The sequence below is a fragment of the Roseibium litorale genome (genome assembly GCF_014842915.1).
Lineage (GTDB): Bacteria > Pseudomonadota > Alphaproteobacteria > Rhizobiales > Stappiaceae > Roseibium > Roseibium litorale.
This window is the reverse complement of the sequence record NZ_JACYXI010000002.1, coordinates 1-115343: the sequence shown is the minus strand read 5'-3', so window position 1 is coordinate 115343 and position 115343 is coordinate 1. Positions and strand designations below refer to the sequence as shown.

Genomic DNA, 115343 nt, shown 5'->3' with positions numbered 1-115343 from the left:
GCGTATGGGGATGGCACGATGAGCGAGACAGTCTTCCTGCGCCCGCGGGGTAATGCTCTGATCCTGTCGGCGGCGACCGGCGTCCTGGCCCTGTCGGCCCTTTTGGGGAACGCCTTTGGTGACGACTTCCCGATTGTCTCCGTGCCCCGTTTGACTATTGCCGCCGTGCTTCTGGCGGTGCTGGGCAGCGCCTTTGCCCTGGGGTTCATCCGCCGTCTGCCCGGCGACATTGCCATCCTGGTCTCCTCGCTGTTTTCCGCCTATGCGCTGGTTGCCACCGCTGCCGATCATCCCGGGGAAGCCACCGGCGGGTTCTGGCTGCTGACCCTTGCGGCCTGGACCTGCGGCTGGCTTTTCGTCGAACGGCTGGCCGCGTGGCAGGCCGTCGGGCTTGGGGCAAAGCAGGTCATCAACGTGGCCATACCGCTGCTTTTCGGCATCTGGCTGCTGATCCTGTGGCAGATCGTCGTCACCGGCTTCGGCGTGCCGAAAGTTCTCCTTCCGGCCCCCTCTGAAATCTGGCTGAGGCTCACCGGATCGGTCCCGACGCTCTGGGCTGATTTCCAGCAAACCTTCCTGAAGGCAGTTCTCTTCGGCTATGCGGCGGGCTGCGGCGCTGGCTTTGTGATTGCCATTCTGGTCGACCGGGTGCCGTTCCTGCGGCGCGGTCTGCTGCCCATCGGCAATCTGGTTTCGGCCCTGCCGATCATCGGGGTTGCGCCGATCATGGTCATGTGGTTCGGCTTCGACTGGCCGTCCAAGGCAGCCGTCGTCATCATCATGACCTTCTTCCCCATGCTGGTGAACACGGTCTCCGGCCTTGCTGCCTCTGACGCCATGCAAAAGGACCTGATGCGCACCTATGCCGCCGGATACTGGCAAATGCTGGTCAAGCTGCGCCTGCCCATGGCCATGCCCTTCATCTTCAACGCGCTGAAGATCAACTCCACCCTGGCGCTGATCGGTGCCATTGTGGCCGAATTCTTCGGCACGCCCATCGTCGGCATGGGCTTCCGCATCTCGACAGAGGTGGGCCGCATGAATGTGGACATGGTCTGGGCGGAAATTGCAGTTGCAGCGCTCGCCGGATCGCTGTTCTACGGCCTTGTCGCCCTTCTGGAAAAACGCCTCACCTTCTGGCATCCGTCGCAGCGGGGATGAGGGGACGGCTTTGGATTGGCCTCGCGATTGGTCACCCCGGACAAGCGTAGCGCGATCCGGGGCCTACTCGCTTGACCTTTCACGAGAGTGATACCGGATATCGCCCCGCGCTGATAATCGATCTTCGGTAAAAGAGATCATGCGTGTTTCCCTGAACTGAATCTCTGCAAATGAGTAGACCCCGGATCTCCGCTTCGCTGCGTCCGGGGTGACCGCAAAGGGTGCAAGGCCTCCCGTCTTCCAATCTCCATCTTGTCTGCGCGAACACATTGGGGCTGGTATCCTCAATCCCGCGAATATGCCATAGACGCAAAGATGGTTGCCTGCACGCGCAGGCATGACGCTCGAACTAGCAGGACCCCAGATGAAACCGGCACGCGATGTCTCCCGTCTCGTTGAAATCATGGCAGCGCTGAGGACGCCGGGAACCGGTTGCCCCTGGGATCTGGAGCAGAGTTTCGAGACCATCGTGCCCTACACGCTGGAAGAGGCCTATGAGGTGGCCGATGCGGTGCGTCAGGGCGACATGGACGATCTGCGCGAGGAACTGGGCGACCTGCTGTTGCAGGTGGTCTATCACGCGCGCATGGCGGAAGAAGAAGACCACTTCGACTTCGCCGACGTGGTGGAGGCGATCACGAAGAAGATGATCCGCCGCCACCCGCATGTCTTCGGCGACGAGGATGCCCGCTCCGCCGGCATGGCCAAGGGCATATGGGACAAGATCAAGGCCGAGGAAAAGGCCGAGCGCACCGCCCGGCGCAAGGCGCTGGGATTGCCGGACAAGAAGAAGCGTTTCCTGGACGATGTCCCGGCGCTGTTCCCGGCCCTGATCGAAGCGGAAAAGCTTCAGCGGCGGGCGTCAAAGGTTGGGTTCGACTGGGGCGATCCGGTGCCGGTTCTCGCCAAGATCCGCGAAGAAACCCAGGAGCTGGAAGCAGAGCTGACCAGCGGCACTCCAGACCGGGCGCGCATCGAGGACGAGTTGGGCGACACGCTCTTTGCTCTCGCCAATCTGGCCCGTCATCTGGACATCGATCCGGAAGCTGCTCTCAAGCGCACCAACGCCAAATTCCGCAACCGTTTTGCCGCCATCGAGGATCACGCTCAAGACACCGGCACAACGCTGGACGCCATGACGCTGGTGGAGATGGAAGCCGTCTGGCAGGCCGCGAAGAAGAAATAAGCCACGTTGAACCACTTGACCTTTATCCACTGACATCTGTCAGAAGATTTCTGTTGTCGCGGAACTTCACGGACTTTCACCGTGCCGTCCCGGCCCTACGCCGGGACCAAGGGTAAAATCAACTCATTTTCAGTTGCATGAACCAGCGTAAGATCCCGGATCTCCGCTTTGCTTCGTCCGGGAAGGCGTGAAAGAGCCTCTATTCCCGCCCAATTGATGATCGCTCTGGAAGAGCGTCCCAAAGCCGGGCCATAAATCGCGCGGCTTATTTCCCCGACAGATCGCCAGCCGTCGTCAGAATCGGGGCGGCGTCCAGATCATGGGCATCGAGCATTTCCGCGATCGCCTCGATGGAAGACACCAGCACCAGCCGCTGTTCATCGGACATCCGGTCGAATTTTCTGCTGAAATCCTCGTGCAACAGGCCCGGCACCTTGGCCATCACCTCAAGGCCTCTATCTGTCAGGAAAGCATGCACGATCCTGCGGTCCGTGTCCGAGCGGTAACGTCCGACAAAGCCCTTCTCCTCCAGCTTGTCGAGGATTGTCACGACCGTCGCGGAGGACAGATCCGCATGGTCTGACAAGGCCTTGGTCGTGACCTTTCCAAGGTCCCGGATGGCCTGGAGGACAACGATCTGTGGAATGGTCAGACCGGACACTTTTGCGACCTCCCTTGAGCGCAGGTCGATGGCCCGGACGATGCGCCGGATCGCCTTGAACACACGGGCGGGATTTTCAGATCGCATATTTATAACTCTGATCATTTGAACTCGAACGATTAGGGCTCTATGTAATGAGCGGATCGATAACAGACAAGGAAATTTGAAGCCGATGTGTGGCATTTGCGGAGAAGTGGTGTTCAACGATGGTCTGGCCGATACGGCCCGTGTGGACCGGATGGCGAAGGCCATGGAAGCACGGGGACCAGACGCCATGGGCGTGACCATGCGCGGGCGCGTTGCCTTCGGCCACAGGCGGCTGAAAATCATTGATCTGTCTGAAAAAGGCACCCAGCCGATGACTGACGCGGGCCTTGGCCTGACCCTGGTCTTCAACGGCTGCATTTACAATTACCAGGAACTTCGGACCGAGCTGGTTGCCAAGGGGCATCTCTTCGCCTCGACCAGCGACACGGAAGTGATCCTGAAAGCCTTTGCCGAGTGGGGCCGCGATTGCTTCAGCCGTTTTCATGGCATGTTCGCTGTCGCCCTTCACGAGCATGACAGCGGCCGCATTCATTTGGCACGTGACCGCTTCGGCATCAAGCCGCTCTATTATTCCGAAGGCAACAAGCGTCTGGCCTTTGCGTCCTCCCTGCCCGCGCTTCTGGCTGGCGGCAACATTGACAAGAGCATCGACCGGATCGCGCTCAACCACTACATGAGCTGGCACGCGGTCGTGCCCGCACCACGCACCATTCTCAATGGCGTGCGCAAACTGAATGCTGCGACGGTGCGCACGATCGAGGCCGACGGCTCTTACAGCGATTTCATCTACTGGGAACCGAAGTTCGAAAAGTCCTCCGAGGACATGAACCGCTCCGCCGAGGAATGGCGAGACATGGTGCTGGAAAGCCTTCGCACCGCCGTCCGCCGCCGCATGGTCGCCGACGTTCCTGTCGGCGTGCTTCTGTCCGGCGGTGTGGACTCCAGCCTGATCGTCGGCCTTCTGGCAGAACAGGGACAAAAGGATCTGGCCACCTTCTCCATCGGCTTTGAGGAAGCCAATGGCGAAAAGGGCGACGAGTTCCAGTATTCCGATCTGATTGCTGAACACTACGGCACGGATCACCGCAAGATCTTCATCCCTTCCTCCGAAATGCAGGAAAACCTGCCCGCTGCCATCAAGGCGATGTCGGAGCCGATGGTCTCTTACGACAACATCGGTTTTTACCTGCTGTCCCGGGAGGTCTCCAAGCACATCCGGGTGGTCCAGTCCGGCCAGGGAGCTGACGAGGTCTTTGCCGGATACCACTGGTATCCGAAGATGCAGGGCTCCACTGATCCGGTGAACGACTATGCCAATGCCTTCTTCGACCGCTCGGAAGAAGCCATGATGGAAGCCCTCGCCCCGGCCTATCACACGGAACGGGATGAAAGCCGTGCCTTCGTGGAAGCGCATTTTGCCCGTCCGGGCGCGGAGGATCCGGTCGACAAGGCCCTGCGGCTCGACACCAATGTCATGCTGGTGGATGACCCGGTCAAGCGTGTCGACAACCACTCCATGGCCTGGAGCCTGGAGGCCCGTGTGCCGTTCCTTGACCATGAGCTGGTGGAGCTTGCCGGGCGCATTCCAGCCGAACATAAGCTCGCCCAAGGCGGCAAAGGCGTCCTGAAGGAAGCGGCCCGCCTGGTGATCCCTTCCGCCGTGATCGACCGGCCGAAGGGCTACTTCCCGGTGCCTGCGCTCAAATACATTCAGGGCGACACGCTCAATCTGGTGCGTGATGTCCTGACCAATGACAAGGCCCGCGAACGAGGATTGTTCCGCCCCGAGTGGCTGGACAAACTCTTTGCCGATCCGACCCGCTACATCACCCGGCTGAATGGCTCGGAGCTGTGGCAGGCAGCGCTTTTGGAAATGTGGCTGCAGGCTCAGGAGATCTGACCATGGCGCAGAGTGAAACCGCGCGGCCGCGCCGCAAGGCCCATGGCCAGCGCTTTCAGCGCATGAAGGATCAGGCGCTGGATCTGAAGGGCCGCACCGACGCCCCGGCTGAGCAACAGAACCGCTTTATCGATTGCGGCTGGGGACGCCTGATCTTCGGCCACACCTTTCCCGAGCCGTCGGACCTCATCGACATGCTGCGCGAGGAAGGCCCTGACAGGCGTGACATCGCGTTTTATGTCCGAGACCCGCATGTGCTGCTGGGGCAGGCCCCGCAGGAGCTATTCCTGGATCCGTCTCATACGTTCCGGCTGAACCTTGCGACCTACCGCCCGGCCCGCAGCCGGCGGAAGGGCTTCACCGTGCGCCGCCTCGCCTCGCGCCGGGATGCGGAGGCCATCAACGTGCTTTATGCCAGCCGCAAGATGGTGCCCGTGTCGCCGGATTTCTTCTGGAACGGCATGGACCAGCGGGAAATCACCATGCTGGTGGCGGAAGAAGACGAGACGGGCGCCATTGTCGGCACGGCCATGGGCGTGAACCACAATGCGGCCACCAATAGCGCGGATCAGGGCTCTTCGCTCTGGTGTCTGGCCGTTTCGCCGCAGGCGCGGTTTCCGGGCATTGGCGAAGCGCTTGTGCGGCGGCTGGCAGAACAGTACCGCGGCCTTGGCATTCCCTATCTGGATCTTTCCGTCCTGCACGACAACGACCTTGCCATCGGTCTTTACGAAAAGCTTGGCTTCGAGCGCGTTCCCGTCTTCACCGTCAAGCGCAAGAACACCTTCAACGAAGCGCTTTACGCAGGGCCAAGCGTTGAGGAGCGGCTCAATCCTTACGCCACCATTATCGTCAATGAGGCCCGCCGCCGGGGCATCCGCGCAGAAATCATGGATGCCGATGGCGGCTTTTTCCGCTTGTCCTATGGCGGGCGCTCGGTGCGCTGCCGGGAGTCCCTGTCGGAATTCACCAGCGGCGTGGCCATGTCCATCTGCGACGACAAAGCTGCAACACACCGGATCGTCTCAAAGGCAGGCGTGAACGTGCCTCAGCAGATACTGGCGGGCGACGACGAGCAGCTGAAGGCGTTCCTGGCCCAGTATAGCCAGGTTGTGGTGAAGCCTCTGCGCGGCGAACAGGGCAAGGGCATTTCCATTGGCATCAGCACCTTCGACGAGCTGTTAAATGCCATTGGCATTGCCCGAACCTATTCTTCCGACGTTCTGGTGGAAGAGTTTGTCGAAGGCAATGACCTCCGGCTCGTGGTCATTGACTATAAGGTTGTCGCCGCCGCCATCCGCAAGCCTGCGGAAGTGATCGGCAACGGCCGGGCCACCGTGCAGGAGCTGATCGAAGTTCAGTCACGCCGCAGGTCTGCCGCAACGGGCGGAGAATCCAACATCCCCATTGATGCGGAGACGATCCGTTGCCTGGCATCTGCTGGTTGCGATCTTGACACCGTGCTTGAGCAAGGCCGGATCATCCCGGTGCGCAAGACCGCCAATCTCCACACGGGCGGCACGATCCACGATGTGACCGGCGAGACCAATCACGCCCTCATCGAGGCGGCTATCCGGGCGGCCCGCGCCATTGACATTCCGGTCACAGGCATTGATTTGATGGTCAAATCACCGCGCGAAGCAGAGTATCACTTTATCGAAGCCAACGAACGGCCCGGCCTTGCCAATCATGAACCTCAGCCAACCGCCGAACGTTTCGTCGACTTTCTTTTCCCCTTGTCCGTGCCCCAGCCCGTGCGTGACGCCATCAGCCGGAGACCTTTATGAGCCTTGTCGCCATCGATATTCCCTATCTGGCAAAATCGCTCGAAGACCTGCTGTCGATCCCCAGCCCGACCGGTTACACGGACGAAATCGCCCGTCATGTCTGCGAAGAGCTGGAAAAGCTCGGGCTTGACTATGAGCTGACCCGGCGCGGTGCCATCCGTGCCCGCTTGAAGGGCCATTCGTCCAAGGCAGCCCGCGCCTTCGTCGCCCATGTGGACACGCTTGGCGCTCAGGTCAAATACGTGAAGGATAACGGCCGTCTGGAGCTCGTGCCCATTGGCCACTGGTCTTCCCGTTTCGCGGAAGGCGCGCGAGTGACCATCTTCTCTGAACACGGCGCCTACCGGGGCACAATTCTGCCGCTCAAGGCCTCGGGCCACACCTTCAATGATGAGGTGGATTCCCTCCCTGTCAGCTGGCGGACTGTTGAGCTGCGTGTCGACGCCTATGCCAAATCAGCAAATGATGTGAAAAAGCTCGGCATCGAGATCGGTGACATCGTCGCCGTCGATCCGCAGCCAGAGTTCCTCGACAATGGCTTCATCGTCTCCCGGCACCTGGACGACAAGGCCGGGGTCGCGGTCATGCTGGCAACGCTCAAGGCGCTGATAGCTTCGGGCGAAACACCCACCGTCGACACCTATTGGCTGTTCACAATTGCCGAAGAGACCGGACATGGGGCGACCTCGATCCTGCCCCACGACGTCGCCTCCCTTGTCGCCATCGACAATGGCACCAGCGCACCGGGACAGGCTTCAGAGGAGTTCGGTGTCACCATTGCCATGGCGGACCAGACCGGCCCCTTCGACTATCATCTGTCCCGGAAGCTGGCCCAGCTCTGCCGCGATCACGAGATCAAGCACCAGAAGGACGTGTTCCGCTACTACCGCTCCGATGCCGCCGCAGCTGTCGAGGCTGGTGCAGACGTGCGCACCGCGCTGATCACCTTCGGCATAGATTCAAGCCATGGCTACGAGCGCATCCATATGCATGCGCTAAGGTCTCTCGCCGAGCTTGCAGCGGCCTATGCGCTGAGCCCCCTTGCCATAAAACGCGACACACGCAACTTCGGCGGCCTTAAAGGCTTCACCCATCAGCAGATCGAAGAAGCCACACAGACCTTAATGCCCGAGGTCAAGCAGCCGGAACAGGAGGAATAGAGGGGAAATTTGGGAAAAAGCGTGGGATGGCGGGATAGTCGATCCCGGGCAGGAAAACAGCCCAAGTCGGCTTTCCGGCTTGAGAAATCCGCTCCCGCTTCGTCCTGCCATGGCTTGACCCACTGCTGTCCGGCTTACGTTCCGGGATCGCATCCAAGACGTTGAAATCACAGTTTATTTCCTGCTCAAAGCTGTCTGGGACACGCAAACGGTGCGGCGTATGCCCGTCTCCCCCCTTGCGGGGGAGATGTCAGCGGCAGCTGACAGAGGGGGGTAAGACTTCCGCATATTCAGCAAAGGCCGCAATGTTCCGAGGGGCTTATACCCCCCTCGGCCCCTATTCGGGGGCATCTCCCCCGCAAGGGGGGAGACGGGAGCAAGTTCGACCGTCTCGAAATCCAATGACGCCCCTCGAAACCGGACACCAGTGGGCTTGACCATGGCATCCATTCCGGAACCGCTCCTCGCAGGCAAGTTGTGCTTTCTGGAGGCGGAACAGAGTGAGCCCCTCGGGTCGAAGCCCGAGGAGACAAACCAAAGCCGCCGCTTACAGCTTCAGAAGTGCTCTCGCGTTTTCCTTGAGGATCAGCGGGCGGACTTCGTCGCGGATGTCGATCTTTTCAAAATCTGCCAGCCAGCGGTCCGGGGTGATCGCGGGCCAGTCGGAGCCGAACAGCATCTTCTTCTTCAAGATGGTGTTGGCATACTGGATCAGGATCTGCGGGAAGTATTTCGGCGACCAGCCGGACATGTCGATGTAGACATTCGGCTTGTGGGTCGCGACCGACAGCGCCTCCTCCTGCCAGGGGAAGGATGGATGCGCCAGAATGATCGGCATGGTCGGAAAATCCGCGGCCACATCGTCCAGATACATGGGATTGGAATATTTCAGCCGCATGCCCATGCCGCCGGGCATGCCTGCGCCCACACCAGTCTGGCCGGTGTGGAAGAGGCTGATCGCCCCCTCTTCTGCAATTGCCTCGTAAAGCACATAGGCGCTGCGGTCATTCGGGTAGAAGCCCTGCATCGTCGGATGAAACTTGAAGCCCTTGACGCCGAACTCCCGCACCAGGCGGCGGGCTTCCCGCGCACCGGTCTTGCCCTTTGCCGGGTCAATCGAGGCAAAGGGGATCATGATGTCGGAATTCTCGGCAGCGATCTCAGCCACTTCCTCGTTGGAATAGCGGCGGAAGCCGGTTTCGCGCTCCGCATCCACAGGGAAAATCACGCAGGCAATCTTGCGTTCCCGGTAGTAGGTGGCCGTTTCGCGAACGGTCGGCAGCATGCCCTTGGCACCCGCCGGGTTCTTGAAATACTTGGCCATTCCGGCCTGAAACTCGTCATAACCATCGTCCCGGTGGCCACAGCAGGGTTCTTCCGCATGGGTGTGGAAGTCGATGGCGATGATGTCGTCGATGTTCATTGAACGCTCTCCCGGGAAATGCCTGAGAACTTGGCCAGCAGGCGGACCAGTTCGCGCGTTTCGCTTTCATCCAGCGGACTGTCGAGGGTTTGAATGTAGCCGAAGAAGTCCGGCTTGTGCCGGGCGACAAAGGCTTCACCCTGCTCGGTCAGCGACAGTTCGACTGCCCGGCGGTCCTCATCGGGAATGCGCCGCTCGACAAAGCCATAGACCTCGAAGCTGCGGATCAGCTTGGTCATGTGGGCGTTCTTGATCGCAAGGTTCTGCGCCAGAAGCCCCTGACGGATGCCCGGATTGCGGGCGATGACCCACAGCACCGAATATTCCCCGGGCTTCAGACCGATGTGGCCAAGCTTTTCGAAGAAGTGATGAAAGACCTTCAACTGCGAAACGCGCAGCAGAAAACCAAGCGACTGTTCCAATCCGCCGAGATCGATACGGCTGCGGGAAGCGGGATCAAGAACCTCCGGGATCATGCAGCATCTCCATTCGGGTTGTGAACCTTGGCAGCCCGCTTTTCCAGAAACGCCCGCAGGCGTTCCTTGGCTTCATCCGTGGTGGTGGTGAAGGAGGCCACGAAGGACTCTGTGAACAGACCATCCTCACGGGCCATATCCTGAATCCGCGGCAGGGCGTGAATGACCGCGTAGTTGGACAGCTCCGCATTGGACGCGGCCTTTTTTGCAAGTTCCGTTGCCTTGTCCCGGGCTGTTCCCGCCTCGACAACATATTGGGCAAGGTTGGCGCGTTCGGCCTCGTCCGCGTTGAGCGACCGGCCGGTCAGCATCAGATCCATCATCCGGGCCGTTCCCATCAGGCGCTGAATACGCACCGACCCGCCGCCACCGACGAAAATGCCACGCTGGCCTTCCGGAAGCGCGAAGAAGGCGGTCTTGTCCGCAACGCGGATATGGGTGGACGCGGCAAGCTCGAGCCCGCCGCCGACGACAGCGCCATGCAGCGCGGAAACCCAGGGGATCATGCCGAATTCGATCTTGGCGAAGACCGCATGCCAGCCGCGCGAGTTGCGGATGCCTTCAATGGGCGTGCGCTCCGCATGTTCAGCAAGATCCAGACCTGCGCAGAAGTGCTTCCCGGCCCCGAACAGAACTCCTGCCTTTGCCTCACGGTCTGCCTTGTCGATGGCAGCTGACAGGGCGTCGATGACGCGGTCGCTCACGGCGTTGCGCTTTTCGGGCCGGTTCAGGCCGATATGCGCGATGCCGTCGACCAGGTCGTAGGTCACGAGAGGTTGTTGATCCGCCTGAGCCATTCCTCACCCATTCCGTTCGGTTGTTGTCACTGGCCGTTTGAGGCCTTGGCAAAAAGACTACACATAAAATGTTTACAAGGAAACAATTATCATGCAAACAATTTGAAGGCGCAACGTTCCAAGGAGGGGACAGCGCTCAGATAACCGCATTCGGGAGGACGGGTGATGGTCACGACGGCACCACAGCCGGCAGGCAATGGGACGAAGGGAACGGGACGGGTTGCCACCTGGACCCCGGAAATACGCTGGGAAACCCGTGAGAATGGCGCCACCTATGTGTGGCGGGAGGATGAACTCGGACCTTATCCGGACCGGATCACCGAACGCCTGGAACACTGGGCAAAGGCAACTCCAGACCAGACCTGGATTGCTGCACGGGACAAGGATGGCAACTGGCGCAAGGTGTCCTACAGTCAGGCCCTGGCCACCGTCCGCTCCATCGCGCAAGGCCTTATGAACCTTGGTCTTGGCCCGGACCATCCGGTCCTGATTCTGTCCGGAAATTCCATCGAGCACGCCCTGATCGCTCTCGCCGCCCAGCACGTGGGCATTCCGTCTGCAGCGGTCGCTCCAGCCTATGCGCTGATCTCGGAGGACTATGCCAAACTAAAGGACATCGCAGCCCAGATCACCCCGGGCGCGGTCTTCGCGGACAAGGCCGAGGGCTATGACCGCGCAGTCTCCACGGTGTTTGACGCGTCCGTCGCGGCCATAGCAGCGGAAGGCAACTTCTCAGGCCGCCCGACCATTTCCTTCGCGGATCTTGCCGCAACGCCGGCAACGGACGCTGTCGACACGGCAGCGGCCAAGGTTGGTCCGGATACGGTCGCCAAGTTCCTCTTCACTTCCGGCACCACGGGTTCGCCCAAGGCCGTCATCCAGACCCAGCGCATGATGTGCGCGAACCAGGCCATGGTGGCAGATTGTTACGCCTTTCTGACGCAAGAGCCGCCAGTCATCGTCGACTGGGCCCCCTGGAACCATGTTGCCAGTGGCAACAAGGTTTTCAATATGGCGCTCTACCACGGCGGCACCTTCTACATCGACGAAGGCAAGCCGACGCCCAAAGGCATCGCGGAAACGCTGAAGAACCTCAAGGAAATCTCGCCGACCTGGTACTTCAACGTGCCGTCCGGCTACGAGATGCTGATCCATGCCATGGAGAGCGACGACCAGCTGCGTCAGAACTTCTTCAAGAATCTCAAGATGATGATGTATGCGGGCGCAGGCATGGCCCAGCACACCTGGGACGACCTGATCGCCCTGTCGGCCAGGACGGCCGGCTATCCGATCAACCTGGTCACCGGTTTGGGGGCAACGGAAACGGCCCCCTTCTCGCTTGCCATCACCGAGACCCAGCCTTCCCCGGGCAATGTCGGCATCCCCGCCCGAGGGATCACGTTGAAGCTGGTTCCGAATGGCGGAAAACTCGAAGCCCGCTTGAAGGGGCCCAATGTCACGCCGGGCTACTGGCGCAATGCCGAACTGACCGCAAACGCCTTTGACGACGAGGGCTTCTACTGTCTCGGCGATGCCCTGCGCTATGCAGTGCCCGGCGACCCGTCCAAGGGTTTCTATTTCGACGGACGCATTGCAGAAAACTTCAAGCTTCAGACCGGGACATGGGTGGCCGTGGGCGCGCTTCGGGCAACACTGGTCAACGACCTTGGCGGCCTGATCCGCGATTGTGTCATCACCGGCGAGAACCACGAGGAGCTAGGGGCACTGGTTCTGCCTGCCCTGCCCGCGATGCGCGCATTTCTCGGTGCGGATGCTCCTGAAGACAACGCCGAAGTGCTGGCACACCCAAAGCTGAGGCAAGAACTCTCCGCGCGGCTCGGTGCGCACGGCCGAAAGGCGACAGGCTCCGCAACCCGGATCACCCGTCTGATCTTCCTCGACAGCGAGCCTTCCTTCGACCGGGGCGAAATCACGGAAAAAGGATCGCTCAACCAGCGCGCCATTCTCGCCCACCGGGCAGAACTGGTGGACCGCCTCTATAATGACGGTCCAGATGTCATTTTGCCGAAAGCGAAGGAACCAGCCTGATGCGGATCGACGGAACCACAGCCCTTGTCACAGGTGGCGGCTCTGGCCTCGGCGAAGCAACGGCAAGGCTTCTGGCAAGTCTTGGAGCCAAGATCGGTGTCTTCGACCGCAACGAGGCCGCGGCCGCGCGTGTTGCCGAAGAAACCGGCGGTGTGGCCCTTGCGGGAGACGTGACCAGCGAAAGCGGCGCCTCCAGCGCCATCAAGAAACTCGCAAATGAAAGTGGCCCGGTCCGTATTCTGGTCAATTGCGCCGGAATCGGCACCGCAAAACGCATCGTGGGGCGCGATGGCCCGATGCCACTGGCGGATTTCGAGCGGGTTATCCGTGTCAATCTGATCGGCACATTCAATATGCTGCGGCTTGTCTCCGCCCATATGGCTGAGCTCGAACCGGTTGAGGACAATGCCCGGGGTGTCATCGTCAACACGGCTTCCGTCGCGGCCTTCGACGGCCAGATCGGCCAGGCGGCCTATGCAGCCTCCAAGGGCGGCATCACCTCTCTGGCCCTGCCAGCTGCACGGGAACTGGCGCGCTTTGGCATCAGGGTCAACACAATCGCGCCGGGCATTTTCCTGACGCCTCTTCTTGCGGAGCTACCAGACGAAGCGCAGAAGAGCCTCGCGGCCAGCATTCCCTGCCCCGCGCGGCTTGGGGACCCGGCGGAATTCGCCGATGCGGTGCGCTTCGTCATCGCCAATGGCTATGTCAACGGCGAAGTCATCCGTCTTGATGGCGGCGTCCGCCTGCAGCCCAAATAACCTTCCTGTTCCAAGTCAAAGACGGCGCCTCATGACCGGATATCAGCTTCAGGCCCAGACCTCGGCCGCCCTTCTGGCCGCCCTGCCGGGCTGGCGCGACCTGCAGGCTGCCCGGCCTGATCTGGACCAGGAAACCGTTGAGGCAATCCTTGGCGAAGCGGCCAAGTTCGCCGAAGGAAGGCTTGCGCTGGTCAACAGCCCTGGTGATGCGGAAGGCTGCCGTCTGGACGGAGGCCGGGTGAGAACGCCCTCGGGTTATGCGCAAGCCTATCAGGCGCTCGCCGGTGATGGCTGGATCGGAATGGATCTGGACGACGCCCATGGCGGCCAGGGTCTTCCCGTCGTTCTGCATACGGCGGCGCAGATGCTGTTCGACCGGGGTTGTACAGCCCTGATGATGCTTGCCGGCTCCAGCCGCGCGGCCGCCCATCTTCTGGCGGCCCATGCGGATGCCTCAGTGCGGGAAGATTGGGTTCCGGCTCTCTGCTCCGGCCACTCGGCGGCTACCATCTGTATTTCCGAGCCGGACGCCGGATCGGACGTGGGCCGGATACGTACACGCGGCGAACAACGGGACGGTGTCTGGCACATCACCGGCCAGAAAATCTGGATCTCCTTCGGCGATCACGACATGGCACCCCGTATCGGCCATTGCCTCCTCGCCCGCACCAGCGATGCCCCCGGCACGCGAGGCCTCAGCTTGTTCCTTGTCCCCGACGTGCTTGAGGATGGGCGCCGCAATGCCATCGTCATTGAGCGGATCGAGGAAAAGATGGGCCTTCACGGCTCTCCCACCTGCTCGATGCAGTTCGAAGGCGCGGAAGGCATCCTGATCGGCGAGGAAGGCCGTGGCCTTTCCCAGCTTTTCACCATGATGGAATTCATGCGCCTTCAGACCGGCGCTCAAGGCCTAGGGCTTGCGCTCGGCGCAGCCGGCATCGCAGCCGGCTACATCCATGAACGCCACCAAGGCGGTGATCCCAAGAGGGCAGCTGTACCGATTTCCGCCCATGGCGATGTACGCCGTCAGGTTCTGGATCTTTCCGCCAAGGCCGCAACCTTGCACATGGCCGTTCTGGATCTCGCCCTGCTGCTCGACCGGATCGAGCTGACCGCAGATCCGGACACCCGCGCGGCTCTGGAAGCTCAGGCCGCGTTCACCTTGCCCATCATCAAGACTTTTGGTGCGGAAACCGCGTTCGAAACGGCAAGCGCTGCGATGCAGGTTCTCGGTGGTGCCGGATACACCCGCGAATGGCCAGTGGAACAGATCCTGCGCGACTGCCGGGTGCTGGCGATCTACGAGGGCACCACTGGCATGCAGGCGCAAGATTTCCTCATGCGCCGCCTTTGGCGGGAGAACGGCGCCGGACTGAAAAGCTTCCTCGGCGCAGCTCATTCTGAGATCGATAAATCATCATCTTCAGATAGTTACAAAATTTCTCTGAAGAAAATACTTGAACAGTTTGAAACCCTTTCAACAGGCATGGATGCCCTTAAAACCGGCAATCCGCGTGCGGGAGAGTTCGCGGCAGAGCCCTATCTGCGGGCCGGCTGGGCGGCGGTCTCCGCCCTCAACGCCTGGCGCCTGTCTCAGCTTGCAGATCAGCCCCGCCTCGCCGCACTTGGCACCTACCGGCTGGACCAACTCGAGGGCGAATTCGCCTTTCATGCGGGCAAATGCCACGCCGCCTCAAACAGCTATGACGTGCTGTTCGAGACGGCTTTTCCTGAGGCGTGACCTGCCTCAATTCGGCTTCAGATTGCCGGGAGCAAAGGCGCCACCGAAGCCGGAGGGGCTTTGGGGCGCCGCCGGCGATGCGGGAGCAGCCCCTGGTGCCAGACTGCCCGGATTGAACGCTCCACCGAAGCTGGACGGTGCAGGACCGGAAGACGGCGCAGCCGGTGCCGGAGTTCCCGCCTTCTGGGTGCGGATGCGTTCACGCTGCTCTTCCAGCAGCTTTTCCTGCAGGGCACGCTTCTCATCCAGGATCTGCTGTTTGCAGACGCTGGCGTCAATCTGACTGGCCTTGTAGGCGAGGCTTCCGCCCATCCCCAGCAGGAGGACAAGCACCATCGCCGGATGGGCAAGCACGCTGAGCACCGGATTGCCATAGACCTTTGAGCGGGCGGCCTGACCGGTCCGCATCACCTCTGCCCGGCGCGTATAGGCTTCATGCACCATGGCCCCGATCAGCGTGACCGCGATGATGATCACGGCCAGCGCGGAAAGCGAGGGATCCGTTCCGTGGCGCACCTTGGAGGCCAGAGTGGTGGTGAAGGTGTTGCCGGACAGGATCGTGAAGACCGTCGTGTTGTAATTCTCGAAGGAGGCCAGCAGCGTCAGGAAGGCAGCAGACCCGATGGCAGGCGACAGGAACGGCAGCAGGATCTTGCGGAAGGCCTGTCCAGGCGTTGCTCCAAGATCAAGCGCCGCTTCCGTCAGGGTCGGGTCAAAACGCTGCAAGCGCGCCAGAAACACCAGCATGGCATAGGCGGCGATGAAGGTGACCTGCCCCGCCAGCGTCAGGAACATGCCGTCAAAGAAGATCGAGCCGTAATCCGCACCAACCGACCGGCCAAGCGCGCCCCAGAAGACGATGGTCGAAATGCCGAGCACGACGCCCGGAATGAGGATTGGCGTGATCAGAACCGTATAGAGCGCGGCGCGCACCTTCGGCCCGACCTCGGACAGCGCAAGCGCTCCCGCAAGGCCGACCGGAACGGATATAGCGACGACGCCAATGCCGATGATGACGCTGTTGACGAGCCCTGCCATCAGCCGCTCATTGCCGAACAGCTCGTCGAACCACTCTGTGGTGAAGCATTCCCAGGGCGTGATGCGCGGGAAGGACGAGGAATTGAACGCCGTGATCACCATGATGATCAGCGGGCCGAAGAGGAAGGCAAAGAACAGCAGGGAGTACCCTGCCGCGATCGGGCCGCCGCCGGTTCCCTTGTTCATCGTCCGATCTCCCCGATGGATACCTTGAAGACCCGCATCAGCATCATGACGAAGCCGATACAGACGAGAAGCAGGATCACCGCATAGGCAGATCCGCGCTGCCAGTTGGCCGATTCATTGAACCACTGGTAGATGAGCTGGGTGAACCAGAGATTGGACGGCCCGCCGAGGATCTGGGGAGCAGCCAGCGCGCCTGCCGTCAGCATGAAAACCATGGTCGCGCCGGAGGCAATCCCCGGCTTGGCGATAGGCAGCACCACCCGCCAATGCACCCGCCACCAGCTGGCTCCCATGTCGCGGGCCGCCTCGATCTGATTGCGGTCAAGCGCCTCGACCGCATTGAAGATCGGGAACACCATCAGCAGGATATAGGCGTAGGTCAGGCCGGAATAGAGCGCCACATCCGCCCGGATAAAGTCGACAGGCTGGTCCCAAAGCCCCGCCCCCATTCCGAGCGAATTGATCAGACCCGTCGCCCCGAACAGCACCCGGAAGGCAAAGGCCCGCAGGATCTCGTTGACCCAGAAGGGCACGATCAGGCCGATCACCATCAGCCGGGCAGCCACACCCGTTGCGGAATGCGCCAGGATATAGGCGATCGGATAGCAGATCACGATATCAATGAGGGTGACGAAAACGGCAGCAACCAGCGTCTTGACCAGAATGCCGATGTCCAGCGTGTTGAGCTGGCCGTCATTGCCGGAGAAGAAATAAGCGTAATTGTCCAGCGTGTAGACATCCAGCGGCCCGCCAATGTCCGGCTTGGGCAGGTTGAGCCTGAAGGAATAGTCCAGCATCGAGATTTGCGGCAGGACGATCAGGAACACCACCCAGACGAACACCGCAATACCGATGAAACACGCAGCGCCAAGCCCATGCCTTGCGGCCATGGGCTGAAAGAGGGAACGCAGAGCCGTCATGGATTACGCTCCCGCCAGCTGGCCGTGAGGCAGAACCGTCGCGTGAGCCGGATCAAAGGCGAAGGTGACAGCATGACCGGTGACCATTCCGTCACTGCCCCCCCGGTTCACGCGTGTGACGCGCATGTCCACGCCATTCGCACTGACGAACAGGATCCGGGAATTGCCCTCGAACTCTTCCTTCGTCACCGAGGCCGCAATCGTATTGGGGGCCTCGGCATCGGCCTTCAGCTCCATCTGCTCCGGACGGATGAAAAGATAGCAGCTGTCACCGTTCTTGTAGCGGCGTCCACCCGCGGCCTTGCCCTGCAAGGGTCCCAGCGGCGTCTCCAGCGTGACCATCTCGCCGGACTGAAGCACAACCTTGCCTTCAATCGCATTGGTCTCGCCCACGAAGGACGCGACAAAAGAGGTTTTCGGGCGGTTGTAGACACTCTCCGGATCACCGATCTGCTCGATGACCCCGGCATTCATCACCGCAATCCGGTCCGACATGGTCAGCGCTTCGCCCTGGTCATGGGTGATGTAGATGAAGGTCAGCCCGACGCGTTGCTGAATGGCCCTCAGTTCCGTGCGCATGTGGTGACGCAGCTTCAGGTCGAGGGCCGACAGAGGCTCGTCCAGCAGCAGAATATCCGGCTCGACAGCCAGAGCCCGGGCAATCGCCACACGCTGACGCTGGCCGCCGGAGAGCTCGTGCACCTTCTTGTCACCCACCCCCGGCAGGGCAATCATATCGAGCAGCTCATCCGCCCGTTTGCGCCGCTCCTTGCGGGAAACGCCGCGCACTTCCAGCGGAAAGGCAATGTTCTCTGCAACGGACATCAGCGGGAAAAGCGCCAGGTTCTGGAAGATCAGAGCCGTCGGCCGCTTGTTCGGGCCAACGCCCTTCATATCCTTGCCGCCGATCAGGACCCTGCCTTCGGTGGGTTCGGAAAACCCCGAGACACAGCGCAGCAACGTGGTCTTGCCGCATCCCGAAGGCCCGAGAAAGGAAAAGAATTCGCCCCCTTGGATGGTCAGGTGGGCATTGTCGACCGCCGTGTAGGAACCGAAACGGATGGATACGTGGTCTAACACGATGTCTTTTGTGGTCATGAAGCTCTCGTCAGCTGGCCGTGGCGTTGCCTTAAGGCAGTCCTGCACCCGGTCAATGGGAACCGCCCCGGTTCCAGGCACATGCCTCCCTTGGCCGGGCATGTCTCTGCCCGGCCCGGAGGTCCAATCAAGATCAGGCCAGGCCGTCAGGCTGACATGAACTTGTTGGCGTATTCGGTGCGTTTTTCCGAATACCAGGGCGCTTCGGCCGGCCATGCGTTCAGCTTTGCCAGCGCATCTCCCGGATAGGCATCGGCGAAGTTCTTCGCATAGACCTCACCGCCAAATTCGGCAGCGCCGATGACCGGTGAGTTGTAGCCATGGGTCTTGATGGCTTCCCCTGCCAGCTTGGCGTTATAGGCAGCATCGATGAAGGCATAGACCTGATCGATGTTCTTCGCGCCGGTCGGCATGGCAAGCCCGTCAACCCAGGCCATCGCGCCTTCCACCGGAGCGCGGTACATGACCGGTTCGCCAGCAGTCTTCAGGGCCAGCGGCGGCCCATCCCAGGTCTGGCCGACAACCACGCCTTCGTTCAAAAGACCGTTCTTCTGGGTGTCGGCGTCATTCCAGAGAAGCTTGATATTGGGCTTCTTCTTGATGGCAATCTCGACCAGCTTGGACCAGACTTCATCCATCTTTTCCGGGCTTTCATAGGCTGCCCAGATGGAACCCGGCTCCATTTCGCCCCGGCGCTCAAGACCAAGGCCAAGGCCCAGCATCATCGAGTGAGCGCGCCCCATGGTCTTGCCTGCATTGGCTTCATCCCAAACGTCGTAGTAGCTCGGGAACTCGCCAGCGGGCGTGAAACCGTCCGTGCGCCAGGCAACACCTTCCGTGCCCCAGATATGCGGCAGCCAGAAGGTGCCCTTGCCCTCAAAATTCCAATGGGTCTCCCCCAGAGCCATGGAGGGATTGACCTTGTCGAGCGGAACCTTGGACATGTCGAAAGGCTGCAGCAGGCCCAGATCCTTCCAAAGAAGGTTCCGGTTCACCGTTGGAGAGACGATATCGAAGCCCTCGCCATTGGTGGCCTTGAGCTTGTTGATGATCTCGTCGTTTGAGCCAATGCCAGTGAAGTTGATCTTGATACCGGTCAGCTCGGTGAAGCCGGTCACGAAGCTCTCCGGCAGATAGTCCGACCACATCATGATGTTGATTTCACCGGATGACGCCAAAACGCTTGAGCTCACGATTGCGGGCATGGCAAGGCCTGCACCTGCCGCCGCGGAGGTCTTCAAGAATTGACGCCTGCTTGGCTTAAAGCCCTTGAGTGTACCTGTCATGACATTCCCCTGTTCCGCCTGGAGACCCCAAGCTGTTCACACTCTGGAACGGAACCGGCCACGTTTATGATGGATGCTGCTCTGCTCCCGGGGTCCGGCTCCCGCTTTCATTCGAGACTATTGCGGCGCAAAAACCACCCTTAGAGCCAGAGCTTGAAATCTATGGTGCCAGAACTGCCTTTTTGGTTTGCAATCCTAATTAATAGGCAGATGATGACAAGGACGCCTCAGGGCCGCCCAACACCCGGTCATCAGGAAAGCCATGCTCGACAGATTCTTTGAAACGCCGTTTGATCCGAAACGCCGCCTGCAGCATCAGATTCAGGAGCGGCTGATCGAGGCGATTCTCGCAGGGGTCTGGCCCCTGCATGAGCCCCTGCCCGCCACCCGGGTCTTCGCCACCCGGTTCAAGGTCTCCCGCAACACGATTTCTCTTGTCTATGAGCGGCTTGCGGCGGATGGCTATCTGAAGCCCGTCAGCCGGAGGGGATACTTCATCAACGAACGGGCTCTGCGCGAACAGTTGACCATCCGCCAGGACGCGAAACTCAAGGAAAGTCTACCGAGCGAAGCCAGACCGCTCGACCTGAACGCAAAGCTCCGCTACCGGTTTTCCGGCCAGAACCACATCACGAAACCAAGAGACTGGCGGCGCTACGAGTTTCCCTTCGTTTATGGCCAGACCCTTGCGGACAAGACCTCGATCACCCGCTGGCGGGATTGTGTGCGCCTTGCCGGCACTGCCCAGCACACACCCAACTGGATCAGCGATCTGGTCGACCGGGACGATCCGATGCTGATTGACCAGATCATCCGCCGGGTTCTGCCACAGCGCGGTTTCCGTGCGGCGGAGGAAAACATCCTGATCACCGTCGGGGCGCAGAATGCCGTCTATCTTGCAGCCAGCCTCTTTTGTGCGTCCGGCAAGCGGGTGGACATCGAGGACCCGGGCTATGCCGATGCGCGGAACATTTTCCTCTCACTTGGCGCGGATCTGAAGGCCCATCCGGTCGACACCAACGGTATGCGCGTCACCTCTGCCCTGGCGGGGGCGGATCTCGTCTATGTGACCCCCGGCCACCAGTCTCCCACCAATGTCACCATGTCGATGGAGCGTCGTCTGGCCCTTCTGGCTGCCGCGGAAACTCATGACTTTATCATCATCGAGGATGACTACGAGCATGAGCTGAATTTCGTCGGCGCACAGCGGCCGGCCCTCAAGAGCTTTGACCGGTCGGACCGGGTGATCCACATCGGCAGCCTGTCCAAACCGCTATTTCCGGGTCTGCGCCTGGGTTTCGTCGCGGCAAGCCCTGCGATTATCGAGGAAATGCGGGTGCTCCGGCGGCTGATGTACCGGCACCCCCCCGCGCAGGAGCAGCGGGCCATGGCTCTGTTTCTGGCAGAGGGCCACTACGACGCGCATATCCGCCGCCAGAGGAAAGACCTCTCTGGAAAATGGCGGCGGGTGTTTCAGGAGATCGACCGGCTTCTACCCATGTGCGCCGTCACTCAGACCACTGGAGGGTCCGCTGTCTGGCTGCAGCTGCCCGCCGGTCTGCCGGCAACGGATCTTCAGACAGAAGCTGCCCGTCATGGGGTTCTCGTGGAAGCCGGCGACATTCATTTCCTAAAGGCCCCGCCGCCCAAGAACTGCATCCGCCTCGGCTTTGGCGCCGTCAGCCTGGATCAGATCACACCGGGCCTCGAACGGCTGGCGCAGGTAATCAACCGGATGCTCACAGCAAAACGGCCAAGCGAGGTCTCTCACTGTCCAGCCGCTGCCATTGCCTAGTCTCCGGACCAGAGCCACCGCTGCCCTTCCGGCAGTTCAGGGCAGATAAAGCTAGCCATCATCAAACCGCAGAGCACGGGCGCAATGCGCAGGTTTCAGCCCCGCCGGAGCTCGCAGCAAGGTGGACTTGATCCCCGGCCTAGCCGGGGACGACGGCAGGGAGAGCACAGCCCCCCACAGGCTCCTCACACCACATTGCGCTCGCGGTAGGTCTGCAGGAAGGAGCGGACGCGGGGGTCGTCGGGCTCGCGGCCGAAGATATCCGCAGGCGGTGCGAGGGTCACGAGACGCCCTTTATCCAGAAACGCGACCCGGTCGGCCACATGGGCGGCAAACCCCATTTCGTGGGTCACCACCACCATGGTCATACCCTCGGCGGCCATTTCCTTCATCACGGTCAGCACTTCACCGACCAACTCCGGATCGAGAGCCGAGGTCGGCTCGTCAAAGAGCATGACCCGCGGCTCCATGGCAATCGCGCGGGCAATGGCGACGCGCTGCTGCTGGCCGCCGGAGAGATTGGCCGGGTGGTTCTGGGCCTTGTCCGACAGATGCACCTTGGCAAGCGCTGCCATGGCGGCCTCCTGCGCTGCTTTCTTGCCCAAACCCTTCACCTGGATCAGGGCTTCGGCAACATTCTCCAGAGCGGTCAGGTGCGGCCAGAGATTGAACTGCTGGAACACCATGCCGATATGCTGGCGCTGGCGGCGCAAGGTGCCGGCGGCAACGCGCCTGCGCGGCTGGGCAGTGCCCTCCTGCCAGCCGATCAGCTCGCCCTCCAGCCGGACCTCGCCGGTGTCATAGGCTTCCAGAAAGTTGAGGCAGCGCAGCAGTGTGGATTTACCCGAGCCTGACGGGCCGATAAGGCACACCACCTCGGAGCGGTTTACGTCCAGCGTGATGTCACGCAGCGCTTCAAAGTCCTTGAAGGACTTGCTCATGTTGCGGACCGAGATAAGCGCTTCGGCGGTGGCGGACGGCGTCTGTGTGGTCATGGGAGTGTCCTGCTTGTCTCAGTCTCAAGTGCGCTTCAGATGGCGCGTGACGCGGGCCTCGACCCTGCCGCCAAGCCAGCTCGTGACGATAACCATCAGCCAGTAGAACAGCGACAGCACCAGGAACGGCTCGATATAGGTGAAGGTCTCGGCGGCCATGGTCTGCGTTTCATAGAGCAGCTCCGGCACGGTCACGACCGACAGGATGGCCGTTTCCTTGCTGAGAATGATGATGAAATTGGTCAGTGGCGCCGTAATCGGCACCAGCATCTGCGGCAGGATGATCCGGCGCATGATGCGGGCCTCCGACAGGCCGACGCAGCGCGCCGCCTCGATCTGACCCTTTGGCACGGCATTGAAGCCGGAGCGGAAGATCTCGGCGAAATACGGGCTGCCGTAGACAACGAAGCTGATGATCCCGGCCTGAACCGGCGTCAGCACCAGCCCCATGTACGGCCCGCCGTAATAGAGGATGAAAAGCTGGATCATGAAAGGCGTGCCACGGATCAGCTCCACATAGCCTTCGATCACCCAGCGCACCGGGCGGATGCTCCAGCGGTAGAGACAGGCAATCGCAAAACCCAGCACGAGCCCGCCGAGTGAACCGGCTATCCAGCACAGGATCGTGACACCAAAACCACGCAGAAGATCCGGGCCATAGCGGACGAAAAGGTCGAGTTCCATCTCCGCCCCCTACCCGATCTGCAGCCGCTTTTCGGCCAGACGGCCAAAGCGCGACAACACGAAATTGATGACAAAATAGATCGCGGCCGCCGCGACATAGATTTCCAGAGGACGGTAGGTCTCGCCGGTGATGTTCTGGGAGACGCGGGTCAACTCGCCGATGCCGACGACGGAGGCCAGAGACGAGACCTTCACCAGCAGGATCAGCTCGTTCACCAGCGATGGCAGGCCGAGACGGATGGCCTGGGGCACAAGAATGCGCCGCCATAGGGCCAGAGACGGAATACCGAGCGCTTCGGCGGCTTCCGCCTGGCCCTTGGGAATGGCTTGAAGCGCGCCGCGCAGGATTTCCGCCGTATAGGCCGCAGAGCACATGCCGGTGGCCAGGATCGCAGCGGCAATCGCCGGAAGGTCCAGACCGACATAGGGCAGCATGTAGAAGAACATCAGGAGCTGCACCAGCAGCGGAACGCCGCGGAAAAAGCTGATGTAGAACCGCGCAAAAGCGGACAGCGCCAGATTGGGCGTCAGCCTGGCCGCACAGAGCAGGACGCCCAGCACCATGCTGATCGCCATTCCGGCGACGGAAATGAGAAGGGTCCACCGCGCAGCTGCCAGAAGATACGGCAGGTTGTGCGCGATGACGTCAAAAGAAAAGTCCACCAGGGATCGCTCCGCACTGACAGTTGCCGCGGGTAACGGTTTTATCAAAACCAGCCCGTGAAAACGAATGCTCCGGCAGGATAGCCCTGCCGGAGCGCGGTCGGCGTTACTTTACATCCGGCATTGTGACCGGCAGGTCCGGAGCGGTACCAAGCCACTTTTCGTTGATCGCCTTCAGGCGGCCATCTTCATGCATCTTCAGGAGAGCAGCGTTGATGGCTTCGACCAGGGAAGCGGTCTCGTCGCCCGGACGGGCAACCCAGCCGAAATACTTCGGCTCACCGAACGGCGGCATGACCATTTCGAACAGGCCCGGTCGCTGAACAGCGGCATAGCCCATCAGCGGCATGGAGTTGGCAACACCCTGGATACGGCCAGCGGCAAGGTCGGCCAGCGCTTCGTCGATATTGACGTATTCGCGGATGTCAGCCGGGGTCGGCAGGGTTGCGGAGAAGGCCTTGAGCTGTTCCAGCTGGGCGGAGCCCTTCTGGGAGCCAACGGCATTGCCGGCGATGTCTTCCGGCTTGGTGATGGAGCTGTCACCGGCCTTCTTGGCCAGAGCCACGGTGGCGTTGCCGATTGGCAGGGTGAAGCTGTAGCGGCTCAGACGCTCGGCGGTGATGGTCACCGGAGCGTTGACGATGTCGAACTTGCCAGCTTCCAGACCCGGCAGGATCGACTGCCACGGCAGGTCGAGGAATTCGACCTCGACGCCCAGTTCCTTGGCAACTTCAGTGAAGAGGTCGTGGCAGATGCCCTGATATTCACCATCCTTCAGGATGTCGAACGGCGCATAGTGCATTTCGGTTGCGGCGACGATCTTGCCCTTGGCCTTGATGTCGGCCAGCAGATCCGCATGGGCAGCCCCGGCCAGGCCAAGGCTGAAACCCACCGCGGCAACCACACTGAGGAACTTCGCTTTCATTCTCACTGTCTCCTAATTCTCTGGGAGGATGAACCTATTGGTCTTCTTATTGTTTTTGGTCTCTTCAACCAAGGATGGCTGGAAGATTCAGATCGTGTTCCTTTGCACAGTCGATCGCGATGCCGTAGCCGGCATCCGCATGGCGCATGACCCCCGTCGCCGGGTCGTTCCATAGCACCCGGGCGATGCGTTCATCAGCATCTTTCGTGCCATCGCAGCAAATCACCATGCCGGAATGCTGGGAAAAGCCCATACCGACCCCGCCGCCGTGGTGGAGAGACACCCAGGTCGCGCCCGAGGCGGTGTTGAGCAGCGCGTTGAGCAGCGGCCAATCGGACACGGCGTCGGACCCGTCCTTCATGGCTTCGGTTTCGCGGTTCGGAGAGGCGACGGAGCCTGAATCAAGATGGTCGCGGCCGATCACAACCGGTGCCTTCAATTCACCGTTGCGGACCATTTCGTTGAACGCCAGCCCCAGGCGGTGACGCTGGCCGAGACCAACCCAGCAGATCCGGGCCGGAAGCCCCTGGAAGGCAATACGCTCGCGGGCCATATCCAGCCAGTTGTGCAGATGCTCATCATCGGGGATGAGCTCCTTCACCTTCTGGTCGGTCTTGTAGATGTCTTCCGGATCACCGGACAGGGCGCACCAGCGGAACGGTCCGATGCCGCGGCAGAACAGCGGGCGGATGTAGGCAGGAACGAAGCCCGGGAAGGCAAAGGCATTCTCGAAGCCTTCTTCCAGAGCGACCTGGCGGATGTTGTTGCCATAGTCGAGGGTTGGAACGCCCGCGTTCCAGAAGGCAACCATGGCTTCCACCTGCTTGCGCATGGACGCACGCGCTGCCTTCTCTACGGCTTTCGGGTCGCTTTCGCGCTTGGCCTTCCATTCGGCAATCGTCCAGCCTTCCGGCAGATAGCCGTTGATCGGATCATGGGCAGAGGTCTGGTCGGTAACGATGTCCGGCTTGATGCCCCGGCGCATCAGTTCCGGGAAGATCTCTGCGGCATTGCCGAGAAGGCCAACGGACTTGGCTTCGCCAGCTGCTGTCCATCGCTCGATCATGGCCAGCGCCTCGTCCAGCGAGGTCGCCTTTTCATCGACGTAGCGGGTGCGCAGGCGGAAATCGATGCGGGTCTCGTCGCACTCGACCGCAAGGCAACAGGCGCCCGCCATAACGGCCGCCAGCGGCTGAGCGCCGCCCATGCCGCCGAGGCCACCCGTCAAAATCCACTTGCCCTTGAGGTCGCCGCCAAAATGCTGGCGCCCTGCTTCGGCAAAGGTTTCATAGGTGCCCTGCACGATGCCCTGGGTCCCGATATATATCCAAGAGCCAGCGGTCATCTGGCCGTACATGGCCAGACCCTTCTTGTCGAGTTCGTTGAAGTGATCCCAGGTCGCCCAATGGGGCACCAGGTTGGAATTGGCGATCAGGACACGCGGTGCATCCTTGTGGGTGCGGAAGACACCGACCGGCTTGCCGGACTGGACCATCAAGGTCTCGTTCTCTTCCAGTGACTTCAGCGCGGCAACGATCTTGTCAAAATCATCCCAGGTGCGGGCCGCACGGCCAATGCCGCCATAGACCACCAGCTCATGCGGGTTTTCGGCCACATCCGGATGCAGGTTGTTCATCAGCATCCGCAGCGGCGCTTCGGTCAGCCAGGACTTGGCATTGAGTTCCGTGCCAGTGGGCGGAAACACGTCACGGGAATTATGGCGGCGGTCAACCATAGTGATCTCCTCTGGTGGTCAGGCTTTACGCCAGCTTTTCTTGTGGGGCTTTGGCCGGGCTCTGGGGAAGGTTCAGCGCAATCTCGGCCAGATCTTTCAGGATCAGTTCCAAATGCGGACGCAAACGCCCTGCCCGGTCTTCCGAATAGTCAAAAGGAACATCTTCGCTGGCCAGATGGGTGGCCTGGGCCAGTTCCATCTGGATGGCATGAACACCGGTTTCCGGGCGGCCATAGTGACGGGTCGTCCAGCCGCCCTTGAAGCGGCCGTTCAGGATACTTGTGTAGCCCTCGGCGGCCTTGGTGCGCAAAACCGTTGCGGCCTCGATCGCTGGCGCGCAGGTGGTGCCATTGTTGGTGCCGACATTGAAGTCCGGCAGGCGTCCCTCGAACAGAAACGGAATGGTCGAACGGATCGAGTGGCAATCGTAGAGAATGGCGATGCCATGAATGGACTTCACCCGTTCGATCTCGGCAGCGAGCGCTGCGTGATAGGGCGCGTGCCACTCCTTCTGACGGGCTGCGATCTCGTCTGAAGATGGCTCCTTGCCGTCCAGATAGATCGCGCGCCCATCGAAGTCGGTCGTGGGGCAAAGAGACGTGGTGTTCTGGCCCGGATAAAGGCTCACATCCGCCGGATCTCTATTGGCGTCAATGACATAGCGGTGAAAGTTCGCGCGAACCATCGTCGCGCCGGGCAGAAGGTCGCGGTAGAGCCGGTCCACGTGCCAGTCGGTGTCCGCCAGCAGTTTGCCGGTGTCATTGAGCTTCGCCCAGATGTCCTGCGGCACGTAGGTGCCCGCATGGGGTACACCGAGAATGACCGGGCTGCCGCCCTGTGTAACCTCAAACGGCAGCATGGTCAGCCTCCAGGGACAGAAGCGCGATGCCGCCGACGCTGGCGACCAGATCTCCGGATGCGACAAGTTGAGCCGCAGCCTTCAGATCGGGCGCCATGTAGCGGTCCTCATCCAGCGTGGCGACCTCGGAACGGAGACAACCGACAGCGGCCTGAAGCGCCTTGCTGGTGGTCAGCGGCGCGCGGCACTCGACCCCGAGACCCGCACAGAGCAGTTCGACCCCCAGGATATTCGCCAGATTGTCTGTCATGCGGCCAAGGCGGCGGGCGCCATGGGCTGCCATGGAGACATGGTCTTCCTGATTAGCGCTGGTCGGCGTGGAATCTGTCGAGCACGGATGGGCGAGATGCTTGCTCTCGCTCATCAGCGCCGCAGTCGTCACTTCCGCGATCATCAGGCCGGAGTTGAGGCCCGGATCCTTGGCAAGGAAAGGCGGCAGATCGAAGGACAGGGTTGGATCGACCATTAGAGCCACCCGGCGCTGGGCAATGGACCCCAGCTCGGCCACGGCCAGCGCAATCTGATCGGCGGCAAAGGCCACCGGTTCGGCGTGAAAATTGCCGCCGGAAACAATGCGTCCGGCTTCCGTCAGAACCAGCGGATTGTCGGTTGCCGCATTGGCCTCAATACGCAGTGTGTTGCCGGCCATGCGCAGAAGATCAACGCAGGCCCCAGCCACCTGCGGCTGGCAACGGATGCAGTACGGGTCTTGAACGCGGGTGTCACCTTCGCGGTGACTTTCGCGGATTTCCGACCCGTCCATGAGGCGGCGCATGGCAGCGGCCACTTCAATCTGGCCCCGGTGGCCACGCAGGTCATGGATTTCCGGCAGCAAGGGCGCGGTGGAGCCCATGATGGCATCGGTGGACAGCGCGGCGGTGACAAGGCAGGTTTCCGCAAGGCGCCAGGCCTCAAAGAGGCCGACCAGCGCATAGGCGGTGGAGAATTGCGTGCCGTTGATCAGGCCGAGGCCTTCCTTGGGCCCGAGGACAACTGGCTCAAGCCCGGCCTTCTTCAGAGCTTCGCCACCCGGCAGACGTTCACCGGCATAATCAGCTTCCCCTGCCCCGATCATGACAGCGGTCATATGGGCGAGCGGCGCCAGATCGCCGGACGCCCCGACAGAGCCCTGAGCCGGAACCACGGGCGTCACGCCTTTTTCCAGCATCGCCTCGATCAGCTCCAGAACGCCCCAGCGGACGCCGGAGGCGCCACGGGCAAGAGACAGGAGTTTCAAGGCCATCATCAGCCGGACGATGGCGGCCGGCATGTCATCGCCCACACCGCAGCAATGGGACAGGATGAGATTGCGCTGAAGGGTTTCCGTATCTTCCGGGGCGATCTTGACGCTGGCGAGCTTGCCGAACCCGGTGTTGACACCATAGACGGCTTCCGCACCCTGGGCGGCTTCCCGCACGCGCTCTGCAGCCGCCTCAATGGCCGGGCGGGCCGCACGGTCGATGGTGACGGCAGCGCCGGAGCGGTAGATCTCCTCCAGATACGCAAGGCGCACCTTGCCCGGGGTCAGAACCAGACGGTTCATTCCATTCCTCCAAAATAGCGGGAAACAAGCGGATTGAATCCAACCCGGTAGGCGAGTTCGGATGGGTGCTCGATGCCCCAGACGGCGAGATCGGCGCGTTTGCCAACCTCCAGTGTGCCGCAATCGGTCAGCCCCAGAGCCAGAGCCGCATTGCGCGTTGCCCCGGCAAGGGCCTCCTCCGGAGTCATGCGGAACAGGGTGCAGCCCATATTCAAGGTGAAGAGCAGCGAATTGACCGGCGATGTGCCCGGGTTGCAGTCGGTCGCCAGCGCCATCGGCACCTTATACTGGCGGAAAAGAGCCACCGGCGGCGCCTTTGTTTCGCGCAGCATATAGTAGGCGCCCGGCAGCATCACCGCGATCGTTCCGGCATCGGCCATGGCTTTCACGCCAGCCTCGTCCAGATGTTCCAGATGATCCGCCGACAAGGCACCATAGCTTGCGGCCAGCGCCGCACCTCCAAGATTGGAAAGCTGTTCGGCATGGAGCTTCACTGGCAGGCCAAGCGCCTTTGCGCGGTCAAACACCCGGGCGATCTGCTCCGGAGAAAAGGCGATGCCTTCGCAGAAGCCATCGACAGCATCCACCAAGCCTTCTGAATGAGCCTGATCCAGCGCCGGCAGACAAACCTCGTCGATGTAGCGGTCTGGCTCGCCTTTGTATTCCGGCGGCACGGCGTGAGCTGCCAGAAAGGTGGTCTTGACCCTGATGGGGCGCAGTTGGCCGATGCGCCTTGCAGCCCGCAGCATGTTGAGCTCGCTCTCAATGGAGAGGCCATAACCGGACTTGATCTCAAGCACAGTCACGCCTTCCCAGATCAGGGTGTCGACGCGCGGCAGGGAGACTTCGAGAAGCTGATCGACGGTCGCTTCGCGGGTTGCCTTGACCGAAGACACGATGCCGCCGCCTGCCCTTGCGATCTCTTCGTAGGTCGCACCTTCAAGGCGCATCTCGAATTCGCGGGCGCGGTTGCCGCCATAGACGATGTGAGTGTGGCAATCGATCAGCGCAGGAGTGACAAGAGCGCCCTGCAGATCCCGTTTCGGCAGACCGGCATAGGCGGCTGGCAGGTCAGATTCTTTGCCGATCCAGGCGATGGTTTCATCCTTCACCACCAAGGCGCCGCCAGAGAAAAGCCCATAGGCTTCGCCGCCGGGCACCATCGTTGCAAGTTTGGCATTGGTCAGAAGGAAGCTCGTCACTGGCCTGATTTCCACACTTGATTAAATCGCGTTATTAGCGATTATGCATGCACATATTAACGTGTCAACGAGGATTGAGCCCATGCCGGAACAAAGCCCAAAGACCCACGAGATGATCTTTGCGCAGCAGGCGCTTACGCCTTCCGGCTGGCAAAAGGACGTATTGGTGGAAGTCTCCGGTGACGGAAAGATCGCCAGCGTGACTGCCGGAAAGCTGCCCGCGGCAAACGAGCCTGTCACCCGCGTTGCGACCCTGCTTCCCGCCCCTGTGAACCTGCATAGCCACGCGTTCCAGCGGGCCATGGCGGGCATGAGCGAGCGGCGCGGACCGGAAGCCATCGACACGTTCTGGACCTGGCGTCAGATCATGTTCCGCTTTCTGGAAACCCTCACCCCGGATGACATCGAGGCCATAGCCGCTCTGGTTCAGCTGGAAATGCTGGAGGCCGGATATGCCGCCGTGGGTGAATTCCACTATGTCCATCACCAGCCGGACGGCACGCCTTACGCCAATATCGCGGAACTCAGCGAGCGCATTGCATCCGCCAGTTCAACGACCGGCATCGGCCTGACCCTGCTCCCCGTTCTCTACAGTCAGGGCGGTGTCGATGGCCGCCCCCTGAAGCCTGGACAAGTCCGGTTCGGAAATGATTTCAACCGGTTCCACAGACTTCATGAAGCGGCATCAAAGACAGTTGCCGCGCTTTCAGCCGATGCGCGGATCGGTGTCGCGCCCCATTCCCTGCGGGCCGTGACCAGAGATCAGCTGGCCGACTGTGTGACGCTCGCAGGCACTTCACCGCTTCACATGCACCTGGCTGAACAGGTCGGCGAAGTGGCTGAAGTTGAAGAGGCCTATGGCAAGCGCCCGGTGGACTGGCTGCTGGATGCCCATGAGGTGAAGGACAACTGGTGCCTGATCCACTGCACCCAGATGACGCCAGAAGAAACAGTCGGTCTTGCCCGCACCGGCGCGGTCGCTGGCCTCTGCCCGATCACCGAGTCCAGCCTTGGCGACGGTATCTTCGACGGCGTGCGCTATCTGGAAGCGGGTGGCCGTTTCGGCACGGGTTCTGATTCCAACATCCGGATTTCCCTCTCCGAAGAGCTGCGCACGTTCGAATATTCGCAGCGCCTGCGGGACAAGTGCCGGGCGACGGTGGCAACCCCTGACCGCTCCACGGGACGGATCGTCTTCGAGCAGGCCGCTTCAGGCAGTGCTCAGGCAGCAGGCCGCGCCTCCGGCGCCTTGGAAGCAGGACGTTTTGCGGACCTTCTGGCACTTGACGGCAAGGCCATGGATCTGGAAGGAACGGCCGGCGATGAAACGCTGGACACCTGGATCTTTGCGGGCGATGACCGGATGGTTGCCGATGTCTGGTCCGCTGGCCGCCATGTGGTGACGGGCGGCACGCACAAGAACGCCGATGCCATTCGCGAAAGATACCGCCGGACCATGCGGGAGCTGAGACAGAGACTGTGAACCTGCGCGTGAAAGAGCCCAATTCCTGGACCCAGATCCGTGAGGAACTGCTGCGGCGCATCAACGAGCGCGTCTGGCAGCCGGGAGAGATCATTCCCGGCGAAGCGGACCTGGCGGAGGAATTCGGCTGCGCCCGGACTACGGTCAACCGTGCCCTCCGGGATCTAGCAGAGACCGGGCTCGTGATCCGTAAGCGCAAGGCGGGGACGCGGGTGGCAATCAATCCGCCTCACAAGGCCACGCTGACGATCCCGGTCATCCGCGAGGAAGTGGAAGCGCGCGGGGCAGCGCACCGCCATGTGGTCACCTTGCGCGAAATCCGGCCCCTGCCCCCGCATCTTCATGCAGCCTTTCCGGTGCCGCCGGGCGCCGACGCGCTTTACACCGAGACGCTTCACTACGCGGATGACCGGCCATTTCTCTTTGAAGAGCGCTACACCAATCTGGAAGCGGTGCCTGAAATTGCGATTGCCCCCATGGACAAGATCAGCCTGAACGAATGGCTGGTTCAGAACGCGCCCTATACGACCGGCGACATGGCCTTTTTCGCCATTTCTGCCGATGCTGGACTGGCACGTTTCTTTGAATGCCCGGTAGGCACCGCCCTTTACGTGGTCGAGCGCATCACCTGGAACGGCGATCTGCCGATCACCCATGTTCGCATGACCTACGCCCCCGGCTACCGGATGCGCACTCGGATCTGAAGTTCTGCGTAAGACTGCTGATAAAGCTGCTGCCTCTCCACCGTCATCCTCGGCCTTGTGCCGAGGACCTGCACACGTCAATGGCTCGCAGAGTGCCCGGACAAGCCCGGCCATGACGAACGAGAAGAAAGCCTACTTTGTCATCAATCTCAGTCGGATCTAAAGACCTGCGTTTCCGAGACTTCAGGCCCTAGCCGAAGGTTCGGATCGCCAGGGAAATCGCGCCAGTGAGGCCGTCGCCTTCAGGCTCGCGCAGCAACTCCCTGTGATGCGCGGCAATCCAAAGTTTATAACTCTTGCTCAGGCCGCCCAGCAGGCACAAGGCCTCGCAGCCTTCAAAGCGGATCTTGTCCAGCGACAGGTTGATAAGACGAGCAGCCTCGCCGAGGATCTGAAGCGCGGCTTCATCGCCCTGTCCGGCAGCTTTGAAAACGTCTGCGGCATAGGCCGCAAAGGCTGAAGGCGCTGATGATTTTGCAAAGGCAATCACGCTGGACACATCACCTTCAAAGCCCGCCATGGTCCTTTCCAGAAGCGGTGTAAAGGACCTGAGGCCATCGCAGGCCAGGAGGCATTCTTCCAGAAGCGCCCGGCCCAGCCGCGCACCACCGCCGTGATCACCGAGCAGAAACCCACGTCCTCCGAGAGCACGCACCTCGCTGTCTTGCCGGGCCATGAACAAAGAACCGGTGCCGAGGATCGCAATCATGCCGTCCTTCGGCCCGAGCGCCCCTTCCAGAGCGATCAGACCATCGGAGCGGACTTCACAACCTGAAAATGGCAGGTGCTGTTTCAGCCGCTCCCCCGCCTGCCCGGTCATACTGCCGGCTAGCCCGAGATAGGCCGGGTAAAGCACCAGATCCGGATCGAGACCCGCCTGCTCAAGCGCCTCGCGGGAGACCGCGAGGATCGTCTGAAGCGCGCCGTCCAGGTCCGTGCTGATATTCGCGGATCCGGCCAGTGCCCGCCCGAGAATGGTGCCGGACCGGTCCGAGACCGCAGCACGGCAACTCGTTCCTCCGCCGTCGATCCCGAGAAAATACTCCGGCATCGCCACACCCGCACGCTTCAAAGATAGCTCTGATCCAGTTTTAGAAAACAGGATCAAGGCGATGACATCTCAGATACTTTCGATGATTGACGTCGTGCTCATCGCCAGGAAGAACGGGTTGAGCAGATCGGCTTTCACAGCGCCCGGCTTGACCTGATAGGTCAAGGGAGCTCGGGTCTCTGCGACCAGAACCTCACCGCCTGCTGCCCGCAACACGGCGTCGCCTGCCCCAATGTCCCACTGCATGGTCGGGGCCAGGCGGGGATAGAAATCCGCCTTTGCCGCGGCCACCCAGCACAGCTTCAGGCTGGAGCCGACAGACACCATCTCCGCGACGTTGAGCTTTTCGATCAGCGCGGAGGTTTCCGGCGACAGGTGAGACCGGCTTGCCAGCACCGTCAGCCCCTCATCCGGGACCGGGCGGACAGCAATCGACCGGACTTCACCAATTTCACCATCTGCAACCGAGCCGGAAAACGCTCCGAACGATGGCGCCGCTCCACCGCACATTTCCTCCGGCAGTCCTCCGCCCCAATAGATCTCGCCAAGTGCCGGTGCGTAGACGACGCCAAACACCGGAACACCTGCATCAATGAGCGCAATGTTCACCGTGAACTCACCGTTACGGGCAATGAACTCCTTGGTGCCATCCAGTGGATCGACAAGAAAGTAGCGGTTCGCGGCCTGCGGAAGGTTCCCCGCTTCAACGGCTTCTTCAGCAACCACCGGCACGTCCGGAAACAACTCGGACAGTCCCGCCAGAATGATCTTTTCAGCCGCCTCATCCGCAACAGTCACGGGAGAGCCATCTGCCTTGGACTCAGATCCGAAAGCAGAGCCATAAACATCCAGTATGGCGTTTCCTGCCTCAATAGACAGGTCGAGAAGAGCAGTATGAGGCATGAAATCCAACCGGTCAGAAATTTGAAAACCATCGCACCGAAGCGGCACATCCTTGCCGTGAATGCCCGTTTTTATGGGAAGAAGCAATTGAGCAGGCGGATTTCCGCCACCGATCGGCACGATTAGTCTGGGCTCTGTTGCAAGTTCGCCAGATTTCCGGAATATCGCCTTCACAAGAAGACATAAGCACATAGCAATTCATTGAAGCCATTTGGAGAGCAAGCGCCTCATGACAGTCCTTATCACCGGCGGCGCCGGATATATCGGATCTCACTGCTGCGTGACGTTTCTGGAAGCCGGACTTGATGTCGTTGTCCTCGACAGCCTCGTGAATTCCCGTGAGGAAAGCCTGAAACGCGTTGCGGCCATCACCGGCAAAAGCGTTTCTTTTGAACAAGGTGACATCCGCGACCGGTCCAGGATCGAGCAGATCCTGAAAGCCTATGGGGTCACCAGTGTCGTGCATTTCGCCGGTCTGAAGGCCGTTGGCGAATCTGTTGCCCGGCCCCTCGACTATTACGAGACCAATTTCGTCGGCACTCATGCGCTGCTCAGGGCTATGGAGGCTTGCGGTGTCCACAAGCTGATCTTTTCCTCTTCGGCAACGGTCTATGGCGAGCCGAAGTTCCTGCCGCTCACCGAAGAACACCCCACCGGCCCGGTGAACCCTTACGGCCGCAGCAAGCTGATGGTTGAGGAAATGCTTCGGGATGTTGCCGCCAGCGATCCCAAGTGGCGCTTTGCGATCCTGCGCTATTTCAATCCGGTCGGCGCCCATGACAGCGGCCTGATCGGAGAAAACCCGCTTGGGGTACCGAACAACCTGATGCCCTTCATCACCCAGGTCGCAGATGGGCGGCGCGAGCGGCTGTCGGTCTTTGGCAATGATTATGACACCAAGGACGGCAGCGGTGTGCGCGACTATATCCACGTGGTTGATCTGGCCGAGGGGCATCTGAAGGCGTACGAATCCTTACACGCTCTGAAGAGCGACAAGAATTGCCTGACTGTGAACCTTGGCACCGGCACCGGCTATTCGGTGCTGGAGATGGTCCGCGCCTTCGAGCGCGCCTCCAACCGCACCATTCCCTATGAGATCGCCCCGCGCCGGGCTGGCGATGTGGCGGAGTGCTACGCTGACACACGCCAGGCGGAAAGCGCGCTTGGCTGGCAGGCTCAGAAGGACCTGGCAGCCATGTGCCACGACACCTGGACCTGGGTCTGCAAGAACCCGAGGGGCTATGAGGAGGAAGGCTCCAGCAGCTGACCGGATAGGCTGCTGGAGGGATCCACATCGGCAGGCAAAGAAACCTGAAGGAAACAGCAAGACCTGAATTGATCCAGGTCTTGCCCTTCTTGGCTCAGTTCCGGTACTTAAGGGCCTCAATGACCAGCCGCTCAGGTCACGGACGACGAAGACGCCACCGTGCCGACAGGAGTTTATGATGCGTATCGCAATGATTGGATCAGGTTACGTGGGCCTGGTGTCCGGAGCCTGTCTCGCGGACTTTGGTCACGACGTGGTCTGTGTGGACAAGGCCGCCGACAAGATCGAAGCGCTCAAGCGCGGCGAGATCCCGATCTTCGAACCGGGCCTGGACGCTCTGGTCGCCAGCAATGCCAAGGCAGGCCGCCTGTCCTTCACCACAGACCTCAGCGGTCCGGTGAGTGAGGCGGATGTGGTCTTCATCGCGGTCGGCACTCCATCCCGCCGTGGCGATGGCCATGCGGACCTCTCGTATGTTTATGGCGTCGCCCGCGAAATCGCTTCTGCGGTGAAGGGCTTCACGGTTGTGGTCACCAAGTCCACCGTTCCGGTCGGAACCGGCGACGAGGTGGAGCGGATCATCCGCGAGACCAACCCGGATGCAGATGTTGCCGTGGTCTCCAATCCGGAGTTCCTGCGCGAAGGCGCCGCCATCGGCGATTTCAAGCGCCCGGACCGGATTGTGGTCGGCCTTGACGACGAGCGCGCCCGCGAGACCATGACCGAAGTCTACCGCCCGCTCTATCTCAATCAGTCGCCGCTGCTCTTCACCAACCGGCGCACCTCCGAGCTGATCAAATACGCCGGCAACGCCTTCCTCGCCATGAAGATCACCTTCATCAACGAGATGGCGGATCTGTGCGAGCGCGTCGGCGCGGATGTCCAGGGCGTTGCCCGCGGCATTGGCCTTGATGGCCGGATCGGTTCCAAGTTCCTGCATGCAGGCCCTGGCTATGGCGGTTCCTGCTTCCCGAAGGACACGCTGGCCTTGGTCAAGACCGCCCAGGACCACGACAGCCCCGTGCGGCTTATCGAGACAACCGTCGCCGTCAATGATCAGCGCAAGCGCGCCATGGCCCGCAAGGTCGTTGCGGCCTGCGGCGGCGACGTGCGCGGCAAGACCGTCGCCGTTCTCGGACTGACTTTCAAACCGAACACGGACGACATGCGTGAGGCGCCTTCCCTCTCCATCATTCAGGCTCTACAGGATGGAGGAGCGCGCATCCGGGCCTATGACCCAGAGGGCATGAATGCGGCAGCGGACATGCTGTCGGACGTCACCTACACGAAGGACGCCTATGACTGTGCGGCCAAGGCGGATGTCCTGGTGATCGTGACCGAATGGGACGCCTTCCGCGCCCTCGACTTCCCGCGTCTGGCCGAGACGATGTCCTCCCCGGTTCTCGTGGATCTGCGCAATGTCTACAAGCCGGACGAAGTCACCCGTCACGGTTTCAGCTACACCAGCATTGGCCGTGGCACGACGCGCGGCGTAACGCCCATGTCGGAAGCCGCCGAATAAGCGGTCCTCCAGAAACTTGCGGAGGCTCGGTCCGCGAGCCTCCGTCCGGCCGCCCCGAGCGGCGCAAAACAGAAAGACATTGCTCCTGTGAAAAAGGCTCTCATCACTGGCATCACGGGCCAGGACGGCTCCTATCTTGCCGAATTCCTGCTCGAAAAGGGCTACGAGGTCCACGGGATCAAGCGGCGCGCCTCCTCTTTCAATACGCAGCGCGTGGATCACATCTATGAAGATCCGCATGTCGACAATGCCCGCTTCAAGCTTCACTACGGCGACCTGACAGACACGTCGAACCTGACCCGTATCCTCCAGGATATTGAACCGGACGAGGTTTATAACCTCGGCGCCCAGTCCCATGTGGCCGTCAGTTTTGAGGCACCGGAATACACCGCGGATGTGGATGCCACAGGTACCTTGCGGCTTCTCGAAGCCATCCGCTTTCTCGGCCTTGAGAAGAAGACCCGCTTCTATCAAGCATCCACCTCAGAGCTTTACGGCAAGGTTCAGGAAATCCCGCAGCGCGAGACAACGCCTTTCCATCCGCGCAGCCCCTATGCGGTGGCCAAGCTCTATGCCTACTGGATCACGGTGAACTACCGTGAGGCTTACGGTCTCTATGCTTGCAACGGCATTCTGTTCAACCATGAATCCCCGCGCCGCGGCGAGACCTTCGTGACCCGCAAGATCACCCGGGGCCTCGCCAATATCGCGCTTGGGCTTGAGCCGTGCCTCTACATGGGCAATATCGACAGCCTGCGCGACTGGGGGCATGCCAAGGACTATGTCCGCATGCAGTGGATGATGCTGCAGCAGGACGCACCGGAGGATTTCGTCATCGCGACGGGTGTGCAGTATTCCGTGCGCGAGTTCATCACCTGGGCCGCCTCTGACCTCGGTATCACGCTGGAATTCAAGGGGACCGGCGTCGATGAGACTGCCGTGGTGAAGGAGATCAAGGGCGATCTGGCGCCGGCTCTCAAGCCCGGCGACGTGATTGTCCGCATTGATCCACGCTATTTCCGCCCGGCAGAAGTCGAAACGCTGCTGGGGGATCCGACCAAGGCCAAGGAAAAGCTCGGCTGGGTTCCGGAAGTCACGGCCCGAGAAATGTGCCGCGAGATGGTGGAGGCAGACCACAAGGCCGCCCGCCGCTATGCTCTGCTCAAGGAACATGGTCTCGACCTTCCCGTGAGCCTGGAGGGCTAATCGATGACTTATGATCTGACTGGAAAACGGGTCTGGGTTGCCGGACACCGGGGCATGGTGGGCGGCGCTGTCGTACGACGCCTTGCCTCAGAGGCCTGCGAAGTCATTACCGCCGGACGGGACGTGGTGGATCTCACGGATCAGGCCGCAGTTAACGCCTGGATGGCACAGGAAAAGCCGGACGCCATCGTGTTGGCAGCGGCAAAAGTTGGCGGCATTCATGCCAACAACTCCCGCCCGGCGGAATTCATCCGGGACAATCTTGTCCTCGAAGCCAATGTCAATCATGCGGCCTATGAGAACGGCGTTGAAAAGCTGCTGTTCCTCGGCTCGTCCTGCATCTATCCGAAGTTCGCGCCGCAGCCGATCAAGGAAGAACATCTCCTGACCGGCCCGCTTGAGCCGACCAACGAATGGTATGCAATTGCCAAGATCGCCGGCATCAAGATGTGCCAGGCCTACCGCAAGCAATATGGCGTTGACTTCATCTCGGCCCAGCCGACCAACCTCTATGGCCCTGGCGACAATTACGACCTGGAGTCCAGCCACGTTCTGCCGGCATTGCTGCGCAAGTTCCACGAGGCAAAGGAAGCGGGCAGCCCGTCTGTCACACTCTGGGGATCGGGTACGCCGCTGCGCGAATTCCTGCATGTGGACGATCTGGCGGATGCGCTCGTTTTCCTGCTGAAGTCCTATTCAGGCGGCGTGCCTGTCAATGTCGGTTCCGGTTCCGAAGTCACCATCCGCGAACTGGCAGAGACCATCGCCTCGGTGGTCGGCTATGAGGCAGAGCTTGTTTTCGACAGCACGAAGCCGGACGGCACACCACGCAAGCTGATGGACAGCTCCTACCTGCATGGCCTCGGCTGGAACAAGGCCAGAAGCCTCAAGGACGGCGTCACCCAGACCTACGAATGTTTCCTGCGGGATGTGGCTGGGAAGTAGTCCAAGTTAGGGTCTTCGAAACACAAAGGAATCGAACCCTCACCCGGACCTGGCGGTCCGACCTCTCCCAGCGTTGGGAGAGGTGAAGGCAGAGCCAGCCGGAAGGCTTTTCACAATATCAGATTGCCCCCAGCCTCGCGCTTGCCCCTAACCTCTCCCGGGACAGGGAGAGGTTAGGGGCAAGGCGCCGGGTGAGGGTAGATAAACAAAAACCCGCGAAACTGTTTCGCGGGTTTTTGCTTTTCAGGTCTCGATGAAGGGTTTGAAGCGTTCGCGGAAGGGGCCGCGCTGCTTGTCGGAGACGCGAACCTCGACGCGAACCTCCTCCTCACCATCCTCCCGCTCCAGAACCTCGGCCATTTGATAAAGCGCCGCGATCAGCCCTCCGTCCGTCACTGGCAGGACCAGTGTGAACAGATCGTCGTTCTGGCCCATGAAGGCTTCGATGCGGGCATAAAGCGCCTCAATCCCGCTTCCCGTCAGAGCCGACAGGGCAACCGGCCCCTCACCGTCCTGAGACCCCAGAAGCTTCTCGGCATAAACAGGATCCAGACGGTCTATCTTGTTCCAGACTTCCACAATCGGAGCGCCGGACTGAGCGCTGACGCCGAGATCCGTGAGCGTCTTCTTCACATCCTCGGCCTGCGCGTCCGTGTCCGGATGGGAAATATCGCGCACATGCAGGATCAGGTCAGCTTCCAGAACTTCTTCCAGCGTCGCGCGGAACGCCGCCACCAGATGGGTCGGCAGTTCAGAAATGAAGCCCACCGTGTCGGAGAGGATAACTTCCCGGCCATGAGGCAGCTTTATCTTGCGCAGGGTCGGATCCAGCGTCGCGAACAGAAGATCCTTGGCAAAGACGTCTGACTGGGTCATCCGGTTGAACAGTGTCGACTTGCCCGCGTTGGTATAGCCGACGAGCGCGACGACCGGCTGCGGGATCTTCTTGCGCTTCTTACGGTGAAGATCGCGGGTCCGGCGCACTTGCTCCAGCGCCTTTTCAAGCGCGTTAATCCGGTCCTGAATCTGACGGCGGTCCGACTCGATCTGGGTTTCACCAGGCCCACCCATGAAACCGACACCGCCGCGCTGGCGCTCTAGGTGGGTCCACGAACGCACAAGCCGGCTTTTCTGCCAGGTCAGATGCGCAAGATCGACCTGAAGGCGGCCTTCACGCGTGCGGGCACGGTCGCCGAAAATCTCCAGAATCAGACCGGTCCGGTCGATCACCTTCGTCTTCAGGCGGCGTTCAAGGTTACGCTGCTGTACCGGGGTGAGCGGGTGATCGACCACGACAAGGTCGATTTCCTCCATCTCCACAAGACCGGCAAGCTCTTCCACCTTGCCTTCCCCGAAGAGAATAGCGGGCTTCGGCTGGTTGATCCGGATAACTGCGGAATGAACGATGTTGAGGTTGATCGCGGCGCCAAGCCCGAGGGCTTCCTCAAGTCGCGCTTCCGGGCTGCGGTTGGACCGGACATCCTCGCCCGCTGCCTCACGCCGCAATTGCACCACAGGTTCGAGAACCATCGCTCGGAAAGGCTGGGGGCGGCGGTCTATACCGGTTTCCGTTCCGCTCCCCACCCCGTTAGTACCATCTTCGGGAGACTTGGAAGTCAATCAGTCGCCTGCCTTCTCGCCCTCGTCCACCTGATCAAACAGTTGAACAGGCCCGTTCGGCATGATGGTCGAAATCGCATGTTTATAGACGAGCTGGGAGTGCCCATCCCGGCGCAGCAGAACACAGAAGTTGTCGAACCAGGTGACGACTCCCTGCAACTTGACGCCGTTGATCAAGAAGATTGTCAGCGGTGTCTTCTGCTTCCGCACATGATTTAAGAACGTGTCCTGAAGATTTTGCGTACGCTCAGCCATAAGTGTTTTTATCCTGCCTATTTATCCCGGATGCGGCCGGGCATCCGGAATCTTTTCCTGCTTCTGTCCCATGGGGGCCTTAAACACAAACTCTTCCGCCCCATGAAAGCCGCAACTTACTTGCGGCTCTGGCACTCAAACGCCCAGCTACCCGTCCATGGACCGCCCACAGGCTGGCTGCGTCTTGCTCCAGCCGGATGATTGATCAAACCATCATGAAATCTGTAGCAGTATGGAACATCTCGCGCAATTGGGTCGCAACCGATCCGGGATGCCCATTCCCAATAATTGCTTCATCAATCTTTACGACGGGCACTGCAATGGTGGAAGCAGCGGTCACAAAGGCTTCCTTTGCCGCCTTGGCTTCCTCGACGGAGAAGAACCGCTCTTCGAACTTCAGCCCTTCCCGCGCGACGATGTCGAGAATGACCGACCGGGTGATCCCGCGCAGAATGCCACTTTCTGCGTGCCGGGTCACAAGAACACCTTCCTTCGTCACGATCCAGGCGTTTGTCGAGCCGCCTTCCGTAACGTTGTTGTCCTTGTCGAAGTACCAGGCTTCCTTCGCGCCGTTTTCCTTCGCATGCTGTTTTGCCAGAACGTTTGGCAGCAATGCAACGGTCTTGATGTCCACGCGGGGCCAGCGGTTTTCCGGATAGGTAACCACGGAAATGCCTTTTGCCGCCGTGGCATCCGAAGCCCTGGGATCAATAGGGCGCGAGGTAATCACGATCGATGGTGCAGTATCCCCGGACGGGAAATAATGATCGCGGCGGGCCACACCACGGGTCACCTGCATATAGACGATGCCGTTGCGGACCTTATTGCGGCGGACCACTTCACGCATGACGAATTCGAGCGCCTTGCGCGCCATTGGCCATTCGATGCGCAACTCGCTTAGCGACCGGCCCAGACGGTCCAGATGGCGCGGGGCATCCACGATTTTACCGTGCCAGACTTCGCAGACTTCATAAACGCCATCTGCAAACTGATAGCCACGGTCTTCGACGTGAACAGCGGCTTGCGCGTGCGGCACGTACTGTCCGTTGACATAGGCGATTCTGCTCATAATCACTCCCTGGAGGACAGGAATGGAGGAAAAAGCGGCGGCGCGGGGCCGTTTGGAGGAAGCCGCTCTCTGGTATTGCGAAAGGTGGCCACAGTTTGCTGCGAATACAACCCCGGTTGCAAGTCGGCTTTGCAGAAGATCCCGCTCTATCAGAAGAATTCCAGACTGACGCGGAACATCTGTTCGACCTGACGCACACGGGCGGCCACCGCAAAGATCACGATCCGGTCACGGGCGTTGATCAGCATGTCGCCGTTCGGCGTCAGAACCTTGCCGTCACGATAGACTGCCCCAACCCGGATGCCGGAAGGAAGATCAATGTCACGCAAAGGGCGCCCGACGAGCGGAGACGTATCCAGAGCCTCGGCCTCGACCACCTCAGCAGCCCCGTTCTGCAGCGAATGCACGCCGCGGATACGGCCGCGCCGGACATGCTGCAGGATCTTTGAAATGGTGACGGCACGCGGATTGATGAAGGCATCAATGCCGAGCGCCTGGGCAAAAGCCGGATAACTCGGATTGTTGAGCAGAGAGAGATTGCGGCGGCAGCCGAGTTTCTTGGCCATGACGGAGGACAGAATATTGACCTCATCGTCATTGGTCAGCGTGACCATGGTATCGGCCGTGCCCACATCTGCCTCATCCAGGATCATCTGATCCAGCGCACTGCCATGCAGGATGACCGACCGTTTCAGCTCGTCCGCGATTGCCACAGCCCGCTCGCGGGAGGCCTCGATCAGCTTGATGCGGGTGCTGCTGTGACGCTGTTCCAGCGCCCGGGCCACATAGAGCCCGATGTTCCCGCCCCCTGCGATCACGACACGGCTGGCTTCAGGCTCCTCATGGCCGAAAATGCCCAGGGTTCTGCGGACCTGGTCCCGGCGTGCGACCACATAGGCAAGGTCGCCGACCAGAAGCGCATCGGAGCTTTTCGGCACGAACAGCTTGCCGTTACGCACCACACCGACCACGACAGCCCCCAGATCCGGGAAAAGCTCGGTCAGCTGGCGCAGCGGCGTGTCCACGACCGGGCAATCCTCCTCGCACATGATGCCGACCGTGACGACATGATCGTCCGCGAAACGGACCGTTTCGACGGCGCCGGGAAGCGCAAGGCGCCGCAGCACCATCTCACCCACTTCGATTTCCGGCGAGATGATCACGTCGATGGGCATGTTCTCGCGGGAGAACAGGCTCTGCCAGCGGCCCTGCAAATAGCTCTGGGCGCGAATCCGGGCGACCTTGGTCGGCACGTTGAAAAGCGAGTGAGCGACCTGGCAGGCGACCATGTTCACTTCGTCATAGAGCGTGACGGCGATGATCATGTCCGCTTCTTCAGCGCCGGCCTGAGCCAGCACGTCCGGATGGGCGCCGTGGCCGACAAACCCGCGCACGTCCAGCTGGTCGCCGATAGCGCTGATCAGCTTCGGCGAGGAATCGATGACCGAGACATCGTTCTGCTCCGCCGCAAGGCGTTCGGCGATGCCGTAACCGACCTGACCAGCTCCACAAATGACGACTTTCATAACCACATTCCTTCAAGCGCCAATGCTTCCCGAAGGCGGCAGCCTTCCAGGCCCCGCCTCACGGAATATCCCGTCTTACAACGGTCCAACTTACGACAGTCCAAGTGTCTTCAGCTTCCGGTGCAGGGCTGAGCGTTCCATACCGACGAATTCGGCGGTGCGCGAGATATTACCGTCGAAGCGCTTGATTTGCGCCTGCAAATAGTCGCGCTCGAAAATTTCCCGCGCCTCACGCAGCGGCACCGACATGAGATGCTCACCGCCCGTGGTCGGCAGGCTGGGCAGCATGGCGCCGACTTCGGCAGGCAGAAGATCTGCGGTGATCACACTCTCCGGTTCCCCGCGGGCGAGGATCAGCAGCCGCTCCACATTGTTGCGCAGCTGGCGCACGTTGCCCGGCCAGTCATGGGTCTGAAGCACGGCCATGGCGTCATCGCCAATGACCCTCAGCGGAATCCCGGACGCTGACGAGATCTGCTCCATGAAATGCTTCACCAGCACAGGCACATCCTCGCGCCGCTCCGCAAGGCCCGGCACGCGCAAGGGTACTACCCCTAGCCGATGATAAAGATCCTGGCGGAACAGGCCTTGGGAGATCAGCTCCTCAAGGTTCTTCGCCGTCGAGGACAGGATGCGGATATCGACCTGAACCTTGCTGGAACCGCCAACGCGGGCAAAGCTCTGTTCCACCAGAACCCTGAGGATCTTGCCCTGGGTTTCGGCCGGCATATCGGCCACCTCGTCAAGATAGAGCGTGCCGCCATGGGCTTCTTCCAGCGCACCGACCTTGCGCGGATTGCCCTGCTCGTCCTCGATGCCGAACAGTTCCTCTTCCATACGGTCCGGCGTGATCGTCGCGGCATTCAGCACCACAAAGGGGCTTTTCGCGCGTGGAGACGCATCATGGATCATGCGGGCGGCCAGTTCCTTCCCCGATCCGGAGGGACCGGTGATCAGGATGCGGCTGTTGGTGCCTGCGATCTTCTGGACCGTCTGCCGGAGCTGGTTGGCGGCACTGGATTCGCCAATGAAAACACCCGGATCGCCGCTCTTCTGCTTCAGCTCGCGGATTTCCCGCTTGAGACTGAAAGCTTCCAGGGCGCGTTCGACAATCAGGATAAGCCGGTCAGCCTTGAAAGGCTTCTCGATATAGTCATAGGCGCCGCGCTTGATGGCGGAGACGGCGGTTTCAATGTTGCCGTGGCCGGAAATGATGACCACCGGCAGGTCGGGATCCATCTGCTTGATCGCGTCGAGAACGCCGAGCCCGTCCAGGCGGCTGCCCTGCAGCCAGATGTCCAGAACGACAAGAGATGGCCGCCGTTCTTTGATGGCCGCAATTGCCGAATCGCTGTTGCTGGCCGTGCGGGTTCCGAAACCTTCATCATCCAGAATCCCGGCGATCATTTCCCGGATATCGGTTTCGTCATCAACTACGAGAATGTCATGCGCCATGGGTCATCACTGTCTTTTCGTTCTTGTCGTCAGCCGTTTCGGTTGCCACAGCCGAAATGGTCAGGCGGACCAGGGTCCCGGTTTCGCCTTCCGCCCGCCCGGGCGCATCCAGCAAGCTGATGCCGCCGCCGTGGTCCTCAAGGATCTTGCGGACAATGGCGAGGCCAAGTCCCGTCCCCTTTTCCCGGGTGGTCATATAGGGCTCCAGAAGCCGTTGTCTGTTTTCCTCGGGCAATCCGACGCCATTGTCCGTGACGTCGATCACAATCAGGTTCCCGGACCTCGCAAGCTCCACCTTGATCTTGCCCTTGGGCAGATCCTCGCCCGTGCGACCTTCAATGGCTTCCGCCGCGTTCTTGATCACATTGGTCAGCGCCTGCCCCATCAAACGGCTGTCGAAGACGGCTTCTACCGGCTCTTCCGGCACAATGGTGCTGATTTCCATATCCGGATTGCCGACGATCTGCAGGAACGCTGCCTCACGCACAGCATTGCGCATATCGGCGAGGCTCTTGGAGGGCTTCCGCATGCGGGCGAAGGAGGAAAATTCATCGACCATCTGGCCGATATCGCCCACCTGCCGGATGATTGTGTCGATACATTGATCGAAGACCGTGCGATCTTCCTCGATCTTCTTGCCATAGCGGCGGCGGATGCGTTCGGCGGACAGCTGGATAGGGGTCAGCGGGTTTTTGATTTCATGGGCGATACGGCGGGCGACATCCGCCCAGGCTGAATTGCGCTGCGCAGAAACAAGATCGGTGATGTCATCCAGCGTCACCACATAGCCATGCTCCCGCCGGGTCGACTGCTCGCTGGTGATCCTCACGTTCACCGTGCGCTGATATCCGTTGCGGAGAATATCGATCTGCGTTTCCTGGAACCGCTCGGTATCGCGCTCCATGGCGGTGCTCAGGAATTCCCCAATTTCCGGAATCACTTGAGGCAGTTTCTTGCCAAGAATTGCGAGCTCTTCGACACCCAGAAGCACCTGAGCTGACCGGTTCACAAGCATGATGGACGCTTCGTCGTCGATGCCGATGACGCCGGTGGACACGCCGGACAGCACCGCTTCATTGAAACGGCGGCGGCGGTCGATCTGCTCGTTCGCGGCCAGAAGCGCGTCGCGCTGGCCCATGAGCTGGCCGGTCATCTTGTTGAAGGTCATGCCCAGATTGGCCAGATCGCCTTCTGCCTCGCTGGAGGCGACCTTGACCTTCAGATTGCCCTTGGCGACCTCATCCGCAGCGGAGATGAGCGTGCGGATGGGCGACACCAGCCGGTTTGCAAAGCCGAAGCCGATCCAGATGGCGGACAGAAGCAGCACCAGGGCCACCCCGAGATAGACCAGGGCAAAGGCAATCTGGACACCGAACCGGCTGTTTTCCAGTTCCTGATACTCGGTCACACCAGCTTCCGTCAGCCGCTGATATTCAAGCACCTTAGGATCCATCGCCCGGACCGCATAAAGATAGAAATCATTATAGGCGGAGAGTTTCATGACCCCGCCGACAAGGTTCGACCTGCCCGGCGCAATGAGCACGGGCTCGCCGGCATCAGCGGTCTTGTAGGTGCTTTTCGGCGGCAGCAGAACGTTTGCATTCGGATCCAGGATCACACGCGTGACCACGGTTCCGTCTGGCTTCATGATGAAAGCCGCGAGCAGTCCACGCAAAGACGCCTGGGTCGAAAAGAAGGAATCGAAGCGGGACGGTTCGAAGTCGTAGAGCTGCCGGGCGCGGTCCACGTCATTGGACATGGCGATCAGGTCGCCGCGCAGCACGCGGGCATGTTCCTGAAGATAGGCCTGCGCCACGGTCAGGGCGTTGCCGATGATCTGACGGGTCCTGTCCTCGAACCACCGGTCCAGCCCCTTGTCGAGGGTGAAGGTCGCCAGCACGGCCATCAGAAGGGCCGGCACCGCAGCCACGAGGCTGAACAGCGTCACGACCCGCACATGAAGACGGGCGGCTGCGCGCCCCCTGCGGCGGGCGTTGAGAAGTTTGGCGATTTCCCAGCCGATGGCGCAGACGAGACAGGAGGCAAGCGCGCCGTTCACACCAAGCGCGATCCAGACCACGCCTTCGGTCGGTGCAATCGGGGTCAGGCCGGTCAGAACGAAGAACGTGACGCCGATCGAAACAAGCGCCACCACCATGATGGCCAGACCGATCCGCCGCCCGAGCTTGCCGCTCGACATCTGCGCCTGTTGGGCTGCCTGCTGCGCTGTCTGTGTTCCCGCCAGAATCATCTGTCCCCGTAAACCTGCTGCAAACTGCCGGAAAAGCCGAATAGTTCTAAAATGTTAGAGCAACATCCCGCAGTCTCGCGAACGCACGATGCTCTCCTGTCATTTCCGACGCTGCGGCACAGTTATCACACATTGTTGCCAAATTGCGACATTCGCGCCCAATTCGCTGAATGTCTACAGGGGACGGCCAAAGACTGGCGTCTCTCAAAAACCGCAACCGGAGGGGCAGGCGCAGAAAAAATCAAAAAATATGGGCTCCGGAGCAAGAGGCCCCGGAGCCAATCGCGTCAGCGTGACGACCGCATGACCTGAATATCCAAGTCCCGGATCTTCTTGCGCAATGTGTTGCGGTTCACCCCAAGCAGTTCGGCGGCCTTGATCTGGTTGCCACGGGTGGCAGCCAGCGCCGCGCTGATCAGGGGATATTCCACTTCCCGCAGGATACGATGATAGAGACCCGGAGGCGGCAGCGCGTCGCCGTAATTATCGAAATAACCATTGAGATAGCGCTCGACCGAGGCCCCCAGATTGATGTTCTGCGGGTTTTCCTCTTCCAGCGGCGAGACCGCCGGCTGGCTGAGTTCGGTCTCCAGAAGACCCTCGCCGATCACATCCTGCGGGTAGAGCGCAGCCATGCGCCGGACGAGGTTTTCCAGCTCGCGCACGTTGCCCGGCCAGCGGTAGCGGCGCAGGAGATTCATTGCCCCCTGGTCGACCTGCTTCGGCGGCAAGCCTTCCTTCTCAGCCAAAGCGAAGAAGTGCCGCACCAGATCCGGAATATCCTCGACACGCTCGCGCAGCGGCGGGAGGCGGATCGGAACCACGTTCAGACGGAAATAGAGATCCTCGCGGAACAGGCCCTGATTGATCAGATGGCGCAGGTCCTTGTTGGTCGCTGCCACAATCCGCACGTCTGTCTTGATCGGGGTGCGCCCGCCAACCGTCGTATATTCGCCCTGCTGCAGAACACGCAGAAGCCGCGTCTGGGCTTCCATCGGCATATCGCCGATTTCGTCCAGGAACAATGTGCCGCCATCGGCCTGCTCGAACCGGCCCGAAGAGCGGTTCTGCGCGCCGGTGAAAGCCCCCTTCTCGTGGCCGAACAGCTCGGCCTCGATCAGGTCGCGCGGAATGGCGGCCATGTTGATCGCAACGAAGGGGCCGTTGCGGCGCTTGCCATAATCATGAAGGGCGCGGGCGACCAGTTCCTTGCCCGTGCCGCTCTCGCCGTTGATCATCACGGTCAGGTCCGTCTGCATCAGACGGGCGAGCACGCGGTAGATTTCCTGCATGGCCGGCGAGCGGCCAACCAGCGGCATCCCCTCGCCCATGTCGTCCATTTCGGCGGGACGGCGGAGCTTCGGCTCTTCCAGGGCACGGCTGACGATGCTGGTCAGCTCCTTCAGGTCGAAGGGCTTGGGCAGATATTCGTAAGCCCCCTTCTCGGACGCCCGGATCGCGGTCATGAAGGTGTTCTGCGCGCTCATCACGACGACCGGAAGGTCCGGACGCAGCTTCTTGATCCGTGGCAGGACGTCGAAAATATTCTCGTCCGGCATCACCACGTCGGTGATTACCAGATCGCCATCCCCCGACGAGATCCAGCGCCACAAGGTCGTGGCATTGGAGGTCAGGCGCACGGTGTATCCGGCTCGCGACAGGGCCTGATTGAGCACTGTACGGATGGCAGCATCATCATCGGCTACAAGGATTGTGCCTGTCGGCATGGTCATTCGGTCCCGTCGCTGGAGGAAGCCTCAGGTTCAACATAGGCCGGCATCAAGATCCGGAAGGTGGTCTTGCGGGGAATGCTGTCGCATTCGATCACGCCGCCATGATCGCCAATGATCTTGGCAACCAGGGCAAGCCCCAGGCCCGACCCGTTTGTCTTGGTGGTGATGAAAGGTTCGAAGAGATGCGGCAGCAGGTCGTCGGGCACGCCCGGACCATTGTCCTGCACCGTGAATTCCAGCGGCAGGCTGACACGCTCGTCCGTGCCGGGCACCGACAGGCGGATGCCGGGACGGAAGGCGGTGGTGATGCGGATTTCCCCATCCGGATCATCGCCAATGGCTTCGCTGGCGTTCTTGATCAGGTTGAGAAAGACCTGAATCAGCTGGTCCTTGTTGGCAAAAACCGGCGGCAAAGACGGATCATAGGCTTCCATGATCTTCTTGCCGCGGGCAAAGCCGCTGTCGGCAAGGCGCTTCACATGGTCCAGAACCACATGGATGTTCACCGGCTCGCGCTCGATCGGGCGCTCATCGGAGAACACTTCCATCCGGTCGACCAGCTTCACGATCCGGTCCGTCTCGTCGGTGATGAGGCGGGTCAATGCGCGGTCCTCATCGGGAACGGACTGTTCCAGCAGCTGGGCCGCGCCTCGGATGCCCGAGAGCGGGTTTTTGATTTCATGCGCCAGCATGGCGGCAAGGCCGGTGACCGTGCGGGCAGCCCCGCGGGAGGTGAGCTGGCGGTCGATCTTTTCCGCCATGGACCGTTCCTGGAACATCAGGACGACGGCGCCTGGGCGGTCGGAGACCGGAGAGGCGTTGATGTCAACGATCTTGGGAGCCCCGATCCGAGGCGATCCGATATCGACCTTGTATTCGTTGACCGCAGCGCCCCGCTCGCGCACCTGTTCGATCAAGGTGAGAAGCGGACTGCCGAACGGGATGAAATAATCGATGGGGTGGCGGCGCAGCACCGAAACACTGGACCGCATGAAGATTTCAGCGGCCATATTCGCGGATTCAATCACGCCATCGGGAGCGACAAGCAGAACCGGATGCGGGAGGGCATCCAGAATGGTCGGTCCATCACTGGCGAGGGCGGCGGCGCGCCCGGCTTTCAGAGCCTGAGGCGTCATGCGGCACTCCGTTGCAGGGAAGTTGAGAACCAGGAGGAGGCAAGACGGATCACCTCGTCAGGATCATTGGAAGTCATCAGAAGGCGGCGCAGGTCCGATGGCATGTCTGTGCCAAGATCCGAACCATCCAGGTACCAGCCCATATGCTTGCGCGCGATGCGCACGCCAAGCCGGACATCATAATGGGACAGGATGCTGTCGTAGTGCTCGAGCGCCAGCTCCGCGAGCGCGTGCCCCTTGGGATCCGGGCGTCTTTCACCCGTATTGAGATAATGGCCGATCCAGCCCGGCAGCCAGGGCTTGCCATAGGCGCCCCGCCCGATCATGACACCGTCCGCACCGGATTTCCGACACATCTCATCGGCGTCGTCGTAGCTGCAGCAGTCACCATTGGCGATGACCGGAATGGAGACCGCCTGCTTGATGGCGGCAATCGCGTCCCAATTGGCAGTGCCCTTGTAGAACTGGCAGCGGGTGCGGCCATGAACGGTGACCAGCTGGACACCGGCAGCTTCAGCCCTTGAGGCCAGCTCCGGAGCATTCAGGGAGCGCTCGTCCCAGCCGAGCCGCATTTTCACGGTCACGGGCACGTCGACCGCTTCCACCGTTGCCTCGATCAGCGTCAGCGCGTGATCCAGATCGCGCATCAGTGCCGAGCCGGAATACCCGGTGGTCACTTTCTTGGCAGGACAGCCCATGTTGATGTCGATGATATCGGCACCCGCGCCAGCAACAACCTTGGCCGCCTCACCCATCCAGTGTGCCTCACGGCCAGCCAGTTGGACGACATGCAAGCCGCCGTCCTGAGCCTCTGCCCGCATCTGCGTTTCGGCATCCCCCCGGATGAAAAGCTCGCTGGCCACCATTTCGCTCACAACCATGCCAGCGCCGAATCTTTGCGCGATTCGGCGGAACGGCAGATCCGTCACGCCTGACATGGGCGCCAGAACAGCCGGGTTGTCGAGACGGAGGCGCCCGATCCGCAAAGCGGGAACGCCGGTTGGGGAGATTTTTTTGCTCATATCCTGTGCACACTTGAGAGTGCCTATATCGTAGCCATATTTCGCAGTGCGGCAAGTGCGAAAATGTCTCATCTATCGCTTTGTGATTGATACTTCACCAGATCCTGCGTCATGCCCGGTACCGCGCCGGATGAAACCCGTTTAGAACAACCCCGGCACACGTGACGTGGAGATCCGGAATGACCAAGCAAGCGGCAGCTCTCATCGTTGCGGCAGGACGCGGCTCGCGCCTTTCTGGCGGCGACGGCGACCGGCCGAAGCAATACCGGCTTCTGGGCGGAATGCCTATCCTGTCACATACGCTAGGGGCGTTTTTGTCTCATCCGGGGATCAGCAAAACGCTTGTTGTCATTCACGAGGACGACCTGGACCTCTATGAGACAGCCATCTCTGCTCTTCCCGCGAGCTTGCGCACCGGCCTCCTGCCTCCGGTCACCGGCGGCAAAACGAGACAGATCTCGGTCCGCAAGGGATTGATGGCACTTGCTGAATCCAATTCCGAAACAGCGCCTGATCAGGTTCTCATCCACGATGCGGCCCGCCCCTTCATTCCGGCAGATGTCATCACTAGGGTTCTCGGCCAGCTTGACGAGGGCAAGTCCGCAGTCCTTGCCGCGGTCCCCGTGTTCGACACGCTCAAGCGCCTTTGCCCCGAAGACGGCCGGCTCGAAACCGTGGACCGGAGCCATCTCTGGGCTGCCCAGACGCCTCAGGGCTTTGCCTTTCCGGCAATTCACGCCGCCCATCTGAGGGCAGTGGCGGCCGGGCGCAATGATTTCACGGATGACACGGCGGTCGGCGAATGGGATGGTCTGACGACCAGCCTCGCCGAAGGTCATCCGGACAATTTCAAGATTACGACACAGGCGGACCTTGTCCGTGCCGAACAGAGGATCACCATGACTTCCAGTGCCCTGCCCCCGCTTTCCAGTCTTGGCGACATCCGTCACGGCACGGGCTATGACGTGCATGCTTTTGAGCCGGGCGATGCGGTCATTCTGGGCGGCGTTGCCATTCCCCATGACCGGAAACTCAAGGGCCATTCCGATGCGGATGTGGCGCTTCACGCCCTGACCGATGCCATTCTCGGCGCGATCGCAGATGGGGACATCGGCGCGCATTTCCCGCCGTCTGATCCGAAATGGAAGGGCGCTGCCTCGGACCAGTTCCTTCAAGATGCCATCCGCAGGGTGAACGAACTGGGTGGACGCATCGCCCATCTGGATGTCACCATCATTTGCGAGGCGCCGAAGATCGGCCCGCACCGCGACGTGATCCGGGCGAAGATTGCAGAAATCTGCGCCCTGCCCGTGACGCGCGTCTCCGTCAAGGCAACGACGTCGGAACGCCTCGGCTTCACCGGGCGGCGCGAGGGCATCGCAGCCATGGCAAGCGCCACGGTCCGCCTGCCCTTCACCGGCGACTGACACGGGAAACGCAATCATGACGGACTGGACATCGCTGACAGCAGAAGCAGCCAGCATTCTCGATGCGGCAAGGGCGCGCGGCCTGATGATCGCAACGGCGGAATCTTGCACCGGCGGCTTGATCATCGGCACGCTTACGGAAGTGGCCGGTTCGTCCGATGTTGTCGACCGGGGCTTCGTTACCTATTCAAACAAAGCCAAGATGGACATGCTTGGCGTGCGTGAAGAGACCTTGAAACGTTTCGGTGCGGTCAGCAGGCAAACCGCAATCGAAATGGCCGAGGGGGCTCTGGCGCGCTCAGCGGCCGATCTGGCGGTGGCCGTCACCGGCATCGCCGGCCCTGGCGGAGGGACGGATGAGAAACCGGTCGGAACAGTTCATCTGGCGCTTGCCCGCAAGAACAGGGACACCCGGCACATGCGTGCGCTCTTTCCAGCTTCTGGCCGTGACGGGATCCGCCTGGCGACGATCGCGCAAGCATTCGAACTTCTTTCAAATTCGATACACTCCTGAACGTTTCGCTTACATTTGACTTGTAGACTGCTTAATGAGCGATCCTAACCTTCCGCGCTTGCGTGACGGCATGCGTCTGAAATCATGCAGGAAGACCATGAGACAAGTCTTGGCGTTTTCGGTTTGCAGCGTGCTTCTCTTCGCAGAGGCCTTTGCTCAGAACGCCTTCGATGCGGACGAGTTCTCGATGATCTCCCGGGACCGGCAAGGCACCTTCCTTGGCAGCCACAAGATCTTCAAGCGTCCCTCCAAAGGCCTGAAGAAAGTGTCCTACTGCCAGCAGGAATACTGGATCAGGCCCTACACGGTGGCTTGGGCACAAACAGAGGTCGAGAACAAGAGGATCGTCCGGGTTGAATACAGCGTCGGACGGGGCTGGAGACCGATTTGTGCCAATCCGCAGACACAAGTCACTCTTGCGGACTTTGGCATCAATCAGGATGCTTCAGAGGTCATCTATTTCGGCGGCATCCGGGTGCCCACTCAGGGCGAAACTATTTTCGGCGCGATGAAACGCAGCTTTGCCCCGCCCAAGGCGGATGAAAAAGCCACGGGCTCCTATCACGCCAAGTGACCTCCTTGCCTGGCTAGTCTTCCCCTTGTAATTTTTGCACAATTCATAAAACTTTAGGTTTCCGCGAAATCATTCCGCGAAACGCATGTGCTATCGTGAAGGTTGAATAAGAGTAATCAGGACACCGTTCGTCGGGCCTGTGTCTCAACTGCGAAGGATAGAGCATCCATGCGAACCCTTGTCTGGGCCGCCTTAGGGACTTGCCTTTACGGCGTGGCGGCGCAAGCAGCTCCGCAGGTTGGAAATGGCGACTTTTACCTGATTTCCCGCGACTACAACGGCCAGTTCCTGGGTAGCCACAAAATTTTTGACAAGCATGCCGAGGGAATGCGGCAGGTGTCCTATTGTGGCCGCAGTTATTGGATAAGACCGGTTACAGTTGCCTGGACAGAAGTTGAAGTCGAGAACAACAACATTGTCCGCGTCGAATATAATTTCGGGCGCGGCTGGCGGCCAATTTGCAGTGAACCGGAGAAACAAGTCACCCTCCGGGATCTGGGGATCGAAAAGGACGCCCGCTACGTTCTTTACAGCAACGGCTCGGATCTGGATGACACCCAGAAGCACCGTTTCACCGCGATCCGGAAAGCCTTCGAGGCGCCCGATGGAAAGTCGAGGTCTAAAGCGACCTATCATGACTGACAGGCGCGAACAGGTTTTAAGGGCATAAGCAAAAGGACTGCCGCGAAGACGGCGCCCGCTCAAGCCCGGCACAGACCGCATGAAGCAAATGAGGAGCGCAAGGATGTGGCGCAACCGGTCAGAATCAGACACTGCCGCTCCAGGCAAAGTCTGGCTGATGCTGGCTGCGGCATTTACCCTTCTCCCTTGGCTGCTTCTTTCCCCCCAAGCTTCTATGGCTGACCCCGGCAACGGTCCTCCTGACGATTTTTACATCCGCTCGACGAGCCGCTCGGGGCAGTTTCACGCCTACCATCAAATCCTGGCACAGCCACATAAGGGCTTCATCAAGGCGACCTATTGCAACCGTTCTTTCTGGGTGCAGAAAGACACGGTGATCTGGACGCAGTTCGAGGCGGAAGCGGGACGAAAGCTGGTCGTTGAGTCCAATGACATGAATGAACGCCGCGTTCTGTGCGAGAATCCCCAGACACAGGTCACCCTGGAGGATTTGGGGCTGAATGATCTCGAACTGGCACGTCTGCGTCAGGAAAAGGATGGCGTTGGCGGCAACCGCCTGAAGATCATCGGCGAGGCTTTCAAGGGGTTCAAGTAGCCTCGTTAAACTCCTCGGCCACAGGCCTCCTGCCAGCCCGCAGGACGCGGCGGACAGTCCGCCTGGAGTCCATCCTTCGAGACGGGCTTTCAGCCCTCCTCAGGATGAGGGAGTGGCGCACTTTCTTGATTTCTTTCAATACGGAGACCCTCATCCTGAGGAGCAGCGAAGCTGCGTCTCGAAGGATGGGCTGCTTGCTTCTGAACCTATCAGAAATCAGATCTGACGTGTGCCATAGACCGCATCGGCACGTTCCTCGAAGGCCTTGGAAAACTTCCTGAACGCCTTGTCGAACATCGCGCCCATCAGCGTGCCGAGTGTGCGGCTCTTGAATTCATAATCAATGAAAAAACCGACGTCGCACTGGCCTTCACCCTGATCGGTAAAGGTCCACTGGTTGTCCAGATGACGGAACGGGCCGTCGAGATACTGGACCAGGATCTTGTTCTCGGCCGGAACCAGCTCCACGCGGCTGGTGAAGGTTTCCTTGAACATCTTGTAGGCAACCGTCATGTCCGCCACGAGAACGGAGCTGCCGTTCTCCAGCTCCTTGCGCCCGCGCACATGCAGCGCCTGGCACAGGGGCACGAATTGCGGGTATTTCTCGACGTCCGCAACAAGGGTGAACATGTCGCGGGCCGTATGATTGACCCGCTGGATGTTGCTGAAAGATGGCATAACTGACCGCGATCCGCCTTAGAAACCCTGGCGGGCCTGACGGGCTGCCTTCAGCTCGGCAAAGTCTTCACCGGCATGGTGGGACGAGCGGGTCAGAGGGCTGGCGGAGACCTTCAGGAAGCCCTTTGCGTAAGCGATCTTTTCGTAAGCCTTGAATTCTTCCGGCGTCACGAAGGACATCACCGGATGGTGCTTCTTCGACGGCTGCAGATATTGGCCGACGGTCAGGAAATCCACATCCGCGACGCGCAGGTCGTCCATAAGCTGAAGCACTTCGTTGCGCTCTTCGCCGAGGCCGACCATGATGCCGGACTTGGTGAACATGCCAGGATCCAGCTCCTTCGCGCGCTGCAACAGACGGATGGAATGGAAGTAGCGCGCGCCCGGGCGGACCTTGAGGTACTTGGAGGGCACGGTTTCCATGTTGTGGTTGAAGACGTCCGGCTTGGCTTCGATGACGATTTCAAGGGCGCCGTCCTTGCGCAGGAAATCCGGCGTCAGCACTTCGACGGTGGTCGAAGGCGACTGCTCGCGGATGGCCTTGATCACATTGGCAAAATGGGTCGCGCCGCCGTCGTCCAGATCATCCCGGTCAACCGAGGTGATCACCACGTGCTCCAGCCCCATGCGGGCGACAGCCTCGCCGATGGAGGCCGGCTCGCTCTCGTCGACTGCGCCCGGCATGCCGGTGCGCACGTTGCAGAAGGCACAGGCGCGGGTGCAGGTGTCACCAAGGATCATGAAGCTGGCGTGCTTTTTCGACCAGCATTCCCCGATGTTCGGGCAGCCGGCCTCCTCGCAAACGGTCACAAGGCCGTTCTTCTTCACAATGTCATGGGTTTCCCGGTAGACGGGCGATGTCGGCGCCTTGACGCGGATCCACTGCGGCTTGCGCTGAACCGGATTGTCGGGCCGGTGGGCCTTTTCCGGGTGGCGGGGCCGTTCATTGCGCGCATCTGTGCCGCGCGAAAGCGTGTCGACGATCGTAACCATGGGCTTCACATGTCGCTCTTCTGAAAAAAGGTCAAGGCTTCTTTCGCATTCCTGCTATGCGTCCACGCCGTCAATCAGGCACGCGGAAAACCGCTCGCGGGCCAAATCGGACAGGCGCTGGGATTTGCGCGTCGTCTTGTTCATCTGGACGATAACGGTCTTGGCCCGCGCCACCGGCTTTCCGTCCTGAAAGACCATCTGGCCGAAAGCCACCGAACTTGTGTTGACGCTCAGGACGGTGGTGCCGATCTGCACCATTCCCGGCCAGCGGATTTCGCCCAGATAATCCAGCTCCAGCCGGACGATCACAAAGCCGCAATCCTCGGAGAGTACCTCCTCCCGGTCGCCCATGAGCACTTCCACGCGCCCGGTTTCCAGGAAGGTGGAGAACACGGCATTGTTCACATGGCCCATCGCGTCGCAATCGCCATAGCGGATCTTGTCTTCGGCCTTGTAGGGATAGGCCTCAAGGCTTTCGGGAAGTTTGTTCAAATCGCGGCCTTCCGGACGTCACTGGACCCATTTGGGACTGGCTGATCCAAGGTGTTCTCAGAACACCTTTCTCCAGATGAAGAGGAACAGGATCGCACCAAGCGTGGCAACAACCAATTGGTCGAGGAAACCGCCGGTGACATTGAGCCGCAGCATATGCGCCAACTCGCCGCCGACCAATGCGCCGACCAGACCGACAATCAGGCTGCCCAGAAACCCGCCCCGGCTGTTCAGCACCCGGTGCGCAACCGCACCTGCAATCAGGCCGATGATGATCCAGAGAATGATGCCCATTAACGTGTTTCCTTTAAGGCTTGTGGCGGTTGGACTTGCTCCCGTCTCCCCCCTTGCGGGGGAGATGTATCCGTAAGGAGACAGAGGGGGGTATAAGCCCTTCCGAGCATCGTGGCTGTGCTCAACATGCGGAAGCATCACCCCCCTCTGTCAGCTATCGCTGACATCTCCCCCGCAAGGGGGAGACGGGAGAATGCCGCCCCGCTTTCTCTCAGATTGAACGCCGTTTCAAACCATTACCACCATAAACAAAGACCGGCAGGAGCCCGCCGGTCTTCAGACTGCCAAATCAGGCGTTCAGCACCCGGCCGTAGGCGTCGAGCACGCTTTCCTTCATCATTTCCGACAGGGTCGGATGCGGGAAGATCGTGTGCATCAGGTCTTCCTCGGTCGTCTCCAGGTTCATGGCCACAACGAAGCCCTGGATCAACTCGGTCACTTCAGCCCCCACCATATGGGCACCGATCAGCTCGCCGGTCTTCTTGTCGAAGATGGTCTTGATCAGACCGTTGTCCTCACCCAGTGCGATGGCCTTGCCGTTGGCGCCGAAGGAGAAGCGGCCGACGCGGATGTCGCGGCCCTCAGCCTTGGCCTTGGCTTCCGTGAGACCGACAGAGGCGACCTGCGGATTGCAATAGGTGCAGCCCGGGATCTTTCCCTTGTCCATGGCATGGACATTCGGCAGGCCTGCGATCTTCTCGATGCAGACAACGCCTTCATGCTCGGCCTTGTGCGCCAGCATCGGCGGGCCTGCCACATCGCCGATGGCATAAAGGCCCGGCACGTTGGTCTTGCCGTAACCGTCGATGACGATGCAACCGCGGTCGGTCTTCACGCCAAGCGCTTCCAGACCCAGGTTTTCGATGTTGCCGACAACGCCGACGGCGGAGATCAGACGGTCGGCGGTGATTTGCTGAACCTTGCCGTCCTTGGTTTCCACATGAGCCGTGATGGAGTTCGAACCCTTCTCAACCTTGGCAACCTTGGCTTCGGTCAGGATCTTCAGCCCGCGCTTTTCCAGTGCCTTGCGGGCGATTGCGGAGATTTCCGCATCTTCCACCGGCATCACCTGCGACATGACTTCCACGACCGTCACATCCACGCCCATGGAGCGGTAGAAGGAGGCGAATTCGATGCCGATGGCACCGGAGCCCATGACGACCAGAGACTTCGGCATGAAGTCCGGCTTCATGGCTTCAAAGTACGTCCAGATCAGCTTGCCGTCCGGCTCGATGCCCGGCAGGGCGCGCGGACGGGCGCCGGTGGCGACGATGATGTGCTTGGCCGTATAAGTGCCCTCACCCTTGACGCCCTTGGGCACCGGGTTCTGCGGCTGGACAGCTGGCTTGGAGGAGGCGCCGACGACGATCTCACCCGGCTTGGTGAGTTTGGCTTCGCCCCAGATCACGTCGATCTTGTTCTTCTTCATCAGATAACCGACACCGCCGTTAAGGCGGGCGGAGACGCCGCGCGAGCGGGCCACCACGTCCTTGACGTCGGCGGTCATCTTGCCTTCCAGCGTCAAGCCATAGGACTTGGCGTGATTGGCGTGGTCCATGATCTCGGCGGAGCGCAGCAGCGCCTTGGTGGGGATGCAGCCCCAGTTGAGGCAAATGCCGCCCAGATGCTCGCGCTCGACAATGGCGGTCTTCAGGCCAAGCTGCGCTGCGCGGATGGCGGTGACATAGCCGCCGGGGCCGGAACCGATGATAAGGACGTCATAATTGTTCGACACGGGACACCATCTCCTTGGACTGGAACCGGGCATTCGCCCTGGTCCACTTGTGCGGGACAGGGCCAGAGGCCACCCGTCCCGTGAATGTGTGTTCTTGGAGCCGGAACCGGCTCTAAAAGGCCTGCCAGCCAGCAGGCAGAAACGTCAGATCAGCAGCATTGCCGCCACGATGGGCGCGACAGCCGCACCAATCGCACGGGTCTCAGCCACATCCAGATGCACACCATCGACCGGGCTCGGCTTGGCAACCTTGGACACATCCAGGAAGCCGCAGCCGGTCTCGTCGGCAAGAAGCTCATAGCGGGCGGCAAGCTTCTTCACTTCCTTCCGCTTCAGGGACATGAACTCGTCCATCTCCTTGTCGCCCGTCTTGCAAATATGCGGCGGGGACAGGATCAGGATTGACGGGGTCTGGCCCGCCACGCCGAAGTCATGGGTCTGGATGATCTGAACCAGCCGCCGCATGCCGCGCTCGGCGGCAATGGCGGTCTGGCCCAGATATTCCTTCAGGTCGTTGGTGCCGAGCATCAGGATGACCAGATCCAGCGGCGCATGGGACTGCAGCAGGGTCGGCAGGATTTTCGCCCCGTTGCGGTCCGCAGCGCTGGTGTGATCGTCAAACACGGTGGTGCGCCCGCCCAGTGCTTCCGGAATGACCCGTACGCCATGACCGAGGGACTTCTGCAGCACAGAGGTCCAGCGGTCTTCATAGGCATGCCGGGCGCCGGTTTCGGGGTCATGGCCCCAGGTCAGCGAATCCCCGAAACACAGGACGGACTTCATCACCATTGTTGCCTTTCAAGCCTTGCTCAGACGAGCATGGACATCGGGTTTTCGATGTAGCCCTTGAAGGCCGCCAGCAGTTCCGCGCCAAGCGCACCGTCCACGCAGCGGTGGTCGGTGGAGAGCGTGACGGTCATGACGGTGGCAACAGCCAGAGCGTCGTTCTTGACCACCGGGCGCTTCTCCCCTGCCCCGACCGCAAGGATCGTGGCATGCGGCGGGTTGACGACCGCGGCGAAGTTCTTGACGCCCATCATGCCCATGTTGGACACGGCGGTGGTGCCGCCCTGATACTCTTCCGGCTTGAGCTTGCGCTCCTTGGCCCGCTTGCCCATGTCCTTCATCTCGTTGGAGATGACCGACAGAGCCTTTTCTTCCGCCTTGCGGATGATCGGGGTAATCAGACCGCCCGGGATCGAAACGGCAACGCCGACATCGGCGTGCTTGTGCTTGACCATGGCATCATCGGTCCACGACACATTGGCGTCCGGCACATCACGCAGGGCGAGCGCCAAAGCCTTGATGGTCATGTCATTGACTGACAGCTTGTAGGCCGGCTTGCCGTCCTTGTCCTTGGGAGCAGCATCGTTGAGCTGAACCCGGAGGGCCAGCAGAGCGTCCAGTTCGCAATCCACGGAGACGTAGAAATGCGGGATGGTCTGCTTGGATTCCTGCAGGCGCTTGGCGATGGTCTTGCGCATGCCGTCGTGGGGAACCAGCTCGTAAGAGCCTTCCTCGAACAGCTTGAGCACTTGATCCTTGGACGGGCCAGTCGGCATGGCGGCGGCAGGGGCCGCTGCGGCGGCTTTCGGAGCCTCTGCGGCAGCCGCAGGAGCTGCCTTGCCGGTTCCGGAAGCAACTGCTGCCTCGACGTCCTTCTTGACGATACGGCCATGAGGGCCGGAGCCGGTCAAAGCCTTGAGATCCAGACCGTTCAGCTGCGCCAGACGGCGGGCCAAAGGCGAAGAGAAGATCCGGCCGCCGTCTGCTCCAACGAGAGTGGTTGGAGACGGAGTTGGGGTTGGTGTCGGGGTCGGCTCTGGAGTCGGTGTTCCCGGACCATCCGTGCTATGGGGCGGACGAGCTACAGAAGCCGGTGCTGCAGCAGCGGGCGCAGCCGCCGGAGCAGAGCCGATAGCACTCGCGTCTTCGCCTTCTGCCAGCAGAATGGCGATCAGCTCGTTGACCTTGACGCCCGCCGTTCCGGCAGGAACGACGATCTTGCCAACGGTTCCCTCGTCCACGGCTTCCACTTCCATGGTCGCCTTGTCGGTCTCGATTTCGGCGATGACATCACCGGCAGAAACCGTGTCGCCTTCCTTCACCAGCCACTTGGCCAGGTTGCCCTCTTCCATGGTCGGAGAGAGAGCCGGCATCGTGATATTGATTGGCATTGAAGCCTCCCTCTCGCCTTAAGCCGTGTAGGTGACGGCCTTGACCGCGTCGATGACCTCACCAACGTTCGGCAGGGCCAGCTTTTCCAGGTTCGCGGCGTAAGGCATCGGAACATCCTTGCCGGTGACGCGCAGGATCGGGGCATCGAGATAATCGAAGGCCTTCTCCTGAACCTGATAGGCGATTTCGGAAGACACCGAGCACATCGGATAAGCTTCCTCGATGGTCACCAGACGGCCGGTCTTGCGGACCGAAGCCAGAACCGTGTCGATGTCCAGCGGACGGATCGTGCGCAGGTTGACGACCTCGGCGGAAATGCCCATTCCGGCCAGCTCATCGGCAGCCTTCATGGTGTAGGTCATGCCGATGCCCCAGGAGACCAGGGTCACGTCGGAACCGGAGCGCTCGACCTTTGCCTTGCCGATCGGCAGGACGAAGTCGTCCATGTCCGGGATCTCGAAGGACTGGCCGTAGAGGATCTCGTTTTCCAGGAACACAACCGGGTTCGGGTCGCGGATCGCGGCCTTCAAAAGGCCCTTCGCATCCGCTGCGGACCACGGCTGGATAACCTTCAGGCCCGGAATATGCGCGTACCAGGACGCATAATCCTGGGAGTGCTGGGCACCCACGCGGGCAGCTGCGCCGTTCGGGCCGCGGAAGACAATCGGAGCACCCATCTGACCGCCGGACATATAGAGCGTTTTGGCAGCGGAGTTGATGATGTGGTCGATCGCCTGCATGGCGAAGTTGAAGGTCATGAACTCGACGATCGGCTTCAGGCCGGTCATCGCAGCGCCGACGCCCAAACCGGCAAAGCCGTGTTCGGTGATCGGGGTGTCGATGACGCGCTTGGCGCCGAACTCGTCAAGAAGCCCCTGGGTGATCTTGTAGGCACCCTGGTATTCGGCGACTTCTTCACCCATGACGAAGACATCGCCATCGCGGCGCATTTCCTCGGCCATCGCGTCGCGCAGAGCTTCGCGGACGGTGGAGGACTTCATCGGGGTACCGGCCGGAATTTCCGGATCTTCGGCGGGTTCGCTTGCAACCGGAGCAGCGGGCACCGGAGCAGCGCTGGAGGCAGGCGCTTCTTCCTTGGCCGGAGCCGGCGCTGCAGCAGGCGCGCTGGCGGCAGCATCCGCAGCGCTCGCATCTTCCCCTTCAGCAAGGAGGATAGCGATCTTCTCGTTGACCTTCACACCTTCGGTGCCCTCGGCCACAAGGATCTTGCCCAGAACGCCCTCGTCCACGGCTTCCACTTCCATGGTCGCCTTGTCAGTTTCGATTTCGGCGATCACGTCGCCTGCAGTCACGGTGTCGCCTTCGGCCTTGAGCCACTTGGCGAGCTTGCCCTCTTCCATCGTCGGAGAAAGAGCCGGCATCAGAATATCAATCGGCATGGTAACTCCCCGGCCTTAGAGCAGAATGTCGGTGTAGAGCTCGGACACATCCGGCTCCGGATCGTTCTGGGCAAATTCGGCTGCCTCGGCCACACGGGCGCGGACATCCTTGTCGATTGCCTTCAGATCGTCCTCTGTTGCCCAGTTGGCATCCAGCACGCGCTTGCGGACCTGCTCGATCGGATCGTGCTCGGTGCGCATCTTCTGCACTTCGTCCTTGGACCGGTACTTGGCCGGGTCGGACATGGAGTGGCCACGGTAACGGTAGGTCACCATTTCCAGGATGTACGGCCCCTTGCCGGTCCGGCAGTATTCCAGAGCGCGTTCGGAGGCAGCCAGAACGGCGCGCACGTCCATGCCATCAACCTGCTCGCCCGGAATGCCAAAGGAGGCCCCGCGCTGGGAAAGGTCTGTGGTGGCGGAGGAGCGCTCGACGGAGGTGCCCATGCCGTATTTGTTGTTTTCAATCACATACACGACCGGCAGCTTCCACAGCTGGGCCATGTTGAAGCTTTCGTAGACCTGACCCTGGTTAGACGCGCCATCGCCGAAGAAGGCCATGGCGACGTTGCCATTGTCCCGGTACTTGTTGGCAAAGCCGAGACCGGTGCCAAGCGCCACCTGGGCGCCGACGATGCCGTGGCCGCCGTAGAAGTGCTTTTCCTTGGAGAACATGTGCATGGACCCGCCCTTGCCCTTGGACAGGCCGCCGCGGCGTCCCGTCAACTCGGCCATGACGCCGTTCGGGTCCAGGTCCATGGCCAGCATGTGGCCGTGGTCACGATAGCCGGTGATCATCTGATCACCGTCCTTCTTGGCCATCTGCATGCCGACGACGACAGCTTCCTGACCGATGTAAAGGTGACAGAACCCGCCGATCAGGCCCATGCCATAGAGCTGGCCAGCCTTTTCCTCAAACCGGCGGATGAGAAGCATTTCACGGTAGGCATGGAGCTCCTGCTCCTTGCTGAACTCCGCGATGGCGGGAGCCGAGTTATCGCCGGCGCCGCGGGACCGGCTTGCGGCTTTTGCGCCAGTGCCGGAAGATGTTCTTTTTGTAGCTGCCATTTCCCTCATCTCAAGCTGACGTTTCCCCATGGAAAGACCAACGGAAAATAACCCGGTCCACTTGTCAATCCAAGCAGCCGCAACTTCCCAGATGCAGTGCGGTAATCGACTGATTTTCCGCAACAATCTGTGTTTAACTGAATTCTGGTTTATTTGGATGTTTTAACAGGAAACCTGTTAATGCTGCTGTTGCAGCGGGCGAGGACGCAGAATTGTGAGTTCGTTAGCCTGGCTCAAGTTGAGGTTCAGGCGCGCGCGCTCGTCGATCATGTCCGGATCAAGGCTTTCCGGACGCAGCAGGCTGACCCTTGCGGTCAGTTCCTGACGCTCTGCAACCAGCTTATCCAGCTGCGATTGCAGATCCGCAACCTCCCGTTCGATCCGGGCGCGCCCGACCAGACCGAACTCCCCATTCAGCGCGTGAAAGCCGAAATAGGCAAGAACAGCGGTCGCAACTGAGGGAATAATCAGACGGCGAAGAAACGATTTCTTGCGCTGACGAGTGGTGGTGACTGGCACGATGATGGACCCAACAAAACACTAGGATGGTCTGACGCCATCATGCGGGCAAGCTGGTTAAGGGAGAGTTGAAGGAATGTGGCAAGGCTGTTGATCCACAGGGCAAAGTGCCGCTAAGCGCCACTGGTCAACGCTCTGAAATCAAAGGCACCGGCACGCCCTGCCATTCGAAGACCCACGTCCGTCCCTGGCGGATGTTCTGCACCAGATTGGGCCGGAAGGCGGCAAGGCATTTGCCACCCGGCCTGCGGGCAGAGGGATAAAGAACCCCGTTACCATCCGCCGCCAGAACCTCCCGCGCCAGCGCCTGGCCCGCAGGGTAGGCCTGATGCGGATCGGCGGCGAGGAAAGCCTCTTCCTTGCACCCGCTCAGATCGTGAAACCGCGTGGTGAAGCCAGCCAAAAGCTCCCGGTAGAAGGTGATGTTCTCAAAGCAGCCGGTTGCCTCCAGCTCGCGCGTGAGATGAAACGTGACCTCGGCCCGCGTGGTTGCGGCTGCATCTTCGCCATAGGCCGCATACCAGGCGCCGCGCTCCGGGCCGTTGAACCGGCCTCCGTCAGCTCGGGTGTAGCAGAAGGCGGCGTTGACATAGGTCCAGCCATAACCATGACGCTCGTTCTGCAGTTCCAGCGGATGAATGCCATCGGGCACGGGCAGTTCACCGGTCTGGCGTGCGGACGTCAGCGCTTCGATCTCAGCCAGAAAGTCCAGCTCCCCGGCGGTGTCCGCCAGCGGCGCCATCGCCGGTTCATCAACATAGGCGGTGGAGATCAGGCGGATTGTTGCTGCGTCGGTGAAGTCCCGGACCGGCAGGTCTTGCAGCATGCTCACACCCCGCCGCGCAGCGCATCAATATGCTGGCGCACCCGGTACATGGCGACGATGCCGCCATTGATCATCACCTCGCAGGGCGTCTTGCCCCGGAAGAGGCCGCCCCGGTTCGGCAACTTGACCCAGCCGTAGGTCAAAGGACCATTGAAGAGCAGCCGCAACCCCTTGAAGATGCCGACAAGCAAACTGATGCGGGTGATCTTGTCCCGGTCGATCTCGCCCTTGTACTTGCCCGACTTCATGCGCCCCCACGTCGCCGGAGACACGTCCAAAAGCGCGGCGGCCTCCTCATTGGTCAGATTCCAGGCCTCAACCAGTCTGGTAACAGCCTTCAAGAGCGTCCCGATTTTGTCCCGGTCAGGCTCGCCAAGCGGCCGGACGACGGGTGCTTCTGGAGCTGCAATTACCGGTATCATGGCCACAAGGCTCCATATGATGTGAAATGTCTACTCATATGATTGGTCTGTTTTCATTTTATTGCAAGGGCAAATCTAAAAGGCTCAGAGCAAGCTAGCAGGATCAGGAAAGACACGGATGCGGCGGATTACCGGTTCCGCCCGCCTGCAGCTTGGGGCTACGCTCAGAGGGACATGAACCGGTTTGCGCAGCGCATCCACCAAACGAGACCTTTATGAACACACATTTCCTTGCGCTGCTTGGCGGGACCGGCATCTTCCTGTTCGGGATGTTCGTCCTGACAGATGCCCTCCGGCAACTTGCAAACGCAAGAATGAGGGCCGTGCTAACCCGCTTCACCAGGTCCCCGTTCAGCGGGGCGGTGGCCGGCATGTTCACCACGGCCATCATCCAGTCTTCCAGCGCGACGATGGTCACCGTGATCAGCTTTGTCGGGGCAGGTCTGATCACCTTCCCTCAGGCATTGGGCGTCATTTACGGCGCAAACATCGGAACAACGATAACGGGCTGGATTGTTGCCCTTCTTGGTCTGAAGCTCAGTCTGGAGACGGCTGCCCTGCCTCTTTTGCTTGTGGCCAGCCTGATGCGGACGGCGGGCAACGCCAGGGTCGCACGCATCGGGCTTGTTCTTGCGGGCTTCTGCCTGATCTTCATCGGCCTCGGCATGATGCAGAACGGCGCCGCCGTGTTCCGCGACTGGCTGACGCCGCAGAGCCTGCCCGCAGACACCTGGCTCGGGCGGTTCTATCTGCTGCTTCTGGGGGCTGTGATCACGCTGATCATCCAGTCATCCAGCGCAGGTGTCGCCATGGCACTGGTCCTCTACAGCGCCGGAAGCGTCACGCTGGCGCAAGGCGCCTCCCTGATTGTGGGGATGGATGTAGGCACCACCGCCACAGCGCTTCTTGCAACATTTGGCGGATCACGGAACATGCGCCGGACAGCCGTTGCTCATGTGGTCTACAACATCATCACCGGCCTGGCAGCCTTCCTGTTCCTGGGGGCGATCACAAAGGCGCTCGGGAGCGTGTTCGCCGCGAACGATCCGGCGGCGCTCGTCACCTTCCACAGCCTGTTCAACATCCTGGGCGCCGTTCTGATGCTTCCGGTCAGCGGCCCCTTCGCCAGGCTGATCATTGCGCTGATCCCAAGCGAGAACGATGCCTTGACGGACGCCCTGGACCGCAGACTGCTTCCAGACACGCTTGCGGCACTCACAGCCGTGCAGACCACGGAAACGCGGATCGCCCGGCGGATCTTTGGGGCCATGGGCGGCAGGCTTAGCGGCACTGCGCATGCGGCCCCGGATGTCTCGTCAGATGCGGAGGTGAGCGTTGCCCTTGGAGAGCTTGAAACCTTCCTGTCCGCGATCAAGGCCGATCCTGATCAGGCCCGTGAGACCAGTCTTTTTTCAGCGCTCCTGCATGAAACCGATCACCTGCGGCGGCTCTTGAGACGTTCGCAAGCCCATGAATTCGTGCCGGTTCTTCTATCCGACAGAAAGCTCCGGCGGGCAGCGCTTGTCCTTGGCGGCCTGCTAAACCGCGCGGCGCAGGACGGAGACAGAACCATTCCTCAGCGCCTTGCCCGGCTGGAACAATGGGTCAACCACCGGACGATGCAGCACCGGCGGGCATTGCTCCTGGGCGAACATGCGGGGATCTATTCCCTGCCCGAAGTCTTTGCCCATACGGACGCCCTGCGCTGGCTGCAACGTTCGCTCCATCATGCGGCACGGATCACCGCCTATCAGGCAGAAGCCCGTACCTTGCTGGAGAACAGAACGCCGTAGCCCTTCATGATCTCAAGACTTCACACGATCTGCCCCGGCCTTCGCCCAGCCAAAACGTCCCGGTAACGGCCAAGCAGGCCGGACAATCTGTCAAGCACCGTGCGAATTTCCGGACGGTGCCGGTCGTCGTCGTTCATCACGATCCACTGGCGGTGTCTGAGACTTCCTATCTCCTCTCCTGCCCGCTCCAAACCGGGTTCCAAATCCCCGGCGACGCAGGGCAGAACCGCAATGCCTGCCCCGGAAAGCGCAAGATCCCTGAGGGACCGCGGCCGGTTGACGGTCGTCATAATCTTGCCGGCAACCTGCTCGTGAGGCCACCGCAGGTAAGCTGAATGGGCATTGTCCCGGTCGACCGCCAGCCAGACCTCAGATCCTGTTGCGGTGCTGTTGCGGGCACGAAAGGGCGCATATGCGACCTCGCCAGCTGAACGTGAAGCCAGGTTGGGCTCCTCAGGTGCAAAGGCCCGGATTCCAATGTCATTCTCGCGATAAGCAAGATTGGCCCGCTGCTCGCCAATCGTCAGTTCGACCCGAAACCCGTCGTGCGGCTGCCAGAGTGTTGAAAAATTCTCGGATATCAGCAGACCGATCCAGGTTCCGGCGGCGATCCGGACCAGCACGTCTCCCTTGGCAGAGCCTTGCCAGGCATCAAGCTTCCGGACCGCGGATTCCATATCCTTCAACTGCTCGAGCAATGCCTGGCCATCGGCTGTCAACTCGTAGCCCGTCTGGCTGCGTAGAAACAACTCGCGCCCAAGACCCTGTTCCAATTCCAGCATTCTACGCCCAAGCGTGGGGGCGCTCATGCCGGAGGCTGTGGCGGCAGCGCTTAAGCCGCCTTTGCGGGCGACAACGAGGAAGAGTTGGTACAGATCCCAGGCGACGTTTTTCATAATTGAAATACATCGCGCAGAATTGGATCTATGTCACCACAAAATAGAAGGACAATAAGAGAGATGGAGTTTACCGGAGAGGTTCCATCATGATCCCGTTTTTCTGCATTGCGTTCCATCGCCGGGATGGCGAACATCCACAGGGCAGGATCAGCCGCCTCAGGGCTGAGGAAAAATTCTACCAGGAAAATGCCGGTTGTGAGTGGAGCGGTCTGAAAGGCCTGTTGCAGCGTTTGTCCAGAGCCATACTGCGCCAGAGGTGACATACCGGCGGCAGAAAGTGACAGCGGGCGAAGCGGACAAGAATCCCGGCAGAAACGCCACGTCTACCCCGCCGCCAGCTTGGCGAGCTTGGCCAGAATCGTTGCTGCGCCCTTGAGCCGTGTGTCGGTCTTTTCCCAGTCGCGGGTGAGCACGACTTTCTGGTCCGGCCGGATCTTGGCCAGCACGCCCTGCTCGGCGATATAGCCAACGAGGGCTGCCGGGTTCGGGAACTCGCTGTTGCGGAAGGTGATGACGATGCCTTTGGGCCCCGCGTCCACCTTCTCCACATTAGCTTTCCGGCACAGCCCCTTGATGAAGACAATCTTCAGGAGGTGCTGCACTTCTTCCGGCATCGGTCCGAAGCGGTCGATCATTTCCGCGCCGAAGGCGTCGATTTCCCCGGCCTCTGTCAGATCGCCGAGACGGCGGTAGAGCGACAGGCGCAGCTGAAGATCCGGCACGTAGCTTTCCGGGATGAGCACGGGCGTGCCGATGTTGATCTGCGGCGACCACTGCTCTTCGCCCATGTCCTCGCCGCCGTCCTTCAGGCTTGCCACCGCCTCTTCCAGCATCTGCTGATAGAGCTCGAAGCCAACTTCCTTGACGTGTCCGGACTGTTCTTCGCCAAGCAGGTTGCCCGCACCGCGAATGTCCAGATCGTGGCTGGCAAGCTGGAAGCCCGCACCTAGGGTTTCCAGCGACTGCAACACCTTCAGGCGGCGTTCCGCCGTTGTGGTCAAGGTCTTCTTGGCCGGAACGGTGAAGAGCGCATAGGCGCGGGTCTTGGACCGCCCAACGCGGCCGCGCAGCTGATAGAGCTGGGCCAGACCAAACATGTCCGCCCTGTGCACGATCAGGGTGTTTGCGGTCGGAATGTCGAGACCGGATTCCACGATGGTGGTGGACAGAAGCACGTTGTACTTGCCCTCGTAGAAGGCATTCATGACGTCTTCCAGCTCGCCCGGCGGCATCTGGCCGTGGGCGACAGCCACTTTCAACTCCGGCACGCTTTCTTCCAGAAACTGCTTCTGCTCGGCCAGATCCGCCAGGCGCGGGCAAACATAGAAGCTTTGGCCGCCGCGGTAATGCTCGCGCAGCAGGGCTTCGCGCACCACCAGCGGGTCGAAGGGCGACACAAAGGTGCGCACCGCCAGTCGGTCCACCGGCGGCGTTGCGATCAGGGAGAGCTCGCGAACGCCGGTCAGGGCCAGCTGCAAGGTGCGCGGGATCGGCGTTGCGGAGAGCGTCAGCACATGTACATCGGACTTCAGCTCTTTCAGCCGTTCCTTGTGCTTGACGCCGAAATGCTGCTCTTCATCGATGATCAAGAGGCCAAGGTCGCGGAAGGTCACTCCCTTGCCGAGCAGCGCATGGGTGCCGACGACGATGTCAACGGAGCCATCAGCCAGGCCCTTCTTGTTCTCGTTGAGCTGTTTTGCCGGCACCAGACGCGAGGCATGGGCCACGTTGATCGGCAGACCGTGGAAGCGCTCTGAGAAGGTACGGAAATGCTGGCGCGACAGAAGCGTTGTCGGCACCACCACCGCGACCTGACGCCCGGACATGGCTGCCAGAAAGGCCGCGCGCAGGGCCACTTCCGTCTTGCCGAAACCCACATCGCCGCAAACCAGCCGGTCCATCGGGCGGCCCGACGCCAAATCGCCAAAGACCGCGTCGATGGCGTTGAGCTGGTCTTCCGTTTCGTCATAGGGAAAACGGGTGGCAAATTCGTCGTAAACCCCGTCCGGCACCTCGACCACCGGTGCGGTCTTGAGAGCGCGGGCAGCAGCCGTCTTGATCAGGCCATCAGCGATTTCAAGAATGCGCTTCTTCAGCTTGGCCTTGCGGGCCTGCCAGGCCCCCCCGCCCAGTTTGTCGAGCTGCGCTTCCGTGTCTTCCGAGCCGTAGCGCGACAGAAGCTCGATGTTTTCGACCGGCAGATAGAGCTTGTCGCCTCCGGCATATTGCAGCTCGAGGCAATCATGGGGCGCTCCAAGCGCCTCAACGGTCTTCAGGCCGATAAAACGCCCGATTCCGTGGTCCACATGGACGACCAGATCGCCTTCCGAAAGACCCGTTGCCTCGGTGATGACATTGGCGCCCTTGCCCTTCTTGCGGCTCTTGCGGACAAGGCGGTCGCCCAGAATGTCCTGCTCGCCGATGAAGGAGATGTCTTCCAGCTCGAAGCCATGCTCGATGCCCAGAACGCAGAGCGCGGTCACAGCCTTCGGCAGCGCGTCGACAGCAGCCAGGGTTTCCACTTCCTTGGCGGCGGTCAGGCCGTGGTCGGAGAGGATCTGTCCGAGACGGTCGCGCGAACCTTCAGACCAGCAGGCGATCACCGTGCGCTTGCCAGCCTTCTGCAAGGTCTTCACATGAGCGGTCAACGCATCGAAGATGTTGATGTCACCGGCAGCACGCTCGGCTGCAAAAGTCCGGCCCTGACGGCCAGCCAGATCCACCACCAGCTTGCCGGAACCCGGCGGCGGGGTGAAAGGATCAAGCGCTGCGCTGGCCCGGTCAGCAAGCACAGCCGTCCACTCGTTGTCACCGAGGTACAGGGCGGACGGCTCGACCGGCATATAAGGCACGGAGCCTGCGCTGCGGCCGCTCTCACGGGCCTCCTGGCGGGCGGCATAATGCTCGCCCACCTGATCGAGACGCTCGCGCACCGCGTCGCCTGCCCGCGCATCCAGAACCACCGGCGCCGCGCCCAGATAGTCAAAGAGGGTTTCCAGCCGCTCATGGAACAACGGCAACCAATGCTCCATGCCCGCATAGCGGCGGCCATCGCTGACAGACTGGTAGAGCACATCGTCACGGCTCGCCGCGCCGAACTGGGCCAGATAGGACCGGCGGAAGCGGGAAATTGATTCTTCCGACAGCACCACTTCGCTCATGGGCACTAGATCAAGGCGTTTGAGCTGCTTCAAGGTGCGTTGGGTTTCCGGATCAAAAGAACGGATCGATTCCAGCGTGTCGCCAAAGAAATCCAGACGGACAGGTTCTTCAGAGCCCGGCGTGAAGAGATCGATGATGCCGCCGCGCACGGCGAATTCACCGGTTTCCCGCACGGTCGAGGTGCGGGAGAAGCCGTTCATGTCCAGCCATGAGGCAATGCCGCCCATGTCGAGCCGGTTGCCCGGCGCCATGGCCAGGGTCTGCTGGCGCATCCACTCCCGGTTTGGCACCCGCTGCACGGCTGCATTGACCGTGGTCAGGAGAAGGGTCTGCTTTGTCTCCGGCAGTCCATGGGCCAGCGCGCCAAGGGCCATCAGGCGGCGGGCGCTGATGCCGGGGTTCGGGGATACCCGGTCATAGGGCAGACAGTCCCAGGCGGGCAGTTGCATCACCTCGACATCCGGCGCGAAGAAGGACAGCGCCTCGGTGATCATCTGCATGCGCGTCGCATCACGGGCGACAAAGACCAGCGACAAGCCCTTGGTGCCACTTTCCGCGAGAATGCGCGCCAGGGCATGCGCCTCTGCGCCGTCCGGCACGCTGGCAAGGGTGATATTGGCCTGGTCCTTCAGCAGGCTTTCAAACACGGCGCTCTTCCTTGTCGCTTGGATCTTGGGTCGCAGAAATATGGGGAAGCCGCAGGAGCAGCTTAAAGATCGCGGGCGGTGATGATCCGTCCGGCGGCGATCTCGTCCTGATGCCAGGTGACGATGCGGCGGTAAAGCGGGCCGTCCCACTCTTCCGGCAGAGGCTTGCGTCCGGTCATCCAGGCATAAAGATCCTGATCGTGGGCTGTCACGATATGCTCCAGCTCGTCCAGCTCGGCCTCATTCAGGGAATCGATATGCACCTCGACGAAACCGCCCAGCAGCAGATCCATTTCCTTCATGCCCCGGTGCCAGCAGCGGAACAGGATGCGCTTGCGGCGGTTGTCGCGTTCTGGCTTTTGGTCGAGAGGCTGTGTCATCCGGGTCCGGTGTCCTTGGCTCGGCGGAATATCTGGTCTCCGGGCAAAACGCGGCTGCGCAATGCGGGAGGCATCGGCGCTATATAGCCCCGTCACGCGCCTATGTCAGCGTCTTCCAATGAAAAATGAGAACATATTGCGTACATCCGTTTCTTCGTGGCACAAGGAGACCGTTCGCTTCACCCTGCGGTCCGCTCCGCAGTCTATCGCCCCGCACCGAACGGAAAGTCCGCTCCTGCCATGCGCCCCTCGGTTCTCGATCCGCTGTTTGCCTCCGTATCGACCCTGCCGGGGATCGGCCCGAAGATTGCGCAGTTGCTGACGGCGTTCCTGTCCACCCAGCCAGGGCGCGAGGCGACCGTCTCCGATCTTCTGTTTCATGCGCCTCATGGGGTCATTGACCGTCGCCACAGGCCGGGCATCGCCTATTGCGAAAGCGGCCAGATCGTTACGCTGGACGTGACCATCGACCGGCACATGCCCGGTCCGCGCGGCGGCAAGGCGCCTTACCGGGTGCTCGCCTTTGACGACACGGGCTCAATTGCCTTCGTGTTTTTCCACCCGCGCCGGGACTGGCTGGAAAAGCAGTTCCCCGTTGGCGAGCGGCGGATCGTCTCGGGCAAGGTGGAATGGTTCAGCGAGAGGCCGCAGATGGTCCATCCGGATTATGTGCTGGCACCGGAAGAAGCCGACGCCATGCCGCCGCTGGAGCCGGTCTATCCGCTGACTGCAGGCCTTTCACCCAAGACATTGCAAAAGGCCGTTGGGGCGGCTCTGACAAAGCTGCCTGCCCTGCCCGAATGGCTGAATGGCCCGCACAAGGACCAGAACCACTGGCCCGATTTTGACGAGGCGCTTCGCCGTCTGCACCAGCCGGAAGAGCAGCAGGACATTGATCCGGAATCGCCCTTCCTGCAGCGGCTTGCCTATGACGAGTTGCTCGCGAGCCAGCTTGCGCTTGCCCTGGTGCGGGCCAACATGCGGCAGCTCGGCGGCATTGTCCGCAAGCCTTCAGGCAAGCTGCAGAAGCAGGTCATCTCAGCCCTGCCCTTCGCACTGACGCCCGGTCAGGTCTCCGCAATCGAGGACATCAACAAGGACCTTGCCGAACCGACCCGCATGCTCCGCCTGCTTCAGGGCGATGTGGGCGCGGGCAAGACCGTGGTGGCACTGGCCGCCCTCGCCCAGGTGATCGAGGCAGGCGCGCAAGGTGCGCTGATGGCGCCAACGGAAATTCTCGCCCGTCAGCATTTCGCCTCCATGGCACCGCTGTGCGAAAAGGTTGGCATCCGGCTCGCGCTTTTGACCGGCAAGGACACGGCCCGCGAACGCCGCCTCACACAGGAAAAGCTGGATGCGGGCGAGATCGACCTGGTGGTCGGCACGCATGCCCTTTTTCAGGGCTCCGTCACATTCAAGGACCTCGGCCTTGTTGTCGTGGACGAGCAGCACCGCTTCGGTGTTCACCAGCGCCTGGCGCTCTCCGCCAAGGGCAAGGGCGTCGATGTCCTGGTCATGACCGCAACGCCCATTCCGCGCACCCTGGTGCTGACATGCTTTGGCGACATGGACGTCTCACGCCTGACCGACAAGCCGGTTGGCCGCAAGCCGATCACAACTGTCTCGGTTTCGCTCGACCGGCTGGACGAAATTATCGGCCGCATCCGTTCGGCCATTGCCGAAGGGCAGAAGGTCTATTGGGTCTGCCCGCTGGTGGAGGAGTCCGAAAAAATCGACCTGGCTGCCGTTGAAGACCGCCACCGGGTTCTGGAACAGGCCCTGCGCCAGAAGGTGTCGCTGGTCCACGGGCGCATGTCCGCAGAAGAGAAGGACGCGGCCATGCAGGCCTTCAAATCCGGCGAGACGCGGGTTCTTGTGGCGACCACCGTCATCGAAGTGGGGGTGGATGTGCCGGATGCCACGATCATCGTGATTGAACATGCGGAACGCTTTGGCCTGGCCCAGCTGCATCAGCTCCGGGGCCGTGTGGGGCGCGGCGACAAGCCCTCGTCCTGCGTGCTGCTCTACAAGGGTCCGCTCGGCGAGACGGCCGGCGCCCGGCTTAACATCATGCGCCAAACCAACGACGGCTTCCTGATTGCCGAGGAAGACCTGAAACTGCGCGGCGGCGGCGAAATTCTCGGCACCCGCCAGTCCGGCACGCCCGGCTTCCGTATTGCCCGCCCGGAAGAGCATGCGGATCTGATGGAAGTGGCCAGAGATGACGCCCGGCTGATCCTGGAAACCGATCCGGACCTGAAAACCCCGCGCGGCGATGCGCTCAGGAGCCTGCTCTATCTCTTCTCCCGCGACGAGGCAATCCGCCTGCTCCGGGCGGGCTGAAGTCTGTTTTTTTTCGCGTGAACGGCTTTCGACAGCCAGTCAAAGGGCAAGCCTTACCTCCCGGCCGTCATCCTCGGGCGTGACCCGAGGATCCATGCCGTTTCGGCTCTTCAAACCAAAGCGGTGCTGTTGCCTCTAGGTTGCGGCATGGATGCCATGGTCAAGCCATGGCATGACGGAGGAGAGGTGTGCAGACCGTCTCGGCCTTCGTTGTCCGAATTTCGCCAAGGAAAGACGCCGTTTTTTTTTCGGAGCCCAACAGGACTTGAACTGGACAGCCAAGCGAAAAACCGGCCCTACACAGCGGCGCTTTCCAGCACCTTCTTGCCCGTCTGCTGGGCGGCGGCGATCTCGGGAAGCTCCGGATTGACCAGACCGGCGGAGATGATCAGCTTGGCGGCATCCTCGACGCTCATGTTGAGCTCGATGATCTCGTCCTTGGGCACGAACAGAAGGAAGCCCGAGGTCGGGTTGGGCGTCGTTGGAAGAAACACGGCAACCGTCTCCGCCGTGCCTTCAAGCTTGCGGGCGATTTCCCCTCGCGTTTCGGTCGAGATGAACACGACGGCCCAAAGACCCTTGCGGGGATATTCGATCAGGGCCGCCTTTTTGAAGGAATTGCCGCGCTCATCCAGAACCGTCTCGAAGATCTGCTTCAGCCCGCTGTAGAGATTGCGCACCAGCGGCATGCGATTGACGAGAGACTCGCCGAAGGACAGCAGGCTCCGGCCAAGGAAATTGGCTGCCAGAAACCCCAGCAGGGTCAGAACCATCACAGCCACAATCAGGCCAAGGCCGGGCACGGAAAACGGCAGATAGGTTTCAGGGCTGTAGGCCGTGGGAAGAACGGGCTTTACCCAGCTATCGACCCAATGGATGAAAGTCCATGTCAGCCAAAGGGTGATGCCGATCGGCCCCGCGATGACCAGTCCCGTGAGAAAATAGTTCCGCAACCGCGTTGCGAACCGGTGCCGGCGCTTCGGCTCGATAACCGGCGGAATCTCGGGGGACATGTCATCACTGCTCATTCACTGCACCTTCCCCTTCGATGTCATGTGCCCGCGCCTGCAGACATTCTGACGCCGGCGGCCACTCGCTTTCACACTTCCGCTTGTCTACATAATGCGTCAGGATGCACTGCGGTATCCTTCCCGGCTGAGATTTTTTGTGCGATCAGCCGCTTCACCTGCACCAATTGGAGGCAGCCCTTGCGGCGCACCACCTTCAAGGCCCTCGGAGCCGGTTTTGTCGTCCTCGGTGTGATCGGCGCTTTCCTGCCGCTTCTGCCGACAACGATCTTCTTCATTCTGGCGGCTGGCTGTTTCGCCCGTTCCTCGCCGGAGCTGGAGGCCCGCATTCTTTCGCATCCGACCTTCGGCCCTCCGGTACAAGCCTGGCGCGACCATGGCGCTATTCCGTTCAGGGCCAAATGCCTGGCGCTGGCCGGAATGACCTTCGGCTACGGGGTCTTTTATCTCAGCGCCCGGCCTCAAGCCTGGCTGGCAGCCCTTGTCGCAGCCGTCATGATCAGCTGTGCGGTCTTCGTCGCCACCCGCCCCGCGCCTCCCGGAGAAATGTCCTGAACGGATCGGCTCACACATCAGTTGAGCGCCCTTTCATTTTGAATCATCAAATAGGATCAGGCGGTTGGTGACGCTGAGTCAGATATCCGGAATGAGCCGCTTGCCCAGCAGAACCGCATCGTCCTCCGCGAACCCCAACCGGTCATAGAACGCCAGTACCGCCGTGTTGCTGCGGCGGACGGCCAGGCCGATCTTGGGGCAGCCGAGGGCCAGAAGAAACTGTTCGCAATGCTCCATCAGCCAGCGGCCAAGACCGGCAGACTGATGGTCCGGATGAACCGCCAGATAGTAGATCGATCCGCGATGGCCGTCGTAGCCAACCATCACCGACCCGACGACTGCTTCACTCTCCCCCTCACCGGTCAGCACCAGCAGGAACTGGCCCACCGGATCGGTGAGCTTCCGGTCAATGTCCTTGTCAGGATCGTTCCAGGGGCGGATGAGACCACAGGCTGCCCATAAATCGATCACGGCGCAGCGGTGCCGCTCCGCGAAAGGCGCAATCCTGTAGCCTTTCATCTGCCCTTACTCCACCGTCACAGACTTGGCGAGGTTGCGTGGCTGGTCCACATCCGTGCCCATGAAAACCGCCGTGTGATAGGCGATCATCTGCACAGGCAGGGCATAGATGATCGGTGCCGCGATTTCCGGAACATCCGGCAGAATCACAGTGTTTTGAGCCGCATTGCCGCTGGCGTCCGCCCCCTTCTGATCGGTGATCAGCACAATGCGTCCACCACGGGCGGCCACTTCCTGCATGTTGGAGACGGTCTTCTCATAGATGCTGTCGTGGGGAGCGATAACGAAGACAGGCATGTTCTCGTCGATCAAGGCGATCGGACCATGCTTGAGCTCACCGGCGGCATAGCCTTCGGCGTGAATGTAGGACAGTTCCTTGAGCTTGAGCGCCCCTTCCAGCGCCAGCGGGAAATTGGTGCCCCGGCCAAGGTAAAGCGCGTTGCTGACGCGCGACAGCGGCAGGGCCAGCGCCTCGATGCTGGTCTCGCACTTGAGAGCCTGAACCGCGAGACCGGGAATGGAGCCGAGGGCTGCCACCAGATCCTTTTCCTGTGCCTCGCTTACCGTGCCGCGCTGACGGCCTGCATGGAGCGCAAGAGCAGCTAGTACCGCGAGCTGACAGGTGAAAGCCTTTGTGGAGGCAACACCGATTTCCGGTCCGGCAATGGTCTGGAAGACGACATCGGATTCCCGGGCAATGGTGCTTTCCGGCACATTGACCACGGCGCCGATGGTGGCGCCGTTTTCCTTGCAATAGCGCAGAGAGGCGAGCGTATCCGCGGTCTCGCCGGACTGGGAAATGAAAAGCGCGAACTCGCCCTTGGCGACCGGCGTTTCCCGGTAGCGGAACTCGGAGGCAATATCGATATCGACCGGCAGGCGGGCGTATTTCTCAAACCAGTATTTGGCAACGAGGCCCGCCAGATACGCCGTTCCACAAGCGGAAATGAGGATGCGGTTCAGCTTGGAAAAGTCGACGGCTTCGGCGCCCGGCACCTTCACCCGGCTGTTGCCGAGGTCGATGTAGCGCGAGAGGGTATGGCCCAGAACTTCCGGCTGCTCGTGGATTTCCTTGGCCATGAAGTGCCGGTAATTGCCCTTGTCCATCAGCGCAGCCGTCACGGAGGACTTTGCCTCCGGGCGGCTGACGACCGCATTGCTGCTATCGCGAATGGTGACGCCTGACCTTGTCAGAACGGCCCAGTCGCCCTCTTCCAGATAGGTGACCCGGTCGGTGAAGGGCGACAGGGCGATGGCGTCGGAGCCGAGGAACATTTCGCCTTCGCCGTGACCGACAGCCAGCGGGGAGCCCTTACGGGCGCCAATGAGCAGGTCCTCTTCGCCCTCGAACAGGAAGGCAAGCGCAAAGGCGCCATGAAGGCGGGGCAGAACCACTTCCACGGCATCCACCGGCGAGAGCCCTTTTTCCAGCTGGGCATTGACCAGATGGGCCACCACTTCTGTGTCGGTCTCGGAGGTGATGACCGCGCCGTTGGCGGAGACCTCGGCGCGCAGCTCCAGATAATTCTCGATGATGCCATTGTGAACGACGGCAACCCGGCCAACCATATGCGGATGGGCATTGATCACACTCGGGCCGCCATGGGTTGCCCAGCGGGTGTGGCCGATACCAACAGAGCCGCCGACCGGTTGGCTGGCGAGCCGGGCTTCCAGATTGCGCAGCTTGCCTTCGGCGCGGCTGCGCACAAGCTTGCCGTTCTCGAGCGCGGCAATACCGGCTGAGTCGTAGCCCCGGTATTCCAGGCGCTTCAGCGCATCCACAAGCCGGGGCGCCACATCCAAAGATCCGAGAATACCGACAATACCGCACATAAAGGATGCTTCCTTGAAAATGAAAAGGCCGCCAAGCTTTACCGGAGGCGGCCTTTGAATTTAAAATCAAACCCTGTTTCACTTCGTTTCACCGGCAGAAACGCTGGTAACAGGTTGCGCGGTCACTCGCCCTTGGACTTTGCGTCCTTAGCAGCCTTGAACTTGGCACGGAGTTCTTCCGCCCTGTGGCGCTTGATGATCTGGCGGGCGCGGCCGATCACAAGCGCATCCGCTTCAACCGGTTCGGTCACCACACTGCCAGCCGCCACATAAGCGCCCTTGCCAAGCGTGACAGGAGCCACGAGCGTCGAATTGGAGCCGATGAAACTTCCCGGCCCGATGTCGGTGTGATGCTTGCCGAACCCGTCATAATTGCAGGTGATGGTGCCGGCGCCGATGTTGCTTGCCGCGCCAACGGTTGCATCGCCAATATAGGTCAGATGATTGACCTTGGCGCCCTCGCCCACCTTCGCGTTCTTGATCTCGACAAAGTTGCCTATATGCGCCCCCTCGGAGAGGTTCGCACCGGGGCGCAGCCGGGCAAAGGGGCCGACGGTCGACCCCGCACCGACCTGCGCGCCTTCAAGATGGCTGAACGCCCGGATGACAGATCCGCTCTCGACCGAGACACCTGGCCCGAACACGATGTTCTGTTCAAGGGTTACATCCGGAGCAATGCGGGTATCGTGGGCGAAAAAAACAGTATCGGGTGCCAGAAGCGTCACGCCCCGCTCCATCGCGTCCTTGCGCATCCGGTCCTGAAAAACCGCCTCGCACTGGCTGAGCTGCTCGCGGGTGTTAACCCCCTGCACTTCGCTCTCGTCACCTTCCACGGCGGTCACGTTGAGACCGCGCGCGCTGGCAATCTCAACTGCATCCGTCAGGTAGAACTCACCCTTGGCATTGCTGTTGCCGATGGCTTCCAGCAGGGACAGCGCATGCGCTCCGCGGAAGCCCATGATGCCGGAGTTGCAGAAAGTGACCTTCCGTTCTTCCTCGCTGGCATCCTTTTCTTCCCGGATCGCCGTCACCCGCCCGCCATCGATCAGCAAACGGCCATAGCCGAAAGGCTTGTCCGTCCGGAACCCCAGCACAGCTACATCAGCACCCCCCGCAAGTTCCCCGCGGACCAGGGCGATCGTCTCCGGGGTGACCAGCGGCGTGTCTCCGAAGAGCACAAGAATATCATCCGCCCGTTCTTCAAGCGCAGAACGGGCTGCCAGAACCGCATGGGCCGTTCCCAGGCGTTCCAGCTGAACATAACAGGCGGCCTCAGGCGCAAGTTTGGCAACCAGATCTTCCAGTTCCGGCATCTCCGGTCCCACGACCACCGCGGACCGGCTCGCTCCGGCAGCTTTCACCGCAGAGAGCACATGGCCGACCAAGGGCATATACCCCACAGGATGCATCACTTTTGGCAAGGCGGACCGCATGCGCGTCCCAAGGCCTGCGGCCAGCACGATTGCCAGAAAACTTCGGGTGGTCATCAAGGCACTCCCGTAACATCACCATGCGGCGCAGGTCAAAAAACCAGCCCCGAGACCGGGCCAGCGTGACGCCGTTTCATGGCGTCTATATGCCTTTTCCGTGAAAACAATGAAAGCGCATGCACTGTTCTTCACAGATCAACCGGGAAAGCCGAAGCTTTATCTGCGTTTAACTCAATCATCCTTGGAAACGGCTGGACCGGACGATTGCCCGTTAACTATATTTTCGGTCAGATAGGAGAGATTTGCGGACAGATTCGTCTGATCCGTATTTTTCACGTTGCGCAGGACAACAGAACGCGTGCCCAAGGGACCGGCAAAAGGCAGAACCAGAGACCTCGTCACGCAGGCGTTGACTACGCAGCGTGTCTTTGTCAGCTGCTGGGCGCTTGGTGCCATCTTTGCCGGCAGCATGGGCCTGGCCGCTTATAATTTCGGAACCGGGCGGCTGGACCTCAATACCTATGCGGGGGTGCGCCTTCCCCCTCCCGGAGACGTCAGCACGACGGCCTCGATCGGCCGGGACGACATTCAGGTCTACCCATCTCAGCGCAGTCAGTTTCCCCAGAACACCAGCCATATCAATGCGCTTCAGAGCGAACTGGCAACGCTGCGCATGCGGCTGACGACGCTGGCCCAGCAAAACGAGCGCTACTCCGCACGGATTGCGAAACTGGAAAGCCAGGCCAGCCTCCCCCAGGGCCCGGGCCTTGCCAAATCGCCGGATGGCGGTGCTGGAGACAATCAGAAGCCTGCTGCGGTCAAAACGCCCATGCAGGCGAAGACTGGGCCCGAGCCTGCGCGCACGGAACCAAAGAGCGCCTCCGAGACGCTGCCTCACCGGAAAGTGGAAACCCTGCCTGCGCCAGAAACACTCACCGGACAGGCCTTCAGACGCGGCAATCCGGAGCAGACAGCACCGCTGGCGGACGTTTCCGGCACACTGGCTCCGAAGCATGCAGAAGCCTCCAAACCGGACCCGGTCCGGTTTGCCGTCAACAATGCGCTTCTTCCACCGGTAGACGGAACTCCGTCCGAAACAGGGTCCATTCCGCAGCAGGATGTCCCAGATCCGGAAGCCAAACCGTCTCTGGTTGTTCCAGGGCAAGCCTCGGGGAGAGTTTCGGGTTCTGAAGGAACGTCAGTCCGGCGCACGGATTTCGCGGTGATTGTCGGCCACTTCAAGGACGAGTCTGCTGCCAAAACAGCCTGGCGGAACTTCGAGCACCAGAACGCAGACCGCATGCGCGGTATGCAGGCCCGGCTCATGCCCTCGGAACTGAACCCCGGTGAACTGGATCTGCTCCTTGGCCCCTTCGCCAATGCAGCTGACGCAGCTGTGGCCTGCCTGAAGCTTCTGGATATTTCAGGCGCCTGCCGTCCAGCCTTTTTCGCAGGAAACGAACTCCCCTCCGATCAGGTTCAGCTCGAAGCCAGCATGCGCTTCTGAGCCACTTCTCAAGGTCAGCAGACGAGAAGCCTGCCCTCACGTCCTTACCCAATCGCAGAGAAAGCCGGGAAGGTTTCAAGGAGCCAATAGGAGAACGTGGCCATCTGTCCGGTGATGAAAAGCAGCCCGGTCAGAACAAGGACCACGCCCATGGCCTTTTCCACCATCCCCATGTGACGGCGGAACTTCTTCATAAATCCCAGGAATGGTCCGGCAAAGAGCGCTGCCAGAAGAAAGGGAATGCCAAGGCCGAGCGCGTAAGACGTCAGAAGCAGCGCGCCTTGAGTCACTGTCTCCTCAGATCCGGCGACGAAAAGAATCGCCGCCAGGATCGGCCCGACACAGGGCGTCCAGCCGAACGCAAAAGCCAGACCGATGACATAAGCACCAAGCAAGCCGGTTGGCTTGCGCTCAACATGCACGCGTGCCTCGCGGTAGAGAAACGCGATCCGGAAGACGCCCAGAAAGTGAAGCCCCATCACGATGATCGCCGCACCGGCGATATAGCCCAGGAACTGGATATGCTGGGTGACGAACTGGCCAAGGAAACTGGCGCTGGCGCCAAGCGCGACAAACACCGTCGTAAAGCCTGCGACGAAGGCCAGTGACGCCAGAAAAACCCGGCGGGACGCGGATTTATGATCATCCTTGCCCGTGAGTTCTTCAAGAGACACTCCGGCAATGAAGCCCAGATAGGGCGGCACAAGAGGCAGGACGCATGGCGACACAAAAGACAGCAGCCCCGCCAAAAAGGCTCCCCAGATTGTCACATTCCCCAGCATTGCGCGTCTTCCTGTTCGTGGCCGGACATCTGCCAGCTTTCTTCCGCTCCCGGACCACCCTGAGATATCTGCGATCTATAGTCCACGGAGCGGGCTGACAGGAAGCCACAAATGGCTCACCATTTCGAGAGGCAGATCGACGCACGGCAATTCACCGTCGCGGGTCCCGGAATTGGCTCCGCCCCGATCAGGTACCGGACAAGGCCTCAGAATCGAAAAAGCGCCAACAGGTCTGTCAGCGCTTTCAATCTTCACATCACACTTGCAGCAGCAAGGAGCAGGTTTTATTCGCGCCCACCCTCAATCACTTCAAAAACGGCCTGCCGGAGCTGTCCTTCGTCGCGGCCCGAACGAAGCCCGTCGCGCCACTGGTCAAGCACCAGACGCAGACCAAGCGTGTCGCGTGTGTGCGGCAGCTCCGAAATAAAGCCCGCAAAAAACGTATCAAGCCTCAGCCGGTCGATCACACCCTGATCAATCAGCCCCAGAACAAGTGTCATTGTCGCGGCGATATGACCTCTGACGAACTCAAGTTCGACAGGTTCCGCAACCGGATCGGCATAATGGTCTGGCATTTAGCCTCGCTCTTGGTGTGCTGGGCTCACTTGAAGGCCGGCGCCAAAGCCTTGCTTCGATGCTGCTGCAAGTTTTGCTAATAATGATGAATGTAACTTACAACAATTTTCCCGCTACCGGAATCGTCAATACCACCTAAACCGGAGGCTTTTTCCGGAACTGACCGGATGGACTTGATGGTTAGGTTAATTCCACCAGGATCCCGCGCTTGCCGGATGGTTCTCCACCTTACACACGATTTTTTGTCCAAACAGGCTTGAAACCCGGAGCCTGTCAGCATACACAACGCCACATCCGCATCGGAAGCGCCTTGGCGCGGCTGACCAGAGCCTTATAATTCCTTGTGAATCCCTTGTTGGGAGCGCGTAGCTCAGCTGGTAGAGCAACTGACTTTTAATCAGTAGGTCCAGGGTTCGAACCCCTGCGCGCTCACCACTCCCTCTCCTTCAAAGCATTGATCGCACTGATCTTTTTCCGCAGTCATGCGGCTGCAACGAGCTTCGCCATATGCCGGACAGCTGCCGGGATCGGCTCGATCAGCGGAACTGGGCTGACGGATGCAAGCGCGCGGGCGGCGCTGGCGAGCGGACCTCCGCCAATGATGACTGCCTCTACGGCATCCTGACGGGCAGCGGCCCCGATCGCGCGAAGCAGCTCCTCAAGCAGCGCCTCTTCATTTGCCATCAGGTGGGCAGGATCGCCCGGTGTCAGCCAGACGCCGGCAAACAGGGCTCCAAATCCTTCGCCTACCGCCCTTGCGGTGATCGCCGCCTTCAGGTCCGGCGTGGTTGTCACAACCGCGAAACGCCGGCCTCCTCCGGCAGCCTCATGGAAGGACGATTCGGCAATGCCCGCGACAGGAACGCTCAACCGGCGGCGCAGCGTGTCCAGTCCCGGATCGCCGAAGGCAGAGACAATCACGCCCGCGGTTTCCAGCGGCAGGGAAAGGCCGAGATCCACAACGGCCTGCGCTGCCGCGGACAGAGCCGGTTCGTTTGTGATCAGCGGCACGCCGGACGCCACTGTCATGCCTTCGATCGAAAGCCCCTCGCCCTGCCCTTCGCTGACCGCCAGCTGCAAGGCCGCATCGCGGGCAATCTCCACCATCCGGCTTGTGGTGCCGCAATTGGTATTGGGATTGATGAGAACAATGCGCGGAGAAGAGCGTTGCCCCTCTCCTGCGGCCTGCTTTTCAGCCTGTCTGCCCGGTCCCGCCCCGGTCACAATGCGGCTGCCAGTGCCAGAAGATCCTGATCCCGGCACCTTGGCGCAATGAGCGACAGCCCGACTGGCGCACCTTCGTGCAAAACACCGGGCACAGAGAGCTCCGGATAGCCGTTCAGCCCCGAGATGCACGTCAGGCACATGGTCTGGCCACGGTAGGCATCCAGCTCCGGCTCAAGTGTGTCGATCTTGGGCGCAGGCCCCGGCGCAGACGGGATCACCAAAACAGTGCCTGCCGCAAAAACCGTATCCATCTCGGCCCGGATCGCCTCGCGATGGGCGCAGGCATCCTGGAAGGCCTTTTCCGAAATCTTCGAGCCGAACTCGAACCTTGCACCAACACCCGGCCCGAATTCCGGTTTCTCGCGGGTGATCCAATCGCCATTTGCCTGCCAGGCCTCATAGCTCTGCAGGGTGCGGAAGGTCTGCAGCCAGTCTTCCAGCGGCAGGCCCGGCAGTGCGGAGCGCTCGATCTCAAGGCCAAGGGCCTCCAGTCTGCCTAAAACTGCCGCAAAAGAAGCCCGGACCTGAGGTGTCAGCCGCGCCCAAATCTCATCCGGAATCCAGAGCCTGTCCGGCACCCGGCCTGCTCCGGCCTTGATGCCGAAGGAGGCGGACACCTTGAGCATGGTGCCGAGATCACGGGTAAACCAGCCGGGCACGTCGAAACTCGCCGCAAGCGGCAGCAAGCCGGTGCCATCAATGCGCCCATGAGTCGGGCGCAGACCAAACAGACCGCAGAAGGACGCCGGAACACGCACGGAGCCGCCCGTGTCGCTGCCGAGGGCGAAATCGGCCAGACCGGCTGCGACGGCTGAAGCAGAGCCAGACGACGAACCACCCGGCACCCGGTCTGGCGCGGCAGAGTTGAGCGGTGTCCCGTAATGAGCATTGATCCCGGTGATTGAAAAGGCCAGCTCTTCCATCAAGGTGAAACCGTTCAGGTTTGCGCCCGCATCCAGCATCAGCCGCACCGCAGGAGCAGTCTCCTGGCTGGCGGCATGGGTTGCCTTCCAGAGAGGATTGCCGTTGCCGGCCACCCGCCCCTCATAGGCGTAGTTGTCCTTGACGGCGAAACTCAGACCGCTGAGAGGCCCCGCGCCGCCGGAAACGGGATGCTGAAAATACTCGGCATATGCACCGGCAGTGTCCGTGACCGCATGAATGACGCTCATTGAGTTTGCTCCCTGGGGGACAGATTGATGTTAATGTCGAGGTCGCAACGCCTTGCGGCTGCGATGATGTGATTTTCCAGCGCCGCGCAAGCAGCATCGCAATCGCCCGCCTCGATGGCCGCGAGAATGGACATGTGCTCCTCTGCGGTATCACGGACCTGCTCCAGCATGACCATTGGAACCCATTGGCTGTTCTGCATGACCCGCGAAAGGTGTCTGCGGATATCGTCGTAAAGATGGTTGCCGCAGTGCTCGAAAATCACATCGTGAAAGAGCGTGTCCTGCTCGGCAGCCAGAACGGAATTGCCATTCGAGGCAGCCACCTTCAGGGCATCGGCGTAGGCGCGCAGCCTTTGCAGCGCAGCGCCCTTGAGGTTCGGAAAGGCCAGACGCAGGGCTGCAGGCTCAAAGCTCACCCGGAACTGGAACACCTCCTTGAGAGCATAGCCAGCCTCCAGCGGCCACATATCGGCAGGGCTTCTGCCGCCGGGAGCTGCAACGAACACACCCTTGCGCTTTTCCACCCTCACCAGCCCAAGCGTTTCCAGCATGGAGACCGCTTCACGGACGGACGGGCGCGAGGCGCCCAGCAGCACCGTCATATCCCGCTGAGATGGCAGCATGTCGCCAGCCTGCAGGCTGCGCTCCGCGATCATGTCCTGGATGGCACGCGCAACCCGGGATGGCACTGAGGAGGATGCTTCTTCCTGAGGTTCATCCGAGCCTTGAAAAGGGTCTGCCGGCACCCTGCCTGCTGCATTTCTCATCATCTATGCCCAAACTATAATCTTGCATGAATTTTGACCAAAACCTACCGTCATCTGGTCAGACCAGATAGTCGTAACCCGACTTCAAACTTGAAAACAAGCACGAAAATCAACTGGCAAAATATTGTTTTTCTTATCCTTTCTCCAACGAGAAGGGGTTGAGCGCGCCTAGGCGCCGGAGATACGATCCGGCACACCTGCAGAACGAGTTCACAGAGGACACGCTCTTGGAGATCCGGTCAAGAACAGCAGCGGCCAGCAAGGCCGACGGGAGACACGGCAGCGCGGAATGCATCGCGCCACAGGGAAACGCAGCAGGCAGACGGCACGACCAAAACATCAACGCAGGCGCCATGCCTGCGGCATGTTGAAAAGAGGATGACGGGAATGGCTCTCAAGACGTTCAAGAAAGCGGCGCTCGCGACTTTGTCGCTCGCCCTGCTGGCTTCCACCTCAATTGACGGATGGGCCGGCGGCACATTGCGTATCGGCATGACGGCGGCGGATATTCCGCTGACCACCGGTCAGACGGACCAGGGCGGCGAAGGCATGCGCTTCATGGGCTACACGGTCTATGACTCTCTGGTCGAGTGGGATCTGACCAGCGCCGACAAGCCGTCTGTCCTGATCCCCGGCCTTGCCACAGAATGGTCGGTCGACCCGAACGACACCACCAAGTGGACCTTCAAGCTGCGCGAAGGCGTCACCTTCCACGACGGCAGCCCGTTTACCGCCGAAACCGTGGTCTGGAACCTGGAAAAGCTGCTGAACCCAGATGCGGAACAGTATGATCCGCGCCAGTCTGCCCAGGGCAAGTCGCGCATTCCGGCTGTTGCTTCCTACAAGGCTATCGACGACCTCACCCTTGAAATCACCACCAAGGAGCCAGACGCGACCCTGCCCTACCAGCTCGCCTGGATCCTGATGTCCTCCAAGGCCAACTGGGAAGCCCATGGCAAGAGCTGGGAAGAGGTTGCCAAGGCCCCTTCCGGCACAGGCCCGTGGAAGCTGACCAGCTTCGTGCCGCGCGAGCGCGCCGAAATGGTGCCGAACGATGCCTATTGGGACAAGACCCGCGTGCCGCAACTGGACAAGATGGTCCTGATGCCGTTGCCGGAGCCTAATGCCCGGACCGCCGCGATCATGTCCGGTCAGGTCGACTGGATCGAAGCTCCGGCCCCGGATACCATTCCGGCCCTGAAGGGCAACGGATTCCAGATCGTCTCCAACGCCTATCCGCACAACTGGACCTGGCACCTGTCCCGCCTGGATGGCTCGCCCTGGAACGACATCCGCGTGCGCAAGGCGGCAAACCTTGCGATTGACCGCGAAGGCCTAAGTGAACTCCTCGGCGGTCTGGCGATTCCGGCCAAGGGTTTCCTGCCGCCGTCCAGCCAGTGGTTCGGCAAGCCGACCTTCGACGTGAAATATGACCCGGAAGAAGCCAAGAAGCTTCTGGCGGAAGCCGGCTACGGCCCGGACAAGCCGCTGAAGGTGAAGGCCCTGATTTCCCCGTCCGGGTCCGGCCAGATGCTGCCGCTGCCGATGAACGAATACATCCAGCAGAGCCTGGCAGAAGTCGGCATCGAAGTGGAATTCATGGTCGTGGAATGGAACCAGATGATCAATCTGTGGCGCGCTGGCGCGGCAGACCCGAGCGTTGAAGGCTCCCAGTCCATCAACTTCACCTACTTCATCCAGGATCCGTTCACCGGCCTTATCCGTCACCTCTCCTGTGACCTGATCGCCCCGAACGGCACCAACTGGGGCCACTATTGCGATCCGGAGATGCAGGACCTGTTCAAGCAGATCAAGACCACCTTCGATCCGGAAGCCCAGAACGAGGTTCTGCGCAAGACCCACGAGAAATACGTCAATGACGCCCTCTTCCTGATGGTCACCCATGACGTGGCACCGCGGGCGCTCAGCCCGAAGGTGAAGGGCTTCGTGCAGGCCCAGAACTGGTACCAGAACTTCTCGTCCATCACGATGGACTGATGCCATTCCGGCTGGCGGAGCAATCCGCCAGCCGGAATGGCTTAAGTGGCAGGAACCGGCCTCTTTGAGGTCGTGATGACCAGACATGATCTGGTCATCCACGCCGTTCCTTCAATGCCGATGGGTCAAACCGATTCTGTCCGGTGGAGATGCCTTTGTTTAAATCGCAAACAGCCCGGCAGGCTCCAGTCTCCCCCCTTGCGGGGGAGATGCCCCCGAATGGGGGCAGAGGGGGGTATAGACCTCTCAGAGCACAACCGCTCTTACCGGCTATGCAGATGCGTTCCCCCCCTCTGTCAGCTTCCGCTGACATCTCCCCCGCAAGGGGGGAGAGGGCATATGCCGCCACGGCCTCAACTCCGGTCAAGCTCCTGCCGGAAAGACCGGCAGAAAGTTTGCAATCATCTTTACGGACGGAGCAATCCGCCCGTTTTCCAGCCAGTTTTGGCCAGCTATTCAAGGAACGGACCAGGGAATGTTTACCTATCTCGTTCGGCGCCTGATCTATGTTCTCCCCGTCGCCATCGGCGTGAGCATGTTCTGCTTTCTGCTCGTCCACATCGCGCCTGGTGATCCGCTGACCGCGATCATGCCGGTGGATGCCACTGCGGAAGAACAAGCCGCCATGCGCTCGGCCTATGGCCTCGACAAACCTATGCCCGTTCAATACGCAATCTGGATCGGCAAGGCCGCGACCGGCGATCTCGGCAAGTCCATCGCTACTGGACGCCCTGTGGCCGGCGAAGTTTTCCTTGCGGTCAAGAACTCGCTGCTCCTGGCCTTCGCGGCTAGCGTGATTGCCTTCCCCATCGGGCTGTTTCTCGGCTTCCTCGCAGGCTATTTCCGCGACACGATCTTCGACAGGATGATCACGGCCGTCGCCATCACCGGTGTCTCCGTTCCCAACTACTGGCTCGGCATCGTTCTGGTCATCGTCTTTTCCGTCCAGCTCGGCTGGCTGCCCTCCATGGGCGCGGGCCCTGGCGGCTCGGGCGAATGGAGCTGGGATCTGGAGCATATCCGCTTTCTCATCCTGCCTGCCGTGACGCTGGCCGTCGTGCCGATCGGCATCGTTGCCCGTACCGTGCGTGCACTCGTGGGCGACATCTTCTCCATGGATTTTGTCCAGGCGCTGTTCGCCAAGGGCCTCTATCCCATGGACGTGCTGCGCCACGTGATCCGCAATGCCGCCCCGACGGCCCTCTCGGTCATGGGGCTTCAGCTCGGCTACCTGCTCGGCGGCTCGATCCTGATTGAGACCGTTTTCAACTGGCCCGGCTCCGGCTTTCTCCTGTCCAACGCCATCTTCCAGCGCGACCTGCCGCTCCTGCAGGGCACCATTCTGGTTCTGGCGCTGTTCTTCGTGACCATGAACCTGATCGTTGATGTCCTTCAGGCCGCCATCGACCCGCGCATTAAAAGGTCCTGACATGATTATGGCAGCAACCGAAACAAATGCTCCGGCAGAACAGGTGGCCAAGACGAAGGGCTACTGGAGCGGCGTGGTCAAGCGCTTCTCCCGCGATCCGGTCGCCGTCACCTGTGCGGTGATCATCCTGCTCCTGATCCTGGCAGCGATCTTCGCGCCCTATCTGGGACTGAATGATCCCTACAAGGCCAGCATGATCAAGCGCCTGAAGCCCATCGGCTATCCCGGCTTTCCGCTCGGCACCGACGAACAGGGGCGCGACATGCTGGCCCGGCTGATCTACGGCGGGCGACTGACGCTCTTCACCGGGCTGGTGCCGGTCGTTCTCGCCTTCGTCATGGGCTCCACTTTGGGCCTGATCGCCGGCTATGCGGGTGGCTGGGTCAACACGGTCATCATGCGCACGGTCGACGTGTTCTTCGCCTTCCCCTCCGTGCTTCTGGCCATCGCCATTTCCGGTGCTCTGGGGGCAGGCATTCTCAACACCATCGTGTCGCTCACAATTGTGTTCATTCCGCCGATTGCCCGCGTTGCTGAAAGCGCGACAGCAAGCGTCAGGGCGCTTGATTACATCGACGCGGCAAGGGCCTCGGGCGGCAATGCCCTGACCATCATCCGGGTGCATGTGCTCGGCAACGTACTCGGCCCGATCTTCGTCTATGCCACGAGCCTGACCAGCGTCTGCATGATCCTGGCTGCAGGTCTCTCCTTCCTCGGCATCGGTGTGCGCCCGCCGGAGCCGGAATGGGGCCTGATGCTCAACACCCTGCGCACGGCGATCTACGTCAATCCCTGGGTCGCCGCCCTTCCCGGCCTGATGATCTTCATCACGTCCCTGTGCCTCAATCTTCTGAGCGACGGTTTGCGGAGTGCCATGAATGTCAAGGACTGAGCCCATGACCAGACAAGAGGACCGCGGCGGACCGCGCCAGCCACTCCTGATCGCCAAGGATCTGAAGCGTCACTTTCCGATCCGCTCCGGCCTCCTGAACCGCCAGACGGCCACCGTTCATGCAGTCGACGGCGTGTCTTTCGATGTGAAGAAGGGCGAAGTGCTGGGCATCGTCGGCGAGAGCGGCTGCGGCAAGTCCACCACGGCCCGGCTGATGATCGGCCTGATCGAGCTGGATGACGGCCAGATCATTTTCGATGGTGACGTTCTGGGAGAGGATATTACGCTCAAGGAGTTGCGCCGGGGCGTTCAGATGGTGTTTCAGGACAGCTACGCCTCTCTCAATCCCCGCCTGACCATTCTGGACTCCATCGCCTTCGGCCCGAAGATCAACGGTCTGGAAGACCCGGAGGGCAAGGCAAGGAACCTGTTGAAGCGCGTCGGGCTGGAGCCGGAGCGGTTCGCCCACCGCTATCCGCACGAACTCTCTGGTGGTCAGCGCCAGCGCGTCAACATTGCCCGGGCTCTCGCCATGGAGCCCCGCCTGGTGATCCTGGATGAGGCGGTTTCCGCTCTCGACAAATCGGTCGAAGCCCAGGTGCTCAATCTTCTCAATGAGCTGAGAGAAGAGTTCGGCCTGACCTATATCTTCATCTCCCACGATCTCAATGTCGTGCGCTACATCTCCGACCGGGTTCTGGTGATGTATCTGGGTGAAGTGGTCGAGGTCGGGCCAGCCGAGGCAATCTATCACAATCAGGCACACCCCTATACCTCGTCCCTGTTCGCGGCCATGCCCTCCATGGATCCGGACAACCGGACGGAAGAACCGCCGCTGGCGGGCGATCCGCCCAATCCGATCAACCCGCCCTCCGGCTGCCGCTTCCACACCCGTTGCAAATTCGCCGAAAGCGTCTGCAGCGCGGCCAAGCCGAAGCTCAGCGTCATTGGTGGTGATGAGACCCATCTGGCAGCCTGCCACATGATGGACCCGGCCTCCGGCCACAGCCAGGCATTCAAGGAGGCCGCGGAATGAGCGAGACACCGCTTGTCGAGTTCAAGGACCTTGTCGTCCGCTTCAAGGGTGAGCGCACGGTCCATGCCATCAATGGCCTGAACCTCAGCCTGAAGCCGGGCGAAATGCTGGGGCTGCTCGGCGAATCCGGTTCGGGCAAGAGCGTCACGCTGAAGACGCTTCTCCGCCTGCTGCCGCCCAAGCGCACGGATCTGGAAGGCTCCGTGACGGTTCTAGGCACCGATGTCATGTCGCTTTCCGGCCGGGCACTGGCCAAATACCGGGGTGGTGATGTCTCCATGGTGTTTCAGGAGCCAGCGCTGGCGCTGGATCCAGTCTACACCATCGGCGACCAGATCGCCGAAACAGTCATGCGGCACAAGGGCATCAGCAAGCTCGCCGCCATGGATGTGGCCCTCGATATGCTGACGCGGGTGCGCATCCCCTCGCCCGAACGGCGGCTGAAGAACTATCCGCATGAAATGTCCGGCGGCATGCGCCAGCGCGCCATGATCGCCCTCGCCCTTGCCTGCCGCCCGAAGCTGCTCCTGGCCGATGAGCCGACGACCGCGCTGGATGCGACCGTCCAGATCCAGATCCTTCTGCTGCTGCGTGAACTGCAGAAGGAATTCGGCATGGGCGTGATCTTCGTGACCCATGACATTGGCGTTGCTGTCGAGGTCTCCGACCGGATCGCGGTCATGTATGCAGGCAATATCGTCGAGACCGGAACGACACGCGACGTGATCAAGAATCCCCGCCACCCCTACACCAAGGGGCTTCTGGCGGCCAATCTCCATGGAGCGGTGAAAGGCAGCCGTCTCGACGCGATCCCCGGATCGCCGCCGCCGCTGGAGGATGCGCCTTCCAGCTGCTCCTTCGCGCCCCGTTGCAGCCTGGCGCGGCCGGAGTGCTGGAAGGCGCTACCGCCCCGCGTGGATCTGGGCGGCGGCCACGAGGCAGCCTGCGTCCTGGCGGCAGAGGAAGCTGTAACAGCATAAAAGGCGTTCGGGTGCCTCGGATCTACGTCCATCCCACAAGGCGGAACCACGCCTCCTCATAGCTTTGGCGTTGCCTCCAGCACGCGCTGCCCCGGCCTTGAGCCGGGGCCAATCTCCGGATCGCATAGGTCCCGGCTCAAGGCCGGGACGGCGTGCGGGGCAAGTTTTCGTCTAGGTTTGACGATAACCTATCAACTCGTCCTCCCGGACGTAGCAACGCGAAGATCCGGGACCGGTGAGCCCGGGTCTTTCGGTAGTCGACTCTCTGAAACCGATAGTCTTTTGGCTCTCCGGTCCCGGCTCGCGCTACGCTTGGCCGGGATGACGAACAGAGAGGTTTGCTAGCAGGCTGAGGACCAGTTAGACCTCATTGCGCTTTTTCTCTTCCCATTTCCAAAATCTGCACACCGCCAATTTTGGGGAAGGACGACCCCTTCGCGAATATGCAAAGGTGCGGCGGATAACAGAGAGAGACCGGGAGGGCTTCCACACACATGGCTCTGATTACCTATCTGACCACCATCGTTTTCGATCACGGGGCTGTTGCCACCTGCGGCCAGCATGCCGCCAGCCTGGGCATGACGCGTCCCTTGATCGTGACGGACAAGGGACTGATTGCCGCTGGTCTCCTTGAAAAATTGACCGGTCCACTCGGCATGGATGCGGCCGCTTTCGACGGCACCCCATCGAACCCCACGGAAGCGGCCATTATGGACGCTTATGCGCTCTACCAGGAGACCGGCTGCGACGGCGTGATCGGTTTTGGCGGCGGCTCTTCCATCGATCTTGCCAAGGGCGTGCGGCTTCTGTCCGGCAATCCAGCACCGCTCGCCCAATATGCCGCGATCGAGGGAGGCATCTCAAAGATCTCGCCCAAGGTCTGCCCCATGATCGCCGTGCCCACCACGGCAGGAACTGGCTCCGAGGTCGGGCGCGCCTCCGTGATCAACATGAACGACGGGCGCAAGCTTGGCGTCATCAGCCCGGCCATGCTGCCCTCCATAGCCATCTGCGACCCGGAGCTGACCTTGGGTCTGCCGCCCTTTCTGACGGCCGCGACCGGCATGGACGCGATCTCCCATTGCCTTGAGACCTATATGGCGCCGTCCATCAACCCGCCGGCGGAAGCCATCGCGCTGGATGGTCTGACCCGTGGCTTCGGCGCGATCCGGACGGCAGTGAAGAACGGATCGGACAAACAGGCCCGCTGGGACATGATGATGGCCTCCACCGAAGGCGCCATGGCCTTCCAGAAAGGGCTCGGGGCGATCCATTCGCTGACCCATCCGCTGGGCGCCATCAAGGAGCTGAACCTCCATCACGGCACGCTCAACGCGATCCTCACCCCGCCTGTCCTGCGCTTCAACAGACCGGTGATCGGGGCAAAATGGGATGTGATGAGCCGCATTCTCGGCGGTGAGCCGGATCAGGTGATGGCAGAATTAAACAAGGACATCGGCATCCCCTCAGGCCTCGACGCTCTCGGTGTCGCGGCTGACCACCGCGCCCAGGTGGCCAAGGCTGCCCTCAAGGACCACTGCCACGCCACCAACCCGCGCCTGGCAACGGAAGAGGACTACCTTGCCATTCTGGAAGACGCCCGCTGACCCATTCAGCCTTCCTGCACATCAACTCAAAGAGCCGCATCTCAGCGGCTCTTTTCCGTTTCAGATGTGCTTGCACTCACCCTTCGGCTTGAGCGGATTCCGGTTCTTCCGCCTTCATGCCAAGCATGCTTTTCACCTTCTCGCGAGTGGATTGAACGACCACATAGAGGGAAGGAATAAGCAGCACACCAAGGGACGACGCGAAGAACATGCCGCCGAAGACCGCGAAACCGATCGCTTTCTGACTGGCTGCGCCAGCACTGCTGGCCGTCATCAACGGCACCACGCCGAGCAGGAAGGACAAGGCAGTCATCATCACAGCACGGAAGCGCATGTGCGCTGCTTCTTCTGCTGCGGCGACAATCGACTTGCCGCTCTCCCGCTGTTCGATCGCAAATTCCACGATCAGAATCGCGTTCTTCGCCCCCATGCCGACCAGCATGATCATACCGATCTGCGTGTAGAGATTGACGTCCCCGCCCGTCAGGAAGACGGCAACAAAAGCGCCCAGCAGGGCAACCGTCACGGACATCAGAATGGCCAGAGGCATGCTCCAGCTTTCGTACTGAGCCACCAGGAACAGATAGGCAAACAGGATCGACAGGAACAGGATGAAGAGCACGATGTCTCCCGATCCCTGCTGCTGGAGTGCCGTCCCCGTCCATTCATAGCTATAGCCGGAAGGAAGCGCTTCAGTGGCCGCGCCCTGCAGCGCCGCCATGACAGCGCCGGTTGACGCCCCCTGAGCCGGATCTGCGTTCAGCGTGGCGGAGCGGAACATGTTGTAGCGCGTCAGTGTTTGCGGCCCGAGCGTGTTGCTCACCGTCACGAGTGAGCTCAGCGGCACCATGGCCCCGCCCGCCGCGCGGACATAGAGCCGTCCAATGTCATCCGGATTGTTGCGATACTGGCCGTCAGCCTGAAGCATCACCTTGTAGGTTCGCCCGAAGATATTGAAGTCATTCACATAATAAGAACCGAGATAAGTTTGGAGTGTCGTGAACACATCCGCGACATTGACGCCGAGGGTTTTGGCCTTTTCCCGGTCGAGATCGACAAAGAGCTGTGGCACGTCCGACCGGAATGTCGAATAGGCCTGGGCAATATCAGGCGACTGGTTCGCGCCATAGACAAAGGAGCCAACAGCAGAGGAAAGGTCCTGCGGCGTGCCGCCACCGGTTTGCTGAACCATCATCTGCACACCGCCCGTGGTACCAAGACCGGGAATCGGCGGCGGATTGAAGGCAATGATCCGCGCTCCTGGAACAGCTGAGAACTCCGCCCAGAACTTGCCCAGGATGGCGTTGACGCGCAGGGAGGCCTCCTGCCGCTTCGACCAATTGTCGAGCGTGGCAATGATCATCGCCGAATTGGAGGACAGGGCCGAATTGAGGATCGAAAATCCATTGACCGTCACCACATTGGCAACGCCGGGGGTCTGCTTCACCTTATCAATCAGCGACTTGGTGATGATCTCGGTGCGTTCCAGGGAGGCCCCGTCGGGCAGCTGGATGTCAACCATCAGATAGCCCTGATCCTCCAGCGGCAGGAACCCCTGTGGCAGCCGCCCGCCGAGCACCACAATCAAGGCGACGACACCGGCAATGGCAGCAAGCCCTAGGAAGGCGGCGCGCAGAAATCTGCGCACCAAAGCCGAATAGCCATTGCGCACACCGGTGATGCCCCGGTCGAACAGCGCCATGATCCCGCGCGGCGGACCGGCCCGTCGCCTTAGAATCAATCCGCATAACGCCGGAGACAGGGTCAGAGCGTTGATCGACGAAATGATCACAGAGACTGAAATGGTGATCGCGAACTGGGAGTAGAGTTCCCCGGTGATGCCCGGCATGAAAATCGTGGGCACGAAAACCGCGAGCAGAACCAGTGTCGTGGCGATGACCGGGCCGGTAATCTGCCCCATGGCCTTGGCCGTCGCGTCCTGCGGACTGATATCCTCTTCACTCAGGATACGTTCGACGTTTTCCACCACCACGATGGCATCGTCCACCACGATCCCGATGGCCAGAACCAAAGCGAAGAGCGAGATCGTGTTCAGCGACATGCCCAACGCAAGCAGAACCGCGAAGGTGCCGATCAGGGAAACGGGAATGGCAACAGTCGGAATGATTGTCGCCCGCCAGTTGCCCAGGAAAATGAACACCACCGAAACCACCAGAACAAAGGTGATGCACAGTGTGACGATCACATCGTCGAGAGAGGCCTGGACAAAATCCGTCGTGTTAAACGGCACCTCATAGGCAACGTCGTCGGGAAAGGCCCGGGACAATTCCTCAAGACGGGCCTGCACACCCTCGGCAACGGCAATCGCATTGGCGCCAGGTGCCTGATAGACCGCCAGAATGGTCGAGGCCTTGCCGTTGAACGCGCCGCTGGCCGCGTAGGATTGTGCGCCTCTTTCGACACGGGCCACATCTCCGACACGCACAATGGCACCGTCCTTGCCTGTGCGCAGCACGATGTTTTCGAACTGCTCGACGCTGGACAAACGTCCCTGTGCCTTCACCGTGTATTGGAACTGCTGTCCGGCGGGAACCGGCGGTGCCCCGATCTGACCGGCCGCCACCTGCAGGTTCTGATCCCGGACTGCGGTGATGAAGTCAGTGGGCGTCATACCCATGCTGGCCAGACGGTCCGGGTCGAGCCAGATCCGCATGCCGTAGGCGAAATCCGTCAGCACGTCCGCCTTGCCAACGCCCGGAACGCGGGCGAGCGAATCCTTCAGATTGATGGACGCATAGTTCGAAAGGAACACCTCGTCATAGGTGCCGTTGGGAGAATAGAGCGCCACCACCAGAAGCATGTTGGTCGAGGCTTTTTGAACGGTCACGCCATTGGCCGTCACTTCTGAAGGCAACTGGCTGGTGGCCTGACTGACGCGGTTCTGGACATTGACCGCAGCAATATCCGGATCCGTGCCGACAGAGAAGGTCACATTCAAGGAATAGCTGCCGCTGTCGGAGCTGTTCGATGACATGTAGAGCATGTTGTCCACACCGTTGACCTGCGCCTCAATAGGGGCGGCAACGGTATCTTCCAGAACGTCGGCGCTGGCACCAACATAACTCGCCGAGACATTGACGACCGGCGGGGTGATGTTGGGGAACTGTTCGACAGGAAGAGAGAAATAGCCGAGGGCACCAGCAATGGTGATCACGAGGGAAATCACCAGGGCGAATCTGGGACGCCGGATGAAAAAGACCGAGAACATGAGCCCTACCCCGCCTGGCTGACTGACTGGATCGCCTTGACCGGGACACCGGGCCGGACCTTCTGCAGCCCCTCCGTGATCACGCTCTCACCTTCCTGCAAACCATCCTTCACGATGAAGTCAGTTCCCACCTGAGCCCCAAGCTGAATATAGCGCTGCTCCACCGTGCTGCTGCTGTTGACCACGAGCACGAAACTGCCGCGCTGGTCCCGCTGTACAGCCGCCTGCGGCACCATCAGGGCACTGGTTTCCTGCGGAGATTCGATTGTCACCGACACATAGGTGCCATCCACCAGCACGCCGTCCTGATTGGCAAACTCGCCCCGGAACGCAATTGTCCCGGTCTGGGTATCGACCTTGTTGTCGATAAAGACGATCTTGCCGGTCTCGCCATATTGGTCCCCGTTGGGAAGGCCCAGCGTCAGATTCGGCGTTTCTTCCGGCTTGATGTCGGACGGATTCAGTTTGTGAGCGTTCAACGCGCTCAGATACTGAGACTGGCTGACCGAGAAATTCACATAGACTGGAGCCAGCTGGATCACGGTGCCGAGCGCGCTGGAAGACGGTCCAACCACATCGCCAACGCTATAAGGTGTCTTGCCAATCCGGCCATCAAAGGGCGCGGCAACATCTGTATAGCTGAGATCGAGATTGGCTTGGGCGAGGGCCGCCCCAGCTGCTTCCACGGCCGCCTTGGCCTGAGCTGTCTGGGCTTGCGTTGCCTGGAAGGCCGCCTGGGAAATATGCCCCTTGTCAAACAGGTCCTTGTCCCGGGCCTCGTTTGCCGCCTTCAGCGCCGCATCCGCCTTGGCGCTGTCCAGGTCGGCCTGGGCCTTCTGAACATTCGCTTCATACTGGCTTTTCTCGATGACGAAGAGCATCTGCCCCTTCTTGACCAGCGATCCGTCCGGAACGGACTTCTCATCCAGAAAGCCGCTGACACGGGCCACGAGTTCCACTTCGTTGATGGCAGCAACCTGGCCAATAAAGCTCGCGCTCTGGCGGATATCCTTGGTCTGAATGCCGGAAACCGTGACCGAGGGTACCGGCGCGGCGGCAGGCGTCTTCGCTTCGTCTCCGCATGCAGTCAAAGCGGAAAGTGTCAGCAAGGCGAAAATCTTCGCGCTGCCGGAAAATGCGCGGTCGGAAAATTTCATAAACATGGCCCCCCAAGGCACGACAAACGGGAAAATACGTCCCGCCCATGTACAGGTTGAGAACCCTACAGGCCAAATGCGTGGCTGGGCAACACCTGAAAAACAGGGTCACCTGACAAGCTGCTGATGCAATCAAGGAAATAAATCAGGCGGGCACGAGAGCCAAAGTAATGCCGTAAAGACCGCTGGCCGGGATCACCTTGCGCCCGGACAAGCCTTCGCAGGCAATTTCGAGGGCGGCGAGGACCGGCAAGCTGGAAGGCAGGCAGTCAGCTGCGGCATCGCCGTCCCGGAAACGGTAGGCGCGCGGGGTCAGGACAGAAATCGTGCCGCGGGGCGTATCCATCTCAAGGCCAAGGCTCGTCGCGCGCATCTCGCGCTGGCCGGTAAAGCCGCCGAGAAACTCATGATGATCGGACGGGTCGGCCGCGACCATGGTGACGCCACTCAGGCTGCGCGCACCATTTTTATGAGTCTGATAAGCCGGCTTCCAGAAGTTTTCAGGGAAGCGGTTGTAGCAGGTGAAGAACCCGATTTCAGGGGCAAGCGGCTCAGACGTAAAGGTCAGGTCGAACCCGACTTCGCGGACAGACCCATCAGGCTGTACCGCCTTGCGGCCGAAGGAAAACGGCTCATAGGTGCGCAGCCCCAGCTCTGCAAAGGCTGCGCGGTCTGCTGCCGGGTCCCGGCTTTCGGCCACGAGCATGGACATGCCCTCCTTGCCGGAGGCCAGATAGTCCCGGTTGAAAGCGCCAAAGGAAAAGGCGCCCTCGCCTGCATCCTGAATGAGGGATGCGTCTTCAAGGGCAAGAAGCTCAACGAAGAACCTGTCGAGCTGGATCAGCCGGTTGGCCGTTCCCCATGGGTGAACGGCCTTCGGTGTGACGGAGAAGCCAAGCGCTTCCCAGGCGCGGGCCGCTGCATCCAGATCCTGAACGGCAGCGACAACGTGATCGAGCCCACGCACCATGGCTTCCCCCTCATTTTGCCCTTGCGGCAATATCCGTCAGACCAGACGGCTCTGATGCATGGCAGCCTTGACGAAGGATGCGAAAAGCGGATGCGGCTCGAACGGACGGGACTTCAGTTCCGGATGGTACTGAACGCCGATGAACCAGGGATGATCCGCGATTTCGACCGTTTCCGGCAGCACCCCATCGGGGGACGTGCCCGCAAAGATCAGACCGCAGGATTCCAGCTTCTCCCGGTAGCCGATGTTCACCTCATAGCGGTGACGGTGGCGTTCGGAAACGCTGATCGAACCGTAGATGTCCGCGATCTTGGATCCCGGCTTCAGGGCTGCCGTGTAGGCTCCCAGACGCATGGTGCCGCCGAGATCGCCGTCCTGAGACCGGACTTCCTTCTCGTTGCCCTTGGACCATTCGGTCATCAGGCCAACGACAGGCTCCTTGGCAGGGCCGAACTCGGTGGAGTTGGCTTCCGTGATACCGGCCATGTTACGGGCAGCTTCCAGAACCGCCATCTGCATGCCGAAGCAAATCCCGAAATACGGGATCTTGCGGGTTCGGGCGAAGTGAGCCGCGGCAATCTTGCCTTCCGCTCCGCGTTCGCCGAAGCCGCCGGGCACCAGAATGCCGTGCACGCCTTCCAGATAAGGAGTCGGATCTTCCTTCTCGAAGATCTCCGAATCGATCCACTCCATGTTGACCCGCACCCGGTTGGCCAGACCGCCATGAACAAGCGCCTCAATCAGCGACTTGTAGGCATCCTTCAGCACCGTGTACTTGCCGACGATAGCGATCTTCACTTCGCCTTCCGGATTGGCAATGCCTTCGGAAATGCTGGTCCAGCGGTCGAGCACCGGAGCCGGAGCACCCTTGATGCCGAAAGCGGTCAGAACTTCGTCGTCCAGGCCTTCCTTGTGGTAGGCGATCGGCACGTCATAGATGGATTTGACGTCATAAGCCGGGATGACGGCGCTTTCGCGCACGTTACAGAACAGGGACAGCTTGCGGCGTTCCGTTTCCGGAATCTGGCGGTCGCAGCGGACCATCAGGATATCCGGCTGAATGCCGATGGAGCGCAGCTCCTTGACCGAGTGCTGGGTCGGCTTGGTCTTCATTTCACCCGCCGCCGGGATATACGGCATCAAGGTCAGGTGAACATAAACCACATCGCCGCGCGGCAGGTCGTTGCCAAGCTGGCGGATTGCCTCGAAGAACGGCAGGCCCTCGATATCGCCAACCGTGCCGCCGATTTCCGTCAGAACGAAGTCATAATCTTCGTTGCCATCCAGAACGAAGGCCTTGATGGCATCGGTCACATGCGGAATCACCTGAACGGTGCCGCCGAGATAATCCCCGCGCCGTTCCTTGGCGATGATGTCCTGATAGATCCGTCCGGTGGTGATGTTGTCCTGCTTGTTGGCAGGACGGCCGGTGAACCGCTCGTAGTGACCGAGGTCGAGATCCGTCTCTGCCCCGTCGTCGGTGACGAAGCATTCGCCGTGCTGATACGGGCTCATCGTGCCCGGATCAACGTTGAGATAGGGGTCGAGCTTACGAAGCCGGACCTTGTAGCCCCGCGCCTGGAGCAAAGCCCCAAGAGCTGCAGAAGCCAGACCTTTGCCAAGCGAGGAGACCACGCCGCCAGTGATGAAAATGTATCGCGCCATGGAGCAATACCATATCGTTGCGGGGGGCCATCTGACCACCCGGGAGTTTCGTTAGACACAATAAAAATGCCCTGCGTAGAGGCGCAGGGCATTAGGGTTCGGACGCATAAATCTGATGCGAATGGCGCTTCAACTGGCACAGAAAGGCAAGGCGAGCGTCGAAAAGCGGGCTTTCGCCCGGTTGAGACGCTCAACGCCGCATTTCAAAGCCAGTTGAGCGTCCCGGAGGGATTTGGCGAATATGCCCGGCCACTGCGTTGCAAGCCTTTGAAAGCCCTAAGGCTTCCTGCAGCCTTGCTCCTTGTATCCAAGCATATTCGCTCAAACCATTCACATCAAATTTATGGGTCCGAACCCTTTATGTCACGGAACCGCGGCCTTGTGCGGCCTCACGGCTTACTGAGCAGCCGGGACCTGCGCACCAGCGGGCTCTTCAGGCTTCTTGAGAGCATCCAGGATACCATTGCCCGAGCTGCCTTCCGGAGCGGACGGCAGGGTCTGCGTGGCAGACGGACCGGAATCAAGAATAGAGGACGGGCTCTCATTCATCTTGGCGATGAGGCTGAGGGCAACAGAGGTTGCGAAAAAGGCTGCAGCAAGAATCGCAGTCGCCCGGGTCAGAACGTTTGCTGTCCCGCGGCTGGACATGAAGCCACCGCCGCCACCGCCGCCCATGCCAAGAGCTCCGCCTTCGGAACGCTGAAGCAGGACGACCAGCACCAGTGCCAGCACGACCATCAAATGTATGACGATGACTACGGTTTCCATCGTTTGCCATTCTGTTTGTTCAAGATTGGCGGGGTTCTACACCACCTTCGCCAGGCTTTCCACCCTTGAAATGGAACTTTGCCCTATCCCCTTTCAAGGGTGAGCCGCCAAATGAACAGGTTTCAGGCCGGGATCAGGCGTAAGCGGCCAGGATCCCGAGGAAATCGGCGGCCTTCAGGCTGGCCCCACCAACAAGCGCGCCGTCCACATTGGCAACGCCCATCAGTTCAACGGCATTGCCAGGCTTCACAGAGCCGCCGTAGAGCAGCCGCATGGATGCGCCTTCCGCACCGAAGCGCTTCACCAGCACATCGCGCATGGCGCCATGCATGGCTTCCACGTCGGCTGCGGTCGGCGTCAGGCCGGTGCCAATAGCCCAGACCGGCTCATAGGCAATGACACAGTTCTTCGCCGTTGCACCGTCCGGAACCGAACCGGCAAGCTGCTCAGACACGACGGCGACTTCCTCACCTGCCTTGCGCTGCGCTTCCGTCTCGCCAACACAGATGATGGCAGGAACCCCTGCCCGCCAGGCAGCTTCCGCCTTGGCACGCACATCAGAATCACTTTCACCATGATCCGCACGGCGCTCGGAATGGCCGACGATAATCGCACTTGCACCTGCATCGGCCAGCATTTCGGCAGACAGATCGCCGGTGTGGGCCCCATTGGCCTTGGCGTGGCAATCCTGCGCGCCAACCTGCACCGGTGTGCCCTTTGCAGCCTCAGCCATCAGTGCCGTCAGAGTTGCCGGAGCACAGATCATCGTATCGGCCCTGGCCGCAAGATCCGCACTGAAACCCGCCACAATCCGGCTGAATTCCTCCAGCGAAGCGCGGGTTCCATTCATTTTCCAGTTTCCGGCAACAAGCGGCTTGATGGTCTGCGTCATGCCAAGCGGTCCTTTTGAAAGATCTCGAAATGCGGCCTTTCGTCTAGCGCCGAATGCCTGCCGCTGCCAGTGAATTTTCGCGCTCGAAGGCCCTCCGGAAAAGCTTCGTGGCAGAAAGTCGCCCGCCGCCTTGCCCGCCCCGGTTCCCGTCTCTATTATCCGCCCGCTCCGAAGCGGAGCTTTGAGAGTTCATATAAGGTCCGGAGAAACCGGACCCCGGATTGCAAGAGACTGGAGACGTCATGCTCGACGCGCTGCGCAAGGGCGCTGGCACCATTGTTGCCAAACTGTTTATCGCATTGCTTGTGCTCAGCTTTGCCGTGTGGGGCGTCGCAGACATGTTCAAGGGCTTTGGCCAGAACGTGGTCGCCACGGTCGGGGACACCGAGATTCCGCTGATCACTTTTGACCGCGAATACCGCCGTGATCTTGCAAACTTCTCCAGCCGCATCGGACGGACGCTCTCCACCACCGAGGGGGCGCAGTTCGGCCTGCCGCAGCAGACGCTTGGCCGCCTTGTCGCGCAGGCAGCTCTCGATGAGGCTGCAACCAGCATGCGGCTTGGTGTCTCGGACGAACGGCTGATTTCCCTGATCCATGCCGACCCGGCCTTCCAGAGCCCGGCCGGCGGATACGACCGCAACCGTCTGGCACAGGTGCTGCGGAACGCAGGCGTCAGCGAAGACGAATATGTCACCGACCGCCGCAAGCTGGCGGAACGTCAGCAGCTGGCTGAAGCCGTCTCCGGCGGCATGGTTGCTCCCGATGCCTATCTGGAAGCGGTGAACCGCTTTCAGGGCGAGACCCGCAATGTCAGCTATCTGACCATCGATGCTTCGTCCATCGGCGAGATCGCCGATCCGGATCAGGCAACGCTGGAAAGCTATTATGAAGCTCAGAAGGAAAAGTTCCGGGCTCCGGAATACCGTCAGGACGTTCTGCTTGAACTGACGCCCGACAGTCTTGCCCGTCCCGGGGATGTGACTGACGAGGCGATCAAGCAGGAATATGACGACAACACCGATGCCTATTCCCAGCCTGAGCGCCGCATGGTCCGTCAGATTGCCTTCCTGAACAAGGAAGACGCGGACAAGGCCGCCGAAGAGCTGAAGGCCGGAAAGACATTCGATGACCTCATGGCCGAGCGCAATCTTGCCGACAAGGACGTCTCTCTCGGCCTTATGACCAAGAGCGACTTCCTTGACCCGGCAATCGGCGATGCGGCTTTCTCCATGGAAACCGGAGAGACCAGCGGCATTATCGATGGCCGGTTCTCCTCCGTCGTCATCAACGTCACAGAAGTTCAGCCGGCACATACCAAGCCGCTTGAGGAAGTCAGCGCGGACATCCGCAAGACGCTGGCCAAAGAAACTGCCGAGCGGGAAGTCCTTGACCTCCTGAATGATGTTGAGGATGCGCGCGCCGGCGGCGAAAGCCTGCAGGCCGTTGCCGACCGCTTCCAGCTGAAGACCATCACCCCTGCCCCGTTCGACAACACCGGCAAGGGCGAAGACGGCAAGGCAGTTCTGCTTCCGGATGTGGATGGTCTTGTGGCAGGCACGTTCGACAGCGACATCGGCATCGAGAACGACCCGCTGCCGATCGGCCAGCGCGGCTTCCTCTGGTACGAAGTGACCAAGGTGACCCCCGCCCGGGACCGCGAGCTTTCCGAAGTGCGTGACGGCGTGATCAAGGCCTGGAAGGCCGAAGAGACGGACAAGCGCATCAACGCAAGGGTCAAGGAGCTGGTGGACAAGGCCAAGGCCGGAACCAGCCTTGCAGATCTGGCGGCGGAGAACGGCCTCACCGTGAAAACCGCAGAGAACGTCAAGCGCGGTGAAGCGTCCGGCGACCTCAGTCAGGAAGCTGCAACCGTGATCTTCTCCGGTCCGGCAGGGACCATCACGGATGCGGGCGAGGCAAAGGGCAATGGCCGTCTGATTCTGCGTGTCGATGCCACCAATACCCCCGCATTCTTCGCGGAAAGCGACGATCTGAAGCAGATCCGTGATCAGCTTTCCCAGCAGTTGCAGGATTCGCTTCTCAACGAGTACATCTCTCAGGTGGAAGCGGAAGCAGGTGTCGAGATCAACCAGGCCGCCATCGGCCTCGTGATCGGCGCCCCTTCGAACTGACGCCCCGCATCGGAGCAGCTCATTTGAGCAGCGCCTCCGGCAATCCCGAACGGACAAGGCCATGAGTAATTTCAAGGACTATATCGCCAAGGTTGCCGGCGGCGCCTCGCTTTCGCGCGAGGATGCCCGCAAGGCATTCGAGATCATCCTTTCCGGCGAAGCCACACCCTCCCAGCTTGGCGGTTTCCTGATGGCCCTGCGCGTGCGCGGCGAGACCATCGATGAAGTGACCGCAGCGGTCGACACCATGCGGTCCAAGATGCTTACCGTGAAGGCGCCTCAGGATGCTGTCGACATCGTCGGCACCGGCGGCGACAGCACGGGCAGCTACAACATTTCCACCTGCACCTCGATTGTGGTGGCGGGCTGCGGCGTTCCGGTGGCCAAGCACGGCAACCGCTCGCTTTCGTCCAAGTCCGGCTCCTCCGAGGCTCTGGCCCAGCTGGGCGTGAACATCGATATCGGCCCAGACAAGATCAGCGAATGCATCGACAAGGCCGGGATCGGGTTCATGTTCGCGCCCTTGCATCATTCGGCCATGAAACATGTCGGCCCGACCCGGGTGGAGCTTGGCACACGCACGATCTTCAACCTGCTTGGCCCCCTTTCCAGCCCGGCTGGGGTCAAGCGCCAGATGCTCGGCGTCTTTGCCCGCGAGTGGGTGGAGCCGATCGCGGAGGTTCTGCGCAATCTTGGCTCCAAACATGTCTGGGTCGTTCACGGCTCCGATGGCATGGATGAGATCACCACCACTGGCGTCAGCTATGTGACGGAACTCAAGGACGGAAATCTGCGCTCCTTCGAGATCCACCCCTCGGACGCGGGTCTTCCCCTCGCCCGGATAGAGGATCTCAAGGGCGGCGAGCCGGAGGAAAACGCACGGGCCCTGCGCGAAGTGCTCCAGGGTGCCCGCAATCCCTACCGCGATGTTGTCTTGTTCAATGCCGCCGCGTCGCTCATCATTGCGGGACGGTGTGAGACCTTGCCCGAAGGCGTCGCGCTTGCGGCACAGTCCCTCGACAGCGGCGCAGCAGCCGACCGGCTGGAACGGCTGGTCGCAGTGTCCAACGGATAAGTACGATGGCTGACATTCTGAAGAAAATCGAAGAGTACAAGCGCGCGGAAATCGCAGCAGCCAAGAGCCTGGTCTCTCTTCGTGAGCTTACCTCCGTCATAAGCGAGATCGCCCCGCCCCGCGGTTTCCAGAAGGCCATCGAAACCAAGCTTGCCGCCGGGGACTATGCCCTGATCGCGGAGATCAAGAAGGCCAGCCCTTCCAAGGGCCTGATCCGCGAGGATTTCGATCCCCCGCTTCTGGCCAAGGCCTACGAGACCGGCGGAGCAGCCTGTTTGTCTGTTCTGACCGACACGCCATCCTTCCAGGGTAAGCCGGAATATCTGAATGCCGCCCGCGAGGCCGTCAGCCTGCCCGCCCTGCGCAAGGACTTCCTCTATGACACCTATCAGGTTCACGAGGCCCGCGCCTGGGGAGCAGATTGCATCCTGATCATCCTGGCCGCCGTGGAAGATGATATCGCCAAGGCACTGGAAGACACCGCCTTCGAGCTGGGCATGGACGTGCTTCTGGAAGTTCATGACGAAGAAGAGATGGAGCGGGCGCTGAAGCTCTCCTCGAAGCTTCTCGGCATCAACAACCGCAATCTGAAGACCTTCGAGACGTCTCTGGAAACCAGCGAGCGGCTGGCGCCGATGGTACCGTCCGACCGGATCATCGTTGGCGAATCGGGTCTCTTCACCCCGGACGACCTGACCCGCATGGGCAAGAGCGGCATCAACACCTTCCTCATCGGCGAAAGCCTGATGCGCCAGGCGGACGTTGCCTCTGCGACACGGGCCCTTCTGACACGCCAGACCGCAGACGCAGCGGAGTAAGTCAGCTCATGAGCGGAAGCGGTGAAGGCCCGAAACTGACCCATATCGATGCGGCGGGCGCAGCCCACATGGTCGACGTTTCGGAAAAGGCCGTCACGTCGCGCATCGCCGTGGCTGAGGGGACCGTGACCATGCGTCCGGAAACCCTTGAGCTGATTGTGTCGGGCAACGCCAAGAAGGGCGACGTGATCGCCACCGCCCGGATTGCCGGTATCATGGCGGCGAAGAAGACCCACGAGTTGATCCCGCTCTGCCATCCGCTGGCGCTTTCCAAGGTCACCATCGACATCGAGCCGGACAGCACCTTACCTGGCCTGCGGGTGACCGCAACCACGAAGGTCAGCGGCCAGACCGGTGTCGAGATGGAAGCCCTGACGGCCTGCTCCGTCGCCTGCCTTACCGTTTATGACATGGCGAAGGCGGTGGACCGGGGCATGGTCATCGGCGGCGTGCGGCTTCTGGAAAAGGCTGGCGGCAAATCCGGTCACTGGACCATTGCAGACGGCGGAACCGGGGGAACCTGACATGGCTGGAAATGCGCCTCTGATTCCCGTTTCCGAGGCCCTTGAGCGCCTGTTGAAGGATGTTCATCCGCTCGGGCGCGAGAATGTGCCGCTTTCCGCAGCCAATGGCCGCATCCTGGCGCTGGACCTTGCCTCCAAACGCACCCAGCCGCCCTTCGCAGCCTCCGCCATGGACGGTTATGCCGTCCGCCATGCGGATGTGATCGAGGTGCCTGCAACGCTCACCCTTATCGGCGAGGCGCCTGCGGGCCATGGGTTCACCGGCACGGTGCAAAAGGGCGAGACCGTGCGGATTTTCACCGGAGCACCGGTGCCCAAAGGCGCGGACACTGTCGTCATTCAGGAAAACACCGGCCGCGAAGGCAGCCAAGTGACCGTTCTGGAAGCGCCCAAACCCGGCGCCAACATTCGTGCCCCCGGACTGGATTTTGCCGAAGGTGACCTGCTGCTGAGCGCCCGAACTAGGCTCGATTACCGGTCTCTTTCGCTCGCCGCCGCCATGAACCATGCGGTGCTGCCGGTTCAGCGCAAGCCGCTGGTGGCCGTGCTTGCCACAGGTGACGAGCTGGTGACGCCGGGAGGAGAGCCCGGCCCGGATCAGATCATCGCCTCGAATCACGCCGGCATCGCCGCCATGGTCGAGGATTGCGGCGGCGCGGTCCTGGATCTCGGAATTTCACCTGATGACGTCGGGATCATGGCAAGCCATGTGCGCCGGGCCGTAGAGGCCAAGGCGGATGTTCTGGTCACCCTTGGCGGAGCCTCTGTCGGCGACCACGACCTGGTTCAGGATGTGCTGGGCGGCGAAGGCATGGAACTGGCCTTCTGGAAGATCGCCATGCGTCCGGGTAAACCGTTGATGGCAGGTCATCTGGGCGGGACCAAGGTGCTTGGCCTGCCGGGCAACCCGGTCTCCAGCATTGTCTGTGCGCTCCTATTCCTGAAACCGCTCCTCGCAAAAATGCTCAATCAGCCAGGGCAGAACGAAAGGCTTCTGGAAGCCATGGTAACGGCTGATCTGCGCGAGAATGACCGGCGGCAGGATTATATCCGGGCACTGCTTTCGGAAGATGCTGACGGCCGGCTGACTGTGTCGCCCTTCCCGACCCAGGACAGTTCCATGCTCAGCCTGCTGGCACGCGCGGGCGCTCTGATTGTCCGCCCGCCTCATGCCCCGGCCGCCAAATCCGGCGACCGGGTGCCGATTGTCCGGCTCTGACTGCCAGCCTTATTGCGTATCGGGAACGCGGATTTCCCAGCCATCCATATCCTCGGTGACGATGATCTGGCAGCTCAGGCGGCTGCCGTCCTTCACCTCCGCATTGGCGAAGTCCAGCATGTCGGCTTCCGTATCGCTCTTTGACGGCAGTGCCGCCATCTGATCCTCGCTGAAATAGCAATGGCAAGTGGCGCAGGCGAGCGAGCCGCCGCAATCCGCCACCACGCCAGCGACATTTCCGTCCCGGGCGGTTTCCATGACCGATTTGCCTATCTGGGCATCCACTTCCGTGCGGGTGCCATCGGCTTCGATGAAAATGAGCTTGGGCATAGTTTGCGCCTCCTCCTTGCGCAGCTTTCCTCCCCCGGGCGTCCCTCCGGGCAGCTTTAAGCGGGTAAGACCTCATACCTCATTGATCAATCCGGTCACATCGATACATCCGATCCAATTTCCTGATAGCGATGGGTTTCGGCATCCAACGCACTGGCCGGAGGAACCGAATTGGCGATGCGGGCAATTTCCTGCCGCACCCAGGCGTGCATCGGCGAATGCTGCGTACGTGATGTCCAGACCAGATCGATGTCGAACGGCGCCGGGCACGGACAGGGGCGGATCACCACTCCCTTGTCCATGGAAGCCGCCATCCGGCTCGGCAAAGTGGCGATCAAGTCCGTTCCCCGCAGGATTGTGCCGAGATCAGCGGGACTTGGAACACCCAGAACCTGGTTGAGCAGAATGCCCTGTTTTTCCAGCTCCAGCAGGTAGTTGGACTTCCAGTTGCCGCCATAGGTCACCACGGCATGGGCAGCAGAGACGTAAGAGGCGAGGTCCAGTGTGCGGCTGGCCAGCGGGTTCCCCCGGTCCATCACACAGACGTAGTGATCGTTGAGCAGCCTCCGCTTGTAGAGCCCGCTGTCATTGAAGCGGATCGGACCCATCAGGAAATCGCTGTCTCCGCGCTTCAGCTGAGCGCCTCCCGAGCCGAAGGCCTGGTGAACGGCAACCGATAGCCCAGGGGCCTGAGCGCGCAGTACCCTCAAAAGTTCCGGCAGGATCACCAGCCGCTCATAGTAGTTGCAGGACAGGGACACCAGCCCGGCGGCTTCCGCAGGGTCGAAGGCGCGCGGTGTTGCAATGGCCTGGTAGGACTCCAGCATGTCCCGCAGTCCGGCGACAATGTCCGAGCAGCGGTCCGTTGCCGCGATTCCGCTTCCCTGCCGCACGAACAGGGGGTCCTGCAAGGCCTTGCGCAGCCGCTCAATCGTATAGCTGACGGTCGACTGATTCACGTCCAGCCGCTCTGCGGCACCGGAAAACGAGCCACTGTCGAAAACCTGAACGAGTGTCCGCAAGGCATTGAAATCAATTGAAAACGGGTCTACCCGGCTCATGGCTCCTCCCCCGCGGCCCTTCCTGCCCTATCGGTGAATTGAATTCTCCGATAAAGTATATCAATCCGATCTAATTGCCCGATGCAATCAAAAGATCCAGAGTTTAAACCTTGGAAACGGCTGGCCGGAGAAGGTCCGCCATGGGCAGACACCGTTGGAGGACGGCCTGCCGGGAGGAGAGGACATTATGGCTGACGCAGCCCATGCGCGCTCAAGAGCGCCGCTTGCACCGCTGGACACCACCATCACCATCGATCAGCTCACGCGCGATCCCTATCCAATCTACAAGCGGCTGCGGGCCGAGGCTCCCGTCCTAAGGGTCCAGTCAGTCGGGCGGACGCTTCTGACCAAGGCGGCGGACACGAAGATGGTCAAGGATGACCCGGTTCTGTTCAGCTCGGACGATCCTAACACACCGATGCAGCGCGCTTTCGGGGCCCACACCCTGATGCGGCGCGACGGCGAGGACCACATGCGGCTGCGCAATGCCATGGCCTCGTCCTTTTCCGCCAAAAACATCAAGGATGTCTGGATCCCGGCCTATGAGAAGGTGGTCGAGGACTATGTCGCCCGCCTGCCCCGCGGCGAGGTTGTCGACCTTTTTCCGGCTCTGGCAGGTCCCGTGTCGGCCCGTTGCCTTGCGATTCTGCTCGGTATTCCCGAGGCGAGCGACAGCGACATGGAACTCTGGTCACAGACCCTGATCAATGGCGCCGGCAATTTCGGCTGGAAGCCGGAGATCTTCGAAATCTGCGACCGGGAAAACGTCCGCATGGATGCCTGCATCAACGCGGCCGCCGATAAGCTGCGCGGCACGGACGACCCGTCGGCGGTTGCGGCGATGATCAATGCAGATGACCCGATCGAACATGAGCAGATGATTGCCAACATCAAGATCGCCATCGGCGGCGGCATCAACGAACCGCGCGATGCCGCTCTCACGGCGGTTTTCGGCCTTCTTACCAATCCGGACCAGCTGGCGGCCGCCAAGCAGGATGACAAACTGTGGACCACAGTCTTCGAAGAGGCCGTGCGCTGGGTCGCGCCCATCCAGGCCAGTTCCCGCCGGGTGACCGCCGATACGGAAATCCGCGGGTTCCATATCCCCAAGGGTGACGTGGTCATGACCATTCAGGCCTCCTCCAACCACGACGAGGAGATCTATGAGGACGGGCACCTCTTCAACATCTTCCGGCCCAAGGTGCCGCACCAGGCTTTCGGCAACGGTCCGCATTTCTGCATGGGCACCCATATCGCCCGCCGCATGGTCGGCCAGATCCTTCTGCCGAAGCTGTTCGACCGGTTCCCGAACATGAAACTCACCGACCCGGACGAAGTGATTTTCTCCGGGTTCGGTTTCCGCGGTCCGTTGAACTTGCCCGTGATCCTCAACTAGTGGCATCTTGATCTCAAGATTCGTCCCGGGCGCCTGCCCGGGGCCAACCCGCCACCCGCCCCGCCCACGGCAAGGACAAAACAGGTCCCGCAGTGCTCATGACCGAAACCACTTCCCCCGTCGTCGTCATTGGCGCAGGACAGGCAGGCCTGTCCTTCTGCGCCAAGCTCCGCAGCCTTGGCCATGAGGGCCCGATCACCCTGATCGGCGAGGAGGCAACCGCCCCCTATCAGCGCCCGCCCCTGTCCAAGGCCTATGCCCTTGGCGAGATGGACCGGGACCGTTTGCTGCTGCGCCCGCTGGAATTTTATGAAAAGAACGGCATCACCCTGAAAACGAGGGTGAAGGCAACGGCCATCGACCGCACGGCCAAGACCGTTGCCCTGTCCGATGGCTCCAGCCTGCCCTATGGCGTTCTTGCCATTGCAACCGGTTCCATTCCCCGCCGGTTGCCTGACGCCATCGGCGGAAATCTGGAAGGGGTGCTGACCATCCGTGATCTGGAAGACGCGGACCGGTTCGCCAGTCTTCTGAAGACCGCCAAGTCCTGCGCCATCATCGGCGGCGGATACATCGGCCTGGAAGCAGCAGCCGTTGCCTCGAAACTTGGGTTGAGCGTCACCCTGATCGAAGCCGCTGAGCGTATTCTTCAGCGGGTCGCGGCCAGTGAGACCTCCAGCTATTTCCGGGCGCTGCACGACAGCCACGGCGTCAGAATCCTCGAAGGCGCACGGCTTGCCCGCCTGACCGGTGAGCATGGCAAGGTCACCGGCGTTGAGCTGGAGGACGGCAGCATGGTGGAGGCAGGGTTCGTCATCACCGGCATCGGTGTTCACCCCGCAGATACGCTGGCGGGGGACGCTGGCCTCGAAATCGACAATGGAATCGCGGTCAACGCCTCCGGTCAAACCAGCGATCCGTCGATCTATTCCTTCGGCGACTGCGCCTCCTTCCCCTATCAGGGGGGACGTATCCGGCTGGAAAGCGTTGGAAACGCGATTGCCCAGGCGGAAGCCGCCGCCACAGCCGTCATGGGGTCGGAAGCCCCTTATGCCGCCAAGCCCTGGTTCTGGTCGGACCAATATGATGTCAAACTGCAGATCGCGGGCCTCAACACCGGCTATGACCGCGTTGTGACGCGCCCGGTGGATGGGAAGAGCGTTTCCTTCTGGTATTTCAAGGGCAACCGGCTGATTGCGGTCGATTCGATGAATGATCCGCGCGCCTATATGGTCGGCAAGCGCATGATCGAGAGCGGCAAGTCGCCAGACCCTGCGCAGATTGCTGACCCGGCTCAGGACCTGAAGACCCTCGCGACGATCGACACACCAGCCTGACGGACGGCCTGATAGAGGGCGCGCGTTATTGCGCCCGCCCGCCTGAAAACTTGGCTTTCACCATTGAACGCCCGGGCCGGATTCAATGCTGTGCCCGGGCGGTTTCATTTTCGCGCATCCGGCAGCACGCAATTAATTGTCCGGACTTAACATCTGTTCACGAATATTGAACACAGCGTGCGGAATTGCTGCTCTTACGTTGCAGCGCAACCAAGGTCATGTGTAGGGGCAAGGCAGGCCATTTTCCTGGCTCGCCGTTTCCTTTCACTGATCAGGAGGCCGCAATGGCTAAGGTTCTCGTTCTCTACTATTCCAGCTACGGTCACATCGAAACCATGGCAGGCGCCATCGCAGAAGGTGCACGCTCCGCCGGCGCCACTGTCGACATCAAGCGCGTTGCCGAGACCGTGCCGGAAGAGATCGCCAAGGGTGCTTATTTCAAGCTGGAGCAGGACGCTCCGGTCGCGACCGTTGAAGACCTGAAGAACTACGACGCGATCATCGTTGGCGCTCCGACCCGTTTCGGCCGCATGCCGTCGCAGATGGCAAACTTCTGGGAACAGGCTGGCGGTCTGTGGGCCACTGGCGCCCTGCATGGCAAGGTCGCAGGTGCTTTCACCTCTTCCGCTTCCCAGCATGGCGGCAACGAAACCACCCTGTTCTCGATCCTCACCAACCTGCTGCACTTCGGCATGGTCATCGTCGGCCTGCCCTACAGCCACCAGGGTCAGTTGACCATTGATGAAGTCGTTGGCGGCGCACCTTATGGCGCAACCACCATTGCAGGCGGCAAGGGCGAGCGTCAGCCGAGCGAAATCGAACTGGAAGGCGCACGCCACCAGGGCCAACTGATTGCCGAAACAGCTGCGAAGCTGCACGGCTGATCTGCTTCTTGCAGATTGATTCTGACGGGCGGTCCCACCCCGCCCGTCAGAGCAGAAAGACCTCGGCGAGGATCTTGGCCGAGATCAGCACCAGAAGACCGAGAATGATCCGGTCGAAGGTTTCCCGGGCCACTTTTCGGGCCAGCATGGCTCCCAGCGGCATGGCCGCCAGAATGGCCATTGTCGCGCCAAGCCCGACCAGAAACCGCTCTCCCGTCAGAAGACCGACTTCCACCAGCCGTTCGAACTGAAACGCCGACATGACGGTGAAAAAGATCGAAATGGTGCCGATGAAGCTGAGCCGCGGCAGTTTCAATGCGTTCAGAAAGCTGAGCGATGCCGGGGCGGAAATGCCGATCGCCCCCTGCAGCGTGCCACCGAGCAGCCCGGCAGGACCCGCCAGCCAGACCCCGGTCTGGTAGGGCAGAACCCAGTCCGGCTTCAGCAGCCGGAACAGCACATATCCCAGCACCACAACGGACATGATGACGAGCAGCGCCTCAGACGGCAGCCCCGCCAGAAAATAAGTGCCGATCACCGCGCCGATGCCGCCGCCCGCCGAGAACAGAAGAACAAAAGGCCATGGCAGCAAGTGCTTGCGTGTCTGCCAGCCCTGCCAGAAGTTCGTTAGAAGATTGGGCACGACGAACACGGAAACAGCGAACTGGACGTCTACCAGAGCGGCAAGAACGGGTACGCCGATGATCGGAGCCCCTGCCCCGGTAGCCCCCTTCAGCAAGCCTCCCATCGCACAGGCAACAAGAGCTCCGGCAAGCGTCAGGATGTCGAGTTCCACAGTCTGATTCCCTATCGTGAGTTGCGCTCTGCAAAGGGTTAGCGGCTTAGCGCATTTCCTTCCAGCACAACCGGCATGACAACTGTGTTTAGGCGAAACTGCGCAGGTCTCTCAGGATAGTCTTCAAGGCAGTGAGACGCTTTCTGGCAATGGCATAGACCGCCTTTTTTTTCGAGACCTGTCTGTGCAGGATCCCCAAAGCGATGTTCTGGGCAGGCCGGTAACGACGACCGCGGGGCAAGGAATTGCCTGGTCCGCGAAGGCTTTTCCGCACGCACGCAATGCCAGATGTGTGTGCCGGCCCCTCCGTTCGTCATCAACTCTGTTTTGCGATGTCCTCTCTGATTCTGGCATTGAGGATGACGATGATCTTGCGCATGAGAGCCGAGATGGCAACGATTGGCTTTTTGCCGTTCTGTATAAGCCGTTGATAGAACGCCTTTAATGGACCATTTGCCCGGCTCGCGGCCAATGCTGCCATGAAGAGGATGGTCCGGACCTGGGGCCGTCCTCCGCGCATTTTCCTGTAGCCTCGCAGGGTGCCGCTGTCTCTTGGATGAGGCGCCGTGCCTGCGAGGGCGGCTGCTTGCCGCCGCCTCAAGGTGCCCAGCTCCGGCATGCTGGCAGCCAGGCCGATGGCGGTGCGCGGCCCGACACCGGGAAGCGATCGGCTCACCGCTACCCGGCGCTTGAGAGACTGACAGGTCTCGATCAGGTCTTCGACCTGCTGATCCAGCAGTTCTAGTTGAGCCTTGATGGTGCGCAGCAAGGCCTTGCATGTGTTTTTGAGCGCTTGCGGCCCAGGAGCCTTCAGGCGGTTGGTTTCCGCCACTTTCATGCTGATCAATTCCTGCCTGCGGGCGGCCAGTGCCGTCAAATGGGCCAGCTCCTTGGCGGCTGGAGTGAAGAGGGCCAGGACCTTCCAGCGCTCCTGGCCATAG

At 60.9% G+C, this 115343-nt stretch carries 101 protein-coding genes and 1 tRNA gene (1 of these 102 running past the window's edge); 40 read left to right on the top strand and 62 right to left on the bottom strand.

What is annotated here, in order from left to right; all coding sequences use genetic code 11:
- The 3 genes from IG616_RS04535 to mazG form a co-directional block, all read left to right on the top strand.
- Nucleotides 1-22 carry the end of an ABC transporter permease gene (locus IG616_RS04535; RefSeq protein WP_246476129.1) on the top strand. It extends 848 nt beyond the left edge of the window, so 22 of the gene's 870 nt are visible here — the last part of the coding sequence; its start codon lies beyond the left edge, outside the window; its stop codon occupies nucleotides 20-22.
- Complete coding sequence (locus IG616_RS04530; RefSeq protein ID WP_192146921.1) at nucleotides 19-1161, top strand: ABC transporter permease; 1143 nt, start codon at nucleotides 19-21, stop codon at nucleotides 1159-1161. The genes IG616_RS04535 and IG616_RS04530 overlap by 4 nt, the downstream gene beginning before the upstream one ends.
- 364 nt (nucleotides 1162-1525) lie before the next feature.
- On the top strand, nucleotides 1526-2347 hold the full coding sequence (gene mazG, locus IG616_RS04525) for a nucleoside triphosphate pyrophosphohydrolase (protein ID WP_192146919.1): 822 nt from the start codon (nucleotides 1526-1528) through the stop codon (nucleotides 2345-2347).
- Nucleotides 2348-2612: 265 nt separating this feature from the next.
- On the opposite strand, the gene IG616_RS04520 is transcribed toward mazG, so the two are convergent.
- The gene (locus IG616_RS04520) at nucleotides 2613-3095 is read right to left on the bottom strand and encodes a MarR family winged helix-turn-helix transcriptional regulator (RefSeq protein ID WP_192146917.1); all 483 of its coding nucleotides are present in this window, start codon (nucleotides 3093-3095) and stop codon (nucleotides 2613-2615) included.
- 85 nt (nucleotides 3096-3180) lie between these two features.
- On the opposite strand from IG616_RS04520, the gene IG616_RS04515 reads away from it, so the two are divergent.
- From IG616_RS04515 to IG616_RS04505, 3 genes are read left to right on the top strand one after another with little or no spacing between them, the layout of a single operon-like run.
- Nucleotides 3181-4956 (top strand): N-acetylglutaminylglutamine amidotransferase, encoded by a 1776-nt coding sequence (locus IG616_RS04515; protein WP_192146915.1) that lies wholly within the window; start codon nucleotides 3181-3183, stop codon nucleotides 4954-4956.
- A 2-nt stretch (nucleotides 4957-4958) separates the two neighbouring features.
- Nucleotides 4959-6743, top strand: a complete 1785-nt coding sequence (gene ngg / locus IG616_RS04510; protein WP_192146913.1) for an N-acetylglutaminylglutamine synthetase — start codon at nucleotides 4959-4961, stop codon at nucleotides 6741-6743.
- Nucleotides 6740-7903 carry an osmoprotectant NAGGN system M42 family peptidase gene (locus IG616_RS04505; protein WP_192146911.1) on the top strand — a complete coding sequence of 388 codons (1164 nt, stop codon included), beginning with the start codon at nucleotides 6740-6742 and terminating at the stop codon, nucleotides 7901-7903. The genes ngg and IG616_RS04505 overlap by 4 nt, the downstream gene beginning before the upstream one ends.
- A gap of 547 nt (nucleotides 7904-8450) precedes the next feature.
- Here the strand turns inward: IG616_RS04505 and IG616_RS04500 are convergent.
- The 3 genes from IG616_RS04500 to IG616_RS04490 are packed head-to-tail and all read right to left on the bottom strand — an operon-like array spanning nucleotide 8451 to nucleotide 10599.
- Nucleotides 8451-9326 carry an amidohydrolase family protein gene (locus tag IG616_RS04500; protein ID WP_192146909.1) on the bottom strand — a complete coding sequence of 292 codons (876 nt, stop codon included), beginning with the start codon at nucleotides 9324-9326 and terminating at the stop codon, nucleotides 8451-8453.
- Entirely contained in the window at nucleotides 9323-9802 is a 480-nt protein-coding gene (locus IG616_RS04495; RefSeq protein ID WP_192146907.1) for a MarR family winged helix-turn-helix transcriptional regulator, read from the bottom strand. Before IG616_RS04495 ends, IG616_RS04500 begins: the two co-directional genes overlap by 4 nt.
- Nucleotides 9799-10599, bottom strand: coding sequence for a crotonase/enoyl-CoA hydratase family protein (locus tag IG616_RS04490; RefSeq protein ID WP_192146905.1), 801 nt, complete (start codon nucleotides 10597-10599; stop codon nucleotides 9799-9801). Before IG616_RS04490 ends, IG616_RS04495 begins: the two co-directional genes overlap by 4 nt.
- A 165-nt stretch (nucleotides 10600-10764) precedes the next feature.
- Here IG616_RS04490 and IG616_RS04485 point away from each other — a divergent pair, with 165 nt between their 5' ends.
- From IG616_RS04485 to IG616_RS04475, 3 genes are read left to right on the top strand one after another with little or no spacing between them, the layout of a single operon-like run.
- Complete coding sequence (locus tag IG616_RS04485) at nucleotides 10765-12648, top strand: feruloyl-CoA synthase (protein ID WP_192146903.1); 1884 nt, start codon at nucleotides 10765-10767, stop codon at nucleotides 12646-12648.
- Nucleotides 12648-13409, top strand: coding sequence for an SDR family NAD(P)-dependent oxidoreductase (locus IG616_RS04480; protein WP_192146901.1), 762 nt, complete (start codon nucleotides 12648-12650; stop codon nucleotides 13407-13409). The genes IG616_RS04485 and IG616_RS04480 overlap by 1 nt, the downstream gene beginning before the upstream one ends.
- 31 nt (nucleotides 13410-13440) lie before the next feature.
- The gene (locus IG616_RS04475; RefSeq protein WP_192146898.1) at nucleotides 13441-15150 is read left to right on the top strand and encodes an acyl-CoA dehydrogenase family protein; all 1710 of its coding nucleotides are present in this window, start codon (nucleotides 13441-13443) and stop codon (nucleotides 15148-15150) included.
- Between the two features lie 6 nt (nucleotides 15151-15156).
- On the opposite strand, the gene IG616_RS04470 is transcribed toward IG616_RS04475, so the two are convergent.
- The 4 genes from IG616_RS04470 to IG616_RS04455 form a co-directional block, all read right to left on the bottom strand.
- Nucleotides 15157-16374: an ABC transporter permease gene (locus IG616_RS04470; RefSeq protein WP_192146896.1), complete on the bottom strand. Its 1218-nt coding sequence runs from the start codon at nucleotides 16372-16374 to the stop codon at nucleotides 15157-15159.
- The gene (locus IG616_RS04465) at nucleotides 16371-17294 is read right to left on the bottom strand and encodes an ABC transporter permease (protein WP_192146894.1); all 924 of its coding nucleotides are present in this window, start codon (nucleotides 17292-17294) and stop codon (nucleotides 16371-16373) included. The genes IG616_RS04470 and IG616_RS04465 overlap by 4 nt, the downstream gene beginning before the upstream one ends.
- Nucleotides 17295-17297: 3 nt before the next feature.
- Nucleotides 17298-18392, bottom strand: coding sequence for an ABC transporter ATP-binding protein (locus IG616_RS04460; protein ID WP_192146892.1), 1095 nt, complete (start codon nucleotides 18390-18392; stop codon nucleotides 17298-17300).
- A gap of 146 nt (nucleotides 18393-18538) precedes the next feature.
- Nucleotides 18539-19678, bottom strand: a complete 1140-nt coding sequence (locus IG616_RS04455; protein ID WP_192146890.1) for a substrate-binding domain-containing protein — start codon at nucleotides 19676-19678, stop codon at nucleotides 18539-18541.
- 262 nt (nucleotides 19679-19940) lie between these two features.
- Between IG616_RS04455 and IG616_RS04450 the strand changes: the two genes are divergently transcribed.
- Nucleotides 19941-21473 (top strand): aminotransferase-like domain-containing protein, encoded by a 1533-nt coding sequence (locus tag IG616_RS04450; RefSeq protein ID WP_192146888.1) that lies wholly within the window; start codon nucleotides 19941-19943, stop codon nucleotides 21471-21473.
- A 185-nt stretch (nucleotides 21474-21658) separates the two neighbouring features.
- On the opposite strand, the gene IG616_RS04445 is transcribed toward IG616_RS04450, so the two are convergent.
- The 8 genes from IG616_RS04445 to hutI form a co-directional block, all read right to left on the bottom strand.
- A complete protein-coding gene (locus IG616_RS04445; protein ID WP_192146886.1) occupies nucleotides 21659-22468 on the bottom strand; it encodes an amino acid ABC transporter ATP-binding protein in 810 nt (269 codons plus the stop codon).
- Nucleotides 22469-22492: 24 nt separating this feature from the next.
- Nucleotides 22493-23152, bottom strand: coding sequence for an amino acid ABC transporter permease (locus tag IG616_RS04440; protein ID WP_192146884.1), 660 nt, complete (start codon nucleotides 23150-23152; stop codon nucleotides 22493-22495).
- A 9-nt stretch (nucleotides 23153-23161) separates the two neighbouring features.
- The gene (locus IG616_RS04435) at nucleotides 23162-23815 is read right to left on the bottom strand and encodes an amino acid ABC transporter permease (RefSeq protein WP_343072341.1); all 654 of its coding nucleotides are present in this window, start codon (nucleotides 23813-23815) and stop codon (nucleotides 23162-23164) included.
- Nucleotides 23816-23921: 106 nt separating this feature from the next.
- Complete coding sequence (locus IG616_RS04430; RefSeq protein WP_192146882.1) at nucleotides 23922-24740, bottom strand: transporter substrate-binding domain-containing protein; 819 nt, start codon at nucleotides 24738-24740, stop codon at nucleotides 23922-23924.
- Between the two features lie 64 nt (nucleotides 24741-24804).
- Nucleotides 24805-26475, bottom strand: coding sequence for a urocanate hydratase (hutU, locus tag IG616_RS04425; RefSeq protein ID WP_192146880.1), 1671 nt, complete (start codon nucleotides 26473-26475; stop codon nucleotides 24805-24807).
- A 25-nt stretch (nucleotides 26476-26500) separates the two neighbouring features.
- Nucleotides 26501-27334: an N-formylglutamate deformylase gene (gene hutG, locus IG616_RS04420; protein ID WP_192146878.1), complete on the bottom strand. Its 834-nt coding sequence runs from the start codon at nucleotides 27332-27334 to the stop codon at nucleotides 26501-26503.
- Nucleotides 27321-28877: a histidine ammonia-lyase gene (gene hutH, locus IG616_RS04415; RefSeq protein WP_192146876.1), complete on the bottom strand. Its 1557-nt coding sequence runs from the start codon at nucleotides 28875-28877 to the stop codon at nucleotides 27321-27323. Before hutH ends, hutG begins: the two co-directional genes overlap by 14 nt.
- Nucleotides 28874-30040: an imidazolonepropionase gene (gene hutI / locus IG616_RS04410; RefSeq protein WP_209007307.1), complete on the bottom strand. Its 1167-nt coding sequence runs from the start codon at nucleotides 30038-30040 to the stop codon at nucleotides 28874-28876. Before hutI ends, hutH begins: the two co-directional genes overlap by 4 nt.
- Nucleotides 30041-30161: 121 nt before the next feature.
- Between hutI and IG616_RS04405 the strand changes: the two genes are divergently transcribed.
- On the top strand, nucleotides 30162-31562 hold the full coding sequence (locus tag IG616_RS04405) for a formimidoylglutamate deiminase (protein WP_192146872.1): 1401 nt from the start codon (nucleotides 30162-30164) through the stop codon (nucleotides 31560-31562).
- 8 nt (nucleotides 31563-31570) lie between these two features.
- The gene (locus IG616_RS04400; RefSeq protein WP_343072340.1) at nucleotides 31571-32266 is read left to right on the top strand and encodes a histidine utilization transcriptional repressor HutC; all 696 of its coding nucleotides are present in this window, start codon (nucleotides 31571-31573) and stop codon (nucleotides 32264-32266) included.
- 190 nt (nucleotides 32267-32456) lie between these two features.
- Here IG616_RS04400 and IG616_RS04395 read toward each other — a convergent pair whose 3' ends face one another.
- On the bottom strand, nucleotides 32457-33317 hold the full coding sequence (locus tag IG616_RS04395; RefSeq protein ID WP_192146870.1) for a glucosamine kinase nucleotide-binding domain-containing protein: 861 nt from the start codon (nucleotides 33315-33317) through the stop codon (nucleotides 32457-32459).
- Between the two features lie 69 nt (nucleotides 33318-33386).
- The gene (gene cysQ, locus IG616_RS04390; protein ID WP_192146868.1) at nucleotides 33387-34220 is read right to left on the bottom strand and encodes a 3'(2'),5'-bisphosphate nucleotidase CysQ; all 834 of its coding nucleotides are present in this window, start codon (nucleotides 34218-34220) and stop codon (nucleotides 33387-33389) included.
- A 229-nt stretch (nucleotides 34221-34449) separates the two neighbouring features.
- Between cysQ and galE the strand changes: the two genes are divergently transcribed.
- From galE to fcl, 4 genes are all read left to right on the top strand, one after another.
- Nucleotides 34450-35487 (top strand): UDP-glucose 4-epimerase GalE, encoded by a 1038-nt coding sequence (gene galE / locus IG616_RS04385; RefSeq protein ID WP_192146866.1) that lies wholly within the window; start codon nucleotides 34450-34452, stop codon nucleotides 35485-35487.
- Nucleotides 35488-35665: 178 nt separating this feature from the next.
- Nucleotides 35666-37009 carry a UDP-glucose dehydrogenase family protein gene (locus IG616_RS04380; RefSeq protein WP_192146864.1) on the top strand — a complete coding sequence of 448 codons (1344 nt, stop codon included), beginning with the start codon at nucleotides 35666-35668 and terminating at the stop codon, nucleotides 37007-37009.
- 87 nt (nucleotides 37010-37096) lie between these two features.
- Entirely contained in the window at nucleotides 37097-38215 is a 1119-nt protein-coding gene (gmd, locus tag IG616_RS04375; RefSeq protein WP_192146862.1) for a GDP-mannose 4,6-dehydratase, read from the top strand.
- Nucleotides 38216-38218: 3 nt separating this feature from the next.
- Nucleotides 38219-39160 carry a GDP-L-fucose synthase gene (fcl, locus tag IG616_RS04370; RefSeq protein ID WP_246476112.1) on the top strand — a complete coding sequence of 314 codons (942 nt, stop codon included), beginning with the start codon at nucleotides 38219-38221 and terminating at the stop codon, nucleotides 39158-39160.
- Nucleotides 39161-39403: 243 nt separating this feature from the next.
- On the opposite strand, the gene hflX is transcribed toward fcl, so the two are convergent.
- From hflX to dusB, 9 genes are all read right to left on the bottom strand, one after another.
- Nucleotides 39404-40690, bottom strand: coding sequence for a GTPase HflX (gene hflX / locus IG616_RS04365; RefSeq protein ID WP_192146860.1), 1287 nt, complete (start codon nucleotides 40688-40690; stop codon nucleotides 39404-39406).
- 90 nt (nucleotides 40691-40780) lie between these two features.
- Nucleotides 40781-41035, bottom strand: a complete 255-nt coding sequence (gene hfq / locus IG616_RS04360) for an RNA chaperone Hfq (RefSeq protein WP_073014083.1) — start codon at nucleotides 41033-41035, stop codon at nucleotides 40781-40783.
- A gap of 205 nt (nucleotides 41036-41240) precedes the next feature.
- A complete protein-coding gene (locus tag IG616_RS04355; protein WP_192146858.1) occupies nucleotides 41241-42104 on the bottom strand; it encodes a D-amino-acid transaminase in 864 nt (287 codons plus the stop codon).
- A 149-nt stretch (nucleotides 42105-42253) separates the two neighbouring features.
- Nucleotides 42254-43630 (bottom strand): Trk system potassium transporter TrkA, encoded by a 1377-nt coding sequence (gene trkA, locus IG616_RS04350; RefSeq protein WP_192146855.1) that lies wholly within the window; start codon nucleotides 43628-43630, stop codon nucleotides 42254-42256.
- 90 nt (nucleotides 43631-43720) lie between these two features.
- Entirely contained in the window at nucleotides 43721-45085 is a 1365-nt protein-coding gene (gene ntrX / locus IG616_RS04345) for a nitrogen assimilation response regulator NtrX (RefSeq protein ID WP_192146853.1), read from the bottom strand.
- Nucleotides 45075-47285: a sensor histidine kinase NtrY-like gene (locus tag IG616_RS04340; protein WP_209007282.1), complete on the bottom strand. Its 2211-nt coding sequence runs from the start codon at nucleotides 47283-47285 to the stop codon at nucleotides 45075-45077. The genes ntrX and IG616_RS04340 overlap by 11 nt, the downstream gene beginning before the upstream one ends.
- Nucleotides 47286-47623: 338 nt before the next feature.
- Entirely contained in the window at nucleotides 47624-49063 is a 1440-nt protein-coding gene (ntrC, locus tag IG616_RS04335) for a nitrogen regulation protein NR(I) (RefSeq protein WP_192147228.1), read from the bottom strand.
- A gap of 2 nt (nucleotides 49064-49065) precedes the next feature.
- Entirely contained in the window at nucleotides 49066-50205 is a 1140-nt protein-coding gene (locus IG616_RS04330; protein WP_192146849.1) for a two-component system sensor histidine kinase NtrB, read from the bottom strand.
- Nucleotides 50202-51227, bottom strand: a complete 1026-nt coding sequence (dusB, locus tag IG616_RS04325) for a tRNA dihydrouridine synthase DusB (protein ID WP_192146847.1) — start codon at nucleotides 51225-51227, stop codon at nucleotides 50202-50204. The genes IG616_RS04330 and dusB overlap by 4 nt, the downstream gene beginning before the upstream one ends.
- Nucleotides 51228-51406: 179 nt before the next feature.
- Here dusB and IG616_RS04320 point away from each other — a divergent pair, with 179 nt between their 5' ends.
- The 5 genes from IG616_RS04320 (at nucleotide 51407) to IG616_RS04300 (ending at nucleotide 54979) form a co-directional block, all read left to right on the top strand.
- The gene (locus tag IG616_RS04320) at nucleotides 51407-52654 is read left to right on the top strand and encodes a bifunctional 2-C-methyl-D-erythritol 4-phosphate cytidylyltransferase/2-C-methyl-D-erythritol 2,4-cyclodiphosphate synthase (RefSeq protein WP_192146845.1); all 1248 of its coding nucleotides are present in this window, start codon (nucleotides 51407-51409) and stop codon (nucleotides 52652-52654) included.
- 16 nt (nucleotides 52655-52670) lie between these two features.
- Entirely contained in the window at nucleotides 52671-53168 is a 498-nt protein-coding gene (locus IG616_RS04315) for a CinA family protein (RefSeq protein ID WP_192146843.1), read from the top strand.
- Nucleotides 53169-53265: 97 nt separating this feature from the next.
- Complete coding sequence (locus IG616_RS04310; protein WP_192146841.1) at nucleotides 53266-53742, top strand: hypothetical protein; 477 nt, start codon at nucleotides 53266-53268, stop codon at nucleotides 53740-53742.
- 168 nt (nucleotides 53743-53910) lie between these two features.
- On the top strand, nucleotides 53911-54384 hold the full coding sequence (locus IG616_RS04305; RefSeq protein WP_192146839.1) for a hypothetical protein: 474 nt from the start codon (nucleotides 53911-53913) through the stop codon (nucleotides 54382-54384).
- 214 nt (nucleotides 54385-54598) lie between these two features.
- On the top strand, nucleotides 54599-54979 hold the full coding sequence (locus tag IG616_RS04300) for a hypothetical protein (RefSeq protein WP_192146837.1): 381 nt from the start codon (nucleotides 54599-54601) through the stop codon (nucleotides 54977-54979).
- 216 nt (nucleotides 54980-55195) lie between these two features.
- On the opposite strand, the gene IG616_RS04295 is transcribed toward IG616_RS04300, so the two are convergent.
- The 12 genes from IG616_RS04295 to IG616_RS22970 all read right to left on the bottom strand — a co-directional run bounded on the left by IG616_RS04295 (nucleotide 55196) and on the right by IG616_RS22970 (nucleotide 65584).
- Nucleotides 55196-55657 carry a type II toxin-antitoxin system RatA family toxin gene (locus tag IG616_RS04295; RefSeq protein WP_192146835.1) on the bottom strand — a complete coding sequence of 154 codons (462 nt, stop codon included), beginning with the start codon at nucleotides 55655-55657 and terminating at the stop codon, nucleotides 55196-55198.
- A gap of 18 nt (nucleotides 55658-55675) precedes the next feature.
- On the bottom strand, nucleotides 55676-56650 hold the full coding sequence (lipA, locus tag IG616_RS04290) for a lipoyl synthase (protein ID WP_192147227.1): 975 nt from the start codon (nucleotides 56648-56650) through the stop codon (nucleotides 55676-55678).
- A 54-nt stretch (nucleotides 56651-56704) separates the two neighbouring features.
- A complete protein-coding gene (locus IG616_RS04285) occupies nucleotides 56705-57142 on the bottom strand; it encodes an acyl-CoA thioesterase (RefSeq protein ID WP_192146833.1) in 438 nt (145 codons plus the stop codon).
- 57 nt (nucleotides 57143-57199) lie between these two features.
- Nucleotides 57200-57436, bottom strand: a complete 237-nt coding sequence (locus tag IG616_RS04280) for a GlsB/YeaQ/YmgE family stress response membrane protein (RefSeq protein ID WP_192146831.1) — start codon at nucleotides 57434-57436, stop codon at nucleotides 57200-57202.
- Nucleotides 57437-57725: 289 nt separating this feature from the next.
- Nucleotides 57726-59171: a dihydrolipoyl dehydrogenase gene (lpdA, locus tag IG616_RS04275; protein WP_192146829.1), complete on the bottom strand. Its 1446-nt coding sequence runs from the start codon at nucleotides 59169-59171 to the stop codon at nucleotides 57726-57728.
- Nucleotides 59172-59315: 144 nt separating this feature from the next.
- Complete coding sequence (locus IG616_RS04270; protein WP_192147226.1) at nucleotides 59316-59954, bottom strand: SGNH/GDSL hydrolase family protein; 639 nt, start codon at nucleotides 59952-59954, stop codon at nucleotides 59316-59318.
- A gap of 26 nt (nucleotides 59955-59980) precedes the next feature.
- Nucleotides 59981-61348 (bottom strand): pyruvate dehydrogenase complex dihydrolipoamide acetyltransferase, encoded by a 1368-nt coding sequence (locus IG616_RS04265; RefSeq protein ID WP_192146827.1) that lies wholly within the window; start codon nucleotides 61346-61348, stop codon nucleotides 59981-59983.
- 18 nt (nucleotides 61349-61366) lie between these two features.
- Nucleotides 61367-62749 carry a pyruvate dehydrogenase complex E1 component subunit beta gene (locus IG616_RS04260; RefSeq protein ID WP_192146825.1) on the bottom strand — a complete coding sequence of 461 codons (1383 nt, stop codon included), beginning with the start codon at nucleotides 62747-62749 and terminating at the stop codon, nucleotides 61367-61369.
- Nucleotides 62750-62764: 15 nt separating this feature from the next.
- A complete protein-coding gene (pdhA, locus tag IG616_RS04255; RefSeq protein WP_192146823.1) occupies nucleotides 62765-63817 on the bottom strand; it encodes a pyruvate dehydrogenase (acetyl-transferring) E1 component subunit alpha in 1053 nt (350 codons plus the stop codon).
- A gap of 177 nt (nucleotides 63818-63994) precedes the next feature.
- A complete protein-coding gene (locus IG616_RS04250) occupies nucleotides 63995-64336 on the bottom strand; it encodes a septum formation initiator family protein (RefSeq protein WP_192146821.1) in 342 nt (113 codons plus the stop codon).
- A 127-nt stretch (nucleotides 64337-64463) separates the two neighbouring features.
- Nucleotides 64464-65162, bottom strand: coding sequence for an RES family NAD+ phosphorylase (locus IG616_RS04245; RefSeq protein ID WP_246476111.1), 699 nt, complete (start codon nucleotides 65160-65162; stop codon nucleotides 64464-64466).
- Between the two features lie 2 nt (nucleotides 65163-65164).
- Nucleotides 65165-65584 carry an antitoxin Xre-like helix-turn-helix domain-containing protein gene (locus tag IG616_RS22970; RefSeq protein ID WP_192146819.1) on the bottom strand — a complete coding sequence of 140 codons (420 nt, stop codon included), beginning with the start codon at nucleotides 65582-65584 and terminating at the stop codon, nucleotides 65165-65167.
- A gap of 215 nt (nucleotides 65585-65799) precedes the next feature.
- On the opposite strand from IG616_RS22970, the gene IG616_RS04235 reads away from it, so the two are divergent.
- Entirely contained in the window at nucleotides 65800-67377 is a 1578-nt protein-coding gene (locus IG616_RS04235) for a Na/Pi cotransporter family protein (protein WP_192146817.1), read from the top strand.
- Nucleotides 67378-67397: 20 nt separating this feature from the next.
- Here IG616_RS04235 and IG616_RS04230 read toward each other — a convergent pair whose 3' ends face one another.
- From IG616_RS04230 to IG616_RS04215, 4 genes are all read right to left on the bottom strand, one after another.
- Nucleotides 67398-68273 (bottom strand): LysR family transcriptional regulator, encoded by an 876-nt coding sequence (locus IG616_RS04230; RefSeq protein WP_192146815.1) that lies wholly within the window; start codon nucleotides 68271-68273, stop codon nucleotides 67398-67400.
- Complete coding sequence (locus IG616_RS04225; RefSeq protein ID WP_192146813.1) at nucleotides 68270-68539, bottom strand: hypothetical protein; 270 nt, start codon at nucleotides 68537-68539, stop codon at nucleotides 68270-68272. Before IG616_RS04225 ends, IG616_RS04230 begins: the two co-directional genes overlap by 4 nt.
- A gap of 60 nt (nucleotides 68540-68599) precedes the next feature.
- Nucleotides 68600-72085 (bottom strand): transcription-repair coupling factor, encoded by a 3486-nt coding sequence (mfd, locus tag IG616_RS04220; RefSeq protein WP_192146811.1) that lies wholly within the window; start codon nucleotides 72083-72085, stop codon nucleotides 68600-68602.
- Nucleotides 72086-72147: 62 nt separating this feature from the next.
- A complete protein-coding gene (locus IG616_RS04215; RefSeq protein ID WP_192146809.1) occupies nucleotides 72148-72465 on the bottom strand; it encodes an FAD assembly factor SdhE in 318 nt (105 codons plus the stop codon).
- 240 nt (nucleotides 72466-72705) lie between these two features.
- Between IG616_RS04215 and recG the strand changes: the two genes are divergently transcribed.
- Complete coding sequence (gene recG, locus IG616_RS04210) at nucleotides 72706-74808, top strand: ATP-dependent DNA helicase RecG (protein ID WP_192146807.1); 2103 nt, start codon at nucleotides 72706-72708, stop codon at nucleotides 74806-74808.
- A 296-nt stretch (nucleotides 74809-75104) separates the two neighbouring features.
- On the opposite strand, the gene IG616_RS04205 is transcribed toward recG, so the two are convergent.
- Nucleotides 75105-75821 carry a DUF502 domain-containing protein gene (locus IG616_RS04205; protein WP_246476126.1) on the bottom strand — a complete coding sequence of 239 codons (717 nt, stop codon included), beginning with the start codon at nucleotides 75819-75821 and terminating at the stop codon, nucleotides 75105-75107.
- Between the two features lie 195 nt (nucleotides 75822-76016).
- Here IG616_RS04205 and IG616_RS04200 point away from each other — a divergent pair, with 195 nt between their 5' ends.
- Nucleotides 76017-76391, top strand: a complete 375-nt coding sequence (locus IG616_RS04200) for a YbaN family protein (protein ID WP_192146803.1) — start codon at nucleotides 76017-76019, stop codon at nucleotides 76389-76391.
- A gap of 78 nt (nucleotides 76392-76469) precedes the next feature.
- Here the strand turns inward: IG616_RS04200 and IG616_RS04195 are convergent, their stop codons facing one another.
- The 3 genes from IG616_RS04195 to glmU all read right to left on the bottom strand — a co-directional run bounded on the left by IG616_RS04195 (nucleotide 76470) and on the right by glmU (nucleotide 80230).
- Nucleotides 76470-76910 (bottom strand): GNAT family acetyltransferase, encoded by a 441-nt coding sequence (locus tag IG616_RS04195; RefSeq protein WP_192146801.1) that lies wholly within the window; start codon nucleotides 76908-76910, stop codon nucleotides 76470-76472.
- Between the two features lie 6 nt (nucleotides 76911-76916).
- Nucleotides 76917-78743, bottom strand: coding sequence for a glutamine--fructose-6-phosphate transaminase (isomerizing) (gene glmS, locus IG616_RS04190; protein ID WP_192146799.1), 1827 nt, complete (start codon nucleotides 78741-78743; stop codon nucleotides 76917-76919).
- 122 nt (nucleotides 78744-78865) lie between these two features.
- Nucleotides 78866-80230 (bottom strand): bifunctional UDP-N-acetylglucosamine diphosphorylase/glucosamine-1-phosphate N-acetyltransferase GlmU, encoded by a 1365-nt coding sequence (gene glmU, locus IG616_RS04185; protein ID WP_192146797.1) that lies wholly within the window; start codon nucleotides 80228-80230, stop codon nucleotides 78866-78868.
- Nucleotides 80231-80531: 301 nt separating this feature from the next.
- Between glmU and IG616_RS04180 the strand changes: the two genes are divergently transcribed.
- Nucleotides 80532-81680, top strand: a complete 1149-nt coding sequence (locus tag IG616_RS04180) for a hypothetical protein (RefSeq protein WP_192146794.1) — start codon at nucleotides 80532-80534, stop codon at nucleotides 81678-81680.
- A 44-nt stretch (nucleotides 81681-81724) separates the two neighbouring features.
- On the opposite strand, the gene IG616_RS04175 is transcribed toward IG616_RS04180, so the two are convergent.
- Both IG616_RS04175 and IG616_RS04170 read right to left on the bottom strand, forming a co-directional pair.
- On the bottom strand, nucleotides 81725-82462 hold the full coding sequence (locus IG616_RS04175; RefSeq protein WP_192146792.1) for a cytochrome c biogenesis CcdA family protein: 738 nt from the start codon (nucleotides 82460-82462) through the stop codon (nucleotides 81725-81727).
- A gap of 284 nt (nucleotides 82463-82746) precedes the next feature.
- Entirely contained in the window at nucleotides 82747-83037 is a 291-nt protein-coding gene (locus IG616_RS04170; protein WP_192146790.1) for a hypothetical protein, read from the bottom strand.
- A gap of 360 nt (nucleotides 83038-83397) precedes the next feature.
- On the opposite strand from IG616_RS04170, the gene IG616_RS04165 reads away from it, so the two are divergent.
- A tRNA-Lys gene (locus tag IG616_RS04165) sits at nucleotides 83398-83473 on the top strand.
- A gap of 45 nt (nucleotides 83474-83518) precedes the next feature.
- On the opposite strand, the gene IG616_RS04160 is transcribed toward IG616_RS04165, so the two are convergent.
- The 3 genes from IG616_RS04160 to IG616_RS04150 are packed head-to-tail and all read right to left on the bottom strand — an operon-like array spanning nucleotide 83519 to nucleotide 86126.
- Complete coding sequence (locus tag IG616_RS04160) at nucleotides 83519-84262, bottom strand: aspartate/glutamate racemase family protein (RefSeq protein ID WP_209007280.1); 744 nt, start codon at nucleotides 84260-84262, stop codon at nucleotides 83519-83521.
- Nucleotides 84259-85437 (bottom strand): amidase, encoded by a 1179-nt coding sequence (locus IG616_RS04155; protein ID WP_192146788.1) that lies wholly within the window; start codon nucleotides 85435-85437, stop codon nucleotides 84259-84261. The genes IG616_RS04160 and IG616_RS04155 overlap by 4 nt, the downstream gene beginning before the upstream one ends.
- Nucleotides 85434-86126 (bottom strand): FCD domain-containing protein, encoded by a 693-nt coding sequence (locus IG616_RS04150; RefSeq protein ID WP_192146786.1) that lies wholly within the window; start codon nucleotides 86124-86126, stop codon nucleotides 85434-85436. The genes IG616_RS04155 and IG616_RS04150 overlap by 4 nt, the downstream gene beginning before the upstream one ends.
- Before the next feature lie 465 nt (nucleotides 86127-86591).
- On the opposite strand from IG616_RS04150, the gene IG616_RS04145 reads away from it, so the two are divergent.
- The 6 genes from IG616_RS04145 (at nucleotide 86592) to IG616_RS04120 (ending at nucleotide 94146) form a co-directional block, all read left to right on the top strand.
- Complete coding sequence (locus tag IG616_RS04145; RefSeq protein ID WP_192146784.1) at nucleotides 86592-88202, top strand: ABC transporter substrate-binding protein; 1611 nt, start codon at nucleotides 86592-86594, stop codon at nucleotides 88200-88202.
- Nucleotides 88203-88677: 475 nt separating this feature from the next.
- The gene (locus IG616_RS04140; RefSeq protein ID WP_192146782.1) at nucleotides 88678-89631 is read left to right on the top strand and encodes an ABC transporter permease; all 954 of its coding nucleotides are present in this window, start codon (nucleotides 88678-88680) and stop codon (nucleotides 89629-89631) included.
- A gap of 7 nt (nucleotides 89632-89638) precedes the next feature.
- On the top strand, nucleotides 89639-90523 hold the full coding sequence (locus IG616_RS04135) for an ABC transporter permease (protein ID WP_192147223.1): 885 nt from the start codon (nucleotides 89639-89641) through the stop codon (nucleotides 90521-90523).
- A gap of 4 nt (nucleotides 90524-90527) precedes the next feature.
- A complete protein-coding gene (locus IG616_RS04130) occupies nucleotides 90528-91559 on the top strand; it encodes an ABC transporter ATP-binding protein (RefSeq protein WP_425504147.1) in 1032 nt (343 codons plus the stop codon).
- Nucleotides 91556-92539 (top strand): ABC transporter ATP-binding protein, encoded by a 984-nt coding sequence (locus IG616_RS04125; RefSeq protein WP_192146770.1) that lies wholly within the window; start codon nucleotides 91556-91558, stop codon nucleotides 92537-92539. The genes IG616_RS04130 and IG616_RS04125 overlap by 4 nt, the downstream gene beginning before the upstream one ends.
- A 494-nt stretch (nucleotides 92540-93033) precedes the next feature.
- Nucleotides 93034-94146, top strand: coding sequence for an iron-containing alcohol dehydrogenase (locus IG616_RS04120; RefSeq protein ID WP_192146768.1), 1113 nt, complete (start codon nucleotides 93034-93036; stop codon nucleotides 94144-94146).
- A 76-nt stretch (nucleotides 94147-94222) separates the two neighbouring features.
- Here IG616_RS04120 and IG616_RS04115 read toward each other — a convergent pair whose 3' ends face one another.
- The 6 genes from IG616_RS04115 to tpiA all read right to left on the bottom strand — a co-directional run bounded on the left by IG616_RS04115 (nucleotide 94223) and on the right by tpiA (nucleotide 102827).
- Nucleotides 94223-97375, bottom strand: a complete 3153-nt coding sequence (locus IG616_RS04115; protein WP_192146766.1) for an efflux RND transporter permease subunit — start codon at nucleotides 97373-97375, stop codon at nucleotides 94223-94225.
- Between the two features lie 5 nt (nucleotides 97376-97380).
- Nucleotides 97381-98532, bottom strand: coding sequence for an efflux RND transporter periplasmic adaptor subunit (locus IG616_RS04110; RefSeq protein WP_192146764.1), 1152 nt, complete (start codon nucleotides 98530-98532; stop codon nucleotides 97381-97383).
- Between the two features lie 145 nt (nucleotides 98533-98677).
- Nucleotides 98678-99502, bottom strand: a complete 825-nt coding sequence (locus tag IG616_RS04105; protein ID WP_192146762.1) for a VOC family protein — start codon at nucleotides 99500-99502, stop codon at nucleotides 98678-98680.
- A 36-nt stretch (nucleotides 99503-99538) separates the two neighbouring features.
- Nucleotides 99539-101167, bottom strand: a complete 1629-nt coding sequence (pyrG, locus tag IG616_RS04100) for a CTP synthase (RefSeq protein ID WP_192146760.1) — start codon at nucleotides 101165-101167, stop codon at nucleotides 99539-99541.
- A 396-nt stretch (nucleotides 101168-101563) separates the two neighbouring features.
- A complete protein-coding gene (secG, locus tag IG616_RS04095; protein ID WP_192146758.1) occupies nucleotides 101564-101935 on the bottom strand; it encodes a preprotein translocase subunit SecG in 372 nt (123 codons plus the stop codon).
- Nucleotides 101936-102068: 133 nt separating this feature from the next.
- On the bottom strand, nucleotides 102069-102827 hold the full coding sequence (gene tpiA, locus IG616_RS04090; protein ID WP_192146755.1) for a triose-phosphate isomerase: 759 nt from the start codon (nucleotides 102825-102827) through the stop codon (nucleotides 102069-102071).
- Nucleotides 102828-103069: 242 nt separating this feature from the next.
- On the opposite strand from tpiA, the gene IG616_RS04085 reads away from it, so the two are divergent.
- The 5 genes from IG616_RS04085 to IG616_RS04065 all read left to right on the top strand — a co-directional run bounded on the left by IG616_RS04085 (nucleotide 103070) and on the right by IG616_RS04065 (nucleotide 108598).
- The gene (locus IG616_RS04085) at nucleotides 103070-104962 is read left to right on the top strand and encodes a SurA N-terminal domain-containing protein (protein WP_192146753.1); all 1893 of its coding nucleotides are present in this window, start codon (nucleotides 103070-103072) and stop codon (nucleotides 104960-104962) included.
- 61 nt (nucleotides 104963-105023) lie between these two features.
- Nucleotides 105024-106037 carry an anthranilate phosphoribosyltransferase gene (gene trpD, locus IG616_RS04080; RefSeq protein ID WP_192146751.1) on the top strand — a complete coding sequence of 338 codons (1014 nt, stop codon included), beginning with the start codon at nucleotides 105024-105026 and terminating at the stop codon, nucleotides 106035-106037.
- Nucleotides 106038-106042: 5 nt separating this feature from the next.
- Nucleotides 106043-106855 (top strand): indole-3-glycerol phosphate synthase TrpC, encoded by an 813-nt coding sequence (trpC, locus tag IG616_RS04075; RefSeq protein WP_192146749.1) that lies wholly within the window; start codon nucleotides 106043-106045, stop codon nucleotides 106853-106855.
- A gap of 8 nt (nucleotides 106856-106863) precedes the next feature.
- Complete coding sequence (gene moaC, locus IG616_RS04070; protein WP_192146747.1) at nucleotides 106864-107379, top strand: cyclic pyranopterin monophosphate synthase MoaC; 516 nt, start codon at nucleotides 106864-106866, stop codon at nucleotides 107377-107379.
- Nucleotide 107380: 1 nt separating this feature from the next.
- Nucleotides 107381-108598: a molybdopterin molybdotransferase MoeA gene (locus IG616_RS04065; RefSeq protein ID WP_192146745.1), complete on the top strand. Its 1218-nt coding sequence runs from the start codon at nucleotides 107381-107383 to the stop codon at nucleotides 108596-108598.
- 9 nt (nucleotides 108599-108607) lie between these two features.
- Here the strand turns inward: IG616_RS04065 and IG616_RS04060 are convergent, their stop codons facing one another.
- Both IG616_RS04060 and IG616_RS04055 read right to left on the bottom strand, forming a co-directional pair.
- The gene (locus tag IG616_RS04060) at nucleotides 108608-108928 is read right to left on the bottom strand and encodes a 2Fe-2S iron-sulfur cluster-binding protein (RefSeq protein ID WP_192146743.1); all 321 of its coding nucleotides are present in this window, start codon (nucleotides 108926-108928) and stop codon (nucleotides 108608-108610) included.
- A gap of 95 nt (nucleotides 108929-109023) precedes the next feature.
- On the bottom strand, nucleotides 109024-109989 hold the full coding sequence (locus IG616_RS04055; protein ID WP_192146742.1) for a LysR family transcriptional regulator: 966 nt from the start codon (nucleotides 109987-109989) through the stop codon (nucleotides 109024-109026).
- 187 nt (nucleotides 109990-110176) lie between these two features.
- Here IG616_RS04055 and IG616_RS04050 point away from each other — a divergent pair, with 187 nt between their 5' ends.
- From IG616_RS04050 to wrbA, 3 genes are all read left to right on the top strand, one after another.
- A complete protein-coding gene (locus IG616_RS04050; RefSeq protein ID WP_192146741.1) occupies nucleotides 110177-111385 on the top strand; it encodes a cytochrome P450 in 1209 nt (402 codons plus the stop codon).
- A 98-nt stretch (nucleotides 111386-111483) separates the two neighbouring features.
- A complete protein-coding gene (locus IG616_RS04045) occupies nucleotides 111484-112722 on the top strand; it encodes an NAD(P)/FAD-dependent oxidoreductase (RefSeq protein WP_192146740.1) in 1239 nt (412 codons plus the stop codon).
- A gap of 284 nt (nucleotides 112723-113006) precedes the next feature.
- Entirely contained in the window at nucleotides 113007-113606 is a 600-nt protein-coding gene (wrbA, locus tag IG616_RS04040) for an NAD(P)H:quinone oxidoreductase (RefSeq protein WP_192146739.1), read from the top strand.
- A gap of 46 nt (nucleotides 113607-113652) precedes the next feature.
- Here the strand turns inward: wrbA and IG616_RS04035 are convergent, their stop codons facing one another.
- Both IG616_RS04035 and IG616_RS04030 read right to left on the bottom strand, forming a co-directional pair.
- Nucleotides 113653-114402 carry a sulfite exporter TauE/SafE family protein gene (locus tag IG616_RS04035; RefSeq protein WP_209007279.1) on the bottom strand — a complete coding sequence of 250 codons (750 nt, stop codon included), beginning with the start codon at nucleotides 114400-114402 and terminating at the stop codon, nucleotides 113653-113655.
- Between the two features lie 316 nt (nucleotides 114403-114718).
- The coding region (locus tag IG616_RS04030; RefSeq protein ID WP_192146738.1) for a transposase at nucleotides 114719-115343 on the bottom strand (625 nt) is incomplete at its 5' end.

Bases quoted from the DNA above. Each gene is read 5' to 3' on its own strand.
- cysQ (WP_192146868.1), bottom strand. From the start codon at position 34,220: ATGCCTCATACTGCTCTTCTCGACCTGTCTATTGAGGCAGGAAACGCC.
- IG616_RS04480 (WP_192146901.1), top strand. From the start codon at position 12,648: ATGCGGATCGACGGAACCACAGCCCTTGTCACAGGTGGCGGCTCTGGC.
- IG616_RS04270 (WP_192147226.1), bottom strand. From the start codon at position 59,954: ATGAAGTCCGTCCTGTGTTTCGGGGATTCGCTGACCTGGGGCCATGAC.
- IG616_RS04515 (WP_192146915.1), top strand. From the start codon at position 3,181: ATGTGTGGCATTTGCGGAGAAGTGGTGTTCAACGATGGTCTGGCCGAT.
- IG616_RS04430 (WP_192146882.1), bottom strand. From the start codon at position 24,740: ATGAAAGCGAAGTTCCTCAGTGTGGTTGCCGCGGTGGGTTTCAGCCTT.
- IG616_RS04230 (WP_192146815.1), bottom strand. From the start codon at position 68,273: ATGAAAAACGTCGCCTGGGATCTGTACCAACTCTTCCTCGTTGTCGCC.
- hutG (WP_192146878.1), bottom strand. From the start codon at position 27,334: ATGCTGCCGTTTGAGGTTACACAGGGCGGCAGCCCGGTCATTCTCGGT.
- IG616_RS04520 (WP_192146917.1), bottom strand. From the start codon at position 3,095: ATGCGATCTGAAAATCCCGCCCGTGTGTTCAAGGCGATCCGGCGCATC.
- IG616_RS04135 (WP_192147223.1), top strand. From the start codon at position 89,639: ATGGCAGCAACCGAAACAAATGCTCCGGCAGAACAGGTGGCCAAGACG.
- IG616_RS04120 (WP_192146768.1), top strand. From the start codon at position 93,034: ATGGCTCTGATTACCTATCTGACCACCATCGTTTTCGATCACGGGGCT.
- IG616_RS04500 (WP_192146909.1), bottom strand. From the start codon at position 9,326: ATGAACATCGACGACATCATCGCCATCGACTTCCACACCCATGCGGAA.
- IG616_RS04045 (WP_192146740.1), top strand. From the start codon at position 111,484: ATGACCGAAACCACTTCCCCCGTCGTCGTCATTGGCGCAGGACAGGCA.
- IG616_RS04455 (WP_192146890.1), bottom strand. From the start codon at position 19,678: ATGACAGGTACACTCAAGGGCTTTAAGCCAAGCAGGCGTCAATTCTTG.
- IG616_RS04245 (WP_246476111.1), bottom strand. From the start codon at position 65,162: ATGCTGCAAGACCTGCCGGTCCGGGACTTCACCGACGCAGCAACAATC.
- IG616_RS04280 (WP_192146831.1), bottom strand. From the start codon at position 57,436: ATGGGCATCATTCTCTGGATCATCATCGGCCTGATTGCAGGTGCGGTT.
- wrbA (WP_192146739.1), top strand. From the start codon at position 113,007: ATGGCTAAGGTTCTCGTTCTCTACTATTCCAGCTACGGTCACATCGAA.
- mazG (WP_192146919.1), top strand. From the start codon at position 1,526: ATGAAACCGGCACGCGATGTCTCCCGTCTCGTTGAAATCATGGCAGCG.
- IG616_RS04170 (WP_192146790.1), bottom strand. From the start codon at position 83,037: ATGCCAGACCATTATGCCGATCCGGTTGCGGAACCTGTCGAACTTGAG.
- IG616_RS04125 (WP_192146770.1), top strand. From the start codon at position 91,556: ATGAGCGAGACACCGCTTGTCGAGTTCAAGGACCTTGTCGTCCGCTTC.
- ntrC (WP_192147228.1), bottom strand. From the start codon at position 49,063: ATGCCGACAGGCACAATCCTTGTAGCCGATGATGATGCTGCCATCCGT.
- IG616_RS04050 (WP_192146741.1), top strand. From the start codon at position 110,177: ATGGCTGACGCAGCCCATGCGCGCTCAAGAGCGCCGCTTGCACCGCTG.
- IG616_RS04085 (WP_192146753.1), top strand. From the start codon at position 103,070: ATGCTCGACGCGCTGCGCAAGGGCGCTGGCACCATTGTTGCCAAACTG.
- dusB (WP_192146847.1), bottom strand. From the start codon at position 51,227: ATGAGCAAAAAAATCTCCCCAACCGGCGTTCCCGCTTTGCGGATCGGG.
- hflX (WP_192146860.1), bottom strand. From the start codon at position 40,690: ATGGTTCTCGAACCTGTGGTGCAATTGCGGCGTGAGGCAGCGGGCGAG.
- lipA (WP_192147227.1), bottom strand. From the start codon at position 56,650: ATGGTTACGATCGTCGACACGCTTTCGCGCGGCACAGATGCGCGCAAT.
- IG616_RS04300 (WP_192146837.1), top strand. From the start codon at position 54,599: ATGGCTGACCCCGGCAACGGTCCTCCTGACGATTTTTACATCCGCTCG.
- IG616_RS04175 (WP_192146792.1), bottom strand. From the start codon at position 82,462: ATGCTGGGGAATGTGACAATCTGGGGAGCCTTTTTGGCGGGGCTGCTG.
- IG616_RS04315 (WP_192146843.1), top strand. From the start codon at position 52,671: ATGACGGACTGGACATCGCTGACAGCAGAAGCAGCCAGCATTCTCGAT.
- galE (WP_192146866.1), top strand. From the start codon at position 34,450: ATGACAGTCCTTATCACCGGCGGCGCCGGATATATCGGATCTCACTGC.
- IG616_RS04235 (WP_192146817.1), top strand. From the start codon at position 65,800: ATGAACACACATTTCCTTGCGCTGCTTGGCGGGACCGGCATCTTCCTG.
- fcl (WP_246476112.1), top strand. From the start codon at position 38,219: ATGACTTATGATCTGACTGGAAAACGGGTCTGGGTTGCCGGACACCGG.
- IG616_RS22970 (WP_192146819.1), bottom strand. From the start codon at position 65,584: ATGATACCGGTAATTGCAGCTCCAGAAGCACCCGTCGTCCGGCCGCTT.
- hfq (WP_073014083.1), bottom strand. From the start codon at position 41,035: ATGGCTGAGCGTACGCAAAATCTTCAGGACACGTTCTTAAATCATGTG.
- IG616_RS04445 (WP_192146886.1), bottom strand. From the start codon at position 22,468: ATGACCACACAGACGCCGTCCGCCACCGCCGAAGCGCTTATCTCGGTC.
- IG616_RS04485 (WP_192146903.1), top strand. From the start codon at position 10,765: ATGGTCACGACGGCACCACAGCCGGCAGGCAATGGGACGAAGGGAACG.
- IG616_RS04495 (WP_192146907.1), bottom strand. From the start codon at position 9,802: ATGATCCCGGAGGTTCTTGATCCCGCTTCCCGCAGCCGTATCGATCTC.
- IG616_RS04530 (WP_192146921.1), top strand. From the start codon at position 19: ATGAGCGAGACAGTCTTCCTGCGCCCGCGGGGTAATGCTCTGATCCTG.
- IG616_RS04205 (WP_246476126.1), bottom strand. From the start codon at position 75,821: ATGTCCCCCGAGATTCCGCCGGTTATCGAGCCGAAGCGCCGGCACCGG.
- IG616_RS04115 (WP_192146766.1), bottom strand. From the start codon at position 97,375: ATGTTCTCGGTCTTTTTCATCCGGCGTCCCAGATTCGCCCTGGTGATT.
- IG616_RS04490 (WP_192146905.1), bottom strand. From the start codon at position 10,599: ATGGCTCAGGCGGATCAACAACCTCTCGTGACCTACGACCTGGTCGAC.
- IG616_RS04140 (WP_192146782.1), top strand. From the start codon at position 88,678: ATGTTTACCTATCTCGTTCGGCGCCTGATCTATGTTCTCCCCGTCGCC.
- trkA (WP_192146855.1), bottom strand. From the start codon at position 43,630: ATGAAAGTCGTCATTTGTGGAGCTGGTCAGGTCGGTTACGGCATCGCC.
- secG (WP_192146758.1), bottom strand. From the start codon at position 101,935: ATGGAAACCGTAGTCATCGTCATACATTTGATGGTCGTGCTGGCACTG.
- recG (WP_192146807.1), top strand. From the start codon at position 72,706: ATGCGCCCCTCGGTTCTCGATCCGCTGTTTGCCTCCGTATCGACCCTG.
- ntrX (WP_192146853.1), bottom strand. From the start codon at position 45,085: ATGGCGCATGACATTCTCGTAGTTGATGACGAAACCGATATCCGGGAA.
- IG616_RS04355 (WP_192146858.1), bottom strand. From the start codon at position 42,104: ATGAGCAGAATCGCCTATGTCAACGGACAGTACGTGCCGCACGCGCAA.
- IG616_RS04450 (WP_192146888.1), top strand. From the start codon at position 19,941: ATGCTCGACAGATTCTTTGAAACGCCGTTTGATCCGAAACGCCGCCTG.
- trpC (WP_192146749.1), top strand. From the start codon at position 106,043: ATGGCTGACATTCTGAAGAAAATCGAAGAGTACAAGCGCGCGGAAATC.
- IG616_RS04340 (WP_209007282.1), bottom strand. From the start codon at position 47,285: ATGTCGAGCGGCAAGCTCGGGCGGCGGATCGGTCTGGCCATCATGGTG.
- IG616_RS04265 (WP_192146827.1), bottom strand. From the start codon at position 61,348: ATGCCAATCAATATCACGATGCCGGCTCTCTCTCCGACCATGGAAGAG.
- IG616_RS04475 (WP_192146898.1), top strand. From the start codon at position 13,441: ATGACCGGATATCAGCTTCAGGCCCAGACCTCGGCCGCCCTTCTGGCC.
- IG616_RS04065 (WP_192146745.1), top strand. From the start codon at position 107,381: ATGGCTGGAAATGCGCCTCTGATTCCCGTTTCCGAGGCCCTTGAGCGC.
- hutU (WP_192146880.1), bottom strand. From the start codon at position 26,475: ATGGTTGACCGCCGCCATAATTCCCGTGACGTGTTTCCGCCCACTGGC.
- IG616_RS04155 (WP_192146788.1), bottom strand. From the start codon at position 85,437: ATGAGCGTCATTCATGCGGTCACGGACACTGCCGGTGCATATGCCGAG.
- hutI (WP_209007307.1), bottom strand. From the start codon at position 30,040: ATGGTGCCCGGCGGCGAAGCCTATGGGCTTTTCTCTGGCGGCGCCTTG.
- glmS (WP_192146799.1), bottom strand. From the start codon at position 78,743: ATGTGCGGTATTGTCGGTATTCTCGGATCTTTGGATGTGGCGCCCCGG.
- IG616_RS04320 (WP_192146845.1), top strand. From the start codon at position 51,407: ATGACCAAGCAAGCGGCAGCTCTCATCGTTGCGGCAGGACGCGGCTCG.
- IG616_RS04105 (WP_192146762.1), bottom strand. From the start codon at position 99,502: ATGGTGCGTGGGCTCGATCACGTTGTCGCTGCCGTTCAGGATCTGGAT.
- IG616_RS04470 (WP_192146896.1), bottom strand. From the start codon at position 16,374: ATGAACAAGGGAACCGGCGGCGGCCCGATCGCGGCAGGGTACTCCCTG.
- IG616_RS04225 (WP_192146813.1), bottom strand. From the start codon at position 68,539: ATGTCACCTCTGGCGCAGTATGGCTCTGGACAAACGCTGCAACAGGCC.
- IG616_RS04310 (WP_192146841.1), top strand. From the start codon at position 53,266: ATGAGACAAGTCTTGGCGTTTTCGGTTTGCAGCGTGCTTCTCTTCGCA.
- IG616_RS04395 (WP_192146870.1), bottom strand. From the start codon at position 33,317: ATGCCGGAGTATTTTCTCGGGATCGACGGCGGAGGAACGAGTTGCCGT.
- moaC (WP_192146747.1), top strand. From the start codon at position 106,864: ATGAGCGGAAGCGGTGAAGGCCCGAAACTGACCCATATCGATGCGGCG.
- IG616_RS04330 (WP_192146849.1), bottom strand. From the start codon at position 50,205: ATGACGCCTCAGGCTCTGAAAGCCGGGCGCGCCGCCGCCCTCGCCAGT.
- IG616_RS04060 (WP_192146743.1), bottom strand. From the start codon at position 108,928: ATGCCCAAGCTCATTTTCATCGAAGCCGATGGCACCCGCACGGAAGTG.
- glmU (WP_192146797.1), bottom strand. From the start codon at position 80,230: ATGACCACCCGAAGTTTTCTGGCAATCGTGCTGGCCGCAGGCCTTGGG.
- IG616_RS04405 (WP_192146872.1), top strand. From the start codon at position 30,162: ATGCCGGAACAAAGCCCAAAGACCCACGAGATGATCTTTGCGCAGCAG.
- IG616_RS04380 (WP_192146864.1), top strand. From the start codon at position 35,666: ATGCGTATCGCAATGATTGGATCAGGTTACGTGGGCCTGGTGTCCGGA.
- tpiA (WP_192146755.1), bottom strand. From the start codon at position 102,827: ATGACGCAGACCATCAAGCCGCTTGTTGCCGGAAACTGGAAAATGAAT.
- ngg (WP_192146913.1), top strand. From the start codon at position 4,959: ATGGCGCAGAGTGAAACCGCGCGGCCGCGCCGCAAGGCCCATGGCCAG.
- IG616_RS04305 (WP_192146839.1), top strand. From the start codon at position 53,911: ATGCGAACCCTTGTCTGGGCCGCCTTAGGGACTTGCCTTTACGGCGTG.
- IG616_RS04460 (WP_192146892.1), bottom strand. From the start codon at position 18,392: ATGACCACAAAAGACATCGTGTTAGACCACGTATCCATCCGTTTCGGT.
- pdhA (WP_192146823.1), bottom strand. From the start codon at position 63,817: ATGGCAGCTACAAAAAGAACATCTTCCGGCACTGGCGCAAAAGCCGCA.
- IG616_RS04195 (WP_192146801.1), bottom strand. From the start codon at position 76,910: ATGAAAGGCTACAGGATTGCGCCTTTCGCGGAGCGGCACCGCTGCGCC.
- IG616_RS04295 (WP_192146835.1), bottom strand. From the start codon at position 55,657: ATGCCATCTTTCAGCAACATCCAGCGGGTCAATCATACGGCCCGCGAC.
- IG616_RS04505 (WP_192146911.1), top strand. From the start codon at position 6,740: ATGAGCCTTGTCGCCATCGATATTCCCTATCTGGCAAAATCGCTCGAA.
- IG616_RS04215 (WP_192146809.1), bottom strand. From the start codon at position 72,465: ATGACACAGCCTCTCGACCAAAAGCCAGAACGCGACAACCGCCGCAAG.
- IG616_RS04055 (WP_192146742.1), bottom strand. From the start codon at position 109,989: ATGAGCCGGGTAGACCCGTTTTCAATTGATTTCAATGCCTTGCGGACA.
- IG616_RS04130 (WP_425504147.1), top strand. From the start codon at position 90,528: ATGACCAGACAAGAGGACCGCGGCGGACCGCGCCAGCCACTCCTGATC.
- hutH (WP_192146876.1), bottom strand. From the start codon at position 28,877: ATGAACCGTCTGGTTCTGACCCCGGGCAAGGTGCGCCTTGCGTATCTG.
- IG616_RS04440 (WP_192146884.1), bottom strand. From the start codon at position 23,152: ATGGAACTCGACCTTTTCGTCCGCTATGGCCCGGATCTTCTGCGTGGT.
- IG616_RS04145 (WP_192146784.1), top strand. From the start codon at position 86,592: ATGGCTCTCAAGACGTTCAAGAAAGCGGCGCTCGCGACTTTGTCGCTC.
- IG616_RS04465 (WP_192146894.1), bottom strand. From the start codon at position 17,294: ATGACGGCTCTGCGTTCCCTCTTTCAGCCCATGGCCGCAAGGCATGGG.
- pyrG (WP_192146760.1), bottom strand. From the start codon at position 101,167: ATGGCGCGATACATTTTCATCACTGGCGGCGTGGTCTCCTCGCTTGGC.
- trpD (WP_192146751.1), top strand. From the start codon at position 105,024: ATGAGTAATTTCAAGGACTATATCGCCAAGGTTGCCGGCGGCGCCTCG.
- IG616_RS04110 (WP_192146764.1), bottom strand. From the start codon at position 98,532: ATGAAATTTTCCGACCGCGCATTTTCCGGCAGCGCGAAGATTTTCGCC.
- IG616_RS04260 (WP_192146825.1), bottom strand. From the start codon at position 62,749: ATGCCGATTGATATTCTGATGCCGGCTCTTTCTCCGACGATGGAAGAG.